The organism is Aquibacillus albus, from assembly GCF_016908325.1.
Taxonomy (GTDB): Bacteria; Bacillota; Bacilli; order Bacillales; family Amphibacillaceae; genus Aquibacillus_A; species Aquibacillus_A albus.
The window spans coordinates 230,686-346,028 of sequence record NZ_JAFBDR010000001.1; the positions used below are offsets into that span (position 1 = coordinate 230,686).

The window sequence follows — 115,343 nt, forward strand, 5'->3', positions numbered from 1 at the left end:
TTGTGAAGCAGGGCTTTAATCCATTTCCTCTGGTCAGATATACAGAAAGGCCAGACGTGGCATCAAGCCATTTATTTGAAGGGCATGTCATTATTATGGTTGATACATCTCCAAGTATGATTATTACACCAACTACTTATTTTCATCATGTCCAACACGCTGAGGAATATAGACAGTCACCAGCAGTGGGCACGTTCGTTCGATGGGTGCGACTTATTGGGATCTTGGTATCTGTTTTCTTATTACCTCTTTGGTTACTCATGGTAAAGGACCCAACGTTATTACCGGAGGGTTTACAATTTATTGGACCGAATGAAGAAGGTAACATACCCATTGTGTTGCAGATTATTTTGGCTGATATTGGAATTGAATTCTTGCGGATGGCTGCCATTCATACACCAACTCCTCTTTCAACGGCTATGGGTCTTATTGCAGCAGTACTGATTGGCCAAATAGCGATAGATGTTGGTTTATTTAGCCCAGAGGTTATTTTGTATGTAGCTATTAGTGCAATTGGATCGTTTGCCACGCCAAGTTATGAATTAAGTGTAGCAAATAAAATTAGTCGTGTTATCTTAGTTATTATAACGTCTATCTTTGGGGTAAAGGGTTTAGTTCTAGGATTTACAGCATACATCCTATGGCTTGCAACGACTAGATCATTAAACACCCCTTATTTATGGCCATTTTTACCGTTTAATGCAAAGGCGTTTATGCAGATATTATTCCGTGTTTCTGTTCCATTAACGAAGGAACGTCCAAAAATTGTCCATCCACATAACGACATAAAACAAAATTAAACTAATAGTTGAATAGACCTAGTGAATATGGTAAATTAATTTTATCTATTCAAATAGAATCCCTTGTCTCCATCATAGCGTTATGGTGATAAGGGATTTTCATTTGGTATATTTATGTAATAGAAAGGGATGGAGGTGTTTCGATGAATCCATTTAATATAAATGAAAAAGGCCATTTAACGATAGATGGTGTAGATACCACCTATTTAGCAAAGAAATACGGTACACCTCTATTTGTATATGATGTAAACGCAATTCGTAATAACGCGAGAGCATTTGTAAATACATTTAAAGAATTGGGTGTTAAAGCACAAGTAGCATATGCAAGTAAGGCTTTTTCGTCAATTGCCATGTTACAGGTAGCTAAACAAGAAAACTTAAGTTTGGATGTAGTATCACAAGGAGAACTTTATACTGCACTTCAGGCTGATTTTCCAGTTGATAAAATTCATTTACATGGAAATAACAAAAGTTATGATGAGTTGGAAATGGCTGTAAAGAATAACGTTGGCTGTATCGTTGTTGATAACTTTTTTGAAATTGAATTACTTAGTGAAATTTTAGAACAAAATCAAACATCAATGGACGTTTTAATTAGAGTGACACCAGGAATTGAAGCACACACGCATGATTATATTTTAACCGGAAATGAGGACTCCAAGTTTGGTTTTGATTTATCAAACGGACAAGCAGAAAAAGCATTTTTACTATTAAATCAACAGAAAAATATTCATGTTAAAGGATTGCATTGTCATATTGGGTCTCAGATATTTGAAACTGAAGGATTTGTAATGGCAACAAAAAGATTATTTGAAACAATTAGTAAATGGAAGCAAGAACATCATTACTCTCCTACCGTTTTAAATTTAGGTGGTGGGTTTGGTATTCGTTATACCGAAGAGGATGATCCACTTCCTTTATCTGGTTATGTAGAGGCATTAGTAGCTGAAATTCAACAACAAGTAGATCAATTAGGGATGGACATGCCTGAGATATGGATTGAACCTGGACGATCTATTGTTGGAAATACAGGAATTACACTATATACAATTGGTTCAAAAAAAGAAATTCCAGGTGTTCGCAAATATATTTCCGTTGATGGCGGTATGACAGATAATATTCGGCCAGCATTATACCAAGCAAAATATGATGCTATAATCGCTAATAAAGCAGGTCAACCTGTTGCCGAGAATGTTTCTGTTGCAGGGAAGTGTTGTGAATCAGGTGATATGTTAATTTGGGACTTGGAGTTACCTACAGTTAATCATGGTGATTTATTAGCAATGTTTAGTACAGGAGCATATGGTTATTCGATGTCCAGTCATTATAATCGCTTTCCAAAGGCGGCAGTTGTCTTTGTTGAGAATGGTAAAGATAAGTTAGTTATAAAAAGAGAAGCATATCAAGAGGTGGCTAGGTACGATTTATCTTATGAATAAAAAGGAGACGATTAAATGAAACAAGCAACAATTGAATTTGAAAATGGTGAAAAGGTAATTGTTGAAATGTTTGAGGATGCAGCACCGAATACCGTTGCAAACTTTGAAGATTTAGCGAACAAGGGTTTCTACAACGGTTTGAATTTCCACCGTGTCATTCCAGGATTTGTAGCACAAGGTGGCTGTCCTGACGGAACTGGAGCTGGTGGACCGGGTTATACAATAAAATGTGAAACGGAAGGAAATCCGCATAAACATGTTGCTGGATCATTATCAATGGCACATGCAGGCAAGGATACTGGAGGAAGCCAATTTTTTATCGTTCATGAACCTCAGCCCCATTTAGATGGTGTTCACACTGTATTTGGTCAAGTTATGGAAGGGATGGATACGGTTCTTCGCATTAAACAGGGTGATGTTATGAAATCGGTGAGAGTAGAAGAAAAGTGAGTCTGATGACTCGCTTTTCTTCATTTTCAATTAATTAGTAGAACCAAATTTTATAAATTGTGCAGATTGGTCATGACATTTTTGGCGAAAAGTAGTATCATATAAAAATAATAAGATATAGTTTTAAATTTTTAAATATTTGACAAATATAATAAAATAGGTCATAAATAGGTTAACACTAGTAAACCATCTGTTGCTGAAGTGTAAAATGAAGTATGCAAATACAGGTTGCTTCAAATATAAATACTATTCTCTTTAGTTGGTAAGTTATTTTTTTAATGAGGGATTAAATATGTTGATTCGGTATAAAAAAACGTTTGAAAAAATTGCGATGGGCTTATTATCTTTTATGCCTGAGGAAAAAGATGTAAAAAAACTACAACATACCATTAAGGAATATGAAACAAATCCTAATTGGTTTCTGTTTTTGTGGAAGGAAGAAGATATCCTTGGTGCAATCGGATTACAATTAGAAGATGATACAATCACTATCCAACACATTACGGTAAATCCATCGCATAGAAATATGGGAATTGGAACAAAGATGGTTCACGCAGTAAAAGAACTGTACAAAGATAAATATCAGGTTTGTTCAAATGAGAACACCAAAAATTTTTTAGACAAATGTGAATAGAAACAAATGTAGGTTGACTCTTCTAGAGGCTATGTTAAACAGATCATTATATAAAAATGTCGTCTTGTCTAACATTCCTAAACACCTAATGTCTATAAGAGTCAGCCTTTTTCTATGATTCTTCCATTTATAATTGGGTCTGTTAAAAGAAAGTGTTGATATTTAGTATGGCTTTGACAAGATTTAAATTATACATGATGATTCAAAAAGTTAAATCAAATTTTAACACAGCTTTATAATTACATTGTGCTAAAAATTTACTATTGTTGACATAACAAGGGCCTTTGCTATAAAGGTAGCAAAGGCTAATTAAAAATTTGTTTCTATCGTTTTACATCCAAGCTGCACCTACTATAATTAGAAGAATAAACAACACTACTATCAACGCGAATCCGCCGCCATAGTATGCACCCATGACACATATTCCTCCTTTAATACCAATATATTTCATTTACATTAATACTATATGAAAAAAATTTTTTCTTGTATGGGCTGCTGTTTATTTTTAACTTATTTTATTTCGTTCGTATCAAGAATATGAAAACAGAATTGTTCAAAAGGAAGGTAATATATGCATTCTACCTACCAAGTGAAGCTTGACGCTTTTGAAGGGCCACTAGATTTATTGTTGCATCTGATAAACCAGTATGAAATAGATATTTATGACATCCCAGTCGCTCAAATAACAGAACAATACATGGTTTATATTCGTACTATGCAACAATTGGAACTAAATATAGCTAGTGAGTATTTGGTGATGGCGGCCACCTTATTGGCAATTAAAAGCCAACAATTATTACCAAATCAAGAACTAGAACTTGAAGATGAACAGTATGAAGAAGATCCAAGAGAAGAATTAATGCGAAGATTAATTGAATACCGAAAATATAAAGATGCAGCTTATCAATTAAAAGAAAAAGAATTAGATGCAAATCAAATTTACACAAGACCTCCTAAAGCTTTTGAAGAATTTAATGAAAAGCCCACAGTTGTTCAAGGTGAGTTGTCTATTTATGATATGATTGCTGCTATGTCAAAAGTATTTCAAAGAAAGCAATGGAATCAACCAATCGAGACAAAGATCCAACGTTCAGAGATTCCGATTAAGCAACGAATGGAGGAGGTTTTAGTTCAAGTGAGGAAAAAGAAGACAGGTGTCAAATTTTTTGAACTATTTCCTTTTCCCTCTCGATCACACATTGTTGTGACTTTTATTGCAATCTTAGAATTAATGAAGAGTAGAGAGATATATTGCGTACAAGAAAATCATTTTGAGGAATTACTGGTCTATGACATGGAGGGTGGATATTGGAACTAACAGAATTAAAGGCTGTAACCGAAGGATTATTATTTGCTTCAGGTGATGAAGGAATCAGTAAAAGACAATTGGTGAAATTACTAGAAGTAGATGGTAAAACAGTAGATCATATTATTAATGAATTAAGATATGATTATGATCATGTTGAAAGAGGGATAACTATTATGCAATCGCATGATATATTCCACTTAACTACAAAGCCAGAACATTCTTCTTATTATCAAAAATTAATGGAAACTCCTCAATCCTCTCGATTATCTCAAGCTGCCTTAGAGACGTTAGCAATTATTGCCTATCAACAACCAATCACTAGAACGGAAATAGAAGAAATACGAGGGGTTAAAAGTGATCGTCCAGTACAAACGCTTCTTAATCGATTGTTAATTGAAGAAGTAGGTCGCAAAGAAGGTGTAGGACGTCCAATAATGTTTGGTACTACTAAGGAATTTCTTACTTATTTTGGATTAAAGTCAATTGAAGAATTACCGCCATTACCAGACGAAGTATTAGAATCGGATATGGAACAAGAAGCTGATTTATTTTTTGAAAGATTTCAAGAGCAGCTTGAAGTAAATAAGGAAAGTTAGCAATGAATTTATTCATTGCTTTTTTATTCACCTGAAAGTAATGGTTACATACCATATTTTTGAGGTGATATCATGGATAATAAAAAGTTAGAATATTTAGCTGCTCTACTGAAATGGGCGGAAAAAGCTGAAGCAAGTTTAGCAAAGGTTAATACAGAACACATAGGTATTAAAAGCTGGTATGAACAATTAGGGGAAATAAAAGAAACAATTCAACAAAAGCTTGAAATGAATGAAGATGTAACTGACTCGTTTATTTATGACATACAAAATAAAAGTGAAAAGCTTACCGAAGAATGGAAAGACGTTTTGAAGAATCCGAGACAGGCGGCAGACTTTATTGCTCCAGGAAATCATGAGCTACCACCACTGCCATATGCTTATGATGCTTTAGAGCCATATATTTCAAAAGAAATTATGGAACTTCATCATAAAAAACATCATCAATCCTATGTTGATGGCTTGAATAAAGCAGAAAAAGAGTTATATGTTAATAAGCCAGAGAAAGCAATGATCAAGCATTGGATGAGAGAACAAGCTTTTCATGGTTCTGGACATTACCTTCACACTATTTTTTGGAATAATATGACTCCTCAAGGTGGTGGAGCCCCTACAGGTTCACTATTAAATCAAATAAAAAAAGATTTTGGATCGTTTAAAAATTTCAAACAACTGTTTACGAAAGCAGCCGAGTCTGCTGAAGGTGTAGGGTGGGCGATATTGGTCTGGGAACCCAGAGCCGGTAGGTTAGGGATTCAAACAGCAGAGAAACATCAGTTATTTAGCTTGTGGGATACTACTCCATTGCTAGTTCTAGATGTTTGGGAACATGCGTACTACTTACAGTATAAAAACAATCGTCTAGAATATATTAATAATTGGTGGAAAGTCGTTAATTGGAATGATGTACAAAATCGATATAATCAAGCAAAAAAATTGGTTTGGACGCTATATTAACGGAATCCCCCTATCTCAATTCGAGATAGGGGATTTCGTTTTGGTTGATCTTTATTTTTCTCCATCAATTTTTTATTCTTTCATTCATATGCATGTCCTTCTTGCATAAAATTGTAAAGACATAGGGAAGGTTGGGAGGAAGCAACTTGAAGCGACTACTTATAGTAATGACCAGTATAAGTTTAATATTTTTGTTTATTCCACAAAATGCGTTGGCCAAGCCTAATGTTTCTGCACATAATGCTATTTTAATGGAACAGTCAACTGGTAGAGTATTATATGAAAAATCTGCTAACGAAAAGCGTTTAATTGCAAGCATAACAAAAATAATGACAGCGATTATTGCTATTGAATCTGGAAAGTTAGATGAAATGGTCACTGTTAGTAAAGAAGCGGCATATACAGAAGGATCATCTATCTATCTTAAAGAAGGAGAAAAAATAAAACTAAAGGACTTAGTATATGGTCTTATGCTTCGTTCAGGAAATGATGCAGCTGTTGCAATAGCTGAACATGTTGGAGGGAGTTTGGAAGGATTTAGTTTTTTAATGAATGAAAAAGCTACTTGGTTAGGAATGGATCATTCACATTTTGATAACCCGCATGGATTAGATTCAGTAACACACTATTCAACTGCTTATGATATGGCTTTATTAACTAGACATGCGATGGAAAATGACATCTTTAAAGAAATTTCAAGTTCTACTTCTTATAAAGCTGAATCAAGAAAATATGCCTGGGGTAATAAAAACAAATTATTGACTCAATATTATAATCACTCAACGGGGGGAAAAACTGGTTTTACACGTGCAGCTGGAAGAACACTTGTATCAACTGCTGAAAAGGATGGAATGGAGTTGATCGTTGTAACTTTAAACGCACCAGATGATTGGAAGGATCATATGCGATTATTTGAATGGGGTTTTGAAAATTATAATATGATCAACATTCAGGAGAATGGATTGGAAAGCTATCGTCTTACTGAAACTGGAGAAATTAAGACAGGTTACGTGAAAGAGAATGTGACTATGCCTTTAACAGATCTTGAAAAAGAACGATTACATTCTACTGCTTATTTTACAACACTGGAACCATATTCTGATAAAGAAATCATTGGAAAAAAGGTCTTTACATTAAATGAAAAAAATATCGCAGAGGCTTTAATTTATCGTAATCATTTAAAAGAAGATAAGCGATCTATGATTGAAACTGTGTTTTATTTAATCCATAAAATGGTTGGTGTATTGTGAAATGGTAAACTTAATATGGGCATTTATGGCTATCATTGGTATCGTTTATGCGATGTTTAATGGGACGATGGAGAATGTTAATCAGGCATTGTTCGAAGGTGCAGATGAGGCTGTTACGTTGTCCATTGGGTTGGTTAGTGTACTCGTATTTTGGCTTGGGTTAATGCGAGTGGCGGAGAAAGCTGGCTTATTAAAGGTGCTTACATCGTTATTTAAACCGTTAGTAACCAGATTATTTCCAGAAATTCCAAAGGACCACCCGGCAATGGGATATATTCTATCCAACTTTACTGCAAATATATTTGGATTAGGTAATGCAGCAACACCAATGGGAATAAAAGCAATGGAAGAAATGAAAAAAATTAGTGGTTCTGATAAAGCAAGTAGATCAATGATTACTTTTTTGGTCATTAATACATCTAGTTTAACAATCATTCCAACTACTGTTATTGCAATAAGAATGCAATATGATTCGGTAGCCCCAACAGAAATCGTAGGAACAACAATACTGGCAACACTATTTACAACAATTAGTGCAATAATGGTTGACCGATTATTTTATTACAGAAGGGTGCGTAAAAGCAAAAAATGAGTATAATTACCACCATTAGCACATGGATTATTCCCTGTATTATATTGTTTGTATTGCTTGTTGCAACTTGGAAAAAATTGCCGACGTACGAATTATTTGTTGAAGGAGGAAAAGAAGGAATTAAAATGGCAGTTTCCCTTCTTCCTTTTTTATTAGGAATGATGGTTTCTATTGCCATCCTTAGAGGATCAGGAGCTATGGATGCAATGATTCAATTTATTTCACCATTTTTAGCGATAGTCGGTGTTCCCTCCGAAATTGTTCCGCTATCCATTATCCGGCCAATTTCAGGGACAGCAGCATTAGGAATGACTACAGAATTAATAAAAACATATGGACCAGATTCGTTTATTGGAAGGCTGGCTTCTACGATGCAAGGTAGTACAGATACGACATTATACATCTTAACCGTTTACTTTGGGGCTGTTGGTATTAGAAAAATGGGAGATGCTCTAAAAGTTGGACTCATTGCAGATTTTATTGGTATAATAGCCTCAATCGTCATTGTGTCGATTGTTTTTTCTGTTTAAAGCGTTAACTAAATGTTAACGCTCTTGTTATGTAAGAAAGTTTTTAATAAAAAATATAAGTATGGTGATAGAATGGATAATTATCAAGATAGGTTACAAAAGGTAATTGCACAAAGTGGAGTTGCTTCTAGAAGAAAAGCAGAGAAATTGATAGAGGATGGTAAAGTAAAAGTCAATGGGAAAGTTGTCACTACATTAGGTACAAAGGTTTCTCCAGATGATGAAGTTGAGGTTGAAGGTATTCCATTGGAAAAGGAGCAGCCAGTTTATTATCTGTTGTACAAGCCCAGAGGCGTAATTTCCAGTGTCAAGGATGAAAAAGGGCGAAAAGTTGTAACAGAGTTACTTCCAGAGATAAAGGAGAGAATTTTTCCGGTAGGAAGGTTAGATTATGATACGTCCGGTATCCTTCTTTTAACAAATGATGGAGAATTTGCTAATTTATTAATGCATCCAAAACATCAAATGAGCAAAGTTTATGTTGCGAAAATAAAAGGCATTCCTACGAAGGATCAGCTGCTTCAATTAAAGAAGGGGATTGTTGTTGATGGAGAAAAATTAAAGGCAGAACATGTGAAGGTTTTGTCTACAGATAATCGGAAAAACACTGCGATTATTCAATTAATCCTGCATCAAGGAAAAAATAGGCAAATCCGGAGAATGATGGAGTACATCGAATTTCCTGTTGATAAATTAAAACGTGAGCAATTTGGTTTTTTAACCTTACAAGGACTTAACCCGGGTGAATATCGTGAGTTGACGCCAAAAGAAGTTAAGCAATTAATTGCGGAAGCCAAAAAAAATAGAAAAAAATAATCGGTTTAAAATTGTTAAATAATAGTCATAATTATCGCTTTATTATAGTGTTAAAATGGGCAAAGAGGAGTGAGGGTCCATTGGGTAAAATTGAAGAAGCTAGAGTACGCAAAAGTCAAAAGAAAAAAATTAGACTTCTCTTTCGTTCCATCCTTTTATTCATTATGTTTAGTGCATTAATTTTTGCTTTAGTATCTAATTTTAATAAAGATAAGGCAGTAATTGGTGTAAGTGATGTAGCACCTAATTTTGTATTGCATCAAATGAATGGTAAGGAAGAAACTTTAGAATTATCAGGGCTAGAAGGAAAAGGAGTCATGCTTAATTTTTGGGCTACATATTGTAAGCCGTGTGAAGAGGAAATGCCTTATATGGAGTCGTTGTATCCCGAATATAGTGAAAAAGGTGTCGAGATTGTTGCAGTTAGTGTTGATGCAACAAAGCTAGTAATTGATAGATTTATTGATAAGTATGAATTATCTTTTCCAGTTCTACATGACAATAATGGACAAGTAATGGATGCATATAATATTGGACCATTGCCAACGACATTTTTTATTAATTCTGAAGGAAAAGTAGTCGAAAAAATTGAGGGAGCATTGACATTAAATCGGTTAGAATCATATTTGCAGCAGATCCAGCCAGATGAGTGACAAGGTGTACATAGTAGTGGGGGGTTTTTATGAATAAAGTAACATGTGATGCTTGTGGTCACATTAATCCAGAGGGAACTGTTCTCTGCGCGTCATGCGGAAAGCCAATAGACAAAAACCAACATATTGACGGAAATGAAAATTCGAATTTACTGAACATGCGATATGATGGAACAGCCAGAAGGTCTCAAACTTACAACAAAACGATAGTAGATAAAGTTTGGAATTTTTTTTCCTCAGTAAAGGTTGGGGTAACGTTAATTGTTATTACTTTGGTTGCTTCTGCAGTTGGAACTATACTGCCTCAGGAAATGTATATTCCACCAAATGTACAACCTTCTGTTCATTATAAAGATCAGTACGGTCTAATAGGACAAATTTATTATCAATTAGGCTTTCATAATTTGTATAGTTCGTGGTGGTACATGACTCTGCTTGCATTAATTGGTATCTCCATTGTTATTGCTAGTATTGATCGCGTAGTTCCACTGTATCGTGCTTTAAAAAATCAACGGGCTAGAAGGCATGAATCATTTTTACAAAGACAACGATATTTCAGCAAAACGGAAGTTGTTACAGAAGAAGATAAAGCGAAGGTATTGGCTTCTCTTAAGAAGCTAAGGTATAACATTACAGAAGAAAATGGACACCTAATGGCTGAAAAGGGGCGCTTTTCTAGATGGGGTCCATATGTTAATCATGTAGGTTTAATTATCTTTTTAATCGGAGCATTATTAAGATTTCTTCCATTTATGTATATTGATGATTTCGTATGGGTACGTGAAGGAGAAACAAAAGCAATTCCTCAAACAAATGGTGAATATTTCATTGAGAATAAGGATTTTATTTTAGAAACTTATGGTGACTCGGAAGAGGATCAACGATTTGCAGAAGCATTAGAAAGGCAAGGACCAGTTGCAAAGAACTTTCAAACGGACGCAATCATTTATAAAAATGACGGCGCAGAAGTGGTTGGTTCAGAACCTGATTTAAAAGTATTAAAAGAAGGTAGCATTCAAGTGAATCACCCGATAAAGTTTGATGGATTTGCACTGTATCAATCGAGCTATCAATTAAACGAATTTGAATCGATGTCTTTTAAAATACATGAAGTAAATGATGAGGAAGAATTAGCATTAGCAAGCTTTACTGTTGACTTGACTAATCCAGCATATGAATATGAACTTGATAATGGATTTCGAGTAAAAATAGATCAATATTTTCCTGATTATTATTTAGATGATGGTGAGCCAAGATCTGAAACAAAATATCCTAGAAATCCAGCATTTGTGTTTTTTGTCTATCCACCTAATCAAGAAGAACCAGAAGTAAGCTTCGCAGGGATAGGAAGAAACATTGACGCAAGTGGGCAAAACCAGTATAAAATTGGTTTACAAGGGTTTGATGTTCGAGATGTAACCGGGTTGAGTGTGAGAAGAGATTATACACTACCAATCTTGGGCTTAGGCGGTATCATCTTTATGATCGGTGTTGTTCAAGGGATGTATTGGTATCATAGAAGAGTATGGATTCATCCTAAAGAAAACGGTTGGTGGATTGCAGCACATACAAATAAAAATTGGTTTGGATTGAAGAAGGATATCGAAAAAGCGATCCAAAATACAAATATAACCATGGTGAAAGATCAGCAAGATAACAATGAAAAATAATGTCCCTAGGAGGATGAAGGATGGAAGATTTAATATCGCTAAGTAGTAATTTTTTATACTTAGCATTTATCATGTATCTGTTAGCTACTTTTTTCTTTGCAGCGACAATTCGAGATAAACGTGGAGATAAAAAGAGTAAAACATTAAATGTAATTTCTATTTCTATTACTATCATTGGCTTTCTAGCACAAACAGGTTATTTTATAACACGTTGGATTGCTTCTGGACATGCACCTGTCAGTAATTTGTTCGAATTCACAACCTTTTTTGGGATGATGCTAGTATTTGCATTTATTATCATCTATTTTATTTACCGCTTAAATATTCTAGGACTTTTTACTCTACCAGTAGCTTTGTTAATCATTGCTTATGGTAGTATGTTTCCTAGAGAAATTTCACCACTAGTTCCTTCACTAAAGAGTCACTGGTTATATATTCACGTCACTACCGTATCTTTAGGTGAAGCAATTTTGGCAGTTAGTTTTGCAGCAGGTTTAATTTACTTAATTAAAGAAATTGATCAAACAAAATCTAGTAAACGAACAACTTGGCTAGAAGTTATTATATATACTATTTTTTCTACAGTAGGATTCGTAATTGTTGTATCCGTTTATAATGCTATGGACTATTCAGCCACCTTTGAATTTACGTTTAACAATGAGGTAACAACCGTTGATTACCACTTACCTCCTATCGCAGGCCCAAATGACGGAACACTGCTTACTGAAGACAGAATGGACGAAATCTTTCAAGCACCAGCTTGGATGCAAGGAGTGAATGCTGCTCGTAAATTTAATACATTAATTTGGTCATTACTTGCTGGGTTAGTGATTTATGTTCTGGCGCGAATGATTTTGAGAAAAAGAATAGCAGCAGCAATTCAACCGTTATTAGATCGTACGAATTCAGACTTAATTGATGAAATATCTTATCGTGCTGTAACTATAGGTTTTCCTGTGTTTACACTAGGTGGATTAATTTTTGCAATGATATGGGCTCAACAAGCATGGGATCGTTTTTGGGGATGGGATCCAAAAGAGGTTTGGGCACTTATTACATGGTTCTTTTATGCAGCCTTTTTACATTTAAGGCTCTCACGAGGATGGCATGGTGAAAAATCAGCATGGCTGGCGGTTATTGGTTTTGTTATCATTATGTTTAATTTAATAGCTGTTAACTTAATTATTGCTGGACTTCATTCTTATGCATAATTTTTAAAGGGGTGATAGTGATTTGGAACAAAAGGCTAGGATTTTAGTTGTTGATGATGAAGAACGTATCAGGCGTCTAATTCGCATGTACTTAGAGAGAGAGGATTACGAAATTGATGAAGCAGAAGATGGAGATACTGCTCTTAAAATGGCTCTTGAAAACCACTATGAATGTATATTATTAGATATTATGATGCCTGGAAAAGATGGTGTTGAGGTTTGTAAGGAAATAAGGGAGAAAAAAACAACACCTGTCATCATGCTGACTGCAAAAGGCGAAGAGTCGAATCGTGTTCAAGGTTTTGAAGTAGGTACAGATGATTATATTGTCAAACCGTTTAGTCCTCGAGAAGTTGTATTGAGAGTTAAGGCTTTACTTAGAAGGTCAGGTACCTCCAATTTTGCTGGTAAAGAAAATTCAACGAAGGACATGTTGGAGTTCCCACACCTGATTATTGATAATGATGCCCATCGTGTATTAGCAGATGGGATAGAGGTTGGTTTGACACCAAAGGAATATGAATTACTTCATTTTCTTGCAAAATCTCCAGACAAGGTTTTTGATCGAGAACAGTTGTTAAAAGAGGTTTGGAAATATGAATTTTTCGGTGATCTTAGAACAGTCGATACACATGTAAAGCGATTAAGAGAAAAATTAAATAAAGTTTCTAAAAATGCTGCAAAAATGGTTGTTACGGTTTGGGGTGTAGGCTACAAATTTGAAGTAGCGAATGACTAATGATTTTAAGAAGTGTCGTAGGAAAGTTGTGGTTAACGTTTTTATTACTCGTTTCTTTCGTACTAGCTATCTTAACTTTTTTACTGCTTCAATTCTTTGAAAATTTTCATATTATGGAAGCAGAGGAAGACTTAATGCAAACTGCAACGAAAGTTTCGGTAATGGTAGAACAGTATGATGATGTAGAGTTAATTATAGAAACTGCAAATAGAGTGAAGGATCCCTCCAGTCGAGTTGTTATCTTATATGATAATTTTGATTTTTGGATATCTGAGAGTAGTGATTCACAACTTCCTGAAGTGTCAGAGGAATGGTTATTAACGGAGAATGATTTGTCTCAAGTAATCAACTGGAAGCTAGAAGTAAAACAGGAAAAAGCTTTACCAAATAGCAATGATCAAGTAATGATTGTTGGAACTGCAATTCCTGAAAAAAATGGTGCAGTATTTGTGTATCAATCTTTGAACATTGTAAAGGAAACCTCAAAACAAACAACTAAGATTGTGCTGCTTAGTGCTGGAGTTGCAATTGTTTTAACAACGGTATTTGCATTTTTCTTATCAACAAGAATTACTTCACCACTTATTAAAATGCGTGAGGGAGCATTTGAGCTTGCAAAAGGTGAGTTTAATACAAAAGTACCAATATTGACTCATGATGAAATTGGCGAATTGGCGATGGCATTTAACCGAATGGGAAGGCAATTAAAGTACAATATTAATGCTCTTAGACAGGAAAAAGAACAACTTTATAGTATATTAAGCTCAATGGCTGATGGGGTTCTCACGCTAAATCGTAAATCAGAAGTTGTTGTCTCGAATCCACCCGCTAAGAAATTTTTAGAAGATTGGAATTATGAAAATAATCTTTCTAAAAATATTTTACCTGATGAACTCAAAGAATTATTAACAGAGGTTATTGATAAGGAAAAAGAAACCTCCAGAGAAGTGTTTATTCAAGGACGTAATTGGGTAATTATTATGACACCATTGTACGATCAGGATTATGTTCGTGGTGTTGTAGCAGTGCTTAGAGATATGACAGAAGATAGAAAGTTAGATCAACTTAGAGAAGACTTTATAGCCAACGTTTCTCATGAGTTAAGAACACCTATATCGATGTTACAAGGCTATAGCGAAGCAATTGTAGATGATATTGCAGAAAGTACAGAAGAAAAAAATGAGCTCGCGAAAATTATACATGAGGAATCGCTAAGGATTGGTCGACTAGTTAATGAGCTCCTTGATTTAGCCCGAATGAAGGCTGGCCAGATTTCATTAAACCTTGAAAAAGTCCAGGTAAATATGTTTATTAACCGAATTGTTCGAAAATTTCAAGGGTTGGCAGAGGAGAAAAATATTATGCTAGTTCACTATGTTGATAGTAATGTTGACATTCTCCGAATAGATGCTGATCGTATTGAACAAGTTTTAATTAACCTAATTGATAATGCTATCAATCATACTAGTCATGACGGTAAAGTAATAGTCAATACTCATGATAAAGATCAATTTATTGAATTTGAAATAAAAGACAATGGGTTAGGTATTCCGCAAGAGGATTTACCCTTTGTTTTTGAACGTTTTTATAAAGCAGATAAATCCAGAAAAAGAACAGAAGGAAAAGCAGGTACAGGATTAGGACTAGCAATTGCTAAAAATATAGTTGAAGCACACCAAGGAACGATTACAGTTCAAAGTAAGCAAGGAGACGGAACGACGTTTATCTTTCGAATTCCAAAAAATATCGAAATAACTTAAAAAATGTTGAATCATCTTGTTCCTTATGAAACAAACCAGTATAGTATTACTGGGGAAGATTGTCATGGTGAAATCAGTTTTTAACAATTAAATAAACAGGTTGTTGGTGCTTAATGCTTAAAAGGGAATCTGGTCAAAAGCCAGAACTGTCCTCGCAACTGTAGGTGCGTACGAAATGAGATAACCACTGTATTGTAAGTATGGGAAGGACTCAAAGTAGGATGAGGCACAAGTCAGTAGACCTACCAATTTCCTATATTTCAAAGCTTCGAGGATAGAGCTTTTGGGATAGTCAGATTATGAAGGTAGATTATTGCCTTTTTCTAATGTGCTGTCTTAAAACTTATCCGGTCAGGATAAGTTTTTTTAATACTTATGAAAAATATCATCATCAGAATAGAAAAGTAAATATAAATTTGGAGGTTTTTTTAAATGAAAAAATGCTGGTTACGTAGTATATCTTTTATTTTATTACTAGGTTTTATTATTGGATGTTCACAACAGGACTCAACGCCGATTGACGAGGACCAGACAGAGCAAGCGGCACAAACAGAAAATGAAGAAGAGGTTGTTATCATTATATCTCAAGACCATGGTGCTGAAGTTATTGCAGAGAAGGAGATATCGATTGAAGAAGGTGCAATTTTAATGGATGTCATGAAAGAAAATTTTGAAATTGAAGAGGCTGATGGATTTATTACATCGATTGAAGGTGTAAGTCAGGATGCTGACGCTGGAAAGTACTGGCTATATGAAATAAATGGTGAAATGGCATCAGTAGGTGCTAATGAGCTTGAACTAGGGGCAGAGGATACGGTTACCTTTGATTTAAGTTCAATGGAATGATAGGAATGAACACATATAGACTTACATTACTAGCAATTCTTGCTTCCTTAGCAGTTATCGGTAGAATAGCCTTTAGCCAAATACCTAACGTACAACCCGTCACATCTATCATTATAATTTGTGGTTTTTTCCTAGGTCCTTTATCAGCTGTTCTATTAGCTGTACTTACAACTTATTTATCGAATCTTTTGTTAGGTATGGGGTTTTGGACGATATGGCAAATTATAGCTTGGACATTTATTGGCTTAATCAGTGGAGTGCTCGGTTTAGTTCAAAATAAGTACTCTTTTTACCTGTTGGTTATGTTCTCGGTAATAAGTGGGTACTTATATGGGTTTGTCGTATCTTTAGCAACATTTATAGTAAGTGGAAAGTTTATACCTTACTATTTAGCTGGGCTACCGTATGATACTTATCATGCAATCGGAAATTGTTTATTTATGATAATACTATTTCCAGTGTTATCAATTATCTTTGAAAGATATAAGAAGAAATGGTTGAATACGAAATTACCAACACCTAAATGATAAGTACTTCGATACCGTGGAGAAATTGTAAAAATACATTGGAAATCACAACTAAAATAGCAAGTGAAAAAACAAATAAATTAGGTATACGAAACGCATGGATTATAAAAAAATCCATGCGTTTTTAGCTAGAGAACTAATGATTATAAGAAAAACTATCTTGCACTGTAGTTATTATCCTTATACAATTACTAAAGGTAATTGTAATTAGTTGGTATTTTTTTATTCAAATGTAGATACATTTATTTGTTTCAATTAATATATAAGGGGGTGGATTTTTTAGCAGAGTTTAAAAAGTTGTAATGGAATGTGATGCATGTGTAACTTTTATTTATACATATTCGACAAATATAAATGAACGGGGGGTCTTGCTCATGAGGGCCGCTTTTGATGACCTTTATGACCGTTATCATAAAGACTTGTTTCAATTTATTTTTTATATGGTTAAAGATAGGCAACAGGCAGAAGATATTGTACAAGAGGTTTATATTAAAGTTTTGAATTCCTACCACACGTTTAAAGGTGAAAGCTCTGAGAAAACATGGCTTTTCTCCATAGCTAGACACGTTACCATTGACTTTTTCAGAAAACAACAGAGGAAACGAAAGAAAATAATGGATTTTTTTGATTGGGGAGAAAAGGGCCATCTTATTAAAGATGAGCACGCAACGCCAGATGAAATTGCTGTAATGAACGAAGAAATTCGACATATTTATCATTGTTTAGATAAGTGTACAATTGACCAGAAAAGTGTTGTTATCTTAAGGTATATTCAATCATTCTCTATTCAAGAAACAGCGGAAACTTTAGGATGGACAGTTAGTAAAGTTAAAACAACACAGCATCGAGCAATGAAAACATTAAGAAAGTTATTAAATGAAGGTGACAGAGGGGAGGAAACGAAAATTGAGTCCCAATAAATCAAACGAGGATAAAGTAGAAAAATTACTAAGAAAAATGCCTCGAGTCGAAGACAATCAAGATAAAGATGCTCTTTTCTCAAAGGTTTCTGCAAGTATGAATAAAAAGGATACCACCAGGAAGAAACCTAAGTTTCCTTGGTTAATCCCTTCTATTGGATCAGTTGTTGTTGTTTTTTTATGTGTATTAATTTATCAAAGCTTTCCATCAGATAACCAATTTTCTTTTGAAAGAAATAGTGATGATTCTGTGCAAGATACAACAGAAGAAAGTACGGATAGCTCCTTTAATGCTCAAATGGATAAAAGAGAATCAGACGAAAGTGGATCTATATCCCAAAATGAGGAAAGTGCAGAGAATGAAGCTTTGATTATGGAAGGTATCGAAGAAGCAGCTTCAAGTAAACTGGTTTACCCGGACAGTAATGTAAGTTTTATTTCTGTTGCTGTAATGGATCCAAGTATTCACTATACGATTCCGATGCAATTGGTTGATACTAGTACGAATGAGGCAGATCCTGAGTATTACTATAATCAATTAGGTAATTTTATTGATGAAGAAGCATTTGATGTCGTTATTTATCCTTTTGAAGATATTAATTTTGATATCGTAACTGAAGAAAATGAAGTCCATTTAGATATTCCTAATGATTTTGAATTGGAAGAAGGAAGCGCATTAGCAGGAATGTTTGAGAGAATTCTTTCTGTGATGTTTCATCCAAATGAAATTGACGAAGCAGTTTTAAATTTAGATGAATCTCGTGACAGCTTTGGTATGTATGGAAATATAGACAGGTTACCATTAACAAAACAAGAAAATCAAAGTTATAAAATTTTTCAACGAGATGAAAGTAAACCAGAGCTTTTATTGCCAACATCAACAAATGAATTTGAAACGTTAGAAGAAGCTTTGGAAGAAATGAAATTGAGTGAGCCTGAGTTTCATGTGGAGGCTTCAATCCCTTCAGAAGTTGAATTAAATGTAGAATCAAGCAATCAACTTGTAACGATTAGTTTTTCGAATTCCGTTAGTTTTGGTAATAATCAAGAAACATTAAATATGTTAGAAGCGATTTTACTGACTGCAAAAAGTTTTGGCTATTCAGAAGTCAGATTTGATATGCAAATAGACACAGTTGGTCCATATCGATTAACGGACCCGCTTCCTGTACCGGTAGGGGCAAATCCAATTTATTTACACTAACTTTAGCTTAGCTATAGGGTAATGGTTATGGAGGCGATACTGGAGTAATCGGAAGCTCATTTATTTATAAGTTTCCTAGACAATAAGATTAGGGTGTCGCTAACTATTTTGTTGCGACACCCTTTTATTTTACACGTTAGGCAAGTATAAAATTTTAGCTATGAAGAATATTCGACGTTGTTGAAATTTTTAGGAACTAAGTATAAGTGCAACTAGGCATTCGCCGGCGCATAATGTCTATTACTAATCTTACGTAAAGAAAGTTTAATTTGTGAAACGTACGTGGTAAAATTAAGATAATATTCCATGATGTTCGAATGGACATAATGTATAGTTATTTTTTTAAGATTCTTTATTAAAAATCTTAATCGACTCTGTTGGACATTCTTCATAGGCATCCAATAGGTCATCCTCTAGTTCACTTGGCACTGTTGCAGTCCCTTTGTTATTATCAAGCCTGACATAGGCGATTCCTTCATCATCATAATCGAATATATCAGGTGCTGTAGCCCCACATGCTCCGCATGCAATACAAGTTTCTTTATCTACAATGGTGAATTTTGCCATACTTTTACCCCTTAATAATAAATAGTGGTTACTAGTTTATTTTATAGATGTACTCCACACTTTTCAATAAAGGAGAATTACTCGTGTTTAAGGATGTTGTTCTTGATTGTATATATAAGTTAAATGGTGAAAGGTCAGCTTCAGCTATTTATCACTTGCTTACTGGTAAACGCTCTTCTCAAACATTGCAAGATGCTCGAATCTATCATTTAAAAAATTACTTTGGCATATTGAAGTCATTGAATAGATCTAAATTTCTGGAATGTATCAATCAATTGAATAATAATGACTTTATAATTGTGGAAGAGAATAATTATGTTATTTTAACTGAACGAGGGTTTAGCTACTTAAAGAAAATTTCAAATCAAGAACAACTCTCTCAGTTTAGTGGTCTTAATTACGAAAGAATCACAAATATTTTTAATTCACGACTACAATTATTCATTCAAACAATTACAAATGTTCATTCAAATAATTATTCATTTCTTGCCATTTCAGATGATAAATCTGTTCAAATATGGGTAAAGAAATTATTTAACAACAAACAAAATGAAATTGATAAATGGATCTATGGTATTTACTCCGAATTATTTGCTATTCTTTCTACTATGAGTCAAATGGAGGCTTCTGTATTTGTAGATCGGTTAACTGGTTTTAACAAGATTGGATTAAGTAAAATGCAATTAGCAAAAAAATACAAGCAATCCTATGAAGACATTGAATTAATGTTAGTATTAATAATACATAAGATGTTAAATCAATTAATCTATAAGAAGCAAAATAGTGAGTTTTTGATTATATTTTTTGATGATTTATTGCAAGAATCGTTTGTTACTGATTCAGCTACAAAAACATATCAATTATTAAAACAAGGATTTGGAATTGATGAAATTTGTAAGATTAGGAAACTAAAAGAAAGTACCATTCAAGATCATCTCGTTGAAATTGCATATGTAGACCCATTTTTCGATACGCAAGTCTTTTTACCTGATGAGGAAGAAAGAGATATTACTCATATTGTGGAAAAGTATCAAACGAGAAGGTTAAAAGACATTAATGGTTACTTGGATCATAAATATAGTTACTTTAAAATTCGACTTGCTCTAGCTGCTATACAACATAACGGTGGTACGAAAAAGGAGGAGAATGTTTGATGTTACTGGAAGATGAGTTAAAAAAACACTTTGGTTTTTCTTCTTTTCGCACTGGTCAAAGAGAAATTATTTCAGATATTTTAAATAATAAGGATGTATTAGGTGTACTTCCAACTGGGTCAGGTAAATCATTGTGCTATCAATTACCAGCTCGAATTATTGATGGTTCAGTTATTGTAGTATCTCCATTAATCTCTTTAATGGTTGATCAAGTCAAACAACTTATTGCCTCTGGCTTTAAAGATGTTGTAGCGATTAATAGCTTTTTAAGTTTTTCTGAAAAAGAGCTCGCTTATAAACAGATAGATTCTTATAAGTTAATATATGTTTCACCAGAAATGCTACAAAATAAACGATTCGTAAAGCTGTTATCAACTATAAAAATTGGTTTGTTTGTTATTGATGAAGCACATTGCATCTCACAATGGGGACATGAATTTAGACCAGACTACTTAAAACTTGACTTCATCATAAAAGCTTTAAATAATCCAACAGTCTTAGCATTGACAGCAACTGCTACACCATCTGTACAAGCGGACATTCTAAACCAGCTTCAATGTAAATCAATGAAAAAGCATATTCATTCGATGGATAGGAACAATATTACTTTTGCAGTGGAAGCATTTGATAATATAGATAAAAAAATAGATTTTTTAGTAAAAGTTCTAGCAAAGTATCCAGTTCCTACCATGGTTTATTTTTCAAGTAGGAACTGGACTGAAAGAGTTTCAAGCATATTAGAGTCTAGATTATCCAATCGAAGTATTGCTTTTTATCATGGTGGGATGGATCAGACAGAAAGGCTCTTAGTACAACAACAATTCATGAACGGTCAACTTGATATTATTTGTTGTACGAGTGCATTTGGCATGGGGATTAATAAAAAGGATGTAAGACTTATTATCCATTTTCATCTTCCTACGCAAGTGGAGTCATTTATTCAAGAAGTAGGGAGAGCTGGAAGGGATGGTGAGTCAAGTGTTAGTTTAGTATTAGCTGCGCCAAACGATGATAAACTGTCTAAATTACTTATTGAAAGGGAATTACCAACTCATGATCAAGTAAAAGAACTATGTTATTACTTAAATAGTCAACAAGGAAATATAATTAATGAAGAATTTCTCATTGAATTATTTCAACTAACTGAGATTCAATGGAGATTTTTACGGTATCAATTAGAAAAACATGATATGATTATAGATAGTAAAATTATGTCGAGAAATAAAGAAGTAGAGGTCATCATAGATGAAATTAACCGTTTTATCCTTCTACGCAACAGGTATAAGTATGAAAAATTTGCCGAGTTAGAAAATTGGGTAACTATAAAAAATTGTAGACGAAAAGGGTTATTTTCATCCTTTCAAAAATATATAGATGAACCAAAGTTTTATTGTTGTGATAAATGTGACTTTAATATATTAGAATGGAAGCCAATTCTAAAAGAAAAAAATGTTCAATCATTGGATTGGAAAGAAAAGTTAAAAGAGTTATTTTTACAAGGAGAAAAACATGTTGAAACAAGCAGAACTTATAAAGCAGATGTCTAGTGATCAGTTAAAAAAGCAATTATATTTTTCACAATCATTATTACTATTCATCAGTCTTTTACTAAGTGTTTTTCTTTTTGATTCTATGACAGATTGGTTTTTGATCATTCAGTGGAACCTAAACCAAATTTTAATTTATGGTGTATTATCTGGAATCGTTATTGTACTAATGGATATCTGTTTCCTTTTATTTTTACCTAAGCGACTATATGATGATGGCGGAATAAATGTAAAGATTTTTAGTGAACGAAAAATTCATGAAATTTTTTTCATTGCATTCTTTGTATCCATTTCTGAAGAAATGCTGTTTAGGGGAGTTTTGCAAACAGAATTCGGGTATATATTTGCTAGTTTGATATTTACTATTGTCCATGTTAGGTATTTGGTTAAACCAGTTCTTTGTATAGTTGTTTTATTGTTAAGTTTTTGGTTAGGTTATTTATTTGAAGTCACCAATAATTTGCTTGTTCCAATAGTTGCTCATTTTATCATTGACTTCTGTTTAGCTATACTTATCCGTGGAAATAGTAAGGGGGTTTTTTCATATGACTGATAAAGCTTTTGAAAATCAAGCATCCAACTTACAAGATATGGTGGATGAAATAAATAATAATAGGGAAAAGCCTAAAAATAATGATAATCATAGTCCCCTTGAAGCAGAGGATGACTTAGGTATATTAGATTTACCACCACGAAGTCAAGTACATGCAGGGAAAAAGGCAAAAATGAAGTGGAAAATTAGCTTTCCATTAGTTCGATTGTTATTTGTATTATTTCTATTAATTGTAGGTTTAGTACTAACATACCAAGTTTGGGGAAAGGATTTGCTGGAGACGTCTTCCGCAAAACAAAGTATGGAACAGAATCCTGCAGGTGAATTAGTTCAAGTCAAGTTTCAGCATGACGATCACCCTGTAAAGGATACGATTCAAATAAGTAAAGAAGAAAAAATAGTAGATTCCTTAACAAATTCAAATGAAAATAGAACCCTTGAAGAATCAACCAACCAAGATGAAGAAGTTAACATCAATGAAGAAGCTAATAAACAACAAACAAATAAGAATGAAGTACGAACGCATGTAGTTAAAAAAGGAGATACTTTGTTCTCCATTGCTATGTTTTATTATGGAAACAAACAAGGGGAAAAAATAATAATGGAAGCAAATGGATTAACTGATAAAACGGTAAAAATTGGACAGAGTTTAAGTATTCCTTTTAAAACAACGGAGCAATAGTAATCACTAGCTCCGTTGTTATAAATATTACGTTGCATTTTTAATACATTTTTTGATGATCAAAAAATAATTTTTTTATCTTTTTCCTCCTTTAAAATTTCAGCAGCTTCTCTAAATCTTTGAGAGTGAACAATTTCCCTTTCTCTTAAAAATCGAAGGGAATCATTTAATTCCGGATCATCGGATACGTTGATAATCCACTGATAAGTTGCTCGGGCTTTTTCCTCTGCAGCTATATCTTCATAAATATCTGCAATTGGATCTCCCTTAGCTTGAATGTATTCAGCAGTCCATGGATTACCTGCTGCATTGTGATAAAATAAGGCCTTATCATGGTTAACATAATGTGGAGCTATTCCCGCTTCTTTGAGTTGTTCAGGGGTGGCATCCTTAGTTAGTTTATAGATCATTGTTGCAATCATTTCTAAATGAGCAAACTCCTCTGTTCCAATATCATTTAATAACCCAATTACCTTTCCCGGGATAGTGTATCTCTGGTTTAAATAACGTAGTGCTGCAGATAGTTCCCCATCTGCACCACCGTATTGTTCAATTAAATATTTAGCAAGTCTTGGATTACACTCTCTCACCTTTACAGGATATTGAAGTTTTTTCTCGTAGTACCACATGTAAACTTCCCCCCCCCTTTTACACTTGCCAAGGCCATGGTTGGTCATCCCATTGCCATGGATAATTAGAGTAGCTTCTTCCGAAATGCATTAATGGTCCGAATTGTTTTTCAAATTGCTTCTTTAACTTTTTACTTTCATACGTAAGAGTATTAAATTGTTGGATAGCTTCATAGTCTTGAGGATGTGTATCTAGATACAAATTTAACTCAACAAGAGCAAAGTCAACTGCTTGAATTTGCTCTAATAACTCATAGTACTCGGGTGGCATTGTTTTAGGCTTACTCATTTACATCACCTCGATCTCCCTTTTTATCATATTTACTATACAAGGCAGGCCATAATGTACCACGAAATAGAGCTTCTTTAGGATCATATTGCGGTAAATTAGGTGGTTGGAATCCCAAATATAACTGAGGTGGTGTGACATAGCTTTTTGGTGAGATTGGTTTACAGGGATCAAAGGGACTTACATATGGATAATAATACTTTGTGTGTGTGTGTGACATGTCCGTTTCCTCCTTTCTTCAATAAAAACATACACTTAAAGCCTATGAAAATCATAACTTGTCTCATTCGATTTTTTTAAGCAAGAAGGATTGTATTTTGTGGATGTAGAATTATACAAAATGGAAAGTTGGATGAAGTTCTTCATTGGACTTTATTTTATATGATTGTTAAATTTTTTCTTCTGCATGAGAAATATGGTATTATCATTTTAAATTTGACTTTATTCGTTGATTTGCGTAAAAGGGAGAATAGAAGGGTTTATGATTGTAACGATTACATCTATTTTAGTGATTTTTATTAGTAGTCTCATTGGATTTATGGTATACAAAGCACATAGGGATTTAATAGATGTGAGAGATATCGAATTGGGATTAACAAGTAAACCCTTTAAAATATTTTTCATTTCAGATATTCATACCAGAAAAATTAAAACATCGACTATTTTGAAGATAAAAGAAGAAATTGATATTGTAATCATCGGAGGAGACTTAGTTGAAAAAGGAGTCCCTTTGGATAGAGTAGAAAAAAACATAAAGCTTTTGCAAACTTTTGAAGCTCGTATTTACTTTATATGGGGAAATAATGATTATGAAGTAGATATTTTAAGACTAACACGAATGTTAAAGGATAATAATGTATATATTTTAAAGAATCAAGGAGTTTCTATTCAACATGATATGAACACCTTTACTCTTGTTGGTTTGGATTACATGAAAACTGGAAAGCCAAAAATAATGGATGATTTTGGTTTGGATAAGGATGGTCTCCATTTATTAATTACTCATGACCCAAATGTCTTACCTAGGCTGGAAAAATCGTTCCTAAGTACTTTTGATTTAGTATTAAGCGGACATACTCATGGGGGACAAATTCGATTTCTTGGTATTGGCCCTTATACGCGTGGGGGTTTAAAAAAAGTTTGTAATAAACTTGTTTTTACTAGTGAGGGATATGGATATACAAAATTCCCTTTTCGTTTAGGAACAAATGCTGAATGCCATGTATTAATCCTAAAATAATATGCAATGATTGGTGACTATTTTTAAAATAAGTGTACCATGCTTTTTCCTTGACTCATACATTATTACTAATCCTTGCTTTCTAAATTAAGGGGGGAATTCAATGCGACTTGAAAGGCTATCAGTAAATCAGTTTAAAATATTCTTAACCTTTGATGATTTAATTGAGAGAGGACTGACGAAAGAAGATCTTTGGCATGATTTACCTAGAGTTCACAAACTGTTTCATGATATGATGTTTGAAGCTAGTGATGAGCTGGGTTTTAAACTAGAAGGTTTTTTGCTTGTACAAGTACAAATCATGCAGGCTCAAGGAATGTTAATTATTGTCACACAAAATGAATATCAAAGTGATGATGACTATGATGATGAATTTGTGGAAATGAAAGTTACTTTAGATGAAAGTAGAGAACTAATATTTTCATTTGATAATTTTGAAAACATTATCCAGGTTTGTTCACACCTAAGTGATATTGGAATGAATGGTGGTACTGTTTATCACATGAATGATAATTACTATATGCTAATTGATGATCAAATTGTCGAAGGGAAAAATCGTGAACATATTATTGCAATTATGTCTGAATTCTCTTCTGCTAGCATTATCACTTCTTACCGATTAAATGAATATGGAAAAATTATTTTTGATAATAATGCTGTGGAACAAGTATTGAAGTTTTTTTCCAGTGATTATTAATGTTCATGGGGGGGATTGGCTTAAAGCAATCCAGTCTCCTCATTATTTAACATGCTAAATATTGTCCTATCGATAATAAAATGCATACATATATTATAGTGGTTTATAGAACATATGATTGAGTGATAAAATAATGAATTCAATCTTATTGCATAATCATATGTAACGTGTATACTAATGTGTGAAATATTTGGTAAATAAAAATTGGGTAGATTATTGTGGGAGGTAGGTTCATGGTAGCCGATAACACGCCAGATTCTCCAAACGAACAAAGTGATAAAATGGATGTACTTAAATCGACGCAAACTATTGTAAAAATCGCCTTAGAAAAGTTAGGATATCCAGAGGAAGTATTTGAACTACTAAAAGAGCCAGTTCGAATGATGACAGTGCGAATTCCAGTTCGAATGGATGACGATTCTATAAAAATATTCACTGGCTACCGTGCTCAACATAACGATGCTGTAGGCCCTACAAAAGGCGGGGTTCGTTTTCATCCAAAAGTTTCGGAAAAAGAGGTAAAAGCACTTTCTATATGGATGAGCTTAAAGGCAGGTATCGTTGATTTACCATACGGTGGTGGTAAAGGCGGAATTGTTTGCGATCCAAGGGAAATGTCCTTTCGTGAGCTTGAAGGGCTGAGTAGAGGGTATGTAAGAGCTATTAGCCAAATTGTAGGGCCAACAAAAGATATTCCAGCTCCGGATGTATTTACAAATCCTCAAATAATGGCATGGATGATGGATGAATATAGTCGAATTGATGAATTTAACAATCCGGGTTTTATTACAGGAAAGCCTATCGTTTTAGGTGGTTCGCATGGACGTGAATCTGCAACCGCAAAGGGTGTAACTATTTGCATTGATGAAGCTGTGAAGAAAAAAGGCATTAAAGTAAAGGGAGCCAGGGTTGTTATCCAAGGATTCGGCAATGCGGGCAGCTTTTTAGCGAAATTTTTACATGATTCTGGTGCAAAGGTAGTAGGTATATCTGATGCGTATGGAGGACTTTATGATCCAGATGGACTGGATATTGATTACTTATTAGATCGAAGAGATAGCTTTGGTACTGTAACAAAGCTCTTTAACAATACAATTACGAACGAAGAGCTTTTAGAACTTAAATGTGATATCCTTGTTCCAGCTGCAGTTGAAAATCAAATTACAGAAAAGAACGCAAACAAGATTAATGCATCTATTATTGTTGAAGCTGCAAATGGACCTACTACACTAGAAGCAACAAAAATATTATCAGATCGAGATATTTTACTTGTTCCTGATGTACTTGCTTCTGCAGGAGGAGTAACTGTTTCTTATTTTGAATGGGTTCAAAATAATCAAGGTTTTTATTGGTCTGAAGAAGAAATTGAAGATAAGCTCCATAAAGTAATGACTAAAGGATTTAATTCTGTTTATCATACTGCAGAAACGAGACGTGTAGACATGCGATTGGCCGCTTATATGGTAGGAGTTCGAAAAATGGCAGAAGCTGCACGTTTTCGAGGATGGATTTAAATATAGCTTGCACCTATTAGTAGCTTTTACTAATAGGTTTTTTTGTTTTTAGGAGTCTGCGGTAGTAATTTTTTGAGTAACTTATTGGATTTGAAAGTCGAACTTTCGTATATTAGATTTTGACGTTAATTATTTTTTATTGGTGCCTAGTGTTGTTAAAAATAAATAAACTAATAATATTCAACTTAAGAACAAGGGGTGTAGGACATGCAAAGTGAACATACGATTATTATAGGAGCAGGACCATGTGGGATGTCGGCTGCAATTGAACTGCAAAATTTTGGAATAAACCCTTTACTAATTGAAAAAGGGAATGTAGTTAATTCTATATATAATTATCCAACCCATCAAACTTTTTTTAGTTCAAGTGAAAAATTAGAAATTGGGAATATTGCTTTCATAACGGAGAATAAAAAACCTGTACGAAATCAGGCATTAGCTTATTATAGAGAGGTTGCTGAAAGAAAGAGCCTAAGGATTAACAGTTTTGAAAAAGTTGTATCTATTAAAAAAAATAAAGAAAAATTTACGTTACGCACGGAAACGAACAAAGGGGAAGAAAAAGAATATCGGGCAACAAATGTTGTTGTAGCAACTGGATATCTTGATCAGCCTAATATGTTGGGAGTAAAAGGAGAGCACCTGAATAAAGTCATGCATTATTTTAAAGAAGCTCACCCTTTCTATAATAAAGATGTTGTTGTTATTGGTGGGAAGAATTCAGCTGTTGATGCAATTCTAGAGTTACATAAAGCAGGAGCAAGAATAACAGTATTATATCGAGGATCAGATTACTCAAAAAGTATAAAGCCATGGATTTTACCTGAGTTTCAATCTCTTATTCGAAAAGATATTGTTACGATGGAATTCAATGCAAATGTAAAAGAAATAACAGAGCATGAAGTTGTTTTTGAATCAAATGGGGTACTGAAACGTATTAAAAATGATTTTGTGTTTGCTATGACAGGATATCGACCAGATCAATCCTTTCTTTCAGATCTTGGGATAACCTTTGATAACAAGACAGGTAGGCCTAGCTTCGATGAAGAAACGATGGAATCAAATATTTCAGATATTTATATTGCTGGAGTAGTTGCAGCAGGTTTTGATAATAACGAAATTTTCATTGAAAATGGACGTTTTCATGGTAAGAAAATAGCTAAACATATTAAGGAAAAGGAATAAAATAAGAATAGAGAGTAATTAAACTCTCTCTACGCTTCATTTTATACAGTAGGAAAGTAATTTGACAAAATAAAATTATGTCCTAGTACCGAACAATCATTTGTATTATATTGGTTCTATTGTCTTCTAATATGCTTCCTATGAACTATATTTAGTATTTTCATTATGATATGTTCATGATACGATTGATTTAGCTTATAGTGCGTGTTCAAAAATTCGACGAATTAAAAACAAGCCGACGTTGAGATTCGCCGTTTATCATTTGGTGACTTTTTGAACAACCTCTTATAGAAAGAAGGTGTCGTTATGTTAGCGATACTAACTGCAGGTATTGCACCGACACTTGCCTTGATGTCGTTTTTTTACCTGAAGGATCGTTATAATACAGAGCCAATATATTCTGTTATACGCACATTTGTTTATGGTGCTTTATTGGTATTTCCAATTATGTTTATACAATATGCTTTTTTAGAAGAGGGAATTGGCCAAACACCGGTTATACGTTCATTTGTATTAATAGGCTTTCTTGAAGAGTTTTTTAAGTGGTTTATTTTTATGTATACCATTTACAAATATACAGAATTTGATTCCATATATGATGGGATTACCTATGGAGTTTCCATTAGTTTAGGGTTCGCAACCGTAGAAAATCTTCTATACCTAATCGCTCATGGAATTGAATATGCCTTTGCAAGGGCTCTTTTTCCAGTATCTTCTCATGCACTGTTCGGTGTTATAATGGGGTATTATCTTGGGAAGGCAAAGTATCGATCAAAAGCTCCACGAATAACCATAATGATAGCTTTGATAGTACCTGTATTATTACATGGATTCTATGATTTTATATTAGAAACGATTAAAAGTAATTGGATGTATATAATTATTCCATTTATGATTGGATTATGGGCCTCTGGATTAAGAAAAGTAAAAATTGCAAATCAATACAAGGCTGACAAAGTACTTGTCATTCCTGGGAAACAATCCAATGTTTAAGTCAGTTCTATGAAAACTATTGCATCGTTGCAATAGTTTTTTTATTTGGTTAGATGTATAAAAAATGGAATCAATCAAAAAATAGAGACACATTACAACAGAAGAACCAGCTCATAGGAGGATAATGCTTATGAACTTTAAGAAGTTTTTAATGCTTACAATTTTAACAGTATTTACGATGACAGGTATTACAGCTACACATTCACCTAAACCAGTTGAAGGGTTTAGTCAACAAGTTATACAACATGGTGCTGTTGGTGAGGATGTTATTGAGTTGCAGGCTAGATTACAATACTTAGGTTTTTATAATGGCAAAATAGACGGTGTCTTTGGTTGGGGTACCTATTGGGCCTTAAGGAACTTTCAGTATGAATTTGGATTAGACATCGATGGCCTTGCAGGTGCTACGACGAAACAAAAGCTAGTTAATGCAAGTCAATATGATAAAGCATTTATTAGAGAGCAGCTCAATGCAGGAAATGAGTTTACTTATTATGGTGGAACACCTAAAGAACAACAGGTCAAACGAAATACTCAAAATCAAGGGCAGAATCAAGCACAACAACAACAAAATCAAGCCCAAAATGAAGATACATCACCTCAACCGACAGCAGTAAATGTCCCGGCCGGATTTTCACAAAATGATATTGATTTAATGGCTAATGCTGTCCATGGTGAGGCTCGTGGTGAGCCACACGAAGGTAAAGTAGCAGTAGCAGCAGTTATTTTAAACAGAGTAGAAAGTCCTACCTTTCCTAACACAGTTTCTGGCGTTATTTTTGAACCTAGGGCGTTTACAGCTGTAGCAGATGGTCAAATATGGTTAACCCCAGATGATTCAGCAAGACGAGCAGTACTTGATGCACTTAATGGTTGGGATCCTACTGGAGAAGCCCTTTACTATTTTAATCCTGATACAGCAACTTCCGGGTGGATTTGGACTAGACCCCAAATAAAAAAGATCGGTAAACATATATTCTGTATGTAGAAAGGTGGATAAAAAATGTTTAGATGGATTGTTATTGTTTTATTAGCTATAGGTGTTATAGGAACTGGGGTATGGGGCTACCAAGAACACCAAGAAAAAAATGCAATCTTAGTGCAGGCAGAAAATAATTATCAACGTTCTTTTCATGATTTAACCTATCATATAGATTTATTACATGATAAATTAGGGACTACGTTAGCAATGAATACAAAAGAGCAATTGTCACCTCAGTTAATTGAAATTTGGAGACTGACTTCAGAGGCTCAAACGGATGTAGGGCAATTACCACTTGCTTTACTCCCTTTTAATAAAACAGAGGAATTTTTAGCAAACATTGGAGATTTTACTTATCGAACTGCAGTTAGAGACTTAGAGAATGAACCGTTAACAGATAAGGAAGTAGAAACGCTAGAATCTTTATATGAAAAATCAGGTGATATAGAAAAAGAGTTACGAAAGGTACAACACATGGTATTAGAAGAAAATTTGCGTTGGATGGATGTTCAAGTAGCTCTAGCTACTAACGATCAACAGGCAGACAATACTATTGTTGATGGATTTGAAACGGTTGAGGAAACCGTAAAGGGTTACACAGAAGGAAATTTTGGACCAAGTCTTACAGGCACATCCAAAGAAAACCATGATTATCAATTTATCAATGGAAAAGAAATTACCGAACAACAAGCGTTAGAAAAGGTTAGAGAATTATTCGATATTGATGAAAATACGGACATAACGATAACAAAAACAGGTGAAGGGGCAAAAGTGCCCACATATAGCGGATCTTACCATACAGATGATAAAAGCGGGTATATTGATATTTCCACTAAAGGTGGACATCCGCTTTCTCTAATGGTTAATCGAGAAGTTTCCGAGCCAAAAATCAGTTTATTTGAAGGAATGGAAAAGGCGAATGATTATTTAAGTAAGTTAGATTTTAAAAATATGGAAATGTTTGAAAGCAGCCAGTATGATAATGTCGGTGTATATAATTTCGTATATACCGAAGATGATATACGTATTTATCCTGACTCAGTCCAAGTTAAAGTTGCTTTAGACAATGGTGAAATATTAGGGTTATCTTCTAGAGATTATTTCCGTAATCATCAAGAACGAAATATTTCTGAACCAACACTCACAGAGGAAGAAGCAAAAGATAAAGTAAACCCAAATGTAGAAATACAAGAACAATCCCTTGCTGTTGTAGAAGATGATCTAGGTGAAGAGGTTCTAGCCTATCGATTTTTAGGTACACTTGGACAGGATACGTATCAAATATTCATTGATGCAAATAAAGGGATAGAAGTTCAAGTGGAAAAACTAAAGGTTGCTGAAAATAAGTATGAATAGCGTTTCAGGGAAAGGATTATTCCTTTCCCTTTTCCTATTTTTTTGAGATAATAATAAAAGTTAATAAATTTTATGGGGAAAGAGGCGGAGGCATTGATTAAAATCGGTACACCGCTCATCCTAGAATGGAAGAAAAATCAGGAGGTTGAGCGCTATCGTTGTAAAGTTGTAGAACAAACAGAAAGCTTTATATATATTGATTATCCAATTAATGAAAAAACGGGAAGAACTGAAATCTTTTCTGTGGGGACAGAGTTTAGTGCCAGTTTTGTCGGACAGGATAATTCTGTTTACCGATTTCATACAGAGATTAAAGAAAAAAAGCTTATAAATATACCAACATTAATGTTGGACTATCCAATAAATGATTTAGAAAGAATACAAAGAAGGAAATATGTACGAATTAATGCTTCTGTTGATACTGCTATCCATGATCCGGAAAATAATTTAGCTCCCTTTACTACAGTTACGCACGATATAAGTGGTGGAGGAGTATCTATCGTTATCCCAAATGGTAATGGTTATGAATTTGAAGAAGGAAAACTGTTAAATGTTTGGCTTGTACTTCCTTTAGAATCTGGTTCCTATGTGTATATATACTCAACCTCCAGGGTTATTCGTGTTCATCACCGAGGAGAAGGAAAAAAGAATATCTTATCTTTACAATTTGATTCTATTAAGGAAAAGGATCGACAACATATCATCCGTTTTTGCTTTGAAATGCAATTGAAGGTAAGAAGGCGTCATTTAACTCCATAAGTTTTAAAGAATAATCGTATATATTAAGGTAGTTCTAGAGACAATAAGATAAAAAAGGTGAGCATATGAAGCGTTTAGAGAGATATATCATTGTAACGCTGTTTGCACATGGACTGTTACTTATTGTTTCACAATGGGTTATACAACATTTTGAGCTTAACGTCTATATTGATCCGATTTATCAATATTTAGGTGTTTTTAAAAAAGATGAACAAAATCATCTAGAAACCTTAGACTACTTCTTTCAGAATGTGTTATCCTTTTAGGGGTGCGATATTTATAAAGTTATATGCATCATGATTGGATAGAGAGGAATGAATGGTTATCATGGTCGAAAAAAAATTAGCAATTGCCATAGATGGCCCGGCAGCTGCTGGAAAGAGTACGGTTGCAAGAAAAGTAGCAAGACGACTTTCGTATATATACATAGATACTGGAGCAATGTATCGGGCTTTAACATATAAGGCAATTGACTATCAAGTTGATTTGGATAACGATCAACAGCTACATGAGTTATTGTTACATACAGAAATAGATTTACAGCAAAATGACAATGGTCAACAGGTGTTAGTTGATAGCAAAGAAGTCACTAGTTTAATAAGAACTGAATCGGTCACAAATCATGTTTCCATCGTTGCTAAACACCCATCCGTTCGCAAAGAGATGGTAAAACGTCAAAAAGCGCTCGTTGAACAACGTGGAGTGGTAATGGATGGTCGTGATATAGGAACCCATGTCATTCCAGATGCAGAAGTGAAAATTTTCTTAATTGCATCAGTGGAAGAAAGGGCTCAAAGAAGGCATTTGGAAAATATTGAAAATGGTTTTCCATCTAACCTCGATCAGTTAAAAGCTGAAATAGAAAAAAGAGATAAGCTAGATTCAGAAAGAGAAGCATCACCATTAGTTAAAGCGGAGGATGCAATTGAAATAGATACTACTTCACTTTCGATTGATGGAGTAGTGGAACGAATATTGCAAGTTGTTGATAAGGTTAAAGGAGATTGAAAAATCATGAGTCTTTATCATGTTGGTAAATTTTTATTTACTGTGATTTTAAAACCACTATATCGTTATCAAATAGTTGGTAGAGATAATGTCCCGAAAGAAGGTCCTGTCATAATTTGTTCGAATCACATTTCAAATCTCGATCCTCCATTGGTCGGGGTTACGTGCCCGAGATCTATTTACTTCATGGCGAAAGAAGAGTTATTTAGAATGAAGTGGGTAGGGGGAATACTTAAGCGAGTGCATGCATTCCCCATCAAGCGGGGGATGAAGGATAGAAACGCACTTCGTCAAGGCTTGGAAATTCTAAAACAAGGCAATACATTAGGATTATTTCCAGAAGGAACGAGGAGTAAATCTGGTCAAGTTGGTGAAGGTTTAGCTGGTGCTGGCTTCTTTGCCCTTCGCTCTCAGGCAGCTATTGTACCATGTGCTATTGTTGGACCCTACCGTTCATTCCGTTCAATAAAAGTTGTCTATGGACCACCTATCAAAATGGATGAATTAAGAGAAAATAAAGCTTCACCACAGGAAGTAACGGATAGGATCATGTCAGAAATCAAAAAACTGCTAGAAAATCACAAATAAAGGATTATTCTATTTCTATTGCTTGACAAATAGATACAAATATAAGAAGTTAGAAAAAAGGATATTTTCTGTTTTTGGAGTTGTGACGGAAATTGAAGGAGGTCTCTTATATGGAAGAAATGAATAATGAAGTTTCAGAAGTTAAGGAGTTATCGATTGGTGATTTTGTTACTGGGAAGGTAGTAAAAGTAGAAGAGAAACAAGTTCTCGTTGATATTGGCTACAAAATAGATGGCATTATTCCAATAAGTGAATTATCTAGTCTTCATATAGAAAAAGCCTCTGATTTTGTTACTGAAGGAGATGAACTTAATCTGAAGGTTAAAAAGCTTGAAGATGATGAAGTTATTCTATCTAAGCGAGCTGTCGATGCTGATAAGGCATGGGAAGATTTACAACAGAAATATGAGGATAGCGAAGTATTTGAAGCAGAAGTAAAAGATGTTGTCAAAGGTGGACTTGTAGTAGATGTCGGCTTGAGAGGTTTCATTCCAGCTTCATTAGTTGAAACGTATTATGTAGAAGATTTTGAGGATTACAAAAATAAAACACTTCGTTTAAAAGTAGTTGAGTTAGATCGGGAACAAAACAGAGTTATATTATCTCATCGTGCTGTTGTAGAGGCAGAAGAATCAGCTAAAAAGCAAGAGGTTATACAATCAATAGAAGAAGGTCAAGTTGTTGAAGGCAAAGTTCAACGACTTACAAACTTTGGTGTATTTGTTGACTTAGGTGGTATTGATGGATTAGTTCATATTTCACAATTATCGCATGAGCATGTTGAAAAGGCCTCTGATGTAGTAGAAGAAGGTCAACAAATTAAAGTAAAAGTATTAGCAGTAGATAGAGATAATGAAAGAATTTCACTCTCTCTTAAAGAAACTCAACCTGGCCCTTGGGAAGATATCGAATCACGAGTGCAGTCGGGTTCAGTTATAGAAGGAACCGTTAAAAGATTAGTTAACTTTGGTGCATTTGTTGAAGTGTTACCTGGTGTAGAAGGATTAGTTCATATATCACAAATTTCAACTGAACATATTGGTACACCACAAGAAGTCCTTAAGGTTGGACAGGTAGTCAAGGTAAAAGTACTAGACGTTAATGAAAGCGAAAAAAGGATGTCTTTAAGTATAAAAGAAGTAGAATTAGAAAAAAATCAAGAAGAAATGAAGCAGTATGAAAAAGAAGAGGATCATTCAGGGTTCCAATTAGGAGACATGATTGGTGACAAGCTAGATAAATATAAATAATAAAACGAAAAGGCTGAATGCGACAATTATTTTGTTGCATTCAGCCTTTTTTTTAAGGAAAAAGTGAGTTGAAGATGACCTAAGAAGGTTTTTAAATCAAAAACGAACTAGGTGATGTTTAGAGTTTCTATAAAAATGACATAATGCTTAATGGTGGTGGGACAAAATGGATGGTCTGTATTTTTATTGGATAAGCTGGATGTTGTGGGTTGTTATTACGTTCTTATTAAATAAAAATAGAAAAAGAACTTTTTTGGCTGTGTGGATATTAACTCTGATTATCGTTTCTAGCTTATCTTTTTCTATAAAAGGATTGCAAATAAATTGCGCTGTAATCGTATTAATTATTGGGGCTATTATAATCGTCGCACATTCATCTAATTGGTTCATGAATACGATCCAATCTTTGTGTTTATTGTTTGGCTATGTCGGATTACTATTTTGGGAGCAACTAAGCCCCGTGTGGATCGTACTTCCTAGAATTATTTTAATACCAGCACTAGCCTTATTTCTTTTGTTTATTTTAGCTCCTTCTTTTAAGGAAAGGTATGCTATTTGGTGTCTAGGAGTGACAACAGGAGAAATTCTTCATGGTCTTATTCTACATAGCTATGGATTTACACCATATGTCGGAGGTTTCGCTTTTTTGGATTTATTGTTTATTGAATTCGGACTCCTATTATTGGTGCAAGGATTTCTAGAAATGAGAAAAAAAATGGAACAATTCATTCTACTTATCGAAAAACAGAAGAAGAGGTGGACACATGAATGAATATACATATCCAATTCTATTTGGTGTTATAGTCGGTACGTTGTCACGTTTTATCATGTTACGAACCGATTATAGACAATACCCTACCTATTTACACGGGAAGGTTATTCACATTGCATTAGGCTTTATTGCTGCAGGGTTAGGAGCTGTAGCTGTCCCATCTATCATGGAGAAAGAATTTACAGCGGTGACATTTTTAACGATTGCTGCATCTCAATTTAGAGAAGTTCGCAATATGGAGAGAAATACCCTTTCCGAACTAGATAGTTATGAATTAGTTCCAAGAGGTAAAACTTATATCGAGGGCATTGCTGTAGCTTTTGAAGGCAGAAACTATTTGGTTATCTTTACATCGTTTTTAAGTACTCTTTTTTACTTGGTGTGGAATATAGGTGCTGCCATATTAGCTGCCCTTATTTGTTATATTATCATGAGGAAATTTATGAGTGGTTCGACACTTAAGGATATCGTTGATATTGAGTTTAAAGAACCTCATTTCGATGGTGCGGGATTATATGTTGATAATATTTATATTATGAATATTGGTCTTCCGGAACGCCAACAAGAGGTTTTAAAATATGGAATGGGATTCATATTAACACCAAAGAATTTTAATGTCCGGTCAACAATAGCAAATTTAGGGCAAAGACAGGCAATTCTTCATGATGTGTCGGTGTCTATGGGGGTGTTTCGTGATTCAGGTACACCAGCTCTAGTCCCTTTAATTAAACGCGATCTAGATGATGGTAGAATTGGTGTATTTATTCTTCCACAGGATAAAAGTATTGACCAAGCAAAACGTGTAATTGGTGCAGTACCTGTATTAGAAAACGCGATAAGGATGCCTTCAGAGTCAAAAGCAAATAACAATGGAGGAGAGTCAAAATGAATATAGAAAAAGCAGTTCTTTCCGTAATAACAACGAATAAGGAAAAAATCGATGGTGGGGCACCAATATTTATTTGTGATTCGAAAAATGAAATGGACAAAATTGCTGCAAATCTTGAAGCAATTTTGGATGGAATCAGTCATGCACTAAGTGATGACTTATATATCATCGTCAAACACTAACTAGTTAGCATTGTTAAAGTTCTCATATTGTTTTACTTTTCCGCTTTTGCTAAAATGTATTAGTTAAGGAAAATGTAGTTAGAAACGATCAGACGGTTATTTCTAACTCCTAATTAGAAAATGTTCTAAAAAAGAGGAAGGATGTACCTTTCATGAGAAAATCAGTTGTGGCAATAGTTGGAAGACCAAATGTAGGAAAGTCGACGATATTTAATCGGTTAGTTGGAGAACGAATATCAATAGTTGAAGATATCCCTGGTGTTACTCGAGATCGCATTTATGCACAAGCAGAGTGGTTAACGAATACCTTTAACATTATAGATACAGGTGGGATTGAATTAGGGGATGAACCTTTGCTTGTACAAATGCGTGAACAGGCTTCGGTTGCCATTGATGAAGCAGATGTCATTATTTTTATGGTTAATGGTCGAGAAGGTATTACTGCTGCTGATGAAGAAGTAGCAAAACTCTTGTTCAAATCAAACAAGCCTGTAGTATTAGCGGTTAATAAGGTTGATAATCCCGAAATGAGGGATCAGATATATGAGTTTTATTCTTTAGGGTTTGGAGAACCATTTCCTATTTCAGGTACGCATGGACTAGGGTTAGGTGACTTGCTAGATGCAGTCGTTGGGTATTTTCCCGAAGTAAGTCAAGAAGGCCCTGAAGATGATACGATTTATTTTAGTTTAATTGGAAGACCAAACGTCGGAAAATCTTCTTTAGTAAATGCTATCCTAAATCAAGAGCGTGTTATTGTAAGTAATATCGCGGGTACCACAAGAGATGCAATTGATTCCCCTTTTACTAAGGACGGGCAGAAATTCGTAATCACAGATACTGCTGGTATGAGAAAAAGAGGGAAGGTATACGAAAATACTGAGAAATATAGTATATTAAGGGCACTAAGAGCCATAGAACGTTCAGATGTAGTGCTTGTCTTAATCGATGCTGAAACAGGAATTATAGAACAAGATAAAAAGATTGCTGGTTATGCACATGAAGCTGGCAAAGCGGTTGTACTTGTGGTCAATAAGTGGGATACAGTAGATTCTCACGAAAAGGCTATGAAGGAATTTGAGGAGAAGGTTCGTGCACATTTTCAGTATTTAGATTATGCACCAATTGTATTTTTATCTGCGGAAACAAAAAGACGAATTCATACTTTAATACCCAAGGTCATAGAAGCTAGTGAAAATCATACAAAACGAGTAGAAACAAATATTTTAAACGATGTAATTATGGATGCTCTGGCTATGAACCCTACCCCAACAATTAAAGGACAACGTTTAAAAATTTTATATGCTACCCAGGTTGCAGTGAAGCCGCCTACTTTTGTTGTTTTCGTGAATGATCCAGATTTACTCCACTTTACTTATGAACGTTTCTTAGAAAATCGAATACGGGATGCTTTTGGATTTGAAGGAACCCCGATTAAAATATTCGCTAGACGAAGGAAGTAAAGGAGGTTATTCCTTGGAGAATATTGCAGTGTTGGGAGCAGGAAGTTGGGGAACAGCTTTAGCCCTTGTATTATCAGATAATCAACATCAAGTGAGGTTATGGACACATAATCAGCATCATGCAGAAGAAATTAATCGCACTCATCAAAATGAAAGGTATTTACCTGGTGTTGAAATACCTGAGCAAATTATTGCTTACCATAATCTAAGTGATGCAGTTAAAGACGTATCAACCATTCTTATCGTTGTTCCGACTAAAGCGATTCGAGAAGTATGTAGACAATTAAGGGATTTTTTGGGTGAAGAAGTGACAGTTGTGCATGGTACAAAAGGAATTGAACCCGGTACGTGGAAACGAGTATCTGAAATGATAGAGGAAGAGTTAGCAGATAGCTATGATGGAGATATTGTTGTTCTTTCTGGCCCAAGTCATGCAGAAGAAGTTAGTTTACGACATCCAACTACGGTTACGGTTTCTTCCGATAAAATTTCACAAGCAGAGAGAGTTCAGGATTTATTTATTAACGAAAATTTTCGGGTGTACACGAGTCCGGATATGATTGGAGTTGAGTTAGGAGGCGCTTTAAAAAATATTATTGCGTTAGGGGCTGGTGTATCAGACGGCTTAGGGTATGGAGATAATGCCAAAGCTGCTTTAATGACGAGAGGACTTGCAGAAATTGCTCGATTAGGAACAGTCATGGGTGCTAATCCATTAACTTTTATTGGCCTATCTGGTGTAGGTGATTTAATCGTCACTTGTACTAGTGTACATAGTAGGAATTGGAAAGCTGGAAACCTATTGGGGAAAGGGAATGACTTAAATCAAGTGTTGGACAAAATGGGGATGGTTGTAGAAGGGGTAAGAACTACCAAAGCAGCATTTGAATTATCTTCCCAACAAAATGTAGATATGCCAATTACACATGGTTTATACCGAATTCTCTTTGAAAATGAAAAACCAAAAGCAGTTGTCGATCAATTGATGACTAGGGTAAGAAGACATGAAATGGAAGATTTATCGACTATTTTATCAGCTCGCTATGCACAAAAAGATGATTAACAGACCCAACCTACCTTGCATATACTATTCTGAATGATTAAGGCAAGGAGGAGTAAAAGTGAGCGATTTTCAAAAGAATTTGTTCGAGCAAATACAGAAAAAATCTGATATCAAGCCTGATGAAATATTAAATGTTGCTAATTCGGTTCAAAATGCTGATTTTTCTGATGAAGAAACGGTTAGAAGTTTGGTGAAACAGTTAGCAGCTATGGCTGGCAAACCGATTTCTAAAGAAAAAGAAGATAAAATTGTTGAATCCATTACAAATAAAAATATTCCTTCAGACATGAATACACTGAGTCAGCTCTTTAAAAAATAGCTCTTACTTGGGCAAATGAGGATACAAAGATGAAATGATTGGCATAGAATAAATCGCACAAGCATTTCAATTTAGGGTTGCTTTGGGTATTATTTAGTCATGCCGAGGTAGAACTAGCCCCTTCTACTCTCGGTTTTTTGTTGTAAAATTTTAAGTTTTTTCAGAAATAACGGTTAATAAGTACGGAAAATAAGATTTGTGTTATAATACTTGAAGCAAAAATCACTGATTCTTATATTCTTGGACAAGCTTTCTGATCACATAGTTAATGGCACATTTAAACCAATGATTGCTTTCGTACATGTTTACCTATTTTTAAATGTAAAGGAGTGGGGTTATTAATGTCTATACCAATGTTAAAAATGTACATATCATTTGCTGGAATTATTTTTTTATTATTGGCTATTGGATTAATTCTACTTAGTAGACATAAATTAAAGGGCTTTTTTGCAACGATTGTTGCATTACTAGCTTATTTGTTTTTTATCGTTGGAAGTATCATTATTTTTTATATTGTTATGAGCGGACCAACTGGGTAGCTTAAGGGGGGACTAAAAGATGAAACACATAACTTTTTCGGTAATTATCATATTTTTTTTGAGTGGTTGTTTATATCCTAATAATCAGTTAACAAAAAACAAGGTCCCAAATGATGTTCAATTGCAAATGGTACAGGATGCTGTTGAACAATATGTTGATTTGAATCAAGGGCTCGTGCCTATACAAACTAAATCGAACGATACACCGATTTTTCAAAAATATCTACTTGATTTTTCTAAGCTTAAACAACAAAATTTAATTTCAAGTACACCTGGAACTGCTTTTGAAAATGGTGGTTACTACCAATATGTATTAATTAATCCTGAGGATAATCCTACAGTTAAAGTAATTGATCTAAGAAGTACAGAAAAACTTAGAAGTGTACAACATGCTATTAATGTATATCGTAGTAAGCATACTTATCCCCCGTTTGGTAAAGAGATAGAGGATGGTATTTATACGATTAATCATGAATTACTTGGATTAGAGGGGGAGCCGTACGTTGTAAGCCCTTATTCAAAGAATAATTTACCAATTGTTATGGATGTGATTGGGAACATCTATATCGATTATCGAGTTGATTTATATGATGCTCTACAGACATATGATCATGATTATCAAACAGGAGACGATATTCGTTTCATCCTTGCTGATAATTATCCAATCGTACCTGCCTATTCTCTTCCATATACGATAAAAAATGGAGAGCCTTCCTTTGTAAACGAAAATAAATAAAGGAATAATTCAAACCTTGTTGCATATAATGTGGCAAGGTTTTTTAGTTAGCTTATCTTTCATTTTAACCAGGTACATGGTAACCAACAAAGAATTCTACATAAAAGTATTCCAATGACATCATGAATTTTTTTGAAAAAATCTTTGTATGAGTAATACTAAGGCTTTCCCCATTAGGGCTTTAGCGATAAGCCAAGTTTTTCTAATATTTTCATTATAAACAAGTCATATTTTGATAGGACAACGTCATAGACTTGTAATGTTAAAGAATCGTAATTGCTCTATGGCGAGTAGATCGGGAGGGGATTATTTGGAAAGAGTAGATATTTTTAAAGATATCTCGAAGCGGACAAATGGGGATATTTATTTAGGAGTTGTTGGTGCAGTACGTACTGGTAAATCGACTTTTATTAAGAAATTTATGGAACAAGTCGTTTTACCAAATATTTCAGATGAAGGCGAACGAGCTAGAGCACAGGATGAACTGCCACAAAGTGCAGCAGGAAAAACAATTATGACTACGGAGCCAAAATTTGTACCAAACCAGGCGGTCTCTGTACAGGTCGATGAAGGTTTAGATGTAAACGTAAGATTAGTTGATTGTGTAGGATATACGGTTAATGGCGCCCAAGGATTTGAAGATGAGAATGGACCTAGGATGATTAATACACCATGGTATGAGGAGCCAATTCCATTTCATGATGCAGCAGAAATTGGTACGAGAAAAGTAATTCAGGAACATTCAACAATGGGCGTAGTGGTGACAACTGACGGATCGATTGGTGATATTCCAAGAGGAGATTACGTAGAAGCTGAGGAACGTGTCGTTGAAGAGCTAAAAGAAGTTGGAAAGCCTTTTATTATGGTAGTAAACTCAGTACAGCCTTATCAGCAAGAAACAGAAACACTTCGTCAGGATTTAGTTGACAAATATGACATACCTGTCTTGGCAATGAGTGTTGAAAGTATGAATGACCATGATGTTTATAATGTACTACGAGAAGCATTATATGAGTTTCCTGTACTTGAGGTAAATGTAAATCTTCCTAGCTGGGTAATGGTTTTAAATGAAGATCATTGGTTAAGAGAAAGTTACCAACTTGCAATCCAAGAAACTGTAAAAGATATTAAGCGACTTCGGGATGTTGAAAGAGTTGTTGGAAGCTTTGATGCTTATGATTATATTGAAAATGCAAAGCTTGCTGGCATGGAAATGGGGGAAGGTGTTGCAGAAATAGACCTAGCGGCACCAGATTATCTTTATGATCAAGTATTAAAAGAAATCGTCGGTGAAGAAATTAGAGGAAAAGATCATCTATTAGAATTGATGCAAGACTTTGCAAATGCTAAAAGAGAGTATGACCAAGTTGCAGATGCACTTCAAATGGTTAAGCAAACTGGCTATGGTGTAGCTGCTCCATCATTGACAGACATGGCATTAGATGAACCGGAAATAATCCGTCAAGGTTCAAGGTTTGGAGTTCGGTTAAAAGCTGTAGCTCCTTCCATTCACATGATAAAAGTGGATGTAGAATCTGAATTTGCTCCAATTATCGGTACAGAAAAACAGAGCGAAGAGCTTGTCCGCTACTTAATGCAAGATTTTGAAGAAGATCCGTTGTCAATTTGGCAATCCGATATTTTTGGAAGGTCTTTAAGCTCTATTGTTCGTGAAGGAATTCAAGCGAAGCTGTCACTAATGCCAGAGAACGCGAGATATAAGTTAAAAGAAACACTTGAACGGATCATTAACGAGGGATCAGGTGGACTTATAGCAATTATTCTTTAACGGCTTGTTTATACAGGCCGTTTTTCTTTTGCCAAGCGCTTTATAGCCGCTGAACGCATAGAAAGTGTTTACTGTTTCTGTTGTCATACTAAAAAATGAATGTGAAATATTTTTCTAAGTGGTAAGAAGTTTCAAATAGAATAAAGCGTTTTCTATACTGCCTTTATTGGAATATCATCCTAATACAGAAACTATGTTAGTAAAAGGAGTGAAAATGTGGTAAAATTGCTCAAACCCTTATGTGCCAACCAATTGAACCTCTTGCATATGAATTCTATCTATGATACCATTCATATAAATTAAGAGAGAGGCAAAAAATAGGAAAAAAGAACAAAATTATACTATTCTTGTTAATTTTTGTTGAATTTCCACGAAATCTCGTTTAATATAAGCCTTGTCATCATCTAATTGCTGACTTTAGGTATAAAAATTGAAAAAACGGTGAACAAATGGAAATATAACCATATTTGTTCGAGCCATTGAATGTGAATTGGGAGGAGGTGAATGTCATGAACAAAACTGATTTAATTAATGCGGTTGCTGAAAAAAGCGAGCTTTCAAAAAAGGACGCTACAAAAGCTGTTGATGCAGTTTTTGAATCTATCATGGATTCACTAAAAGCTGGAGACAAAGTACAATTAATTGGTTTCGGGAATTTTGAAGTACGTGAGCGAGCAGCTCGTAAAGGGCGTAACCCACAAACAGGAGAAGAGATTGAAATCCCTGCAAGTAAAGTTCCTGCTTTTAAACCAGGTAAAGCCCTTAAAGATAATGTAAAATAGTGATTTACATATGGGCCATGAAAGGGTGCGAATGCACCCTTTTTCTTATGAATGCACATAGCTATTGGAAATAACATTCTATTTGATTACATATAAACGATGATTTATCATAAGTTATGTTATACTAAAAATACGATATTTTCTAAAGGGAAACACTAAACCATTTGTTTTTCGTGAGAAGATATCGTCTACCTAATAAATGTTCATGTTATAAATGGTAAGTAATAAAAAATAGCGGGTATAATAGAAAAGGAATTGGGTGATCAACATGAGTATAGCAAATGTTAAAATGAAAGAAATAAAAGTTGAGTTAGAAGAACAATTACATCATTCCTATTTGAAACAATTTCTTCAAAAGCCCGTTATTGATGAGGACAAGTTACTTATTTTAATATCTATAATTGAGCATACTAATTATTCTGAAATAGAAAAAAAGAATTATGTTATTACAACTATGCTGGTTCAGATTGCGTTAGATACGCATGATCTAGTATCACAAAATAGTTTAAAAACAGATTCCGATATCACAAGAAAAAAACGTCAACTTACTGTACTCGCCGGTGATTATTATAGTGGGCTATATTATTATCTCTTATCGAAATTAGAAGATATTCCAATGATTCAGACACTAGCTTCTGCTATTAAAGAAATTAATGAATATAAAGTGTCATTTTATTATAAAGAGTTTAAGTCAATACATGCATTTATGGAATCTCTTAAGCATTTAGAATCTCTACTTATCCTGCGAGTTGCTCAACATATGCACCAATCGGATGATAGCGAGTTCACAGGGAATTGGTTGTTAATTAGGAAGCTAATACGTGAAAAAAATAGATATCTCGATAAAGGAAATTCTCCGATATTTGATCTAATAACCAAGGGACCAGGCACACATTTGCAAAATAATCAAATCATCTATACTGTAGAGAAGTTTATTCATAAATACACAGAACATGTAGAAGATACATTCAGTCATTTACCTATGCATTTGCACACGTTAAAATCATATGTTCAAGCACTAACGTATGACAACTTACGTAAAAACATTAAAGTAATGGAAGAGAGTTGACCAACATGCAACAATCGAAAGAGGAGCGTGTGCATCACGTATTTGAGAAAATTTACAATCGTTACGATGTGATGAATTCGATTATTTCTTTTCAACGACATAAAGTTTGGCGTAAAGATGTCATGAAACGTATGCAAGTTAATAAAGGAGATCAAACATTAGATGTATGTTGTGGTACAGGTGATTGGTCTATTTCCTTAGCCAACTCAGTTGGTAAAGAAGGTAAGGTTATTGGTTTAGACTTTAGTAAAAATATGCTTTCTATTGGCAAAGAGAAAAAGAAAGATTTACAGTTAACTCAATTGGAGTTTGTTCATGGGAATGCAATGGATCTCCCTTTCAAAAATGATACGTTTGACTTTGTCACAATTGGTTTTGGGTTAAGAAATGTCCCAGACTATTTACAAGTATTAAAGGAAATGAGTAGAGTGGTTAAACCCGGAGGAAAAGTGGTTTGTTTAGAAACCTCACAACCAACGATGATTGGCTTTAGGCAGTTATACTACTTTTATTTTCGGTTTATCATGCCTTTATTGGGAAGATTATTTGCAAAAAGTTATAAAGAATATGCCTGGCTGCATGAATCAGCTAAGGATTTTCCTGGAAGAGATGAATTAAGACAGCTATTTAAACAAGTAGGATTAACCAATGTTCAAGTTAAAGGTTATACTGGCGGGGTAGCTGCAATGCATATGGGAGAAAAACCTGAAAATTAGGCTCTGTTAAAGATTAATGTTGATATTTAGTATATTTTTGACTGATTGTGCCAAATGGAAATGAACATTTGGAGAAAACAAGTTTTCTCCCGTGTTCATTTCCATTTGGCATCCTTTCAGCATAGCTGAAAAGTCGTGTGAAATCTTGATTCACACGATGAGTCAAAGATCAGCACCTAACTTTAATGCAGCCAAAAAATAAAGGCATAAAGGTGAACTACATGAAATTAGCAATGACCTATTCATATTTAAAACAAGATCTTGATACCATTGAAAAGGCCTTAAATAAAACGATTAATGCAAAAAATCCAGTTTTGCGGGAAGCATCTGTTCAGTTGTTGCAAGCAGGGGGAAAAAGACTTCGTCCTGTTTTTGTTCTGCTTTCAGGTAAATTTGGTTCCTTTGATATAGATAAAATCAAAACGGTCGCAGTATCATTAGAACTTATTCATATGGCCTCTTTAGTTCATGATGATGTTATTGATGAAGCAGAGTTGCGAAGAGGAAAACCAACCGTTAAAGCAAGATGGGATAATCGTATCGCAATGTATACCGGCGATTATATTTTTGCGCGTTCATTAGAGAATTTGGCAAGCTTAGAAATACCTAAAGCACATCAAATCTTAGCAAAAACAATGGTCGATTTGTGTATTGGTGAAATGGAACAAATTAAGGATAAATATAACGTCAAGCAAAATTTGAGAACGTACTTAAGACGAATTAAAAGAAAAACAGCTTTACTTATTTCAACAAGCTGTCGATTAGGAGCAATTGCAACAGATGCACCAATAGAGTACGAAAGAGCATTATACAGATATGGTTATTATATTGGAATGTCGTATCAGATCATCGACGATATTTTGGATTTTACTTCATCAGATAAACAATTGGGTAAACCAGCAGGAAGTGACCTATTACAAGGAAACCTCACATTACCTGTGTTATACGCGATGGAAAATAAAGATTTTTATGATAAATTAAGATCCTTATTTGAACAAAAGGATACTATATCGCAACAGGATATTATTCCTTTTATTAACCATATTAAATCGTCAGACGTAATAGAACGCTCGTTAGCTTTAAGTGAAAGGTATTTGGAAAAAGCTTACGAATCTATCCGTGTTTTACCAGAAACCCGTGCTAAACAGACACTTCAAGATATAGCAACTTATATTGGTAAACGTAAAACATAATTTATTGTTTAGATGTACATTATTTGCTAAAATTTAAATATTAGCGCTTTCAAGTACATATTGGAGAGGTGTTTATAATGGAAAAAACATTTTTAATGGTTAAACCAGATGGAGTACAAAGAGGATTGGTAGGCGAAATCGTTTCACGTTTTGAAAAAAAGGGTTTCAAATTAATTGGATCTAAGTTAATGACAATATCCAGTGAATTGGCATCAGAGCATTATGCTGAACATGAAGGAAAGCCTTTTTTTAATAGTTTAGTTACATTTATTACCTCTGGACCAGTGTTTGCGATGGTCTGGGAAGGAGAAAATGTAATTGCAACAGCAAGGCAAATGATGGGGAAAACAAATCCTCAAGACGCACTTCCAGGGACGATTCGTGGAGATTACGGGCTAACTGTTGGTAAAAATGTTATTCATGGTTCAGACTCAACTGAAAGTGCAGAACGAGAGATCTCCTTATTTTTTAATACAGAAGAGTTAATAGAGTATAAGAAAGATGGAGATAGTTGGATCTATTAGTTAGAATTAATGTCCACCTCGTCATGTACGAGGTGTTTTTTTACTTTTAGAAGCATGTTTAGGTAATTCGGTTCACAGTTTGAGTGTTTTAAGTCCAACATCTAGGAAAAACCTCTAAACGCATACTAATTGGGGCTTCTATTTATCAATCAATTGAATTGATTTGATTTGCATAGATAGAATGAGGGTTAAGGAGAAAATATATGGGGGATTATCATGAGTTCATTATTCTCGTCCAGAGAAAAACAGGGATAGATTTATCTTTGTATAAGGAAGTCCAAATGAAACGTAGATTAACGTCTTTACGAAATAAAAAAGGGTTTTCTGATTTTTCATCTTATTTTCAAGCAATTTCTGAAGATCAAGAACTATTCGATGAGTTTTTAGATAAAATTACAATTAATGTATCAGAGTTTTTTAGAAATTATAGTCGGTGGAAAGTACTTGAAGAAAAAGTGGTTCCTATGCTTGTGAAAAAAAACAGACCATTAAAAATATGGAGTGCTGCATGTTCAACGGGTGAAGAGCCATATACCATTGCAATTATTCTTAGTCAATATACCGATGTTTCTAATATTCGAATTCTGGCTACTGATATTGATGCAAATGTATTGGATCAAGCAAGAATGGGACGTTATCGGGAAAATTCTTTGCAGGACGTACCGAAATCCATGTTAAACATACACTTCACACGGAGTGGTGACTTTTATCAAGTTAATCAAAACATAAAAAAATGTGTGACTTTTCGATCACACAACTTGCTTTCTGATCCATATCCTGCCAATTTTGATTTGATCGTTTGTCGAAATGTTCTAATCTACTTTACGGAGGAAGCTAAACACAACATTTATCAAAAGTTTAGTCAGTCTCTCTTCGATGGTGGAGTGTTTTTTGTTGGTAGTACAGAGCAAATATTTAATCCACACCAATATGATTTTCGAGTATTAGACACATTTTTCTATCAAAAACAGTAAGTAATGTTTCTTTTTATTTACATTAATAAAACTTTTCAAAAAAATCTAATTATAAAGTTATTTTTCTGGTCATAGCTTTACACAGGATACAAAAGGTATGGTATAGTAGTACAAAAATAATATACGGGGGGAACAACATGCGTTATTTAACAGCAGGTGAATCACATGGTAAACAACTTACAACAATTGTCGAAGGTATCCCATCATTAATGCCTTTAACGAAAGAAAATATAAATGAATCCTTATTAAGACGACAAAAAGGACATGGTCGTGGAAAGAGAATGCAAATTGAAAAAGATTTAGTAGAAATTGCAGGTGGTGTAAGACATGGTTATACACTCGGCTCACCAATTGCGATGGTCATACATAATGATGACTTTAAGCATTGGGTAGATGTCATGGGTGAAGATCCTATTGATACAGATCAAAAAATCCGAAGAACGGTTACAAGACCTCGACCTGGACATGCGGACTTAAACGGTGCATTAAAGTATGGACATAGAGATATTCGTAATATTTTGGAACGTTCATCTGCACGTGAAACAGCTGCGCGTGTTGCTGCGGGCGCCGTTGCAAAAACTTTACTATCGAATTTAGATATCAAGATTGTTGGTTATGTACGCGAAATAGCTGGTATCCAAGCTGAAGAATATCCAGAGATGAGTATGGATGATCGGGTTAAGGTATCTGAAGCTTCACCTGTCCGCAGCCTTGATTCAAAAGCGGGACAAAAAATGATGGATGCGATAGATAAAGCCAAAAAAGATGGAGACTCAATTGGTGGAGTTTGCGAAGTGTATATTGAAGGGATGCCTGCTGGTGTAGGTTCTTATGTTCATTATGATCGAAAATTAGATGGACGAATAGCTGGTGCTGTTCAAAGCATTAATGCTTTCAAAGGTGTTGAATTTGGACTTGGGTTCGAAGCAGCACGTAGAAATGGAAGTCAGGTACATGATGAAATTGCTTGGGATAAAGAAAATGGCTATTACAGAAAGACGAATCGTTTAGGTGGCTTTGAAGGTGGAATGACAACAGGAATGCCTATTGTTGTTAAAGGTGTTATGAAGCCTATCCCTACGCTTTATAAACCATTACAGAGTGTTGATATTGAAACAAAAGAAGCTTTTAATGCCAGTATTGAAAGGTCTGACTCATGTGCAGTTCCAGCAGCTGCAGTTGTTATGGAACACGTTGTAGCTTTCGAAGTGGCTAAAGCTTTACTGGAACAATTTCCACATGATCAATTTCCTAAATTGAAAGAGGCATTGGATGCTTACCGAGAAGAAATTAGGTGTTTCTAATGAGTTCATTGGAAATTAAAACGAGTACAAATATTTACCATGTATATGTAGATGTTAAATTGCGCCATAAGCTTCCAAGCTTTTTGGAAAAAGAATATTCAAACGTACTAATAATTACTGATAGTCATGTGGAGAAGCTCTTTTTGGACGATGTTATTCATTCATTTGGCACAACTACAAAAGTATCTTATGCAGTTGTGCCTGCTGGTGAATCCTCCAAAAGCATTGAAAATTATTTTAACCTGATGACTAGCGCTATAGAAAATGGTTTAGATCGCCACTCATTAATTGTAGCTCTTGGTGGCGGTATGGTAGGGGATTTAGCTGGATTCGTTGCAGCTACGTATATGAGAGGAATAGATTATGTACAGGTTCCTACTACCATTTTGGCCCACGATAGTAGTGTAGGAGGAAAAGTTGCCATTAACCATCCTGAAGGGAAAAATTTAATTGGTAATTTCTATCCACCTCAAGCAGTTGTATATGATGTGGAAACATTAAATTCGTTACCTGAAAAAGAGGTTCGTTCCGGCTATGCTGAGATAGTTAAACATGGGTTAATTAGTGATGAAGCTTTCTTTAATCAAGTGATGGAACAAAATATCCTGTCAACATTTAATCCGCAAATACTGAAGAAGCATCTGATAAAGGGAATCTCTGTGAAGGCCAATATTGTAGAAACTGATGAAAAAGAAGGAAATATTCGTAAATATTTAAACTTAGGACATACACTAGGACATGCACTAGAAGCTGAGTTAGGATATGGAAAAATTACACATGGAGAAGCAGTAGCATTAGGCATGCTATTTGCTCTTCAAGTAAGTGAAAAAGTTTACGGTGTTACTCTTCCGTATGACACCTTATATAATTGGCTTTCTAAAAATAATTATCCATTGCATCTGTCTAGGGTGGATAAGTATGTCTTATTAAATAGAATGAAAAAAGATAAGAAATCTAGAGATTTAAAGGTTCAAATGGTTCTTTTAAAGGCGATCGGACAATCAACTATCGAACAATTAGACGATGAACAGCTGATCCAGTTCTTAGAAAATTTTTTTAGAGAGTTGGTGAAAGGTTGATTAGAGGAATTAGAGGTGCAACAACGGTCGAGGAAAATAGTAATCAATTGATTGTAGAAAATACAAAAAAATTAGTAGAACAAATGGTTGATGAAAACGATGTCCAACCTGAGGACATCGCATCTGTTCTTATTTCTGTAACTTCTGATTTAAATGCTGGTTTTCCTGCAAAAGCCTTAAGGTTAATTGATGGTTGGACATATGTGCCAGTTATGTGCATGAAGGAAATAGAGGTACCAGGCAGTCTTGAGAAATGTATTAGAGTCATGATGTCTGTCAATACAGATAAGGATCAAAAAAGTGTTTCACACGTGTACCAAAACAATGCTATCGTATTAAGACCGGATTTGTCCCGTTCTTAATCTCTGTAATCATTCAATTCTTTTTATTACTTATAATATAGTGCTTTGTTGATGTAAAAGATTGGAGAGAAAAACATGAAAAGCAAGCAAATATTCAAACAAATGTCTCCGTACAAACCCGGAAAACAAATTGAAGATGTGAAAAGAGAGCATGGATTAGAAAGAATTGTTAAATTAGCTTCAAATGAAAATCCATTTGGTTATTCAGAAATGGTAAAAGATGCTATTCCAAAACAACTTGATCATTTGGAGATTTATCCAGACGGTTACTCGACCGAATTGAGGGAAGCTCTCTCAAATAAATTAGGAGTTAGCGGTGATCAAATCGTTTTTGGGTGTGGATCAGATGAAGTTGTTGACCTAATTTGTAGAACTTATCTAGAGCCAGGAAAGAATACAATTATGGCGACTCCAACGTTTCCGCAATATAAACACAATGCACTAATTCAAGGTGCAGAAGTTAGAGAGGTACCATTAGTAGATGGTTACCATGACTTAGAGGCTATGCTGAAAGAAATAGACAAGGACACAAGTGTTTTGTGGTTGTGCTCGCCGAATAATCCAACTGGTTGTTTAATAGATAAAGAAAGCTTCTCCAATGTAATGCAGAAGTGTCCAACAGATGTGTTAGTTGTTGTTGATGAAGCTTATTTTGAATATATCGAAACAAGTGATTACCCTGATACAATAAAAGCGTTAGAGGAATATCCGAATCTTGTTGTATTACGTACTTTTTCGAAGGCGTATGGATTAGCAAGCTTGCGAGTTGGTTACGGGGTGGCTAGTAAAGATATAGTTACTTTACTTAACATTGCTAGAGGACCTTTTAATACCACAGCTATTTCTCAACATTCAGCGCTAGTAGCATTAAAAGATGAAGCTTTTTTAAGCGATACTAAAAGGAAGAATACCAAGAACAAACACGCATTTATGGAGTTTTTAGATTCAATTGGACTTTCCTACTATGATTCTGAAGCAAACTTTTTGTTTGTTAAGTTGCCCGTAACTGGAGATGAAATGTTTCAGTATTTATTAACAAAAGGGTTTATTGTCCGATCGGGTGAAGCATTGGGTCATCCATATGGCGTAAGAATAACCATTGGAAATGCAGAAGATATGGAGGAGCTCCAGCAGTATGTAAATGAAATGATTGCTTCATCACAGAAGAAGGGGAATGTAAATTGAAACAAACGGTAGTAATAGCGGGCTTAGGCTTAATTGGAGGCTCGTTGGCAATTAATTTGAAACAGACGACGGACCATCACCTTATTGGCGTTGATGTGAACAAAAAAACACTAGACTATTGTTTGATGAATGGGATTGTCGATAAAGCAACGACAGATTTTGTTTCGGCTGTAGTAGAAGCTGATTTTTGTATTATTGCAGCACCTGTTTCAAAGGCAATTGAACTAGTCGATCAACTTAAAAACATTGAATTTAAAAAGCCTATTATTATTTCTGATGTGTCGTCAGTCAAATCACCAGTAATGGATGCTGCTCGAAGTTTACCTTCAGAATTTGTTACTTTTATTGGCGGGCACCCGATGGCAGGATCCCACAAGAAAGGAATTACTGCAGCAAAAGGGCATCTTTTTGAAAATGCTATTTATGTTTTAACTCCTTTTGAACCCTGTTTAGAAGAAAAGGTTGAGGCTTTGAAAGAATTATTAAGAGGAACAAACAGTAATTTTCTTATTTTAGAGCCAAAAGAACATGATGAAATGACTAGTGTTATTTCACATTTTCCACACCTAATAGCTTCTTCACTTGTTCACCAAGCAAAAAATTGGCAGGAAACCCATGCTTACATTCCGACATTAGCTGCTGGAGGATTCCGTGATATTACACGTATCGCATCAAGTAACCCGGGAATGTGGCAAGATATCTTTTTTCATAATCGAAAAGGCATGAGTCATCTGCTTTCAGATTGGATAACGGAAATGAAAGAGTTAAAAAATTTGCTGGATACTGGTGATAAGGTGTCAATGTATCACTATCTTGAACAAGCGAAAGAATATCGGGATGGATTAGATAGTAAAAAGAAGGGTGCTATCCCTGCTTTTTATGATTTATATGTTGATATATTTGACCAACCTGGAGCACTATTACAAGTAGTTGAATTATTGGCAAAAGCTGAGATTAGTATAAATAATATAGAAATATTAGAAATTCGCGAAGGAATTACTGGTGTACTACGGTTGAGTTTTAAAGATAAAAAAGATCAGAAAAGAAGTAAAGAAATTCTTGATACCAAAGGGTATGAAACAATGATTGAAGAATAAGAGGTGTTTCGAGTGACCGAGAAATTATTAACCCCTATAAGCAGTTCTTTACAAGGTGAACTGCATGTACCAGGTGATAAATCTATCTCCCATCGTGCTATTATTTTTGGTTCCTTAGCATCAGGAACAACAAAAGTAACACATTTTTTAGACGGGGAAGACTGTTTACGAACTATTGCTGCTTTTCAAGCAATGGGAGTAAATATTGAAAAACAAGGCCAAACGGTTTTGATTGATGGTAAAGGTGTAAAGGAATTAAAAGAACCTCTAGAACCAATAAACCTTGGAAATTCCGGTACTACAGCAAGATTATTATTGGGTGTATTAGCTGGATTACCTTATCATTTCACGCTATATGGTGATGAATCTCTTACAAAACGACCGATGGATCGAATTGCAGTTCCCTTAAAGCAAATGGGTGCTGTCATTGATGGCCGAGAAAACGGCAAATACCTACCTATTTCGGTTAGAGGTGGAAACCTCAAAAGCATATCATTTGAAACACCTGTAAAAAGTGCTCAAGTAAAATCAGGGGTTTTATTAGCAGGTCTTATGGCAGACGGGTGGACAACCGTTACAGAAAAAACGACAACAAGAGACCATACTGAAAATATGTTAGAAGCATTTGGTGGAAAAATAAAAAAACAGTCAGGAACAATTACTATTGAAGGAAAACAATCGTTAATAGGGACAGACATTCATGTTCCGGGCGATATTTCATCCGCTGCTTTCTTTTTGATCGCAGCTGCTATTGTTCCAGGCAGCAGCTTAACCTTAAAGGATGTGGGATTAAATCCAACAAGAACAGGCATATTAGATGTGTTACATGCAATGGGTGCTGCAATCCAAGTTGTTGAAGAAAGAACAATTGGTGGAGAACCTGTAGGATCTATCACAGTCAGTTATTCGCCTGTTAAAGGCATCGATATTAACGGGGAAATTATTCCTAGAATTATCGATGAAATTCCTATTATTGCATTATTAGCAACACAAGCCGAAGGAGAGACAATTATTCGGGACGCAGAGGAGTTACGCTACAAAGAAACAGATCGAATTGAGTCAGTTGTCCAAACATTAAAAGCAATAGGTGCGGATATTGAAGGAACAAAAGATGGAATGATTATTAAAGGTAATAGCAGCATAGATGGGGGAGTGGCTGATTCTTTTGGTGATCACCGGATTGGAATGATGATTGCAGTTGCGTCATTAATATCAAGTCAACCAATTACACTAAAAAACCCGGGATGCATCGCTATTTCTTACCCGGAATTCTTTTCAGATTTAAAAAAAATTATCGTTGAATAATCATAGTAAGGAGAAACCCTTCATACCTTGTACAAAATCCAAAAGGGGGATCAAGGTATGGGGGGTTATTATTTTTATAACGATTATGTTTATAATGATGGGAAATGGACATCAAAATGTATACAAATTCAAGATGGGAAATTCGCTAGGGACTTGAAAGGATCAGCAAATATTAAACAAATGGAAACTGATCAATTTTGGGTTGGCCCAGGCAAGGTATACGTAGATGTAGAAATGCCTCTTTTCAAAGCAAATGATAAAGAACGCATTGTAAAACAATATATTTATCGGGGATGCACGTTACTTTTATGTCAATTACCAATAAAAAGTAAAAATAATTTCGAGCAAATATTTTATCATTTTCGAGACGCCTTAGACGGTTTACCAATTGATTATATGATTGTACCTAAGATACCTTCTACTATTATAAGTCCAGAACATGTTCGCTTTTTTGGTAGAAAAAAAATGCCTTTTCTTATCTTAAATCTACAAAACATGGAAGATTTGTTTCGAATAAGTTGGGAGTGGATGGAGCAATCTCAATCCTTTTCACGAATTCCAATTTTAATTGATACGAGCGCATTAGAAAAAAAACAGGATGAGGCTGAATCAACATGGAGAAACTTGAGTGAAGCTTTTATGGTTCGAACATTACCTGAAAAATTATCTGAGTTTCCTTTATCAAAAGAATCACTTCGTTTAACAGGAATTTCACCTTACAAAGGCGAAATACTTCCAAATGGATTTGCGGATTATAATCTATTTGATCTAGAAAAAATCCCATCGATTGATGAATGTTCTAAAGTTAGATATCATAAAGCTATTCCATTAGTGACAGTTATGAATGGAAATATTATAAAGAGTGACTATCTCATTAATGATAATCTCAATAAGGGTAACTTTAGAGAAATTTCTATTCCTAGCCATTTTTTAATGGTTTAACGAAGAGCTAAAAAGTGTTCCAGCAAGTTAGGAAGAAAGGGTGTCCGAATCATGGAGGAAATTCATCAAGCAATCAAATTAATGGAACAAGAACGTACGGAAGAAGCAATAGATACATTAGAGAGCTTTTTACCACAAGCAAATGAAGAGGAAAAATTTACAATTGCTGAACTTTATATGCAGTGGGGAATGTTAGAGGAAGCTAAATTTATATTAATAGAATTGTCTCAACAACATCCGAATGAAGCTGAATTAAAAATTATGCTTGCTGAGATTTATATTGATTTAGAAGATGACGAAGCAGCAATGAATATATTGAATCGATTTTCACCAAATGATGAGGGGTATTTAGAGGTGTTAATTCAATTAGCTGATTTATACCAAGCTCAAGGATTATATGAAGTAGCAGAGCAAAAATTATTAGAAGCAAAAAACATGGATCCAATGGAATATTTAATTGATTTTGCTTTAGGTGAATTAGCTTTTTCGAATGGAGAATATCAGAAGTCAATCCCTTATTATGAAAAAGTTTTACTAGATCGCCCCCAAATTGCTGATGTGGATGTTAGCATTCGTTTAGCTGAGGCTTATGCGTCAACTGGTGATTTCGAACAAGCGCTTGAATTTTACCAAGAATCTGGGCATGATGATGCGGACATTCTGTTTCGCTATGGGTTTATTGCATTTAAAGGTGATCGCTTAGATATTTCTATTAAGGTTTGGGAACAATTAATTGAAAATGACCCCTATTATCATTCGGTTTATTATTTCCTTGCACAAGCTTATGACAACGAAGGAATGGTAAACGAAGCTTACGAAACAGCAAAAAAAGGATTAAACTACGATGACTTTAACAAGGAACTGTACTACTTGACTGGTGTTCTTGCTCATCGACTAGGAAATCAAGAAGAGAGCTTTCAATTAATTAAAAAAGCTGTTTCAATAGATCCAGGCTATTTAGAGGCAGTTTTATTTTTAATTGAAAATTATAAACAAGCCCAAAATGATCAAGCAATTATTGAGTTGTTAACACATTTAATTGAACTGGGAGAAGAGGATGGATACTATAAGTGGGAGTTAGCAAAGGCATATAAAGAAACAGAATCTTTTAATGATGCATTAAACATGTATAGCGATGCATATAATAATTTTAAAGAAGATTCAGATTTTCTGAAAGAATATGGTCATTTTCTTGTAGAAGAAGGGAGGATCGAAGAAGCAATTAAAATTCTTTCCCAATATCTCCACTTAGAGCCAGCAGACAATGAAATCGAAGAATTTATTAGTCGCTTGAAGCAAAACGACGATTGGATGTAAAGGTATAGAATGATAAAGCTGAGTTACACCTCAAATTATTTGATCGGATTGAATACAAAGGCTATATAGTCTCTTTTAATTAGGAGGGGACAGAAACTTTGAATACGTCTGTTTCAGTAAAAGATAAAAAGGAGTTTATTCGTTGGTTCTTAAGTAATTATCAATTAAAGAAAAGAGAAAGTGTATGGATATTAAATTACTTAATTAATCATGATAATTTGTTGAGCAGAGTGCATTTCATAAGAGAAGCACGGTATTGCCCCAGAGGAATTGTCATATCAACCCATTGTTCGAAGGATGTCCCATTTCGCTTTTACAAAAACCACATTGTTACTACCGATGCTGAGAAATCCTTTCATGATATTCGTCTAAACAAAAATGAACCCATTTATATACAATTAAGCTTTAAAAATTCAAATCAATGTCCAGCATACGTAGCGGTTTTGGAGGACAATCCATTTTTACCTGATGATTTCTTTATCACCAAAAAAGAAAAAAATATTGCAAAAGATGTTTTAAATATATCATTGTTTAACTATCAAAAAAAACAGCTACAACGTAAGATTGATCAAGCACTTGATGATCGTAATTTAGATGCTTTTAATACTTATTCAGAGCAACTACAAGAACTTGAAATACAATTTAGTGATAAAATTGACCTTTCTAAGTTTAGTAATTAATCTGTTATATAATTCATAATGAAACGAATTTCACCAGTTTTCGTGAAATTCGTTTTTTATTATGATAAATTTAGTAAAATAGAGAAATAATTAGGAAAGGTTGGATAGTTTCAATGAAATGGAACAAAATAGACATAACGAGATATTTAGGAGCACAAGAATATATAGATACGTTACTAATTCCTTTAGTACCAATTGCACTTGAGGATAGTGAACAAATGAATCAAGTTGTGTCTCAACACGACCTTATTCAGGCTTTTAGTAATGAAGTGGAAAAAGATTTTACAGGCAGGATTTTTTTGTTACCTACATATACCTATTTGTTTACAACAGATAGAGAACAGGAGTTACCCCGCTTAAATGAGTGGATTAATCAATCACAACATAGGCCTTTTAAGCATATTTTCCTGTTTACCTTCGATCATCATTGGAAAAAGCACGAATCAAAGTTAAAAGGTAACCTGCTGTGGTTTCCTGCTATTCAATCTGGAGATTTACATTCTAACGAAACACAAAAGGTTATTAAGGATCAAGTAAAACATGTAAAAGAATTGGTTAGATCATACTGGTGAAAAATAGTGAACGTTACTGGTGAATTTTATTGACCGAACAAATAGTTTGCGCTATCATGGTAATGTCCTAGTAAACTGTGAGAAAAATTACCATGTAGGCTGTAATATGCACAGAGGGGGGTAAAAGATGAGTGAAAAAAAACAACAAGTATCCCGTCGCCAGTTCTTAAACTATACACTGACAGGTGTGGGGGGGTTTATGGCAGCTGGAATGCTTGCACCAATGGTTCGATTTGCTATAGATCCAGTTCTTCAAACACATGCTCGAGGTGAGTATAAGGCTGTAGCCGAAGTGGACGAGATAACTACAGAACCACAGCGCTTTGACTGGACTATTGACCAGGTTGATGCGTGGTATGAATCTGAAGTAACAAAAAGTGCATGGGTATATAAAGATGAAAAGGATGACATTATAGCGCTTTCTCCAGTATGTAAACATTTAGGTTGTGTTGTATCCTGGGAGGGAAGTGGCGACTACCCAAACGAGTTCTTTTGTCCATGCCATAATGGTCGTTATTATAAAGACGGTGTAAATGTACCAAACACACCTCCTTCAGCGCCATTAGATGTATATGAGCATAGAATTGAAGATGGAACATTATATCTTGGAAATGCAAAACCTAGAGGGGAGGCGTAGACGATGCTGCAAAAAATTTACGACTGGATTGACGAACGTGTCGATATTACGCCTTTGTGGCGGGATATAGCAGACCATGAAGTTCCAGAGCACGTCAACCCAGCTCATCACTTTTCAGCTTTTGTATACTGTTTTGGTGGTCTGACGTTCTTTGTGACAGTTATTCAAATATTATCAGGGATGTTTTTAACAATGTATTATGTTCCTGATATAGAAAATGCTTGGAGATCTGTATATTACTTACAGACTGAAGTCGCTCATGGTCAAATTGTACGAGGTATGCACCACTGGGGTGCTAGTGTTGTTATTGTAATGTTGTTTTTACATACATTGCGAGTGTTTTTCCAGGGAGCATATAAAAAACCACGTGAATTAAACTGGATGGTGGGTGTATCGATTTTCTTTGTTATGCTCGCACTTGGTTTAACTGGTTATTTATTACCATGGGATAACAAAGCGTATTTTGCAACACAAGTAACATTAGAAATTGCAGAAGGTGTACCTTATATCGGTGAGATGGCCAAGACATTACTTTCGGGTGACCCAGAAATTGTTGGTGCACAAACACTCACTCGATTTTTCGCGATACATGTGTTTTTCCTACCAGCAGCTTTATTTGCCTTAATGGGAGCTCACTTTATCTTAATTCGTAAACAAGGTATTTCAGGTCCACTATAAGATTTGACTGTTTGAAGGAGGGAATGCTGTGAAAAAGGGAAAAGGGATGGAATTTGTTGGCGATTCCCGTATTACTGCTGATAAGAAGAAATTTATACCTAAAGATTATTCTGAATACCCTGGTAAAACAGAAGCCTTTTGGCCGAACTTTCTCTTGAAGGAATGGCTTGTTGGGGCTGTGTTTTTAGTTGGATTCTTATGTATGACTGTTGCACACCCAGCACCACTGGAGAAAATGGCTGATCCCACTGATGCGGCCTATATACCACTACCAGACTGGTATTTCTTATTCTTATATCAATTACTAAAATATGAATTTGCAAGTGGTCCTTATAACGTGATCGGGGCAATTGTTATTCCGGGCCTTGCTTTTGGCGCATTATTTCTCGCGCCGTTTTTGGACACTGGTTCGAAGCGCCGCCCAATTCAACGTCCGATTTCAACAACTCTAATGTTTTTGGGAATTATATCTGTCATTTGGCTTACATGGGAAGCGGCTTCTCATGTAGAATGGGAAACACGTGCAGAGGAAAACAAGCCTGTACTAGAGCAAGAGGTAGATATTAATACGGAAGATCCAGGTTATGCGGTGTACGAACAAAGTTGTATAAGTTGTCATGGAGAAAATCTTCAGGGTGGAGCAGCTGCACCGTCATTAATTGGTATTGAATATGATGTTGACGAAATAAAAGATATTGCGGTTAATGGAATAAATACAATGCCGGCAGATCAGTTTGAAGGATCAGAAGAAGAGCTACAACAATTAGCTGAATTTATCGTTTCTGTAAATGAAGAAGCAGAATAATAATGTTGACTCCCCCGTCCGCTATTGATGGACGGGGGTTTCTTGTTTCGAAATAAATACAGATGAATTACTTACTAAAGGGGGTTAATACATATGGTGAAAGGTATCCTGCTTGATCGTAGATTTTTATTTTTATTGTTTATCATAAATTTAGCTGGAACCATCTATGGATATATGTGGTATGAAAGTCAATTAGCAATAACCCCATTAAAATTTATACTGTTTGTTCCAGATAGTCCAACAGCTAGCCTATTCTTTACAATTTTCCTTTTCTTTTATTTATTTGGAAGAAATGTTCCTTATATAGAAGCTTTAGCACTTGTTACATTATTTAAATATGGTATGTGGGCAGTTGTTATGAATCTTCTTACGCTTAATCTAAATGGTGAGTTGTCATGGTCTGGCTATATGTTAATTGCCTCACATGGCGCGATGGCTATTCAAGGCTTATTATATGCACCATTTTATCGAATTAAATGGAGGCATATCGTTTTAACAAGTATATGGACGTTACATAATGACATTATTGACTATGTTTTTGGTATGATGCCAATTTACTCATCGTTAACAACTTATATGAAAGAAATAGGTTACTTTACTTTTTGGTTAAGCATTTTATCTATTGGAATTGCCTATTGGTTAACGATTAGAAAAAGATCAATTGTAAAATATTATTATTAAAATAAAGGTCTAAACTTGTCTCTTCTCTCATACATATACAAGAGAATCAATGAGAGAGGGGATTTCTGTGAGACACAATATTTTTAACTATAGTAATATTTTAATTTTCTTAATAATATTTATGATAGGAATTTCCACGTTTACTATTCCTGTTTACGGAAATCACTCGCATGTAAGTTCTACTTTGTATCAGTATGAGCGATTTGTAGAAGATGGAAGGTACACGAGTGCATACAACCTTTTACAAAATCATAAGGAAGCATTAGCTCAACTCTTTAAGAATGAAACACCTGATTCTAGTGATGAGTTAATTTCTTTGCTAGATAAAAACTTAGCTATGATTCAAGACTCATCAATTAAAAAGACAAATAAGCTATCTAACGCTCTTTCTTTAGTGTTTGCAGTAGATTCCATTATTCATCCTCATGACCCTGCCTGGTTAAGTTGGAAGAAAAACTTGGAAGATAGAATTATTACCTATAGTAATCAAACAGAAATTTCTAACAAGCAATTAGAACAAATAAACAGTGATTGGAAAATTATCAATCCAGCGCTTCGTATTTCTTTGGCTGAAGAAAATTATGAACGTCTTGAAAGCACTTTTGAATCATTTAAGCAAAATCCTAATCAGGATGTAAATGCACAAGAGTTTGTCACAGTTTTTCGAGAAACTAGTATTTTAGATGTTTCCAATACAAACCAAAAAGAAGATAGTACATCATTTCTTTGGCTAATATTTGTTGTTGGTGGCGTCATTATGATTACATTATCTTATGTCGGTTGGAAAAAATATAAAGGTGAAAAAAACAAAAGTCAAAAACAGACTACAAATTAGTTGACTAAAGAATAAAATTTGACTAAAATTGACCTTGAAGACTAGGCATTTTGTAATGGAGGAATGTACATGTTTGCATCATTAGGTGGTTATCTTATTTATATTGCGCTCTTGTTAATAATTCCTTTATGGGCTCAATCTAAAGTAAAGAGGACGTATAAGAAATATACCAAAGTTGCCACTTCATCATATATGACAGGCGCACAAGTAGCACGCAAAATATTAGATGATAATGGTTTATACAATGTTAGTGTAGATGAAACAAGAGGTACCTTAACAGATCACTATGATCCTAGAAAAAAAGTAGTACGTTTATCTAGTGACAATTATCATGGCCATTCCATGGCTGCATCAGCTATAGCCGCACATGAAGTCGGTCACGCTATTCAAGATGCAGAAGCATATGCTTTTTTGCGTTTTAGACATGCATTAGTTCCACTCGCAAATTTAGGATCGAATACATCTTTTATATTAATATTAGCAGGTATGTTTTTAGGTTTTATGGAATTGTTTTTAGCTGGGATTGTATTCATGTCCTTTGCAGTACTATTCCAATTAGTAACTTTACCGGTTGAATTTGACGCATCTAATCGTGCGATGGGACAATTAGTTTCTAGTGGTGTAATAAGAAATAATGAAGAGAGACAAACTAAGAAGGTACTTAATGCTGCTGCATTAACTTATGTTGCCGCTGCATTAGTAGCTCTTGCTGAATTAATTCGATTTATCTTAATGTTTGTCGCATCTAATGACGATTAATTGCTCTGTACTATAAATGGATAATGCAACAACCTTTGGACATGACAGTTAAAATATAAAGGGTAAAAATCAATAGAAATAACACACAAAAACGCATGGAAAATGATTTCTTCCATGCGTTTTAATATTATACATTAAGAAGGTTAAGAAATAATCGATGTTATAAAAACAACTGCGTCAAACAAGAACATCGTTTTCCCTATATTTCCGATTCCTTTCTACTTTATTGAATAAATAACATCATATTCTAGAGGATTTTAGCACGCAGTCTTAATCAACGGTTCAATCATTTGTCAAAATTAGTTCTATTCGCTAACATGGAAGTGTTAAAATAGGAAAAAAAGTTTTTCAAAAAGGAGTTACTTTAATGAACCAGGAAAAAATATATACCACTCGCGAAATGCAAAAGCGGGTAGACAACTATATTGGGCAATTTAAAGAGGGGTATTTTTCACCATTAAGTATGCTTGCAAGGTTTACGGAAGAAATTGGAGAGTTATCAAGAGAAGTGAATCATGTATATGGTGAAAAAACAAAGAAACAAACAGAAAATGAAAATACTATTGAAAATGAGTTAGGCGATTTAATGTTTGTTATGGTTTCCTTTGCAAATTCTTTAAATATTGATCTTTCGAATGCATTTGATATTTCTATGACAAAGTTCGAGACTAGAGACAAGAATAGATGGACAAGAGTTAATGAGGAGGATATGAGTAATGAATAAAATAAAAGTAGTCGTGGCGGGACCTCGTGGTAAAATGGGTAGTGAAGCACTACGGATGATCGAAAAGGAAGAAGAATTAGAGTTAGTAGCCTGCATTGATCGAAATTACGATGGTTTTAAAGTGCAGGATATCGAAGGACTACCCCCATTCGAAGCATTGGTTTACAGCGATATTAATGAATGTTTTCAGTCAATTGATGCTGATGTCTTAGTAGATTTAACTACACCAGAAGTTGGTTACCAGCATACGAAAACAGCGATTCAATACGGAATAAGACCGGTAGTAGGGACTACTGGATTTACGAAAGAGCAATTGGATGAACTTAGCGATTTAGCAGAAGAAAAAGGGATAGGTGCTGTTATTGCTCCAAATTTCGCAATTGGTGCTGTGTTAATGATGCAATTTGCGAAATGGGCTGCAAAATATTTCCCAGATGTAGAGATTGTTGAACGTCATCATGATCAGAAGTTAGATGCACCCTCTGGAACAGCAGTTAAAACAGCCCAGCTGATTCAAGAAGTGCGTACTAGTAAGGAGCAAGGTCATCCTGATGAAAAGGAAACTTTAACGGGTGCCAGAGGTGCTGAACTTGATGGAATGAGAATACATAGTATGCGATTACCTGGACTAGTTGCTCATCAGGAAGTAGTATTTGGTTCAACCGGTGAAAATTTAACAATTAAACACGACTCTTTTCATCGTTCATCCTTTATGACTGGTGTTAAATTAGCTATTGATAAGGTTGTGACGTTAGATTTACTTGTTTATGGTTTGGAAAACTTAATGGAATAGGGGAGAGGGAAAATGAACATTGCACTTATTGCACATGATAAGAAGAAACCTGAAATGGTCAACTTTACTGTTGCTTATACAACTATCTTAAAGCAACATAAGTTGTATGCAACTGGTACAACAGGAAAACAAATAACGGAGGCGACAGGTTTAGAGGTGTTTCGTTTTCAATCAGGCCCGCTTGGCGGTGACCAACAAATCGGTGCTAAAATTGCTAATAACGAAATGGATTTAGTCATATTTCTACGAGATCCATTAACTGCTCAACCACATGAACCGGACATCATTGCATTAATGCGTTTGTGTGATGTCTACCAAATTCCAATTGCAACTAACATTGGCGGGGCGGAAATATTAATTCGTGCATTGGAGGATGGTTACTTTCAATGGCGAGAAGTCGTCAAATAACCTTTTCCAACACGCTAATTATTTGACACTTATTGGTTCTCATTTACCCGAAAAGTAAGCTAGAATATAAAATTGACATGAAAAAGAATTATAGTTGGGAGAATACGATGAAAAAAATAGGGATTACATGTTATCCTACTGTCGGAGGTTCAGGAATAATTGCCACTGAACTCGGTCAGTTATTAGCAAGACAAGGGTATGAAATTCATTTTATTACATCGAGTGTACCATTTCGTTTGAACAGTGTTTTTTCAAATATTTATTTTCATGAAGTGGAATTAAATCATTATCCGGTGTTTCAATATCCTCCTTATGATTTAGCGCTAGCGAGTAAAATGGCTGAAGTAATTGATAACGAGCAACTAGATATTCTTCACGTACATTATGCTATGCCCCATGCCATTTGTGCAATTTTAGCGCGCGAAATTGCACAGCACGATGTTAAGATTGTAACTACTTTACATGGTACCGATATAACGGTGCTTGGTATTGATAAGAGCTTAAAGAAAATGATTAAGCATGGAATAGAAAAATCCGATATGGTTACCGCTGTATCCAAAAGTCTAGTTAATCAAACTTTAGACATGTTACATGTCGAAAAAGACATAGAGGTTGTTTATAATTTTGTTGATGAACAACAATACTACTATAAACCTAACCCTGATTTAAGAAAGCAGTTTAAAATAAAAGATGATGAAAAAGTTATTGTACATATTTCAAATTTTAGAAAAGTAAAACGTGTAGAAGATGTAATTTACGCTTTTGAAAAAATTGTTGAACAAGTTCCATCTAAATTGATGTTAATTGGAGATGGTCCTGAATATACAGAAATACGTCAATTAGTTAAGGATTTAGGGTTGTCAAATTATGTATTGTTTTTAGGAAAGCAAAAAAATATTGCTGAACTTTTATCTTTAGCTGATTTAAAACTATTGCTTTCAGAAAAAGAAAGCTTTGGTCTTGTTTTATTAGAGGCAATGGCATGTGGAGTTCCTTGTATTGGAACGAATATTGGCGGGATACCTGAGGTTATTGTTCATAATAAAAATGGTTTTATTGTTGAAGTTGGAGACATTGAGATGATCTCTGATAAATCGATAGAGCTCTTATCAAACGAAAAGCTATGGAAAAGTTTTTCTGAAAACGCAATAAATCATGTCCAGTATTCGTTTCATTCAAGAAAGATATTGGACCAATATCTCCAGGTATATACGAAAGCATTGACTGGTGATTAATATGTTAGGTACTATTTTCCAGAGAGCAATAGAAGTGTTGGAAATCTTTGAAAAACACGGACATAAGGCATTTATAGTTGGTGGAGCCGTCCGTGATTACCAAATGGGAAGAAACATTGGAGATATTGATATTACTACATCCGCAACGCCCAATGAAGTATTAAAACTATTTGCTAAGGTTATTCCTGTTGGGATAGAACATGGTACGGTAATTGTTCGGTATAAAAAGGAGTCGTTTGAAGTTACTACGTTTCGCGTGGAGGGAGATTACTCGGATTATCGACATCCAGATCATGTTCAATTTGTAGATAATCTTGAAGCTGACTTAGCAAGAAGAGACTTTACAATAAATGCAATGGCTATGGACAGATATGGAAATATCATTGATCCTTTCAATGGAAGCTCTGACTTGAGTAAACACTGCATTCGTGCAGTTGGGGTTGCTGAGGAACGGTTTAGTGAGGATCCATTGAGAATGATGCGTGCCATTCGTTTTGCTAGCCAACTTGGCTTTGTAATTGAAAAAGAAACCTTAGGTGCATTATGTGAAAATGTTGAGTTAATTGGGAGAATTGCTATTGAACGAATTGCAGTAGAATTTTTAAAAATGTTTAATGGGCAATATATTGCTAACGGTATTACATTAGTTACAAAAACAAAAATGTTGAATTTTTTTCCTGTATTTAAAGATAATCCTAGATTACAAACGAAAATAAGGAAACATGAGGCCACTTTATTTTCTTATGGTGAATTAATAGCTGTATTACACTTGTATGATGAATGCGTTTCCATTGATGAATGGGTAAAAACCTGGAAACTTTCCAACCAAGTCAGAAATGAAGCAAAGATCTTGTCAAATGCTTGTAAATATTATTTTGAAAATGGCTTAACTAAATGGTTAGTATATACAATTCCTCCACAATGTGATGAAGGTTTTATTCGTTTAATTACTGTTTTTGGTAATGAAAAATCACTAATTTCAATCGAGAAATTGCGCAATATTCGTTCTGAATTACCAATATTATCGAATAGTCAGCTTGCTATAAATGGTAAGGATATTATAGAATTAAAACCAAATTATCCAAAGGGACCTTGGATAAAGCAGTGTTTGGCCGAAATCGAAAAAAATGTAGTGGAAGCAAAATTAATAAATAATCAGAACAACATAAGAGAGTGGGTAAAAAAATGGAATCCACCCGAAATCGATTAATAGAATTGTTAGAAACTAAAAACGATGAATTTGTTTCTGGTCAAGAATTATCAAATGAGCTACGAAAATCTAGAACAGCGATATGGAAACATATGAAAGAGCTTGAAAAAGATGGGTATATCATTGATGCAGTACCTAGAAAGGGGTATCGAATAAGAGAATTCCCAAAGAAATTAAGTTCAAATACGATACAGTGGGGTCTACATACAAAATGGTTAGGAAGTAAAATTATTCACAAAAAAAGTGTTCCATCAACGCAAAATATAGCCCATCAACTTGCTCAAGAAGGAGCACAGCATGGAACAGTAATTATTGCTGATGAACAAACTGCTGGCAGAGGAAGACTAGAGAGAAAATGGCATTCCATGAGCGAACAAGGGATATGGATGAGTTTATTGTTAAGGCCCAAAATACCACCTATTCAAGCTCCACAGTTAACATTACTTGCTGCAACGGTTTTAGCAGATATTCTGTTAAAGAAAGTTAATGTGAAAGCCTATATAAAATGGCCGAATGATATTATTCTAAACGACAAAAAAATAGCAGGAATTTTAACGGAAATGCAAGCGGAGCAAGATCAAATACAATACATCGTACTAGGGATAGGGATAAATGTAAATCAATCACACCATGAATTTCCAGAAGAGTTGAAAAGTATCGCAACCTCTTTAAAAATAGAGACAAATAAAACCCATAATATTCGAGATTTAATTCAAAGTATACTAACAACATTTGAACAAACGTATGATCATTATTTGCAAAATGGTTTCCATGATATAAAAATGAAGTGGGAATCATTTGGATATAAACTTGGGGAAACAGTTAATATAACCACCCCTAATCATACGTGGAACACTACAATTTTGGGAATAGAAAGTGATGGGGGTTTGTTAATAAAAAACCCTGATGGAAAAACAGAAAAAATTTATTCTGCTGAAATTTATAACGAGGGGAACACACGATGAAAAATAGAATGGATTTTTTAAAAATGAAGGATAATGGTGAAAAAATCACAATGGTAACTGCCTATGATTATCCTTCAGCTAAGATGAGTGAACAAGCAAATATTGATATGATCTTAGTAGGTGATTCATTAGGAATGGTTGTTCTAGGATATGATTCAACGATAAAAGTTACAATGGATGATATGATTCATCATGCTAAAGCAGTAAAAAGAGGCGCTACAAATACATTTATTGTTGTTGATATGCCTTTTATGAGCTATCATGTTTCGTTAGCAGATTCGTTGTATAATGCTAAACGTTTATTTCAAGAGACAAGTGCAAATGCTTTGAAAATTGAAGGCGCATCTGAAGAAGTTTTAACACTTACTTCAAGATTAACAGCCGCTGGCATTCCAGTTGTTGCTCACATTGGTCTTACACCTCAGTCCGTCAATGTACTCGGTGGATATCGCATACAAGGAAAAGATAAAGAAACAGCTGAGCAATTAATTAGAGAAGCGAAGGCTATTCAAAATAGTGGAGCAATCGCACTTGTATTAGAATGTGTTCCAATGGAATTAGCACAAATCATTACAAATGAACTTGATATACCTACGATTGGAATCGGAGCAGGTAATCATTGCGATGGACAAGTTCTTGTTTATCATGACGTCGTAAACTACGGTGTTGACCGATTACCTAAGTTTGTTAAAGCATACACGGATATAAATAATAGCATTGTAAACGGATTACAAGTGTATGTAAACGAGGTAAAAGAAGGGACATTTCCAGATGAATCCCATTCCTTTTCCATGAGTCCAAATGTATTATCTGAAATAAAGCTAGGTGATTAACATGTATATTGTAAAATCTGTAGAAGAAATGCAAGCCTATGTAAAACAGTTGAAAGCTGAAGGGAAAAGTATTGCCTTTGTTCCTACAATGGGTTATTTGCATGAAGGACATGTACGATTAATATCCGAAGCAAGAAATAATAATGATATAGTGATTACAAGTATATTCGTTAATCCATTACAATTTGGTCCGAATGAAGACTTTGATCGATATCCACGTGATGAAGCTCGTGATATAGATATAGCTAAGGAAAATCATGTTGATATCCTATTCATGCCAGATAAATCGGACATGTATCCTTCTGATCAAGGTATTCACATGGATGTTACTCAACGATGCAATGTCCTATGTGGTAAGTCAAGAACAGGACATTTTTCAGGAGTAGTGACAGTTTTAGTTAAGCTATTTAATATCACACTTCCTGATTACGTTTACTTTGGCATGAAAGATGCGCAGCAAGTTGCAGTGGTTGATTTATTAATTCGTGATTTAAATTACCCTATAACCCTTATCCCGGTTGCTACTGTAAGAGAAAATGACGGTTTAGCAAAAAGTAGTAGAAACGTTTATTTAAATGAGGAGGAAAGGCAGCTTGCACCATACATTTATAAAGGGCTAAAATATGGCCAGAAATTAGTGGTTGACGGGGAAAAAAATCCTGCTAACATTGTAAAAGAAGTGAAGAATTATGTTAGCAATCAAACACATGCTAAAATTGATTATGTTGAAGTACTAAATTATCCAAATCTTACGCCTGTTAAACAAATAAATAATCAAGTAATTCTTGCTATTGCTGTTTATTTTGAGAAGGCAAGATTGATTGATAATTTGGTAATTAACGAAGATGGGCTCCTATCTGAATCAATTTTGTAGGGGGAAAGAATATGTTTCGTACCATGATGAAGGCAAAAATTCATCGTGCGCGTGTAACAGAGGCAAATTTAAATTATGTTGGAAGTGTAACCATTGATGAAGAATTACTTGAACAAGTTGATATATTGCCGCACGAAAAAGTCCAGATAGTTAATAATAATAATGGTGCTAGGCTGGAAACTTATGTTATTCCTGGTGAAAGGGGCAGCAAAGTTATCTGTTTAAATGGCGCTGCTGCTAGATTGGTTCAAAAAGGGGATACGGTTATCATTATCTCTTATGCCATTTTATCCAATGATGAGTTATCAACTTTTAAACCTAAGGTCGCAATCATGAATCATAACAATGAAATTGAACAGTTGATTGATGAAGAACCACCATTAACGGAGTTATAACATAAAGTTATAAATTGTTTATATTAATTCCTACGAGGCTCTTATCAATTATATTTGATAGGAGTTTCGTTGTTTACGTACAAAGAGAATCAATTTTTAAATGATTTTTGAATTTTTGAATTTAAATTGTTATAAACTGGAGATGGAACCTTGAGAAAATTTGTTATAGTTGATTTGGAAACAACGGGGCATTCACCAACAAAAGGTGATCGGATAATTGAGGTTGGAATTGTCGTCATTCAAGATGGGAAAATCACTACGGATTATTCGACCTTTATTAATCCTGGCGTAGAGATTCCGCCGTTTATTACGAATTTAACTGGGATAAAACAAACGGATTTGTCGGATGCACCCAGCTTCGATTCTGTTGCAACAGACATTGTAAATCTTTTTAAAGATGGCTATGTAGTTGCACATAATGTCCCCTTTGATTTGGGTTTTTTAAATGATCAACTCCAGGAAGTCGGATATAAACCGTTAACTCAACCTGTTATTGATACGGTTGAGTTATCAAGAATTCTGTTGCCTATAGCACCGGGTTATAAATTAGGCCAACTAGCTGAGTATTTGGAATTGCAGCACAAAAATCCGCATCGTGCAATTTCAGATGCAAAGGTAACTTCTAAATTGTTTTCCTATTTACTTGATAAGTTAAATAAACTACCATATGAAACCTTATTCCAGCTTAAACAATTAGAGCCTCTGCTTAAAAGTGATTTAAACGACATATTCGATGATTTATTAGAAGAAAAATCCTTTCAATCTTTAGATAGAGATGATATAGAAATTTATCGAGGTATTGCTATAAAAAAGGATAAGCCTGCAACCAATAATGAACAGACCATTTCCGTTTCTTTTGGGGAGTTAGTGGATGGTTTGTATAACGAGAGTGGTATGTTGGCCAAAGCTATGGAACATTATGAGTTGCGTTCAGGTCAAAAGGAAATGTCAGAAACTATTTTCGATGCTTTTCAATCGCGAAAGCATGCATTAATTGAGGCTGAAACCGGAACTGGAAAGTCTTTGGCTTACCTCGTACCAGCTATTTATGAATCAGTATCGAATAAAAAGCGCATTGTTATTAGTACACATTTAACACAATTACAAGCACAATTATTTGAAAAAGAAATACCTTTGATTAAAAAACTATTACCATTTGACTTTACCATTGAGCTATTGAAAGGAAAACAGCACTATTTAAGCCTTAAACGGTTTGAAAAAGAACTACAATCACTCGGTCAAGATAATTATGATATTACGTTAACGAAGGCAATCTTATTAATTTGGCTGACAGAAACGGTAACAGGTGATGTTGAAGAAATACAATTACCCTCAAGTGGAAAGCAATTTTTTCATCGGTTATCTGCTGAAACGGAAGGTGGTTTAGATGTAAAATCACCTTGGTTTACACGTTCTTTTTATCAGAAAGCTAGAACAAAGGCTCAAAAAGCGAACATTGTGATTGTTAATCATGCATTAATGTGCGCAGATATTGTTAGTGATTACCAATTATTACCTTCTTATCAGCAAGTAATTATTGATGAAGCACATCATCTAGAGTCAACAGCAGCAAAACATTTCGGTCTTAGGCTCGATTATGTTAGTGTTCAATCACTTTTGAATCATGTTGGCTCCCTTGAGGAAGGCGAATGGCTTAAACGAATTGCTGAAAAATATCCTAAAGCAAAACAAAGGCTTGAAAATAGTCGCTGGAATTTTATTTGGCAAGAATCAAAAACGGACACAGATGAGTTATTCCGGTATCTGTTTGCATATGTAATGGACCAACAAACAAAGGATGTTTCGGTTAATGATGTTGGTCGATACCAGTATAGTTGGAATCAAGATAAAGAAATGAGTACTAAATGGAGTGCTATTAAGGAAATGGTTTCCAGGCTTTCCTTTAATTTAAGGGACCTTATTCATTTTTTATCTGTTACAAAAGAAGTTGTTAATACTACAGAACTTAATGAAGATAATGATGAATTAGAAGAAATTCAAACTGTTATTGATCGAATGCAAATGATCATTGATTATTTAGAACAGTTATTTTATCAGAACGACGATACATTAATTAAATGGATCGAAATAGAAGCATTCGGAGCAAAAAATTCGGTATATCTTTTTTGTGAGCCAATTGATATATCCAAGATTCTACGGACTAATTTATTCGATAAAAAAGCAAGTGTGATTTTAACGAGTGCCACACTGACGATGAGACAATCATTTTCCTTCATTAAGGAAAGACTTGGTCTTCAAGACGCAAATATTATGGAGCGTAAACTACAGTCGCCATATTCGTACGACAAACAAGTACAACTTATGATACCCAATGATTTTCCTTCCATTCAATATGGAAATCAATCTGATTTTATTCAAGCAACCTGTGAGGCAATATTGTCTTTGGCTGAGATTACAAACGGAAGGATGTTAGTTTTATTTACTTCCTATGATATGTTAAAAAAATCATATCAATTATTGAGGGAAATCATGGATGAAGAATTTATAATTATTGGGCAAGGGATTTCAAGTGGAAGTCGTGAACGTTTAAAAAAGAACTTTCAAGCTTTTGATCGTGCTATTCTCCTAGGTACAAGTTCATTCTGGGAAGGTGTTGACATCCCTGGTAGTAATTTATCTTGTTTAGTAATTGTTCGTTTGCCGTTCCAACCACCAGATCATCCCATATATCAGGGGAAGGCGAGTCAATTAAAGGAAAATGGTAAAAATCCCTTTATGGAACTTGCGTTGCCAAACGCAGTCATACGTTTTAAACAGGGATTTGGCCGCCTAATACGGTCGAGTACGGATAGAGGAATCGTATTTGTATGTGATGAGCGTATAGTTAAAGCACGATATGGGAAATATTTTACGGAATCTATCCCAGATGTACCAATTACTTACAAAAGTACCCAAAAATTAATGCAAAAGGTAGAGCGATGGCTATGATACGTTTTTAGTTTTTACATATCCTAACCTTTAGGGTGGTGAGAGCATGAAATGTGTCATTAACTTCTTTGTTTCTTATATCATTGCATGTACATTGTTAATTTCACAATTTGAACCAATAGAAACAATGGCAGCACCTTCTTTAAATAAAGGAGAAATTTATTTTGCATTCTTTGAACTTCCTGATGGAGAAGCAACACTTATAAGAACAGACAAGGAAAAAAATATGCTAATTAATACTGGTTCACAAAAAAGTGAAGAATCCCTACTTTTCCAGTTAAAAGAATTAGGAGTTCAGACAATTGATAAGCTTTTACTTACAAAGCAAACCATTGATTATTGCGGGAATGCAAATCGAGTCATTCACAGGTATAATATTGAAGAGGTATATCACGCAGGAAAATTAAGTAACATCTGTAAGAAGCAAGTAAGTAAATCAAAAACAACACAGTGGAAAGCTGACCAATCATTTTCCTTTGCAAGGAATTTACAAATAAATGTACTACAGGCAAAAGAAAATGGAGATATGTCTTTAGGGATTATTTATGGTAAAAATTCCATCTTGTTCTTGAGTCAGGGTAAGGTGGATAACGAAGAGCAGCTTTTAAAGATCCCTGTTAAACCAAATATAATAAAGATTGGTAACTATGCGAAGGGAAATTCACCAAGCTCATCTATCTTATCTAAATTAGACCCACATTTAAGTATCGTTTTTCATTGTGATAACTGTGTTCCCAATGAAGGACTAATCGAACGTCTAAATGAATCTTGGATAGACGTCTATCAATTAAAATACGTAGGAACAACTGTCATACGAATGGATTTGAATGATTACGAAATTTTATCATAAAAAAACTGTGCGCAGCAGGGTTGCGCACAGTAAAAAATAAATATGGGTTAGGGAAATTTGTTGAAAAAAATACAAAGTTGGATGTAAACTGATATAATGAAAAAGGTATTTATTTTCAACTGTAGTAGTAGTTTTCGTCATTTTACTTATGCTATGAGTAACAAATATTGAAAGTTTAACAAGTTCTTCTTTGAATGGAGGCAACATTTATGAATAATAAAATTGAAACATTATCAACAGTTAAGGTTCAACATTCCGATGATTTATACAAAATTGTAGATAGTCTTAATCGAACATTAAAGGAAGATGATTTAATGTTTGGACTTGCACTAGATGAGGAAGATCATGAAAAAGCGATATTTACCATTTACCGCACCTAATTGGTTTATTTGGTTAGTAGCTGGGTTAGTATTCATTTTCATTGTAATACTTGGGTACAGCCTCTATCTTTTCAATGCAATACAGGATAGAAAAGAGGATGGGTTTGATCAATCAAAACAATTGGTATTAAAAGAAACAACCATCACTAATATACAAGACATTACAAGATACCATGGTGACATATTTTATCATGTTGTGACTGGGAAGACGAATGACGGTGATGATGCTATTGCTTATGTTCCCGTAGGTCAAGAAGATTCGATAAAATTTTATTTAGCCAATGATTATATTGGTAAAGATGCTATTTTAGAAACATGGGAGACAAGATGTACTTCCTGTCATTTCATTGGAATAAATTTAGCAATAGACCAAAATCAACCGTTGTGGGAGATAAAGTACATAGATGAACAAGATCGTTATGTGTTTGAATATTTCTCATTAGAAAGTGGAGAGAGTTATGAGGAATTTAAATTAAGGAAATCTTTATATTAAAGAATACGCACCAATTAGTAAAATTTTGAATAGGGAAAGGTGATAAAATGGAGCTTGCAAACCGTGTAAAAACGTTAACACCATCATCAACATTGGCTATTACTGCGAAGGCAAAAGAGTTAAAAAAACAGGGACATGATGTTATTGGTCTTGGGGCTGGTGAGCCTGATTTTAATACACCAGAACATATTTTAGAAGCTGCTAATAAAGCAATGTATGATGGGTTTACAAAATATACTCCAGCTGGTGGAACAGTCGAGTTAAAAAACGCGATTATTAAAAAAATGAAACAGGATCAAGGATTAACTTACCAAAATGATGAAGTCATTGTTACTACTGGTGCTAAACACGCATTATTTACTTTGTTTCAAGTATTATTAAATCCTGACGATGAGGTAATTATACCTGCTCCTTACTGGGTAAGTTATCCAGAACAGGTTAAGCTTGCAGAGGGTAAGCCGGTAATTGTTGAAGCATTAGAGAAAAATGAATTTAAAATCACACCAGATCAATTAGAAAACATCATCACACCTAAAACAAAAGCAATCATTATTAATTCACCAAGTAATCCTACAGGTGTTATGTACACAAAAGATGAGTTAAAAGCAATCGGAGACATATGTTTAAAACACAAGCTGCTAATTGTGTCAGATGAAATTTATGAAAAATTAATTTATACGGATGAACCTCATGTTTCTATAGCAGAAATTTCTCCGGAATTAAAGGAACAAACCATTGTTATCAATGGCGTTTCCAAATCGCACTCTATGACAGGATGGAGAATTGGTTATGCAGTTGGAAACAATAAAATAATTAAAGCGATGACGAATTTGGCATCACATTCAACATCAAACCCTACTTCTATAGCTCAATATGCTGCTACTGCTGCCTACGAATCAACACAAGAGCAAGTGGATAAAATGCGAGAAGCTTTTAAAGAACGACTATCTAAATTATATGAGTGGATTACAGATATTCCTGGGATTCAGTGTGTCAAGCCTAAAGGAGCATTCTATCTATTCCCAAATGTCAGTGAAGCTGTTAAATTGAACGGCTTTGATACAGTAGATGAATGGGTGACTGCTTTATTAGAAGAGGAAAAAGTAGCGTTGGTTCCAGGCTCAGGGTTTGGATCTCCTAATAATGTGCGCTTATCTTATGCCATCTCTTTAGATCAACTAGAAGAAGCATCAAAACGAATCAAACGTTTTGTTAACAATCATCAATAAGCGATAACGGAGGTAACTATTTTGAAATCAACAATAGCAGAAGTTGCAAAACATGTAGGAGAAGAAGTTACGATTGGCGTATGGCTTGCTAATAAACGATCCAGTGGAAAAATTGCTTTTCTACAATTAAGAGATGGAACTGGATTTATTCAAGGTGTTGTTGTAAAAGCAGAAGTATCTGAAGAAACATTTCAGCTCGCAAAAAACATTTCACAAGAAACTTCTCTTTACGTAACAGGGAAAGTAGTAGAGGATACTCGTTCCCCATTTGGGTATGAATTACAAGTTAATAATATGGAGGTTATCCATGAAGCTATTGACTTTCCAATCACGCCAAAAGAACATGGTACGGAATTTTTGATGGATCATCGTCATTTATGGTTACGATCTAAAAAACAGCATGCCATCATGAAAATTCGGAATGAAATTATACGTTCCACCTATGACTTTTTTAATAAACAAGGGTTTGTTAAAATTGATCCGCCAATTTTAACTGGGTCAGCTGCCGAGGGAACGACAGAGCTTTTTCATACAAAGTATTTTGAAGAAGAGGCATATTTATCGCAAAGTGGTCAGCTGTATATGGAAGCGGCTGCCATGGCTTTTGGAAGAGTATTTTCTTTTGGTCCAACATTTCGTGCAGAAAAATCTAAAACGAGAAGACATTTAATTGAATTTTGGATGATTGAACCAGAAATGGCTTTCATGGATCACGAGGACAACCTCAATGTTCAAGAGGAATATGTTTCTCACATTGTTCAATCTGTGCTTGAGAACTGTGAATTAGAATTAAATACTTTGGAGAGAGATGTAGAAACTCTAAAAAAAATACAGGCACCGTTTCCACGTATTACATACGATAAAGCGATTGATTTATTAAAAGAAAAAGGCTTTGATGATATAGAATGGGGAGAGGACTTTGGTGCGCCTCATGAAACTGCAATTGCAGAAAGTTTTGAAAAACCAGTTTTTATTACCCATTACCCTACAGAAATTAAAGCATTTTACATGAAACCTGATCCAAATCGTTCTGATGTTGTATTATGTGCTGATTTAATCGCGCCTGAAGGATACGGCGAAATCATCGGGGGTTCTCAGCGAATCGATGATTTGGAATTAATGGAGCAACGATATAAAGAGCATCATTTAACTGGAGATGCCTATCAGTGGTATTTAGAGTTACGTAAATATGGCAGTGTCCCACATTCTGGGTTTGGACTGGGCTTAGAGCGTACGGTCGCCTGGATAGCGGGCGTGGATCATGTGAGAGAAACGATTCCTTTCCCACGATTACTAAATCGTTTATATCCATAAAGATGAAATCCCTTGTACTATAGTTCAAGGGATTTCTCCTATTTTGGTACAAATAAATAAGATGAACAATATTTGTATTTAAAAATGCCAGTCCTTTCCACGTTTTCTAAATAAAGTGTCGCCGTACCTTGATCATTTTATGTTACGATGAACTTCTGTTTATATAAGCGAGAACCATTCATGATATAATCATTGCGAGGTGAAATTTTTGACTAATAATTACTCATATCAAGCTTTATTTAAAGATCAACTTATCGTTCCATCCTTACTTTTAAAGCATTATGTCAGGATTGGCTTATCTGAGACAGAAGTAATGGTGATTTTGCAAATTCACCGTTTTTATATGGAAGGAAATCATTTTCCAACTCCCAATGAAATATCAAATTATATTACATTGTCTGAACAAGAATGTGCACAAACATTAAGGAAATTGATTCAAAATAACATGCTTTCGATTGACCAAAAACAAAACGAACAAGACATGTTAAGTGAATGCTATTCCCTTGAAAAATTATGGTCTCAATTGTATACATTAAAAGAAGAGCAATCCAATAATGTTTATGAACAAGAAAGAAATATTTTCATTTTATTTGAGCAAGAATTTGGCAGACCATTGTCTCCTTTTGAAATAGAGACAATTAATATTTGGATCGATGACGACGAACAACAACCCTCATTAATAAAAGCTGCATTACGTGAAGCAGTCTTAATGGGAAAACTTAATTTTAAGTATATTGATAGAATACTGAGAGAATGGAAGAAAAAAGGAATTCGATCTGTTGAACAAGCTAGAAATCATAGTAAATCATTCCATACTAATCAGAATAATAAAGAAGGTAATAAAATGACAAACAGAGATGTTTCTTTATACTATAACTGGTTGGAGGAAGAGTAGGGGGGGGAGATAGATGCTTAATAAAAAGCAGATACGGTTTTGTTTAGATGTGATGGAAGAAATGTTTCCTGAAGCAGAATGTGAGCTGACTCATAAAAATCCATTTGAATTAGTGATAGCTGTCGTTTTATCTGCACAATGTACAGATGCACTTGTTAATAAAGTAACAAAGGATTTGTTTAATAAATATGAAACCCCTGAAGATTATTTGGCAGTTTCCATAGAAGAGCTGGAACAAGATATTCGTTCGATCGGTTTATATCGTAATAAAGCTAAAAATATACGAAAGTTATGTCAAATGCTCATTGACGAGTATGGTGGAGAAGTACCTTCATCAAAGCAAGAACTTGAAAAGCTAGCAGGAGTAGGAAGGAAAACTGCTAATGTTGTAGCATCAGTTGCTTTTAAAGAGCCAGCGATAGCGGTAGATACCCATGTAGAACGAGTATCAAAACGATTAGGTATATGTAAATGGAAAGATTCTGTTTTAGAGGTTGAAAAGACGTTAATGCGTAAAGTCCCGAAAGAAGAGTGGAGTGATACACATCATCGTATGATTTTTTTCGGTAGATATCACTGTAAAGCAAAAAATCCTAACTGTGATGAGTGTCGACTCCTTGATATTTGTAGAGAAGGACAAAAGAGAATGCGAGCAAGATAAAATGAATGATTTATTTATGGCAGGCGTTAAAATATGAAGCGGAAGATAAGAAAATGTAAAACGCATGGATCTGATTATCCATGCGTTTTGTGTGCTATTTCTATTGTAATTTAATCTGTTATTTAGTTGTGATTTCCCATAGAATTCGTTTATTGGTCATAAAATAGTTAAGAATTATTATCTTCACCTTCGTTTGGTGTATCTATAATATCTTCAGGATCCAATGGTTGGTTTTCGTCATCTTCATTTTCATCAAGGTTACTATCGCCGTTATTATTATCGTCGTTATTCCTTTCATCATTGTTGTTTTCTTCTTCGTTATTATTTTCGTCACCATTTTCTTCGTTATTATTATCTTCATTATTATCATTGTTGGTGTCATCGTTGTCGTTATCATCATCATCGTCTACTTCTTCATCTTCTTTTGGAATTTCAACTTCCACAATACTTGGATTACTTACATTTTGAGCATTATTATCGCTAACAACGACTACCTCGATTTGATAAATTTTACCTTGATCAACATTTCCTATTTCTAATTCGGTCCCTTTTGTTGTTGTTAATTTAGTTAACGAACCGTCTGTGCCAGCTGAAAGTTCAAACGAAACAGGAGTGTCATCGTCTTCATCATAATCCCATTCTACTAATATTACGTTGTCATCCTCATCATATTCTGCGGTTAGTTCTTGAACCGGATTTAATTGATGGTACTTTTGTGATCTTTCTGTTGGTTCTGTCCCTCTTACAAAAAGCTCTGTTATAATTTCAGAATGAGGTGTATGCTCACTAGGTAATTTGGCAGGAATTGTCCCTTTTTCAACACTAACCTCTACAACGGAATTCGGTTTTTCCCAATCCGGAGTTTCAATCCCCTCAGAAATGTAGGCCATTGTATGTCTGAAAAGTTCTTGTGAAATTTTTGTGTTTGGAAGGACCCTTTTTTGATCATCATAACCAGTCCAAACTGCTATCGTATAATTCGTTGTATATCCACTAAACCAAGAATCTGGGCTTCCTTCTTTATCTTCTAAATTGGTTGTCCCAGTTTTTCCAGCTAAAGGTAGCCCCGGTATATTTGCTGTCGTTCCAGTACCACTTCTAACAACAGTTTTAAGCATATCTGTGATCATGTATGCTGTATATGGAGACATAACTGCTTCTGCTTCTGGTTTCAAGTCAACTGTACGGCCATCACTATAAACAACTTTTGTTACGGCATATGGTTCATTGTATATACCTTCATTACCAAAAGCGCGATAAGCACCAGCTAATTGCATTGGAGTGACTCCGGTGGATGTTCCACCAATGGCATCACGAATTGTCATCGAATCATTTGCAAAAGTTACTCCTAAATTTTCAGCGAAAGATTGTGCGTTACTATAGCCATTTTCTTCTAGCGTCTTTACAGCAGGTACATTTAATGACCATTGCAGGGCATAACGCATCGATACCCATCCTTGATAAGAACGATTCCAGTTTTCAATTGGTGAACTACCAGCAACGTCATATGGTTTATCATCATTAATTTGATGATAAGTAGATAGTTTATTCGTTTCTATAGCTGGTCCATAAGCTGTTATTGGTTTAATGGTTGAACCTGGTTGCCTTCCATTACCGTGGAAGGCATAATTCCAACCATTTTGATTATCACGGTTTCGTCCACCACCTATCGCTCGAATAGCTCCAGTTTTGGTATCTAACACAGTTAGTCCTGCTTGGAAGTTTTCATCTGGATAGGTTATTGGATTTTCTTCGCTATCAGTCAGTAGCATTTCAACTCTCTTTTGAGCATTTTGGTCAATGGTAGTATAAACTTCAATACCTTCTTTATAAATGTTAATGTCTAACTTTTCTTCGACCTCTTCAGCAACTTTTTGTAAAAAAGCCTCGTAAGGTGTTGAGTCAGGACGTTTATTAATTAGCATTGACTCAATACTTACTTGTTTAGCTTCATTTGCTTCTTCTTCTGTTATTTTTCCATGCATTACCATTAAATCTAAAACTGTATCCATTCGTTGTTTTGCCAAATCAGGATTAACAAATGGATCATATGCACTAGGCCTTTGCGGTAGTCCTGCCAGTAACGCAGATTCAGGTAAGGTGAGTTCATCTAAATCAGTTTTTCCAAAGTATGTTTCTGCTGCTTTTGCAACACCATAGGCTTGTGCTCCGTAAAAATTTTTATTTAAATACATGGTTAAAATATCTTCCTTTGAATATTGACTATCTATTTGTATAGCAAGCCATTGTTCTTGAACTTTACGCTTCAATGTTTTTTCTGGTGATAAGAAAGAGCCTTTAACTACTTGCTGTGTAATGGTGCTTGCACCTTCTGAACCAAATCCGTTTGTTATATTACCTAAAATCGCTGCAGCAATCCTTTGAAAATCAATTCCTGGATGATTAAAAAAGCGTGCATCCTCCGCAGCAATGACAGCATCAATCAGTACGTCGGGCAGATCATCATAGCTAATTTTGGTGCGTTTATAGGTACCCAAATCAGCGAACACTTCTTTATTGATATCATAAACTTTAGTAGACGCTGGATCAGATAACAGTGCTTCATTAATATCTGGGGCTCCAGCTACATAATAAGTAAATACAGCACCTATACCTAACATGGATACAACACCAAGAATAATGATCAAGAGTAGTACTTTTTTCCAAATTGTTTTTTTGTTTTGCTTTCGTTGCTTTCTTCTAGCAGATCGAGATTGGCTTTGTTTTGCCATCACTCATCTTCCTCCGTTTCTAAAAGTAAATCTGATCAATTACAGATAGATAATCAACTCTTTCGTGTAATTTAAAAGGGATTTTAATCCCTTCTCGTTTCATAAAAGAATAAGGTATGGATTTTCTTCCTCCATTATTTTGACTTTCCCAAAACGTAAAAAGTTTCATAGCTGGTAAGAAAAAGGTTTCAGAATGAGAAGAAAATCGAATGATTAAAAAACATATTCCTCCATGATCGACTACTGATTTCATATGGTTAATTTGATGTTCATGAATATTTGCTAAAGGAAAAGATGTTTTATTTTTCGTTTCTTTTGCTTCAAAATCAATATACCGATGGCGATATATACCGTTATAATCTGTAGTAGATGCCTGCTTAAAATATCCTTCTTTAATGACTGCTGCACTACGTTTTGGATAGTCAACCTTCACAATTTGAACAGGTGTTGGCTTTTTATGAATGACTGCTTTATTTTGTAACAAATAATAATTATTGGTTTCATTTATATCTTCCTCCAAAGTCATTCCTCTATTACTGAAGCTTGTCTTATTATTAATCTGCTGCTGAATAGAAGAAGAAGGCTTCTTTCCATTAGGATATTTCAATATAGATTCCCCCTCACGCCTGTTCGTATCATATCAAATAATGATTGTTAATGAGAACTAAAAAGTAAAAATAAATAAATTGTACATCCTAATAAAGTAGGAGGTACATAACATGAAGTGGAGCGGTGATCTTGAAAATGATTTTGTTTATTATATAGAAAATAAAACAAAAAGATATAACCGAGATAACATTTCGCGCACGAAAGCTTATCAAGCTTATTACCAGCTGTTTCCTGAGGTGAAATGGGCTTTCTTAGCAAGTATGGTGTCTAGGAATGCTGGTTGGAATATGACAGACCTTGAGACGCGATTGTTTCAAAAATATCTATCGAATAAGTTAAGAACACAATTGTTTTCCACTTATGAAAGGGCAAATTGGTTAATTTTTTCGGATGCCTATCCACAATTATTATTGTATCAATTATCGAAATGCATTCAGAGACCAATGTTCCACCTTCTAGATTATTTTCATGTATCCACCTTTATGAAAGATGAATGGATTCGATATTGGAAAAATAAAAATGAAAATAGACTGTTAATTGCTCTGATTATTAATGAACAGAATGTTATCGAATCCCCTGTTACAGATCATCCGTTTTTCAAAAAACATGTTTTCTTAAACTGGCCTTATCTTATTCAAGATTTTTTTCATTTAAGTATGGTGATATTTCCGATGCGCTCTGGTGAAGTATTTGCATCCGAAGTTCATGATTTTTCCAATGTATCAAAGCGGATAGAATTAGGGAAAAAGTTATCGAGCATTCTGTTTCACTCAGACTTTTACGATGGTTTTTTTGACTTTGCATTACAAACAGAACATACGGGATCTAGATTTGATTATGAGCAATACATGTACGCTAACGTAAAAAAGTCGTCACCGATGTTGCGATCGATTTATCCAGTTATCGATCATCAAGATAAAGTTCGAAAAGATTGGTTTAAAAATGGGGGTATTAAACAAAAATGGTGGAAGCCACAAGAAGTTTCCACAAAAGATAATGCATGGGATAAATTTTATAAAAAAAGAAAGTGGTTAGATCGAATTGACCAATGGTTATCCTAGCAATACTTAAGGGTAGAGGTTTTTATCTTTTAGGATCAGGTTGAAGGATAGTGTTGATATTTAGTATATCTTTGGCCCATGAAAATAACCTTTGCTCTGAAAGCAAAGGTTATTTTAAATACATCTTATTATACAGATGGTCGGTCTGGTCCTTCTAACTTTTTGTCGCCATATCCGGTTCGTTTTTCTTCCTCTTTTTTTACGTTATTTTTCTTATCGTTAAATTTTGCTTTTTTGTTCATAAAAAATCCCTCCTTTCTTTGTAGTTTGAAGCAAAAGACAGTAAAAAATACGACACAAATACACTAATAATGTATCTTTTCTTCTAGTTTTGTCGGCTATGCAGGTAACGGCAGGGAGAAAGCGAATATCGAATATAGCGAAAAAGATATGAAGGAGGAGTTTTCTATGAGTTTGGCATTGAAACATTTTGAGTACGATAATAATAATGCATTGTCAAAGAAGGAATTTGAAAAAGCTTATTTGGAATTGTCAGAAAGAATTCGTTTAATTGATCAGAGAATTTCTACTAAGGCTGATGAGGTTGTACTTACAATGACGTTATCTCATAGACAAGAAATTGAAGAACTACAATCGGAAATTATACACTTGAGAAGTGAATTGAAAAGAGTAAAGCAGCAAACATCAAAACAAGAAGTAAAACAAGTAACATATATTAAACAGAGTAATCCATTTAAAAGTTGGTTTAAAAAAATGCAATTAGCCCGTAAATAATGATAAAGTAGAAAGGAAAGGCGGGATCGTTGCATATGAATTTAACTAAAACAACACGTGACCTAAAACGAATATTAGAAGAATTAAAAGCACATTATCTAGAAAATGAAAAACCAGAGGATAAAAGAGATAAAGCTTTTTTTGAATTTGTTAAACATAAGACTACACCTGTATATGAACGATTAAAAAAATGGGAGGATGAGGCATTAGAATTTGTGAAAAACAGAGAGGTTCATGTCCATCCTCAACAAATTGCTTCGACGAAAGAAAATATGGAGTTACTGTTATTGCACAGTTATTATATTGACGTTAAGCGGAAAAGGTATATGGAACTAAACCAATCTGTCCATTATGTTTTAGACATATTATTAAATGATTTATCTAATCAAACAGCAGATAGCTAAAAGAAATATTCAACTTACATTTTATGGTATTTCTTTTACACTATCCCAAAAGTAATCGGAATAAAGCTTACCTTAATTGAAGGGATGTTATTTATATGGACCAATTGGAACTAATAGAACAAGCGAAAAAAGTAAGAGGCAAAGCTTATACTCCTTATTCTAACTTTAAAGTTGGGGCAGCACTTTTAACAAAATCAGGGAAAGTTTTTCTTGGTTGTAATATAGAAAATGCAGCATATCCTGTTAGTTTATGTGCAGAAAGAGTTGCCATATTCAAAGCTATATCAGAAGGCGAGAAAGAGTTTGAAGCACTTGCAGTTGTAGCTGATACGCATCGCCCCGTACCTCCTTGTGGTTCGTGCAGACAGGTAATGAGTGAATTTTTTGAAAAAGAAGTAACGGTTTATGCAAGTAATTTACAAAATAAAATTAAAACGTTAACAGTAGAAGAACTGCTTCCATTTTCGTTTGATTCAAGTGATTTAGACTTATAATAAAAAATATATAATAAATTAGGTAATTGTCTTAGACATGTCTCCCTGTCTCTACATAGGTTAATATGGAACACGAAAAAGAAAGGAGACTTGATATGAGACATCATAAACCCTTCGGATGCCCAAAGCCAGTTGATACGGTGGTTTATCCAACAAAATATAATGAAGTGCACACATGCAGTGAAAGCAATGTAAAACATGTGCATCCTGCTCATACAAATGTTGTTAATCATCATCTCGTTAAAAACATTCATGAATATCCTCATTCTACGTCATATGGTAATACCGTGGATAGTGTAAATATTTATGGAGGTTCTTATGAGGTCCCTTCACCACCAAGACCAAATGTTCAACCAACTCCACCGTTTGGTCCAGGACCAGGAGCTGGAGGGCCAGCAGGAGGACCAGGACCTGGAGCTGTAGGACCGGCAGGAGGACCAGGACCAGGATCTGTAGGACCAACAGCGGGACCAGGGCCAGGAGTAGGACCTGTACCAGGATCAGGGCCAATATCTCCTGCTAATCCTAGTTTTGGAAAATTTAAAGGATTCAAAAAGTAATGAATGAAGGAAAAGGCTAGGATTTACTAGCCTTTTTCTTGGTATAGGAAATTATAAAATGTCTGGCTTGTGGATAAATGGTGTAGGTTAGCGACGTCCAGCTCCAGCGCCCAGCGACTAGTGAGACTTCCCTCACCTCCGTACGATAAGTCAACATCGGTTCACTTTGTTCACCGTGTTTCCTTTATCTCCTGCGGTTCAGTCCAAATGTTTTCGGTGGGACGAGTAACCGCAGTCCCAGTCCATACGTCGCTACCAGGGCTCTTGCGCTTTTGTTCTTATACTATGACTGTTGTTTTGATTGATGACCTATGAATATAGTAAGTTAGGAAGAATAATAATGAAAATATTAACTGTAACAGGGTACAAACCAATTGAGATGAATATTTTTAAACCAAACGATCATAAGATAGATTTTATAAAGGCAGCAATAAAGAAACGGCTAATTTCATTGATAGAGGAGGGGTTAGAATGGATATTAGTTTCTGGCCAAATGGGAGTTGAGCAATGGACTGCTGAAGTTGTCCTAGAATTAAAGCAGATCTATGACATTAAAATAGGTATCATTCCACCCTTTGAACATATGGATAAAAATTGGCCAGAGCATTATCAAAATAGCTTTCAGGAATTAACCCAGCAAGTGGACTTTTTTAAACCGATATATCAAAGTGAGTATAAGGGACCTTTTCAATTTAAAGCTCGAGATAAGTGGCTGATTAATAAAAGTGATGCCTGTTTAGTACTAGTGGATGAGGAATATCCAGGAAGTACAAGCTTTTTTTTAGAAGAATTAAAAAAAGTAAATAAAGAATCGTATTATCAAGTGCTCATGATTACTCCCTATGATATCGAAGAGGTTGTTCGTGAAATAATGGATGAAAACACAGAATATGGCAACAATGATTGACATTCTATCGTTTATTTGAAAAAATAAAGGGTAAGTTGTGGAAATATGAGGTGAAACAAATGTCAATAGATCGAATTCAACTAAATGCTAAAGATATATTGGAAAAAAATTTTAAAACGTCTATGCGTGGATACAACCAAGAAGAAGTAGATGAATTTTTAGATGTTGTGATTCAAGACTATGAAAATTATCAACAAGAGATTGACCGGTTAAAACAGGAAAATGATCGATTAAAAAAGCAAACAGATCAATCCAGGACTAGAACTACTACATCCAATCATCAAGTTAATTACGACATATTAAAAAGGCTCTCAAACCTAGAAAAAGCAGTGTTTGGAAAAAAGTATGCTGATTCTTAAAAGAAACGAGACTGCCTTTCATTACCAATAAGTGATAAGTTGTTAGTACCTGTTGACTATTATCAGAAAGATGAATACAATTAATAATTGTAAAATGAATGTTTGAGTAATCGCTGCACGTATCTTTACGTGTAGAGGAAAGTCCATGCTCACACAAGCTGAGATGTTTGTAGTGTTCGTGCTTGGCAAAATCATAAGCCAAGGTAACCTACGTAGGTTAACGGCAGGAATAATACCTAAGTCCTTTTGGATAAGGTATTGACCTTGAAAGTGCCACAGTGACGTAGTCAGGTAGGAAACTACTTGAGTGGAACGCGGTAAACCCCACGAGTGAGTAACCCAAATATTGGTAGGGGCATCCTTGATTAGGGAATACAACTGAAAAAGGGACAAGCACTTGCTTGTAGATAGATGATTACTACTTGCGTACGAGGCTAACCACCGTTTGTAGTACAAAAGAACAGAACATGGCTTATAAAACATTCATTTGGTTATACTATATTAGTAAACAGGAGTCCTTTCTAATGGTAATTGCTTTTAGAAAGGGCTTTTTTTATAGGTCAATCATTTAGCCTGTGTTTAAGTTCAGTGTTGATTTTAATGGTCAACACGATCCTTTAACAGAGCAATCATTAAAGAAGAAGGGAAGTACAAATGAAAAAAAACATCACATTAATAGCAACTGCGGCAATGGGGTTAGAGTCCGTTGTTGCAAAGGAAGTAAAGGATTTAGGTTATGAACCAACCGTACAAAATGGCCGTGTATTATTTTCTGCTGATGTTTCAGCTATCCCTCGTTGCAACTTGTGGCTGCGAACAGCAGATAGAGTGAAGCTGTTAATCGGAGAATTTAAAGCAAAAAGCTTTGATGAGTTATTTGAAAATACAAAAGCGTTAAATTGGGAAGATTTTATACCGGAGAATGGTGAATTTCCTGTTATAGGAAAATCGGTTAAATCAACCTTACATAGTGTTCCAGACTGTCAATCCATTGTTAAGAAAGCCATTGTAGAGCGTTTGAAAAATAAATATGGTATTGCTTCTTGGTTAGAAGAGACAGGATCCCTATATCGAATTGAAGTCGCATTACATAAAGACTTGGCTACACTAACAATTGATGCATCAGGTTCCGGTCTACACCGTAGAGGATATCGAGTTGGTCAAGGGGAGGCACCATTAAAAGAGACGTTAGCTGCAGCATTGGTTTTACTAACGAATTGGAGAGCAAATGATTCATTTGTTGATCCATTTTGTGGCTCAGGGACAATTCCTATTGAAGCAGCCTTGATTGGACAAAATATTGCTCCAGGCTTTAATCGTTCTTTTGCTTCTGAAAAGTGGAATATCGTACCTTCAACCGTATGGGATAAAGCATATGAAGAAATAGAAGACTTAGCAAACTATGATCAACCTTTGGATATTACAGGATCCGATATTGACCAGCGTATGGTGGAAATATCAAAAAATAATGCGATTGAAGCAGGTTTAGGAGATCTTGTTACATGGAAGCAGATGCAAGCAAAAGATTTTAACCCTAAACAAAATAATGGTTATATTATTGGTAATCCGCCATATGGGGAACGAATTGGAGATCGAAGTGAAGTTGAAAAAATGTATAAGGAATTTGGAGCAGCTATGAAGAATCATCCCTCATGGAGCATTTACATTTTAACTTCCAATGAAAACTTTGAATCTTTATTTGGCAGAAAAGCGACAAAAAAAAGAAAGTTATTTAATGGGTTCATTCGTACGGATTATTATCAATATTTTGGAAAAAGGGTGAAGGAGGAATAAGGGGATGAATCAAAAAGAAAGTGAATTTTTGACTTTTTTAAAAGAACAAAAAGCGTATGAAGAAGCATTATCATTAATTCAATGGGATTTACGAACAAAGGCCCCAAAGAAGGGATTCGAGCAACGTTCAGAGGTTATTGGTGTTTTATCGCAAAAACTTCACAACTTTTCGACTTCCGACAAAATGAAGCAGTTCATTGATGCATTAAAAGGAAATACAGAAAATGAAATGATTCAGAAGGCGGTTGAAGAATGTGAAGAAGAATATGAGCGGAATCGAAAAATACCGGTTCAAGAATATAAGCAATTCGTTACACTTCGATCAAAATCTGAAACAATATGGCAAGAAGCTCGTGAAAAAAATGATTTTAAGTTACTGCAACCCTATCTAGAAAAATTAGTAGAGTATAATATAAAATTTGCTGAGTATTGGGGTTATGAAAAAAATATTTACGACGCCTTATTACATAATTATGAACCTGGTATCACCACTGAAATTTTGGATGAAGTATTCCCATCGTTACGAGATTCATTAGCAGAATTAGTAGATCAGATAAATAACGCATCTGTAAAGCCTGACCCATCCATCTTGCAGCATCATTTTTCAAAAGAGAAGCAGGAATCTTTTAGTTTAGAAATTTTAAAACGAATGGGATATGATTTTGATGCTGGAAGATTGGATCAAACGATTCATCCGTTTGCCATATCTATTAACACCAACGATGTACGTGTAACGACTCGTTATGATGAAAATGACTTTAGAATGGCAGTATTTGGAACGATTCATGAAGGTGGACATGCACTTTACGAACAAAATATTTCACAAGATTTAGCTCAAACACCGTTAGCATCGGGAACATCTATGGGTATCCATGAGTCACAATCGTTGTTTTGGGAAAACTTTATTGCTAGAAGTGAAGCGTTTTGGGAGAACCATTTTGATCTGTTTAAACAGATTGCTCCAACTCCTTTTGAACCGATTCCGTTTGATGAATTTTATCGTGCTATTAATGAGGTAAAGCCTTCCTTAATTCGAATAGAAGCAGATGAATTAACATACTCCCTTCATATTATGATTCGCTATGAGCTTGAAAAAGCATTAATTAATCGCGAGATAGCTGTCAAGGATTTACCTGATCTGTGGAATCAGAAAATGAATGATTATCTAGGTATAACACCACCAACTGATAAAGAAGGTGTGTTACAAGATATTCATTGGTCAGCGGGTGACTTTGGATATTTTCCATCCTATGCACTTGGTTATATGTATGCAGCACAATTCAACCATTCTTTGAAAAAACAAATGAATATCGATGACCGTATTAGAAGCGGTAATTTTAAAGAAATTAAACAATGGCTAAACCAAAATATTCACCAGTTTGGTAAAATGAAAAAACCACTTCAGTTATTGAATGATGTAACTGGAGAATCACTAAATTCAAAGTATCTCGTTGATTATTTAACTAAAAAATATACAGCTATTTATAAATTGTAATATATTTGGATTAGTAGTCTTGGTGTAACGTACCTTCAAAGGGCTATTATAATTTATGGAAATATTTATCATCATTAAGATTAATAAAAAGGGGAGATTTAAATGTATTTGCCAAACTTTATGCTTCAAAGTAAGCTTGCAGTAGTTACAGGAGCAACAAAAGGAATTGGGAGAGCTATTGCATTAGCATACGCTGAAGCGGGTGCGGATATTGTGTTAATTGCAAGATCAAAAGATGGACTTGAACAAGTAAAAGAAGAAGTGGAAGCGTATGGTCGACAAGCATACACAATTAGCAGTGATATAAAAGACTATCGTAAAATCATAAGTGAAGTTGATCAATTAATTGGTGATAAGCCAATCGATATCTGGGTCAATAATGCTGGTATAAATGTTCGCAGTAAAGCAATGGATGTGACGGAGGAAGAATGGGATCAAATTATTGACACGAACATGAAAAGTTCATTTTTCTTAGCTCAAGCTGCTGCTAAAAGAATGGACAAAGAAAATCCTGGTAAAATTATTAATGTTTCATCTGTTGGCGGACATGTTGCATTACGGACTGGCGTTGTTTACGCTATGACCAAAAGCGCTTTAATACAAATGACCAAAAATCTAGCAATGGAGTGGGGGAAGCTCGGAATAAATGTAAATGCCATTGGTCCATGGTATTTTCCTACCTCATTAACTGAAAAGCTTCTTGAGGATGAAGATTATGTCCGCGACATTTTGGATCGTACACCTTTAAATCGAATTGGTAAACTAGAAGAGCTAGCAGGTACGGCAGTATTTCTAGGTTCGGATGCTAGTAATTATATTACTGGACAAACATTATTTGTTGACGGTGGAATGACAATCTATGGCTTTTAGTCGAGTTCGAAAAGGATAAAAACACTTTATGAACTTTTCAATGATTGATGTCGCCGGATAAGCTTATAATCAATGATAAGATGGGCATGCTAAACAAAAAAAGGTGAGTTTGTATGTCATACATAGCAACAATCGGTACTAGCATACCAGAATATCATTTGAAACAGATGGAGATAAAAAAATTAGTGAAAGAAATATTTTCAAAATCGGATAGAGAAATAGAGCGACTTCTACCAGTATTTGATCATGCAAATATTTTTGAGCGTCAATTTGTTGTTGATTCATCTTGGTTTTTGGAATCACATTCCTTTAAAGAAAGAAACAAGTTATATAAAGAGAAAACAATCGTTCATAGCTTACATGCAATTGACGAATGTTTATCAAAAGGAGAGAACTTGACAGAAGCAGTTCCATATCATGCTATCGATGCAATTATCTTTGTCTCAAGTACAGGCATATCCACACCTTCTATTGATGCACACCTAATAAATGAAAGAAATTTTAGAGAGGATATTGTCAGAATTCCACTTTGGGGATTGGGATGTGCAGGAGGTGTTAACGGGCTTGCAAGAGCGCATGAATGGTTATCTTATTATACAAATGGGGCTGTTTTATTGGTAAACGTAGAGCTATGCAGTTTAACTTTCCAAAAAGATGATGACAAGAAAAGTAACTTTATTGGTACGGCTCTATTTGGGGATGGGGTTTCTGCAACATTAGTATTGGGAGAACAATCTCCTTATTTAACGAAAGGTTGTGGAAGTATCCCCAGCATAAAAAAGACGAGTACACGTACAAAAAAGAATGCTCTTGATGTGATGGGCTGGGACATTACAAATAATGGTTTTGAAGTTGTATTTGCAAAAAGTATTCCGCAATTAGTTCGTACATTTTGGAAACAGCATGTGTTTGATTTTTTATATGAAAGCGGACTTTCCACTAATCAAATCCCTTTTTACGTTGCACATCCAGGGGGAAAAAAGGTGTTAGAAGCAATGGAAGAAGTATTACAAATTACACGAGAACACCTTCATTACTCCTATCAAATATTAGAAAACCATGGAAATATGTCGTCCGTAACCATTTTTTATATTCTAAAAGAATGGATGAAGGAAGATGTGACGAAAGGAACAAAAAGTATCATTTCAGCTCTCGGTCCGGGGTTTAGTTCAGAATTAATCAGCTTGGAGTGGGAATAATGTCATATGTTTTGTGGATTGTTTTCATTTATTTAATTGCTCAACGGTTAGGTGAATTACTTCTTGCAAGAAAAAATGAACAATGGATGGAAAAACAAGGGGCCTATGAGGTTGGAGAAGATCATTATAAGTGGTTTATATACACACATAGTTCCTTCTTTATCTTTCTTCTTGTGGAAGGGCTATTACTATCTTCCAAACCATTTTCCGTTTCGCCTGTATTATTTGGTATATTTATTGCTACTCAGTTGTTTAGGTATTGGTGTATTGTATCTTTAGGTCGACATTGGAATACTAAGGTTATTATTTTGCCAGGTGCTGCTTTAATTAGAAAAGGACCGTATCGCTTTTTAAAACACCCGAATTATTTCATTGTTGCCATAGAATTGTTAATCATTCCATTACTTTTTAATGCTTATCTAACTGCTATAGTATTTCCTTTGATCCACTTGGTTCTGCTTAAAATTAGAATTCCCATTGAAGAACAAGCATTATTAGATGTAATGCCAAGAGAATAAGCTATTAAGTAGACAAACAAATGTTCGTTGATTTATAATAGTATTAGTTTAATGAAGTGGAGGGTTTAAATTCTTTAGCACAGTAGAGGTGACCCTTAAATGAATAATAAAAATAGACTAGCAAACTATCTAGAAGATTTATGGACAAAGGGATTTAAACTGAATGATGATCAGGTGCGTTTTATTTATTTTGGTAAAAAGCTCACAAACGCCCCTGATTGGAAAGTTATTTTGTCTTTGAAGACAACATTACAGTTTCAGCAGACTTTCGATGGCAGTTTCTATATAAGTCTTTTAGAGCTTCTTAATCAAGAAGCTATTTACTCAACAAAAGAAGCATACGCACTATTAAAGGAAAAAGGATTCGCATAAATACAATTATTTCAGATGTATTGCTTTTCTAGCTAACCGATCTGCATTTTTGTTCTGCTTCTCTGGAATCCACTTAATGAAAAAATAAGGAAATGTTGTTACTTCTGTTAAAATTATTTCAAGTAATGGTGCAAACCTTTCATTTTTCGTAAATTCTTTTTCAATCATATCAACCACTAATTTTGAATCAGATCGAATCGACAATATTTCATTTGGATAGTGCTCTTTACACAGTCGTATCGCTTTAATAATGGCCCAAAATTCAGCTTCATGATTTGACATAGTTCCTAAATGAAACGCATGCTCCTCTTGTTTGTTGTTCTTTTTTATATAAACACCTGCACCACTTGGTCCAGGGTCTCCGCTAGATGCTCCGTCTGTATATATTTCCAGCATTGATCATTCTCCTTTAGTCATCCATTATACATAATCTAATAAGAAGAAAGGGCGGTAATCCCAGTGATTACCGCCCATATAGTATAAAATTATTGTTTTACAACATTAGATGCTTGTGGTCCACGATCGCCTTCAACGATTTCAAAGGTAACGGATTGACCTTCTTCTAGTGTTTTGAATCCTTCGCCTTCGATTGCGGAATAATGTACGAATACATCATTTCCTTCTTCCACTTGAATAAAACCATAACCTTTTTCTGCATTAAACCATTTTACTACACCGTTTTGCATGTAAAAAATCCTCCTAAAAACATTCACGTATTACGTGTGATAATACAAAAAAGACAATCGGACAACGAAAAAAGTAGCTTCCATAGAAGCGAAGGATCAAAATTCACCTTACTTCTATAGAAGCTACTTGTAAATAATGATTCCAAACGCCTTCTTTGCTTGATTTAAATATAACGCTTTTTATTTTCTTAGTCAAGGAACCTCATGATAGCCTGAAATGAATGAAATACGAACGATTTGCCAGTTAATTTATCTAATAATACGATATTAATTAACTGTCCGTTTACGAAGCTGATTTGCTAATATTATGAATGAATAACAGGTTTTGGATTCCATAGGGATAATATCAGTATTATTTTAATTAAAACGAAGAAACACGAACATTATGATATTTGGAATGGAGTTAAATATCTTAAAATAAAGTAAATTTTTTTTAATACACCGGCAATTAACAAGCTTAAAATTTTATGAACAAGTCATCTGTAAAGTCAATTTGATTGATTCAACATTATTGCCTCTTCATAATAGATATAATATGATTATTACAAATGTTTAGGGATATAAAATTTTGATTAGGAGACCAATCATGGACACTCAAACAAAGTTAGATAAAATAGAAACCTATGTTAAGCAAAAATTTTACAACGATCCAACTGGACATGACTATAATCATATGAAACGTGTAGCAAAAATGGCTAAAAAAATAGCGCTAAAAGAACAAGCGAATCCTTTTGTTGCAGAAGTGTCTGGGTGGTTACATGATATTGGTGATAAAAAGCTATTTTCTAATCCAGCTATTGCAATAGAGGAAATGAATGAATTTTTATCTTGCATTGATTTGTCACCAAAGCAAGTAACAATAATTAACGAGATAATTAGTAATGTTTCTTTTCGTAAAGGTAAAACTCCTCATTCTATAGAGGGAAAAATTGTCCAGGATTCGGATCGATTGGATGCCATGGGGGCCATTGGTATTGCAAGAGCATTTGCGTTTGGTGGGGCACATGATCGCTTGATACACGCAGAAGATAAGGAATTTAAAGATACAGCAACGATTCAACATTTCTATGATAAGCTCCTACAACTTAAGGATTTAATGAATACTAAAACGGCGCAAGAAATAGCAAATGATAGACATGAAATGATGGTTGTGTTTCTAAAACAGTTTTATTATGAATGGAACATAAATGAAAAAAAATCAGACCTCTAAGCATTACGAAAAGGTCTGATTTTATCATTATTTTTGTATTGTTAAGCGTTTTGCTCCTAAGTATCTTTGTGTCCAGTAAGAATCACTCATTTCACTTATTTCAACACCTCTTGATTCCCCTGCGTGGATGAACTTTCCATCTCCAAGATACACTCCCATATGAGAAGGTCCTGGCTTATACGTTTGATAAAATACAAAATCGCCAACTGACAGGTTATTTACAGGTTTTGTAATATTCCAGATTTCAGAAACCGTTCTAGGCAATTGAATTCCAAGCTTTTTAAATATATATTTAATATAACCACTGCAATCAAAGCCATTAGGAGTCGTTCCACCCCATATATACGGAGTTCCTATATGTTGTTTTGCAACTGTTATAAGTTCTGAAACAGCATAGTTTGCCTCTTCAGGAACTTTTTGTACCTTTTTAGAGATTGTTTTCTTTTCTTGCGTTTGTGTTGTTTGTTTTGGTGTTGATTTTGATTCCTGACTGGTCGAATCTGTGGTAGATTCTGCTGTGAAAACTTTATTTACAATTTTTTCGTTAATTTCTTCTTCCACTTCAAGTCCTTCGTCTCGTTGAAAGTTTTTTAAGGCTTGATCTGTTATTGGACCATATATTCCGTCAACTTCCGCTTTGTAGTAGCCGAAATAATATAAAGCTTCTTGTAACTTAGCAATATCTTCGCCTTTATCTCCAGGATGATAGGTTTCTTTAATTGAAGTTAAAGGCTGCAAATACTTTTCTTTTTCTACCCGTTTAATAACGCTAAGCGTTTCAATATCTGCTTGACCTGTAACTGTTAAGTCATGTTCGTATTGGAATTTCTTTAATGCATATTCGGTAAGAACACCATATTCTCCATCGATTTCCTTATCATAGTAGGACAGTTGATTTAATTTATGTTGAAGAACTCGCACAGCATCACTATGCTCACCATATTCAAGTTCTTTTGCTTGAGCTAATACCTCGTTTTGTAACATAGGGTATGCATCCACATAATAGGAAAAAGGCTGGCTTATAACAAACCCATAAGCCATGGAATGTTTCATTATTTGTTGAACACTTCCCTGTGTAAGCATAAAAAAATCCCCTTTCCTTTAGTATCTTCTTAACAAGGTGTATGTTCAAAAAAACAGAATATGATGGAATAATATAAACGAAACATAATTGTAATATGTTACAATAAAAGTACCTATTTTATATCTACAAATGAAAAAGTAATTATCTTATGTTTTTCGGCTACATGATGAAGCATTGGTATAAAAACTTGAAAGTATCGATAATCATTTTGTTGTTTTCATTTCTTCCTTTCGTTGATATAACGAAACCCTTCAGTGGAGTAATGCTACAGAAAGCAATCGGTAATGACAAAGGTTTTTCAGTACAATCACTCTCGAATTATGATTTATTACACAATTTAGTTGTTATTCCCGAGAACATTGAGAATACGTTGTCCTTAACAGTTATGTTAAATCGAATTAATCGAATCGATAGATCTGTTTTACAATTGCTTGTGAACCAAGGAGTTAAAATTAGATTATTTGAAGGAAGCCTGACAGATGAACCATTACTTTTTCATTTAAGAGGCGAAAAACCCCGCGGCTGGGAGAAAGATATTACGTGGGATGATGTACCAGGTGCAGGCGGTAATTGGTTAATTTCAGCAAAAATTGGTGCGAGCATGCCTGGTAGTGGTCATGGTTCTATAAACCTAGAATTGCATGAAATTGGACACACGGTTTATCGTCTTTTATTGACAAACGAAAGATTTGCTGAAAAGATAGAGTTTATTTGGAAAGAAGAAGTTCACGAAATGTTTCCTGAAAAGGATTACTTTATACAATATCCATCTGAATATTTTTCAGAGATGTTTGCTTACTATTATTATAGTAAACGATCTAATTATGAGATGAGAAACAAAGCACCGTTAACATATGCCTTTTTTGAAAGATTTCAGCAATTAAATGGAAACGAAATTGAACCAAATTATTTTTATTAAGCAGTAATATTGTTTGTACGGAAGGGAAGTATTTTGGATGACTACAGGTGAACAAGCCTATTTAGAACTTTGTAAGATGATATTAAATGATGGAGAAAAAAAAGATGATCGAACTAACACTGGTACGTTATCGATTTTTGGCCATCAAATGCGCTTTCCTCTAGGGGATGGTTTTCCATTACTAACAACAAAACGAGTTCCATTTCGACTCATTGCCAGTGAATTATTATGGTTTATCAAAGGTGATACTAATATTCGCTATCTACTTGAACACAATAATAATATTTGGAATGAATGGGCTTTTAAAAAGTGGGTAGAAAGCGAAGACTATAAAGGACCAGATATGCATGATTTTGGCTTAAGGAGTCAAAAAGATCCTGATTTTAATGAAATTTATAAGCAACAAATGGAAATATTTAAGTCAAAGATTTTAAATGATGCTGCATTTGCTGAAAGATTTGGAGATCTTGGCTCTGTCTATGGTAAACAGTGGAGATCATGGGAAACCTCTAAAGGAGATACGATTGATCAATTAAAGACTGTTATTGAAGCAATTAAAAATAACCCGGATTCTAGACGCCATATTGTGACCGCATGGAATCCAGAAGATGTTCCTTCAAATATGGCTCTTCCTCCATGTCATACAATGTTTCAATTTTTTGTTGCTAATGGCAAGCTATCTTGTCAGTTATATCAGCGTAGTGGTGATGTATTTTTAGGTGTACCTTTCAATATAGCAAGTTACGCCTTATTAACACATTTAATTGCACACGAATGTGGTTTACAAGTAGGTGATTTTGTGCATACGCTTGGAGATGCACATATCTATTTGAACCATTTAGAGCAAATTCGTACACAGTTAAGCAGAGAAGCTAAGCCATTGCCTAATTTAAAGTTAAATGAGGAAAAAACCTCTATTTTCGATTTTGAAATGGAGGATATTACGATTAGTGACTATAATCCTCATCCACCTTTAAAAGCGCCTGTTGCCGTTTAGTTGTGTGGTTAAAGGAGGAAATATTATGATTTCATTGCTTGTTGCTATGGATCGAAATCGAGTAATTGGATATAAAAATGATCTACCTTGGAGATTACCAAAAGATTTAAAGTTTTTTAAAGAGCTTACTACAAACAATGTGATTATTATGGGAAGGAAAACATTCGATTCGATAAAACGTCCTTTGCCAAATCGAAAAAATGTTATTGTTACAAGGGACCCTTCTTATTCTCAAGAAAACTGTACAGTAATTCACTCGTTAGAAACAGTACTTGAATGGAATAGACAACACCCAACTGTAGAATATTTTATTATTGGTGGAGGGGAAATATTTAAACAAGCACTTGCTGTAGCTGACCGTATGTATGTGACGTATATAGATGAAGACTTCCCAGGTGATACGTATTTTCCAACCTACGATGAAAGCGAATGGATAGAAACAAACCGAGTAAAAGGAATAAAGGACGAAAAAAATCCATACGATTATTATTTTATTCAATACGATCGAAAATAATTTATTTTTTCATGCGTTTTTTAAAAGATAGACAGGGATTTTAAATATCTGTATAATGTAGGGAAATTGCAATAAAAAGCGTATGTAATTACTTTTAAAGTTTGAGGTGAAGAAATGCTTTCAACAATTGGAATACCAGGTTTAATATTAATTTTAATTATTGCGCTTATCGTTTTCGGACCAAAAAAATTGCCTGAAATAGGAAAGGCAACTGGACAAACCTTACGTGAATTTAAACATTCAGCTCGTGAAATTTCTGAAGAAGAGGAAACAAATAAGTCAAAATAATGTTGTTTTATATAGGGTTGTTTAAAAGGAGTGATTAAAAATGTTAAGTAATATAGGATTTCCTGGTTTGATTTTAATTTTAATTATTGCTCTTATTATCTTTGGCCCATCAAAGCTTCCTGAAATAGGAAAGGCTGTTGGAAGCTCATTAAAAGAGTTTAAAAAGGCTACAAGGGATATTGTATCGGATGATGAATCGAACAAAATAGATGACAATAAAAAGTAAGAAGGTGTAAGGGACGTACCTTACATCTTCTTTTCTGCGTACTCGTTTTTGAAAGGAGGGAGGATGACGATGTCCAATGGGGACCAGTTTACTGAGCAAAACGAGATGAATTATTTAGATCATTTTTCTGAATTAAGAAAACGATTAATTTGGACAGCTATTGTGTTTTTGATTTTCTTTGTGACTGGTTTTATGTTTGTAAAAGATATTTATGCTTTTTTTGTAAAGGATTTAGAGTTCACATTAAACGTGATAAGTCCTGGAGAAATCTTATGGATCTATTTTACAATGGCATTTGTCGTTGGAAGTATCGGTACACTTCCATTTCTTTGTATACAAATTTGGTTGTTTGTTAGTCCTGGTTTAACCAAATCTGAACGTAAAGTTTCCTTGTTTTACATACCACCTATTTTTGTTTTATTTGTTGCTGGGCTCACTTTTGGTTACTATGTTTTTGTTGGCCTTATTTTACCTTTTTTACTTTCTTTAAATGATGGTATGTTTAACGAAATGTTTACGGTAGATAAGTATTTTCGTTTTTTACTACGTGTTACTTTGCCATTTGCTGTTCTATTTGAAATACCGATTATCACTATGTTTTTGACTAGTTTAGGGATACTTACGCCTACTTTTTTAAGAAAAAGCAGGAAGTATGCTTATTTCATTTTAATTATTATTGGAACGATGATATCACCTCCAGATTTTGTTTTGCAGTTAGTTGTTGCCATCCCTCTCATTATTCTTTATGAAATTAGTGTTGTATTATCTGGTATTGTGTTCCGAAAGAAACAGGAAAAGCATGATAATTTTATGAATGAATCGTAAATATAAAAGTTATTGATGAACACAAAGTAATTAGATAGTGAGGTGAAACGATGCGTTCATTCTATCATTATATGATGAGATATCGTGGTTTAAAGCAACCTACCGACGAAAGTCGTTTAGCAGATTGGATGTTTGAAGATCATGATTTCCCTAAGCATTCTGCCTCTTATGATGAAATTAGCAGATATTTAGAATGGAATGTTCCGTTTGTAGAAGCAGTGCAAGTTTTTGACAAACTATGGGATGACTATCTAGTAAATAGTTAGTATAAATGAAGAGGCTGCCCCTTCGCTTTTGGGACAGTCTCTTGTTTCTAAAGATTTATGATTTCTGATAGTAAAACAGTTACTTTTTGGGAAGATTCTGGATTCTTAATTACTAATTGACGGTTTTTAGAATCAATCGATTGTATAAAGCCATGACAGATATGATAGTTATCGTCTCGGTAATAAGTGATAGTTATAGCTGCATTACTTGTTATTGCATGATTAAGTCTTTGGTTCATTTCTTCTAACTGATGCTCATCTAGTACTGGCTTGTGTGTTTTTTGATCCTCTGACCACAATTGTCTTAACATTTCTACATGCTCTGGCAGCATTAATGAAGTCCACTTAATAGTCCCTCTATCATTGACCATTTGATATCACCCCTGTCACAATTATAATCGAACACTCGTTCTTTTTCAACAGAACAGGAACGAGTGTTCTTGTTTTAAGATAATAATGCCAAATGGAAATGAACATTTGATTCCTTATAAATATTGCCAATAATTACTCCTTAAAAAAATAATTCGTTACATGTTATAGTTAAATAAGGCTAATTCTTGTTCCCTTTGTTAATTGAGGATAAGGGGACAATTTTCATTCCAATTTATTCATAAAAAGTACAAAAACCAAATGTCCAAATTTTTAGGGGAGGACTAAATATGAAGATCATTACAGCATCGACTCCAGAGCAACAGACTTATGTTAAAGAATTAATACAGAAATTATATGAAACCATTTTTCCTTATTTTTTTTCACAAGCTTACATAAAAAAGTTAAAAGAATTTAATTTAATGGAAATACCTAACTTAAAGGACCTTAGCTTAATAGAAATAATGGAGGTAACAGCTGCTATTCAAACCATTTCTTCTATATTGGAGGAGCTAGCTAAATCCAATAAACAAATGGATGAGTATAAGAATGCTTTTCGTAAAAATGCTGCTATTTTATCCAAATATCATATTGATTTTCCATTTGAATTAGTAGATTTTCAAACGGATTCGGATAATCAAACTTCTCATAGCCATGATTCATTATATATGTAAAAATTTATTTCTAAAGTAAGGTGCTGACGCGTAAGATATATTATAGAAAAGGACATTTGGAGGGTTGTTTATGTCGATGCCTCTAATTATTGAGTGGAGACTTGTAACCCATGGTAAGGAAAAGCGATTAAAAAATCAAAAAAATATGTTTGAAATTAGGTTTAATCAATACAAATTTTTTCCAATTAATCAACGAATTGAAATAAGCAGACATGACGATTCTGCCCCAATCGGATGTGGGAAAATTGTCGAGTTAATTTGGAATGATAAGGAGACTATCTGCAAATATCAACTTGTTTCTTTGTATAATGTCAATTAACGACAAATCAAGCACTTGGGTAAATCGGATTAAGTAAATTTATGCGCTTGCCCAGGAAATAAGAAGGATTATTAATTTTCATAACATTGCCATAAGTAATCAAGTTCATAGCACTTGTTTCAGCTGTGTTGTTCGGGATTGTGTTAAGTGTTAATTATTACAGCAGATATTATTGCAGATCAATTTTTAAAAAAGCAGGCTTGCATTAGCCTGCTTTTTTATTGCGGGCATTATAAACGCCTACACCGAATTAATATCAATACGTACACTAAAGTGACAGAAAAATGAGAAAAGAGGGATACGTATGTTTTTTCCGCCTGGTAATAATTTTAATCAACAAATACCAAATATGAATCAATCGCCTTTTTTTGGATTTGGTCCACAAATGCCTGGTCCCCAACAGTTTACACAGCCAGGAACTGGTGGTATTCAAGGGATAATTCAACGTTTATTCAATTCTGGTGGAGCACAAGGGTTGAACAGCGGTGCAGGTATCGCAGATAAATTAGGGAATGTACAACAGGCATTAAAGTTAGCTCAGTCTGCAACTCCGATCATTCGTCAATATGGACCAATGGTTAAAAACTTACCAACCATGATTCGAATGCTAAAAGCGTTCAATGAAACGGAGGATGAAGAAACCACTGAAGAAGATGAAGACATGCAAGAGGAAGAATTTTCAAAAAAAGACATAGATGAATCAAGTCATAATAAAATAGAGATTAAAGAGGAAAATATAAATAAAATGGAAACATTATCCGAAATAAAACAAAAAGTCAAATCGAGTAAGTCATCAGGTGAATCTACACCAAAGCTATTTATCTAATTATTAAAGTTTTATGGAAATACATCTAATAGTAAATGTACTGACTTCTTTTTATCGCGTTCGTAATGCTTGATTTTCTGACCTTTATCGTAAAAAATGAGACAAAGAATTATTTAAATATAGGAGGAGATATTGCAGTGACTGAAAAAATCGAATTAGCAACTTTTGCTGGCGGCTGTTTCTGGTGTATGGTTGAACCATTTGATCAAAGGCCTGGAATAAAACAAGTTATTTCAGGTTACACAGGTGGTGAAACAGAAAACCCTACTTATGAAGAAGTATGCTCGAATACGACTGGACATGTGGAAGCTATACAGATTACGTATGACCCCACGATTTTCCCATACGAAAAATTACTTGATATTTTTTGGAAACAAATTGACCCAACAGACCCAGGCGGTCAATTTAATGATAGAGGAGAATCTTATCAGACTGTTATTTTCTATCATAATGAACAACAAAAGGTTCTAGCAGAAGAATCTAAGCGTAAATTAGAAGAGAGTGGAAAATTCAATAAACCAATTGCTACGCAAATATTACCGGCCAAGACATTTTACAGAGCTGAGGAAAAACATCAAGACTATTATAAAAAGCAATCGTTTCATTATCGTTTATATAAAAAGGGTTCTGGAAGAGAAGATTTTATAAAGAATCATTGGTCTAAAAAATATGATAAAAGTGAGTTAAAACAAAAACTAACCCCAATACAATACCAAGTAACACAAGAGAATGGTACGGAGCGACCATTTCAAAATGAGTATTGGGATCATAATGAAGACGGTATTTATGTTGACATTATTAGTGGAGAACCATTATTTTCGTCACTTGATAAATATGATGCAGGCTGCGGGTGGCCAAGCTTTACTAAACCAATCGACAGGCATCATCTAAAAGAGAATATGGATACATCTCATGGGATGAGACGAATTGAAATTAGAAGTAATGAATCAGATTCTCATTTGGGACATGTTTTTGATGATGGACCTGTGGATCGAGGTGGTCAACGTTACTGCATGAATTCAGCTGCTATGCGCTTCATCCCTAAGCATAAGATGGAAGCTGAAGGATATGGATATTTAGCGTATTTGTTTGATGAAGACAAATCATAGGAATAATGAACCCCTTGCCAAACAAATTGGGCAGGGGGTTTTCATTAAAATCAATTTAATGAAGTGATATTTTAAATTGAACAATAAAGCGAGGTTGTTTCATGGATTCTGGTGTTCTGATTGAATATGGGTGGACATTATTAGTATTAATTGGCCTTGAAGGATTATTAGCTGCTGATAATGCATTAGTAATGGCTTTAATTGTAAAACATTTACCAGAAAGCAAACGAAAGAAAGCATTATTGTACGGCTTAGGCGGAGCCTTCATTTTCCGCTTTAGTTCACTGTTTTTTATTTCTCATCTAATTGATATTTGGCAACTACAAGCCTTAGGTGCAATCTATTTATTTTTTATATCCATTAATAACCTATTAAAAATTATCTTTAAAAAGCATGCAAGTACAAATGTTACAGAATCTCAGCCTAATAGAAGACTAGGTTTTTGGCCAACTGTCTTTAAGGTAGAATTAGCAGATATTGCCTTTGCAGTAGATTCGATTTTGGCGGCAGTAGCGTTATCTACCACCCTAGAGAGTACTGCATTGCCAGACATTGGTGGAATGGATGGAGGTCAATTTCTAGTAGTATTGTCTGGCGGTATGATTGGACTCATTCTTATTCGAATAGCTGCTTCCTATATCGTTGGACTTCTGCAACGGAGACCCGGACTTGAAACGGCTGCATACATAATTGTCGGTTGGGTCGCCGTTAAATTAGGAATCCATACATTGGCTCATCCTCAGCTTAACATTATTGATCAACATTTTCCTGATTCATCTTTATGGAATACTATATTCTGGTCTGTTATGATTTTAGTAGCTATGATCGGTTGGTCATGGAAACCGAAAAATTATTTTTGATTAATAATGAGAGAAGGATTTTCTTAAATGGACTGCGCCTATCTGAAACGTCTTTGTATCACTTATATTATTGGTTTTGTTGGTGGATGGTTATTTAGCATTGTACAATTACCATTACCATGGATTCTCGGCCCCTTAACTGTATTACTCTTATGGAAAACTTTTATTCTTCGCTCCATTGAATCATCTTTGTCATTAAGAAAGATAAGCTTTACAATCATGGGAATTCAAATAGGAACTACGTTTACTTCAGCCACGTTAACTCATGTAATCCCATATCTTATCCCTTTTACGTTGTTAACAATCATTATTATCGCTATAAGTCTAGTAAGTGCCTTTCTACTAACAAAATGGATACCTGTAGATGTAACTACTAGTATGTTAGGAAGTGTCCCTGGAGGACTTTCGGCAATTATTGCATTAAGTGATTCATTAGAAGGAAATACAGCACTGGTGACCATTTTACAAACCATACGATTAATTACAGTATTATTCACCGTACCATTTGCCGCGACTCATTTGTTTATTTCTGGTGAAGGTCCATCAGTCGCTTTTAGTACTCCGATGGAACAAGGACCTCTCTGGACCATTGTTGTTTATGTTGCAATTTATTTTATAGCTTTAAGATTTCAATACAAAGTTCCTGCTGCACTTGTCATTGTACCAATGCTCGTTGTAGGTGCTGTCCAAATCATAGATTTACCATTATTTGAGTTGCCCAATTACTGTTATATATGTGCACAAGTAGCAATTGGTGTACATTTAGGGGAATCTATTTCTATTCGTGACTTAACAAAAGCCGGTAAATATTGTCTGTATTATTTTGGATTAACACTATTGATTGTTTTGTTATCCTTTAGTTTTGGTTATATTTTTTCTGTTATTACAAATATAGATATAGCAACATCTATTTTAAGTTTTGCACCTGGAGGATTGATTGAGATGGCGGTAACTGCTCAATCTGTAAGGGGAGACCCCTCCATCGTTAGTTCTCTACAAATGATTCGGTTATTAACCATTGTACTAATTTTACCTATGGTTCTTAAGCTAATTATCGGAAAAATAAAGAGCTATCAAAAACAGCAAACCGGAAGTTGAAGATAATTTTATTATGTAAACTTTCGAGGTGAAGAGAAAGAAAAAGTTAAATATGATACAATAATAGAGAATAATTAATGAATCAAAAAAGAAAAATTCGTGAATATTTAAATAAGGAGCTGGTTTGCAGATGATTCATAAAAGTTGGGAGAAAAATCAAACCATTAAACACTTAAAATGTGTACATGCAGATGCAAAAAAGTTTGTCGTCGATACAATGCTTACTCCTGGAAAAACTTACGAAGTGAAAAATGAAACAGATGAATTTTATTTTATTATTGATAATTCTAATAGAGTTGCAGGTTTTAAAAAGGAATATTTTGAAGAAATTTAACGTCGAAAAACTAACCAGACCTTGTTAGAGGATTGGTTAGTTTTTTAAGACTTAAAATATCAACACTATCCTTTATCATAGCCTAATGAAAAGGAGTTATTTACAAATTTTTAAGAATATTTGGTGAAAAAAAGGACAGAATGATAGAATAACACTTGACTTGTTACCTAATAACCTAAATAATTTTGTTAAAGCCAAGTTTAGGAGATGATAGAGTGAAACGACTATTCATGATTCGCCATTGTCATGCTGAGGGACAACATAAGGATTCACCATTAACAAAACAAGGGATTAAACAATCAAAACGATTATCAAATTTTATTGAACAGTCCAGTTTTTTTATAGACCGAATTATTACGAGTCCTTACCTTCGGGCACGAGAAAGTATTAAGCCTTATGCTGAAAACAATAATCTCTTGATTCAAATAGATCATCGTTTGCAAGAAAGATTATTGAGTGAGGCCCCAATAGACGATTGGATGGATGTACTAGAGAAGTCTTTTTCAGATCGGGACTTTCGACTACCAGGTGGTGAATCTTCAAATGATGCTTTGTCTCGTTCAATCCAGGTAGTTAATGAATTGATGCAAGATGAAAGTAGTGAAAATGCAGCAATTGTTACTCACGGAAATTTACTCGCAATTCTCCTAGGCGAATTTCAAGAAGACTTCGGATATGAACATTGGAAAACAATTACTAATCCAGATGTATATATGATTGAAAAAAGTAATGCTGGTTTTACGGTTAAACGATTGTGGGACAATTCAATATAGATCTATGATAGAGAAAATTTTATTTATAATATCATTTCCTAAAAGGCTGAAAAAATGAGTGCAACCTGCACTCATTTTTTCAATACTTATTAAAAATTTGCTAATTAATGAATTATTTAACTAGATAAGGATTTAATTTTTACGCTTTTAAATGGATTAATTACACATAATAAACGGTAAATAATGAAAAATCCTTTTCTATAAAGGAATAAATAAGCTATAATGTTACATGATGCATTAATACTAGAAATTAATGGTATATAAAATAAAGGAGGAATTTTTCTTGGCTTTCGTAATAACTTCACCCTGTAAAGAAGAAAAAGCAGGGGAATGTGTAGAGGTTTGCCCGGTAGATTGTATAGAAGAAGGAAAAGATATGTTTTATATCGATCCTGACATATGTATTGATTGTGGTGCGTGTGAAGCAGTTTGCCCTGTTGAGGCAATTCATATGGAAGATGAAGTACCTGACGATGAGCATGAATATATTGCTTTAAATCGTAAGTTTTTTGAAGAAAATTAAAGAATTTAGAGTCGTTATCCTTTTTAGCCGCTAATGAAGACATTAGCGGCTTTTTAAAGGCTATGGGCGTTTGGCCTTTCTTAATTATACGATATCAAACGAGCTATAATCCTTTATATCAGAATAAGTGGTAATCTGAACATTATCAATTGTTATAAAACGTCTCGGTCCTTTTTTAATCATTTCTATAAATTGGTCAACCTTTTTGGAGTCGCCTTCAGCTTCTACTTCAACCGTACCATCCGACAGATTTCTTACCCATCCATATACCCCGATTTCTTTCGCTCGTTGTTGTGTAGTGTATCTAAACCCAACACCTTGAACAAGTCCACTTACAATCATATGTACTCTATACATACTATCACCTCCACATCGGATTCTAGAGCCTTTAAGCCTATCGTAACACATAGAAACTGAATAGATTAACGATAATCCATATACATGAAAATAGTTTTTTGTGAAAAAATAAACGGAAAGTACGTGTACCTATAAAAGTTTACAGGAGGATAGTTATGGCAAATAACAATGAAAAGAACTATACTGTTCCAACTTATCCAGAGCCCTATTGGAGAGAGTCTATACATATACCTGAATTTCCTAAATTAGAAGAAAGCATACATGCTGATATCGGAATCGTTGGCGGTGGGATTACTGGCATTACTACTGCCTATTTATTGGTCAAAGCAGGGCTTAAGGTTGCACTGATCGATGCTGGACGTTTATTAAATGGTACTACCGGTCATACTACAGCGAAAGTAACAGCTCAGCACGGACTTATTTATGACGAATTGATACAACATATTGGTGAAGAAAAGGCAAAGCTTTATTACGAGGCATGCACAGAAGCGATGGATTTTATTCAAGAACGAATCAACGAGCATAACATCTCGTGTGACTTTTCTATAGAAGATGCTTATGTTTATACAAATTCTGATCGCTACATTAGCAAAATAGAAAGTGAAAAAAAAGCTTACGACAAACTCGGAATTAAAGGTGAAATTACAAAAGAAATCCCGTTTGATATTCCGATTAAGTCAGCAATTGTAATGAAAAATCAAGCTCAGTTTCATCCTTTGAAATATTTAAAGACTTTGGTTGATTACATGAAAGAAAATGGTGGACTGATTTATGAGAACACTACCGCAATCGATGTCGCTAATGGTGATCATCCGAATATCTTGACGAGAGAGGGATATCGAATTACCTGTGACCGAGTAGTTGCTGCTTCTCATTATCCATTCTATGGAGGAGAAGGTTATTACTTTTCGAGAATGTATCCTGAGCGTTCTTATATCATTGCAATAGACACTGACAAAAAATTTCCAGGCGGAATGTATATTAATGCAGAAGATCCAACTAGATCGATTCGTTCTACTACATTGAATGGGAAGGAGTTATGGTTAATTGGTGGCGATAACCATAAAACTGGTCAAGGGAAATCAACGATTGAGCATTACGAGGCGCTGGAACAATTTGCAAATGAAACATTTGGCATTAAAAATTACCAATATCGTTGGTCTGCACAAGATTTAACCACGTTGGATAAGGTACCCTTTATCGGACAAGTAACCGAAGATCAACCTGAAGTATTAATAGCAACTGGATTTAGAAAGTGGGGAATGACGAACGGAACGATAGCCGCAAAATTGCTTGCTGATATTATCACATCGAAAGAAAACAAGTATCGTTCTTTATATTCACCTTCTCGGTTTCATGCAGATCCAGATATTAAAAAATTTTCTAGTATAAACGCTGATGTTGCCAAACACCTTATCAAAGGAAAGCTTGAATATACGACTGCAAACATAGATGATGTGAATAGAGATGAAGCGAAAGTAGTACGAATTAATGGAAGAAGAGCAGGTGTTTATCGAGATAATAATGGCGAACCTCATATTGTTGATACGACTTGTACACATATGGGTTGTGAAGTGAATTGGAACGCGGGAGATCGTACTTGGGATTGTCCTTGCCACGGGTCAAGATTTAATATAAACGGGGAAGTAGTTGAGGGGCCGGCTCAACAGCCTTTAAAAAAATATAACAATGAATATTTTGCATAGCATTGAAAGGAGAAAACATGCAATATATCGAACGCACCGATGGAATCACATACTATGAAATATATGGTGAAGGTCTTCCAATTATTTTTATTCATCCACCAGGTATGGGTAAAATTACATTTGAATACCAAAAGCGATTAGCAAATCGTTTTAAAATAATCTTACCTGACTTAAGTGGACATGGAGATTCTACACCATCTCGTAACCATACTAGTATTATAAAGCAATTTGTTGATGAGCTATCAATGATTATAGACAACGAGCAATTGGATGAGGCGATCATATGTGGTTATTCAGCTGGAGGTATGATTGCTCAAGAGTTTGCATTCACCTATCCAAATAAAACAAAAGCAATTCTTTTATCCGGTGGCTATCCAAAGGTAGCCACTAATGGATTGAAAGTAGAGTACAAATTAGGAATGAGTTTATTAAAAGCTTCCCCTGAATCCCTTGCTAATGTCTTAGCTTTTAGTCATGCTAAAAGGACAGTATATCGTAAAGCATTATTTGAGCATATTTGCAAAAGTGATGTAAGTAACTGGCTAGAGTTTTATGAAGAAACGCTGTACTACGATTGTGTGCAGAAACTACAAAGTGTGAAGTCACCATTATTAACCGTGTATGGCCAGCAAGCTTTTTGGATAAACAAACACAAAAAATACTATCATTCCTGTCCTGATGCAGAAATTGCAATTGTAAGAAATTCACTCCATCAAGTTCCTACAAAGAAATGGCAAGCATTCAATCATGTCATCAATAATTTTATACAAAGTAAGTTTGTAAATGAAATGTAAAATGTATATAAAAAATAAACCATTATAATTTCTTTATAATGGAATATATTTTATAATAATTTAGAAGAACGTGTTGAAAGAGTGGAACCAAACTTATTAACAGATGATGTTTTAAAGGTATCTGAATTCCAATATTAAATGATAAAGAAAAAGTTATAAAGGAAAATGTCATGCCATCAATTTCGTGGAAGTAGAAAAGGAGCACTTTCGTTTTGAAAATACTAATTATTACAGAAACTTTTTTGCCATCAACTGATGGAGTAGTAACCCGTTTGACACAATCAATTTGCTATTTACGTAAAAACAAGCATGAAGTAGTCGTGATTGCGCCTGACTTAGGAGTATATGAATATGAAGGAGCAGTGATTGAAGGGGTCAAAGCAACAACGTTACCCTTTTATCGTTATCGGCCGTTTTCTTTGCCACAAACGAAGGTAAAGGAAATAATAGAAAAACACCAGCCTGATCTTATTCATGTTGTTAATCCTGCTATACTAGGGGCTTCAGGTGTTTATTATGCAGAAAAGTTAGGATATCCATTAATTGCGTCGTATCACACACATGTTCCAAAATATTTTGACTATTATCATTTAAAACTACTAAAGCCTTTGTGTTGGAGTTATTTCCGGAAGTTACACAATAAAGCTGACTTAAACCTTTGTACTTCTGAAGCGGTTCAAAAAGAATTGTTAAATAAAAATTTCTTTAATGTACATGTTTGGCAACGAGGTGTAGATGTCAATAAATATCATCCAGATCATTATAGTAGTGAAATGAGAGAACGTCTTTCCAAAGGAAACAAGGATAAAAAATTGCTTTTATTTGTGGGACGATTAGCGGCAGAAAAAGAAATCCATAAACTACATCCGTTACTAAAAGAAAGAGATGATATTCATCTTGCAATTGTTGGTGATGGACCAGAAAGAGACAGCTTAGAAGAAATCTTTCTGGATACTAATACTACGTTTACTGGCTTTTTACATGGGCAAGAATTAGCGTCTGCGTTTGCTTCTGCTGATGCTATGGTGTTTCCATCTACAACAGAGACACTCGGGCTTGTAATTTTAGAATCAATGGCGTCAGGATTACCTGTAATTGCAGCAAAAAGTGAACCAACGATGGAACAAATTGAGGAGGGTAAAACAGGGATTTTGTATGAAAATGAAGATGTTAGAAGTATGAATTTAGCAATTGAACAATTATATAATAAAAATCTTTTCAATCAAATGAAAATAAATGCAAGGAATGAAGCTGAAAGATATAGCTGGGCAAGACCTTCACGACAGCTCATTGATTTTTACGAAATGACATTATCACTTAATGACGCAAGTGTTGTAATGGATCACGGCTGATAACTGTTAACATTATGGCGCGTCATCATGCCAAAAAACAATTTTGTACATAACAAAAGAAAAAATGACAGACGAAAAAAGAGTTGAAAGATCAATTGGATCAACAACTCTTTTTTTATTAATTTTCCCTTGCTAAAATTTTTGAATCCGGAAGTTGTCTGCAAGTACAAGCCAATTCTGCGGGAATGGATTTCCTAGAACCCAATAGCTTACTCCCCGTAAATTTAACGCTTTTACCAAATCATACTTTGCTTGCACACTTCGAGCGTCTTCAAACCAAACGACATGCTCTTTCCCTTGTTCATCATAGTAATGATAGAAGGGTGACTGTGCTTTTTCATCAAATTGTATGGAAACTCCATATTGAGCAGCCCGTTCAACAGCTGTTTGTGGACTTAATGTTCGAGCCCAAGGACCACCTTCTACATATGGTAGTGTCCAATCATAGCCATACAAAGGCATACCCATCACAATTTTATTACTTGGTATTTCAGTAAGAGCATATTCAATTACCTGTCGTACTTCATTAATCGGAGCTACTGCCATCGGTGGACCACCAGACCATCCCCACTCATAGGTCATGATGACGACAAAGTCGACGATTTCCCCATGGGCAGCATAATCGTGGGCTTCATATAACAGCCCTTGTTGTTCAGCGGAGTATTTTGGTGCCACTGCAGTAGACACTGAATAACCTAATGGATGTAGACGATTAACTACTTGTCGTAAAAATGCGTTATAGTTCTCTCTATCCTGTGGATATATATATTCAAAATCAATATTTAGTCCAATATATCCTTTTTCTTGCATAATTTGTACGATGTTATTTAACAATTTTTCTTTAACAGATGGGTTAATAAAAATTTCGTGTGCAAGATCTGAGCTAAATTCACCCTCTATAAAATTGGTTAAAACCATTAGGGGTGCTACATTTTCAACCTTTGCAACATTCAATAACTCTGTATCATTTAGATTTCGTACTGATCCATCAGCTTTCACTTGATAACTAAATGGGCTAATATAAGTTAAATAGTCACCAATCTCTCTTACTATTTGCTGACCACTTTCATTCAATCTTGTGATATATGCATTTACTTCGATAAGCGGCTTCGTTTTTTCTGGAATAATCAGTCGTTGTCCGGGATAAATCTGTGATGGATCAGCAATTCGATTTACACGAACTATTTCTTGGATTGGAACGCCATATTTTATAGAAATAGCCCAAAGTGTTTCACCAGCTTTTAAAATGTGAAAGTCAGACGGGATTTTTAATCGTTGTCCAATGTAAATTAAATTAGGATCTTCTATTTGATTTTCATTAATAATAGACTCGATTGTTACCCCATATCCCTGGGCAATACTCCACAATGATTCACCAGGTTGAATGATATGATATCGAGCAGATTCTGGTATTACTAACGATTGTCCTATGACCAGTTGGTTAGGATTGGTTATTTGATTTGCAGCGATAACTTGATCCATGGCCACTCCATATCTTTGAGAAATCCTCCATAAGGTATCTCCTGATTGTACCACGTGAATATACATAGAGGTCATCCTTTCTCAGTTAGGTTATCTCAAGATAAAAGATGTAAAGATTTATTAATACTTAATAAATGTATGTTATTAAAAGAGTTGATATGCGTGTTATATAAGCATAGTCTCATGAAACAATATGTACTTATCATACATGGACTAATTTGCAAATTTAGCAAGAGATTGTTCTTTTTTAATGCAAGTTTTGGGTATATATTACACGTTAAGATGGTAAAGTATATGAGATAGAAGCGTTAGGAAACAACTGATGCCCAGAGTGAAGGAATACTTTTACCAGGAAAGGAGTGTAAGAACAAATGCAGCAAAAATATAAAGCAAAATTACGGAAAAAACAAACGATAGCGAATGACACAATGGCCTTTTATTGGGAAAAGCCACATGGGTTTACATATAAAGCTGGACAATATTGTACTATGACCCTAATTAACCCAAAATTAACTGACGAGGAAGGCAAAGAACGTGCTTTATCAATAGCAACCGCTCCATATGAAGAAGCTGTTATGACGGCCACTCGTATATCCGATTCGGCTTTTAAACAGATGCTGGAAGAATTCACGCCTGGTACAGAGGTGGAATTTGATGAGCCCCGCGGAGAGTTTACTTTGCACCATGATGAAACTACACCGGCTGTATTTATAATCGGAGGTATCGGCATTACACCGGTACGGAGCATTATTGCTCAGGCTACAAATGAACAGTTTCCCCACAATCTCATCTTATTGTATTCGAACAAAAAGCCTCAAGATGCGGCGTTCATGGAGGATTTAAAGGGATTTGAAGAAAAGAACTCCAACTTTTTGTTTGTCCCCGTAATGACGAATACCGAACCCAATGAATGGACTGGAGAAAGAGGTTTGATTGACACTGATATGATCCAAAAATATGTATCAGATATTAGCGCTCCGATATACTATCTCTGCGGTCCTCCTAAAATGGTCAAAGATATGCATCAGTTGCTCGTTGAAATGGGAGTTGATGAAAACAACATCCGGGTAGAAGAATTTTCGGGTTATTAAATATAAACAATCATTTCCTATATTTATAAGAAATTTAGTGCACAAATCAATGTAATAGTGTTACCTGTATTTGGGTAAGTAGATGTGAATAGACTTGGAATTATTAGTTGTGCATAGACAACTTAAAACATTACTATCGGTGTCTACCTATATAAAAAGAAGTAACCCCCACGACCAATGGATAACGATTACTTCTCTTGATAAAATAACAAACATTAGGTTAACCGATTATTATGCGCTATTGTAGTTACGTTGCCGAGTGGTTGCTGCCACTCGGCTTTCCTCAATTTAATTATTACTATTTCAGTCAAACTAAGGCTAAATATCACAGTAAACTAAGAGGTCCATGTGGAACCTGTCGCCTTAGCATCCTTATCTTTCCACAAGTTCCAGCTTCTCACCATTCGGACCTTCGAAAAACGCTATCTTCACTGTACCATTTAAAATGATTCGAGGTTCTTCATCTACTAATTTGATACCCGCTTCTTTAAAGCGTGCGAGTTCAGCTTCAATGTTTTTAACAGTAAAGGCCAAGTGGTTCACGATTCCTTCGTTTTCAAATGGTCTGCCGTAGACAAGTTCTACCTCTACGCTTGGCTGTTCTGGAAAAAATAAAAAGGCAAGCTCAATCGTGTCATTTAACCATTCTCTATTTCTTAATTCTAAACCGAGGATATTTTGATAGAACGCTAAAGATTCGTCCATGTCATTGACCATAATCCCCACATGTTCCATTTTCATAATGCATTCCTCCTGACAGAGAATATTATGTATTGTACTATTTTATATTATAGTCTGTATTTAACTGTTTTGATAGTGAAAAATCAGTTTATAAGTAAAACGAAGGCTTATCGCCAATAGGACATGCACTTTAGAGTACAAGGGCTTCGAAGAAAGTAAATAGCACTTTCAAGGAATCTCTTTAACGATAAGCCAAGCTTTCTAGTTATATTTAAAATTCAAATAAAATAGTTGATTAACTCCCACTTATAACGAAATACCTAGTAGTCCTCGTGTAAACTGAAAGTCTACATTACCCTGTTTAAACAAACGAGGAGTATAACTATGCTCAAAGATTTGTTTGCATCGCTCTAGAATCTGCTCTGTCCAACAAGTAGGATCTCCAGTAAGGAACAGATCCAAGTCGGTAGCGTAGTTTTGCTGCATAGACGAATCCGATGTCATTTGAAGGATAGGCAC

At 34.6% G+C, this 115,343-nt stretch carries 133 protein-coding genes, 1 other RNA gene and 1 riboswitch (2 of these 135 only partly in view); of the genes, 119 read left to right on the plus strand and 15 right to left on the minus strand.

Annotated elements, in window-relative coordinates; genetic code table 11:
- The 4 genes from JOC48_RS01245 to JOC48_RS01260 all read left to right on the plus strand — a co-directional run.
- Positions 1-800: the 3' portion of a spore germination protein gene (locus JOC48_RS01245; protein WP_204497221.1), read on the plus strand. Its footprint begins 670 nt before the window's first position; 800 of the gene's 1,470 nt are visible here — the last part of the coding sequence; its start codon lies off the left edge, out of view; its stop codon occupies positions 798-800.
- A gap of 143 nt (positions 801-943) precedes the next feature.
- Entirely contained in the window at positions 944-2,239 is a 1,296-nt protein-coding gene (gene lysA / locus JOC48_RS01250) for a diaminopimelate decarboxylase (protein WP_204497222.1), read from the plus strand.
- A gap of 15 nt (positions 2,240-2,254) precedes the next feature.
- Positions 2,255-2,689, plus strand: coding sequence for a peptidylprolyl isomerase (locus tag JOC48_RS01255; RefSeq protein WP_204497223.1), 435 nt, complete (start codon positions 2,255-2,257; stop codon positions 2,687-2,689).
- A 292-nt stretch (positions 2,690-2,981) separates the two neighbouring features.
- Positions 2,982-3,323 (plus strand): GNAT family N-acetyltransferase, encoded by a 342-nt coding sequence (locus JOC48_RS01260; RefSeq protein ID WP_204497224.1) that lies wholly within the window; start codon positions 2,982-2,984, stop codon positions 3,321-3,323.
- 331 nt (positions 3,324-3,654) lie between these two features.
- Here JOC48_RS01260 and JOC48_RS01265 read toward each other — a convergent pair whose 3' ends face one another.
- On the minus strand, positions 3,655-3,738 hold the full coding sequence (locus JOC48_RS01265; RefSeq protein ID WP_204497397.1) for a YjcZ family sporulation protein: 84 nt from the start codon (positions 3,736-3,738) through the stop codon (positions 3,655-3,657).
- Positions 3,739-3,894: 156 nt separating this feature from the next.
- Here JOC48_RS01265 and JOC48_RS01270 point away from each other — a divergent pair, with 156 nt between their 5' ends.
- The 16 genes from JOC48_RS01270 to JOC48_RS01345 all read left to right on the plus strand — a co-directional run bounded on the left by JOC48_RS01270 (position 3,895) and on the right by JOC48_RS01345 (position 18,903).
- Positions 3,895-4,641: a segregation/condensation protein A gene (locus tag JOC48_RS01270; RefSeq protein WP_204497225.1), complete on the plus strand. Its 747-nt coding sequence runs from the start codon at positions 3,895-3,897 to the stop codon at positions 4,639-4,641.
- A complete protein-coding gene (gene scpB / locus JOC48_RS01275) occupies positions 4,632-5,228 on the plus strand; it encodes an SMC-Scp complex subunit ScpB (RefSeq protein ID WP_204497226.1) in 597 nt (198 codons plus the stop codon). The genes JOC48_RS01270 and scpB overlap by 10 nt, the downstream gene beginning before the upstream one ends.
- Before the next feature lie 72 nt (positions 5,229-5,300).
- Positions 5,301-6,185: a superoxide dismutase gene (locus tag JOC48_RS01280; RefSeq protein WP_204497227.1), complete on the plus strand. Its 885-nt coding sequence runs from the start codon at positions 5,301-5,303 to the stop codon at positions 6,183-6,185.
- A 167-nt stretch (positions 6,186-6,352) separates the two neighbouring features.
- Positions 6,353-7,435, plus strand: a complete 1,083-nt coding sequence (locus JOC48_RS01285) for a D-alanyl-D-alanine carboxypeptidase family protein (RefSeq protein WP_204497398.1) — start codon at positions 6,353-6,355, stop codon at positions 7,433-7,435.
- Between the two features lies 1 nt (position 7,436).
- Positions 7,437-8,027 carry a nucleoside recognition domain-containing protein gene (locus tag JOC48_RS01290; RefSeq protein ID WP_204497228.1) on the plus strand — a complete coding sequence of 197 codons (591 nt, stop codon included), beginning with the start codon at positions 7,437-7,439 and terminating at the stop codon, positions 8,025-8,027.
- Positions 8,024-8,557 (plus strand): spore maturation protein, encoded by a 534-nt coding sequence (locus JOC48_RS01295; RefSeq protein WP_204497229.1) that lies wholly within the window; start codon positions 8,024-8,026, stop codon positions 8,555-8,557. Before JOC48_RS01290 ends, JOC48_RS01295 begins: the two co-directional genes overlap by 4 nt.
- Before the next feature lie 72 nt (positions 8,558-8,629).
- Entirely contained in the window at positions 8,630-9,373 is a 744-nt protein-coding gene (locus JOC48_RS01300) for a pseudouridine synthase (protein ID WP_204497230.1), read from the plus strand.
- Between the two features lie 80 nt (positions 9,374-9,453).
- Positions 9,454-10,026 (plus strand): thiol-disulfide oxidoreductase ResA, encoded by a 573-nt coding sequence (resA, locus tag JOC48_RS01305; RefSeq protein WP_204497231.1) that lies wholly within the window; start codon positions 9,454-9,456, stop codon positions 10,024-10,026.
- A 29-nt stretch (positions 10,027-10,055) separates the two neighbouring features.
- Entirely contained in the window at positions 10,056-11,696 is a 1,641-nt protein-coding gene (gene resB / locus JOC48_RS01310; protein WP_204497232.1) for a cytochrome c biogenesis protein ResB, read from the plus strand.
- Positions 11,697-11,716: 20 nt separating this feature from the next.
- Positions 11,717-12,907, plus strand: coding sequence for a c-type cytochrome biogenesis protein CcsB (gene ccsB, locus JOC48_RS01315; protein ID WP_204497233.1), 1,191 nt, complete (start codon positions 11,717-11,719; stop codon positions 12,905-12,907).
- A gap of 22 nt (positions 12,908-12,929) precedes the next feature.
- Positions 12,930-13,646, plus strand: a complete 717-nt coding sequence (locus JOC48_RS01320; protein ID WP_204497234.1) for a response regulator transcription factor — start codon at positions 12,930-12,932, stop codon at positions 13,644-13,646.
- Positions 13,646-15,406, plus strand: a complete 1,761-nt coding sequence (locus JOC48_RS01325) for an ATP-binding protein (protein WP_204497235.1) — start codon at positions 13,646-13,648, stop codon at positions 15,404-15,406. The genes JOC48_RS01320 and JOC48_RS01325 overlap by 1 nt, the downstream gene beginning before the upstream one ends.
- An 87-nt stretch (positions 15,407-15,493) precedes the next feature.
- Positions 15,494-15,670, plus strand: a riboswitch (cobalamin riboswitch).
- Positions 15,671-15,838: 168 nt separating this feature from the next.
- Complete coding sequence (locus JOC48_RS01330; RefSeq protein ID WP_204497236.1) at positions 15,839-16,252, plus strand: DUF4430 domain-containing protein; 414 nt, start codon at positions 15,839-15,841, stop codon at positions 16,250-16,252.
- Between the two features lie 5 nt (positions 16,253-16,257).
- Positions 16,258-16,779, plus strand: coding sequence for an ECF transporter S component (locus tag JOC48_RS01335; protein ID WP_204497237.1), 522 nt, complete (start codon positions 16,258-16,260; stop codon positions 16,777-16,779).
- 374 nt (positions 16,780-17,153) lie between these two features.
- Positions 17,154-17,699, plus strand: a complete 546-nt coding sequence (sigX, locus tag JOC48_RS01340; RefSeq protein WP_204497238.1) for an RNA polymerase sigma factor SigX — start codon at positions 17,154-17,156, stop codon at positions 17,697-17,699.
- Positions 17,686-18,903 carry a GerMN domain-containing protein gene (locus tag JOC48_RS01345; RefSeq protein ID WP_204497239.1) on the plus strand — a complete coding sequence of 406 codons (1,218 nt, stop codon included), beginning with the start codon at positions 17,686-17,688 and terminating at the stop codon, positions 18,901-18,903. Before sigX ends, JOC48_RS01345 begins: the two co-directional genes overlap by 14 nt.
- Positions 18,904-19,245: 342 nt before the next feature.
- On the opposite strand, the gene JOC48_RS01350 is transcribed toward JOC48_RS01345, so the two are convergent.
- Positions 19,246-19,470 carry a ferredoxin gene (locus JOC48_RS01350; RefSeq protein ID WP_204497240.1) on the minus strand — a complete coding sequence of 75 codons (225 nt, stop codon included), beginning with the start codon at positions 19,468-19,470 and terminating at the stop codon, positions 19,246-19,248.
- Between the two features lie 83 nt (positions 19,471-19,553).
- On the opposite strand from JOC48_RS01350, the gene JOC48_RS01355 reads away from it, so the two are divergent.
- Genes JOC48_RS01355 through JOC48_RS01370 form a run of 4 tightly spaced genes read left to right on the plus strand, consistent with a single transcriptional unit; the run spans position 19,554 to position 23,406 of the window.
- The gene (locus JOC48_RS01355) at positions 19,554-20,624 is read left to right on the plus strand and encodes a helix-turn-helix domain-containing protein (RefSeq protein WP_204497241.1); all 1,071 of its coding nucleotides are present in this window, start codon (positions 19,554-19,556) and stop codon (positions 20,622-20,624) included.
- A complete protein-coding gene (locus JOC48_RS01360; protein WP_204497399.1) occupies positions 20,624-22,171 on the plus strand; it encodes a RecQ family ATP-dependent DNA helicase in 1,548 nt (515 codons plus the stop codon). The genes JOC48_RS01355 and JOC48_RS01360 overlap by 1 nt, the downstream gene beginning before the upstream one ends.
- Positions 22,134-22,724: a CPBP family intramembrane glutamic endopeptidase gene (locus tag JOC48_RS01365; RefSeq protein ID WP_204497242.1), complete on the plus strand. Its 591-nt coding sequence runs from the start codon at positions 22,134-22,136 to the stop codon at positions 22,722-22,724. Before JOC48_RS01360 ends, JOC48_RS01365 begins: the two co-directional genes overlap by 38 nt.
- A complete protein-coding gene (locus tag JOC48_RS01370) occupies positions 22,717-23,406 on the plus strand; it encodes a LysM peptidoglycan-binding domain-containing protein (protein ID WP_204497243.1) in 690 nt (229 codons plus the stop codon). Before JOC48_RS01365 ends, JOC48_RS01370 begins: the two co-directional genes overlap by 8 nt.
- Positions 23,407-23,465: 59 nt before the next feature.
- On the opposite strand, the gene JOC48_RS01375 is transcribed toward JOC48_RS01370, so the two are convergent.
- Genes JOC48_RS01375 through JOC48_RS01385 form a run of 3 tightly spaced genes read right to left on the minus strand, consistent with a single transcriptional unit; the run spans position 23,466 to position 24,544 of the window.
- The gene (locus JOC48_RS01375; RefSeq protein ID WP_204497244.1) at positions 23,466-24,035 is read right to left on the minus strand and encodes a manganese catalase family protein; all 570 of its coding nucleotides are present in this window, start codon (positions 24,033-24,035) and stop codon (positions 23,466-23,468) included.
- Between the two features lie 19 nt (positions 24,036-24,054).
- Entirely contained in the window at positions 24,055-24,324 is a 270-nt protein-coding gene (locus JOC48_RS01380) for a spore coat protein CotJB (RefSeq protein WP_239584108.1), read from the minus strand.
- A complete protein-coding gene (locus JOC48_RS01385; RefSeq protein ID WP_204497245.1) occupies positions 24,317-24,544 on the minus strand; it encodes a spore coat associated protein CotJA in 228 nt (75 codons plus the stop codon). The genes JOC48_RS01380 and JOC48_RS01385 overlap by 8 nt, the downstream gene beginning before the upstream one ends.
- A gap of 261 nt (positions 24,545-24,805) precedes the next feature.
- On the opposite strand from JOC48_RS01385, the gene JOC48_RS01390 reads away from it, so the two are divergent.
- From JOC48_RS01390 to nth, 60 genes are all read left to right on the plus strand, one after another.
- The gene (locus JOC48_RS01390; protein ID WP_204497246.1) at positions 24,806-25,564 is read left to right on the plus strand and encodes a metallophosphoesterase; all 759 of its coding nucleotides are present in this window, start codon (positions 24,806-24,808) and stop codon (positions 25,562-25,564) included.
- 103 nt (positions 25,565-25,667) lie between these two features.
- Entirely contained in the window at positions 25,668-26,261 is a 594-nt protein-coding gene (locus JOC48_RS01395; protein ID WP_204497247.1) for a genetic competence negative regulator, read from the plus strand.
- Between the two features lie 233 nt (positions 26,262-26,494).
- Positions 26,495-27,775 (plus strand): Glu/Leu/Phe/Val family dehydrogenase, encoded by a 1,281-nt coding sequence (locus tag JOC48_RS01400; RefSeq protein ID WP_204497248.1) that lies wholly within the window; start codon positions 26,495-26,497, stop codon positions 27,773-27,775.
- A 207-nt stretch (positions 27,776-27,982) separates the two neighbouring features.
- Positions 27,983-28,960 carry a YpdA family putative bacillithiol disulfide reductase gene (locus JOC48_RS01405; protein WP_204497249.1) on the plus strand — a complete coding sequence of 326 codons (978 nt, stop codon included), beginning with the start codon at positions 27,983-27,985 and terminating at the stop codon, positions 28,958-28,960.
- A gap of 306 nt (positions 28,961-29,266) precedes the next feature.
- Positions 29,267-29,953 (plus strand): glutamic-type intramembrane protease PrsW, encoded by a 687-nt coding sequence (gene prsW / locus JOC48_RS01410; RefSeq protein WP_204497250.1) that lies wholly within the window; start codon positions 29,267-29,269, stop codon positions 29,951-29,953.
- A gap of 130 nt (positions 29,954-30,083) precedes the next feature.
- A complete protein-coding gene (gene sleB / locus JOC48_RS01415; RefSeq protein WP_204497251.1) occupies positions 30,084-30,941 on the plus strand; it encodes a spore cortex-lytic enzyme in 858 nt (285 codons plus the stop codon).
- A gap of 15 nt (positions 30,942-30,956) precedes the next feature.
- Positions 30,957-32,291: a germination protein YpeB gene (gene ypeB / locus JOC48_RS01420; protein WP_204497252.1), complete on the plus strand. Its 1,335-nt coding sequence runs from the start codon at positions 30,957-30,959 to the stop codon at positions 32,289-32,291.
- Positions 32,292-32,363: 72 nt separating this feature from the next.
- Positions 32,364-33,050, plus strand: a complete 687-nt coding sequence (locus JOC48_RS01425; RefSeq protein ID WP_204497253.1) for a flagellar brake protein — start codon at positions 32,364-32,366, stop codon at positions 33,048-33,050.
- A 65-nt stretch (positions 33,051-33,115) separates the two neighbouring features.
- On the plus strand, positions 33,116-33,316 hold the full coding sequence (locus tag JOC48_RS01430) for a DUF5359 family protein (protein WP_204497254.1): 201 nt from the start codon (positions 33,116-33,118) through the stop codon (positions 33,314-33,316).
- A 61-nt stretch (positions 33,317-33,377) separates the two neighbouring features.
- A complete protein-coding gene (cmk, locus tag JOC48_RS01435; RefSeq protein WP_204497255.1) occupies positions 33,378-34,058 on the plus strand; it encodes a (d)CMP kinase in 681 nt (226 codons plus the stop codon).
- Positions 34,059-34,064: 6 nt separating this feature from the next.
- Positions 34,065-34,646, plus strand: a complete 582-nt coding sequence (locus JOC48_RS01440) for a lysophospholipid acyltransferase family protein (RefSeq protein WP_204497256.1) — start codon at positions 34,065-34,067, stop codon at positions 34,644-34,646.
- A gap of 110 nt (positions 34,647-34,756) precedes the next feature.
- Positions 34,757-35,896 (plus strand): 30S ribosomal protein S1, encoded by a 1,140-nt coding sequence (gene rpsA / locus JOC48_RS01445; protein ID WP_204497257.1) that lies wholly within the window; start codon positions 34,757-34,759, stop codon positions 35,894-35,896.
- A gap of 166 nt (positions 35,897-36,062) precedes the next feature.
- Complete coding sequence (locus tag JOC48_RS01450; protein ID WP_204497258.1) at positions 36,063-36,668, plus strand: YphA family membrane protein; 606 nt, start codon at positions 36,063-36,065, stop codon at positions 36,666-36,668.
- On the plus strand, positions 36,661-37,557 hold the full coding sequence (locus JOC48_RS01455; protein ID WP_204497259.1) for a YIEGIA family protein: 897 nt from the start codon (positions 36,661-36,663) through the stop codon (positions 37,555-37,557). Before JOC48_RS01450 ends, JOC48_RS01455 begins: the two co-directional genes overlap by 8 nt.
- Positions 37,554-37,739, plus strand: coding sequence for a capping complex subunit for YIEGIA (locus tag JOC48_RS01460; RefSeq protein WP_204497260.1), 186 nt, complete (start codon positions 37,554-37,556; stop codon positions 37,737-37,739). Before JOC48_RS01455 ends, JOC48_RS01460 begins: the two co-directional genes overlap by 4 nt.
- 152 nt (positions 37,740-37,891) lie before the next feature.
- Entirely contained in the window at positions 37,892-39,202 is a 1,311-nt protein-coding gene (gene der, locus JOC48_RS01465) for a ribosome biogenesis GTPase Der (RefSeq protein WP_204497261.1), read from the plus strand.
- A gap of 13 nt (positions 39,203-39,215) precedes the next feature.
- Positions 39,216-40,265, plus strand: a complete 1,050-nt coding sequence (locus JOC48_RS01470) for an NAD(P)H-dependent glycerol-3-phosphate dehydrogenase (protein WP_204497262.1) — start codon at positions 39,216-39,218, stop codon at positions 40,263-40,265.
- A gap of 58 nt (positions 40,266-40,323) precedes the next feature.
- Positions 40,324-40,584 carry a stage VI sporulation protein F gene (locus tag JOC48_RS01475; RefSeq protein ID WP_204497263.1) on the plus strand — a complete coding sequence of 87 codons (261 nt, stop codon included), beginning with the start codon at positions 40,324-40,326 and terminating at the stop codon, positions 40,582-40,584.
- Between the two features lie 341 nt (positions 40,585-40,925).
- Positions 40,926-41,123, plus strand: coding sequence for a DUF2768 family protein (locus JOC48_RS01480; RefSeq protein ID WP_204497264.1), 198 nt, complete (start codon positions 40,926-40,928; stop codon positions 41,121-41,123).
- Positions 41,124-41,142: 19 nt separating this feature from the next.
- Positions 41,143-41,859, plus strand: a complete 717-nt coding sequence (locus JOC48_RS01485) for a hypothetical protein (RefSeq protein ID WP_204497265.1) — start codon at positions 41,143-41,145, stop codon at positions 41,857-41,859.
- Positions 41,860-42,169: 310 nt separating this feature from the next.
- A complete protein-coding gene (spoIVA, locus tag JOC48_RS01490; protein ID WP_204497266.1) occupies positions 42,170-43,648 on the plus strand; it encodes a stage IV sporulation protein A in 1,479 nt (492 codons plus the stop codon).
- Positions 43,649-44,157: 509 nt separating this feature from the next.
- Positions 44,158-44,430 carry an HU family DNA-binding protein gene (locus JOC48_RS01495; protein ID WP_204497267.1) on the plus strand — a complete coding sequence of 91 codons (273 nt, stop codon included), beginning with the start codon at positions 44,158-44,160 and terminating at the stop codon, positions 44,428-44,430.
- A gap of 268 nt (positions 44,431-44,698) precedes the next feature.
- Positions 44,699-45,499, plus strand: coding sequence for a heptaprenyl diphosphate synthase component 1 (locus JOC48_RS01500; protein ID WP_239584109.1), 801 nt, complete (start codon positions 44,699-44,701; stop codon positions 45,497-45,499).
- 5 nt (positions 45,500-45,504) lie between these two features.
- A complete protein-coding gene (menG, locus tag JOC48_RS01505; protein ID WP_204497269.1) occupies positions 45,505-46,215 on the plus strand; it encodes a demethylmenaquinone methyltransferase in 711 nt (236 codons plus the stop codon).
- 221 nt (positions 46,216-46,436) lie between these two features.
- Positions 46,437-47,408 (plus strand): heptaprenyl diphosphate synthase component II, encoded by a 972-nt coding sequence (gene hepT, locus JOC48_RS01510; protein WP_204497270.1) that lies wholly within the window; start codon positions 46,437-46,439, stop codon positions 47,406-47,408.
- 77 nt (positions 47,409-47,485) lie between these two features.
- The gene (ndk, locus tag JOC48_RS01515; protein WP_204497271.1) at positions 47,486-47,932 is read left to right on the plus strand and encodes a nucleoside-diphosphate kinase; all 447 of its coding nucleotides are present in this window, start codon (positions 47,486-47,488) and stop codon (positions 47,930-47,932) included.
- A 203-nt stretch (positions 47,933-48,135) separates the two neighbouring features.
- Complete coding sequence (locus tag JOC48_RS01520; protein ID WP_204497272.1) at positions 48,136-48,906, plus strand: CheR family methyltransferase; 771 nt, start codon at positions 48,136-48,138, stop codon at positions 48,904-48,906.
- 137 nt (positions 48,907-49,043) lie between these two features.
- A complete protein-coding gene (gene aroC, locus JOC48_RS01525; RefSeq protein WP_204497273.1) occupies positions 49,044-50,210 on the plus strand; it encodes a chorismate synthase in 1,167 nt (388 codons plus the stop codon).
- Positions 50,210-51,289 (plus strand): 3-dehydroquinate synthase, encoded by a 1,080-nt coding sequence (aroB, locus tag JOC48_RS01530; protein ID WP_204497274.1) that lies wholly within the window; start codon positions 50,210-50,212, stop codon positions 51,287-51,289. Before aroC ends, aroB begins: the two co-directional genes overlap by 1 nt.
- Positions 51,286-51,651, plus strand: coding sequence for a chorismate mutase (aroH, locus tag JOC48_RS01535; protein ID WP_204497275.1), 366 nt, complete (start codon positions 51,286-51,288; stop codon positions 51,649-51,651). The genes aroB and aroH overlap by 4 nt, the downstream gene beginning before the upstream one ends.
- A 75-nt stretch (positions 51,652-51,726) precedes the next feature.
- Positions 51,727-52,836, plus strand: a complete 1,110-nt coding sequence (gene hisC, locus JOC48_RS01540) for a histidinol-phosphate transaminase (RefSeq protein WP_204497276.1) — start codon at positions 51,727-51,729, stop codon at positions 52,834-52,836.
- Complete coding sequence (locus tag JOC48_RS01545; RefSeq protein WP_204497277.1) at positions 52,833-53,933, plus strand: prephenate dehydrogenase; 1,101 nt, start codon at positions 52,833-52,835, stop codon at positions 53,931-53,933. Before hisC ends, JOC48_RS01545 begins: the two co-directional genes overlap by 4 nt.
- 12 nt (positions 53,934-53,945) lie before the next feature.
- On the plus strand, positions 53,946-55,238 hold the full coding sequence (gene aroA, locus JOC48_RS01550; protein ID WP_204497278.1) for a 3-phosphoshikimate 1-carboxyvinyltransferase: 1,293 nt from the start codon (positions 53,946-53,948) through the stop codon (positions 55,236-55,238).
- A 57-nt stretch (positions 55,239-55,295) separates the two neighbouring features.
- Positions 55,296-56,180, plus strand: a complete 885-nt coding sequence (locus JOC48_RS01555; protein WP_204497279.1) for a hypothetical protein — start codon at positions 55,296-55,298, stop codon at positions 56,178-56,180.
- A gap of 51 nt (positions 56,181-56,231) precedes the next feature.
- On the plus strand, positions 56,232-57,497 hold the full coding sequence (locus JOC48_RS01560; protein WP_204497280.1) for a tetratricopeptide repeat protein: 1,266 nt from the start codon (positions 56,232-56,234) through the stop codon (positions 57,495-57,497).
- A 98-nt stretch (positions 57,498-57,595) separates the two neighbouring features.
- Positions 57,596-58,177 (plus strand): ReoY family proteolytic degradation factor, encoded by a 582-nt coding sequence (locus tag JOC48_RS01565; protein WP_204497282.1) that lies wholly within the window; start codon positions 57,596-57,598, stop codon positions 58,175-58,177.
- A 113-nt stretch (positions 58,178-58,290) separates the two neighbouring features.
- The gene (locus tag JOC48_RS01570) at positions 58,291-58,749 is read left to right on the plus strand and encodes a YpiF family protein (protein ID WP_204497284.1); all 459 of its coding nucleotides are present in this window, start codon (positions 58,291-58,293) and stop codon (positions 58,747-58,749) included.
- A 127-nt stretch (positions 58,750-58,876) separates the two neighbouring features.
- Positions 58,877-59,386, plus strand: coding sequence for a Rieske (2Fe-2S) protein (locus JOC48_RS01575; RefSeq protein ID WP_204497285.1), 510 nt, complete (start codon positions 58,877-58,879; stop codon positions 59,384-59,386).
- 3 nt (positions 59,387-59,389) lie between these two features.
- Positions 59,390-60,064: a menaquinol-cytochrome c reductase cytochrome b subunit gene (gene qcrB, locus JOC48_RS01580; protein WP_204497286.1), complete on the plus strand. Its 675-nt coding sequence runs from the start codon at positions 59,390-59,392 to the stop codon at positions 60,062-60,064.
- A gap of 28 nt (positions 60,065-60,092) precedes the next feature.
- A complete protein-coding gene (locus JOC48_RS01585; protein WP_204497287.1) occupies positions 60,093-60,869 on the plus strand; it encodes a c-type cytochrome in 777 nt (258 codons plus the stop codon).
- A 93-nt stretch (positions 60,870-60,962) separates the two neighbouring features.
- Positions 60,963-61,550 carry a lipoprotein heptaprenylglyceryl N-acetyltransferase LhaT gene (lhaT, locus tag JOC48_RS01590; protein WP_204497288.1) on the plus strand — a complete coding sequence of 196 codons (588 nt, stop codon included), beginning with the start codon at positions 60,963-60,965 and terminating at the stop codon, positions 61,548-61,550.
- Between the two features lie 121 nt (positions 61,551-61,671).
- Complete coding sequence (locus tag JOC48_RS01595; protein ID WP_204497289.1) at positions 61,672-62,385, plus strand: sporulation protein YpjB; 714 nt, start codon at positions 61,672-61,674, stop codon at positions 62,383-62,385.
- A gap of 69 nt (positions 62,386-62,454) precedes the next feature.
- Positions 62,455-63,144, plus strand: coding sequence for a zinc metallopeptidase (locus JOC48_RS01600; RefSeq protein WP_204497290.1), 690 nt, complete (start codon positions 62,455-62,457; stop codon positions 63,142-63,144).
- A 367-nt stretch (positions 63,145-63,511) separates the two neighbouring features.
- A complete protein-coding gene (locus JOC48_RS01605; RefSeq protein ID WP_204497291.1) occupies positions 63,512-63,868 on the plus strand; it encodes a nucleotide pyrophosphohydrolase in 357 nt (118 codons plus the stop codon).
- Entirely contained in the window at positions 63,861-64,661 is an 801-nt protein-coding gene (gene dapB, locus JOC48_RS01610) for a 4-hydroxy-tetrahydrodipicolinate reductase (RefSeq protein ID WP_204497292.1), read from the plus strand. The genes JOC48_RS01605 and dapB overlap by 8 nt, the downstream gene beginning before the upstream one ends.
- Positions 64,662-64,673: 12 nt before the next feature.
- Complete coding sequence (mgsA, locus tag JOC48_RS01615; RefSeq protein WP_204497293.1) at positions 64,674-65,069, plus strand: methylglyoxal synthase; 396 nt, start codon at positions 64,674-64,676, stop codon at positions 65,067-65,069.
- A 107-nt stretch (positions 65,070-65,176) separates the two neighbouring features.
- A complete protein-coding gene (gene bshA / locus JOC48_RS01620) occupies positions 65,177-66,304 on the plus strand; it encodes an N-acetyl-alpha-D-glucosaminyl L-malate synthase BshA (RefSeq protein WP_204497294.1) in 1,128 nt (375 codons plus the stop codon).
- Between the two features lies 1 nt (position 66,305).
- Entirely contained in the window at positions 66,306-67,514 is a 1,209-nt protein-coding gene (locus JOC48_RS01625; protein WP_239584127.1) for a CCA tRNA nucleotidyltransferase, read from the plus strand.
- Positions 67,515-67,519: 5 nt separating this feature from the next.
- Complete coding sequence (locus tag JOC48_RS01630) at positions 67,520-68,479, plus strand: biotin--[acetyl-CoA-carboxylase] ligase (protein WP_338024211.1); 960 nt, start codon at positions 67,520-67,522, stop codon at positions 68,477-68,479.
- Positions 68,476-69,312 carry a 3-methyl-2-oxobutanoate hydroxymethyltransferase gene (gene panB / locus JOC48_RS01635; protein WP_204497297.1) on the plus strand — a complete coding sequence of 279 codons (837 nt, stop codon included), beginning with the start codon at positions 68,476-68,478 and terminating at the stop codon, positions 69,310-69,312. Before JOC48_RS01630 ends, panB begins: the two co-directional genes overlap by 4 nt.
- Before the next feature lies 1 nt (position 69,313).
- Complete coding sequence (gene panC / locus JOC48_RS01640; protein WP_204497298.1) at positions 69,314-70,186, plus strand: pantoate--beta-alanine ligase; 873 nt, start codon at positions 69,314-69,316, stop codon at positions 70,184-70,186.
- Positions 70,187-70,197: 11 nt separating this feature from the next.
- Positions 70,198-70,581, plus strand: coding sequence for an aspartate 1-decarboxylase (panD, locus tag JOC48_RS01645; protein WP_204497299.1), 384 nt, complete (start codon positions 70,198-70,200; stop codon positions 70,579-70,581).
- 150 nt (positions 70,582-70,731) lie between these two features.
- Positions 70,732-73,530: an ATP-dependent DNA helicase DinG gene (dinG, locus tag JOC48_RS01650; protein WP_204497300.1), complete on the plus strand. Its 2,799-nt coding sequence runs from the start codon at positions 70,732-70,734 to the stop codon at positions 73,528-73,530.
- A 46-nt stretch (positions 73,531-73,576) separates the two neighbouring features.
- On the plus strand, positions 73,577-74,380 hold the full coding sequence (locus JOC48_RS01655) for a ComEC/Rec2 family competence protein (protein WP_204497301.1): 804 nt from the start codon (positions 73,577-73,579) through the stop codon (positions 74,378-74,380).
- Between the two features lie 209 nt (positions 74,381-74,589).
- Positions 74,590-74,760, plus strand: coding sequence for a YpmA family protein (locus JOC48_RS01660; protein WP_204497302.1), 171 nt, complete (start codon positions 74,590-74,592; stop codon positions 74,758-74,760).
- Entirely contained in the window at positions 74,726-75,253 is a 528-nt protein-coding gene (locus JOC48_RS01665; protein ID WP_204497303.1) for a cell wall elongation regulator TseB-like domain-containing protein, read from the plus strand. Before JOC48_RS01660 ends, JOC48_RS01665 begins: the two co-directional genes overlap by 35 nt.
- Before the next feature lie 47 nt (positions 75,254-75,300).
- A complete protein-coding gene (locus JOC48_RS01670) occupies positions 75,301-76,482 on the plus strand; it encodes a pyridoxal phosphate-dependent aminotransferase (protein WP_204497304.1) in 1,182 nt (393 codons plus the stop codon).
- A 21-nt stretch (positions 76,483-76,503) separates the two neighbouring features.
- Complete coding sequence (gene asnS / locus JOC48_RS01675; protein ID WP_204497305.1) at positions 76,504-77,796, plus strand: asparagine--tRNA ligase; 1,293 nt, start codon at positions 76,504-76,506, stop codon at positions 77,794-77,796.
- Between the two features lie 199 nt (positions 77,797-77,995).
- Entirely contained in the window at positions 77,996-78,691 is a 696-nt protein-coding gene (locus tag JOC48_RS01680) for a DnaD domain-containing protein (RefSeq protein WP_338024212.1), read from the plus strand.
- A gap of 13 nt (positions 78,692-78,704) precedes the next feature.
- Positions 78,705-79,352 carry an endonuclease III gene (gene nth, locus JOC48_RS01685; protein ID WP_204497306.1) on the plus strand — a complete coding sequence of 216 codons (648 nt, stop codon included), beginning with the start codon at positions 78,705-78,707 and terminating at the stop codon, positions 79,350-79,352.
- Between the two features lie 167 nt (positions 79,353-79,519).
- Here nth and JOC48_RS01690 read toward each other — a convergent pair whose 3' ends face one another.
- Both JOC48_RS01690 and recU read right to left on the minus strand, forming a co-directional pair.
- Positions 79,520-82,084: a transglycosylase domain-containing protein gene (locus JOC48_RS01690; protein WP_204497307.1), complete on the minus strand. Its 2,565-nt coding sequence runs from the start codon at positions 82,082-82,084 to the stop codon at positions 79,520-79,522.
- Positions 82,085-82,103: 19 nt separating this feature from the next.
- Complete coding sequence (gene recU / locus JOC48_RS01695; RefSeq protein ID WP_204497308.1) at positions 82,104-82,691, minus strand: Holliday junction resolvase RecU; 588 nt, start codon at positions 82,689-82,691, stop codon at positions 82,104-82,106.
- Between the two features lie 112 nt (positions 82,692-82,803).
- Between recU and JOC48_RS01700 the strand changes: the two genes are divergently transcribed.
- From JOC48_RS01700 to JOC48_RS01765, 14 genes are all read left to right on the plus strand, one after another.
- Positions 82,804-83,754 (plus strand): DUF2515 family protein, encoded by a 951-nt coding sequence (locus JOC48_RS01700; RefSeq protein WP_204497309.1) that lies wholly within the window; start codon positions 82,804-82,806, stop codon positions 83,752-83,754.
- A gap of 408 nt (positions 83,755-84,162) precedes the next feature.
- Positions 84,163-84,489, plus strand: a complete 327-nt coding sequence (locus JOC48_RS01705) for a hypothetical protein (RefSeq protein ID WP_204497310.1) — start codon at positions 84,163-84,165, stop codon at positions 84,487-84,489.
- Positions 84,490-84,524: 35 nt separating this feature from the next.
- Positions 84,525-84,893, plus strand: coding sequence for a DUF1798 family protein (locus tag JOC48_RS01710; protein WP_204497311.1), 369 nt, complete (start codon positions 84,525-84,527; stop codon positions 84,891-84,893).
- Positions 84,894-84,988: 95 nt separating this feature from the next.
- Positions 84,989-85,387: a cytidine deaminase gene (gene cdd, locus JOC48_RS01715; RefSeq protein WP_204497312.1), complete on the plus strand. Its 399-nt coding sequence runs from the start codon at positions 84,989-84,991 to the stop codon at positions 85,385-85,387.
- Positions 85,388-85,482: 95 nt separating this feature from the next.
- On the plus strand, positions 85,483-85,947 hold the full coding sequence (locus JOC48_RS01720; RefSeq protein ID WP_204497313.1) for a CotD family spore coat protein: 465 nt from the start codon (positions 85,483-85,485) through the stop codon (positions 85,945-85,947).
- A gap of 340 nt (positions 85,948-86,287) precedes the next feature.
- A complete protein-coding gene (locus JOC48_RS01725) occupies positions 86,288-86,854 on the plus strand; it encodes an SLOG family protein (RefSeq protein ID WP_204497314.1) in 567 nt (188 codons plus the stop codon).
- A gap of 59 nt (positions 86,855-86,913) precedes the next feature.
- A complete protein-coding gene (gene gpsB, locus JOC48_RS01730) occupies positions 86,914-87,213 on the plus strand; it encodes a cell division regulator GpsB (RefSeq protein ID WP_204497315.1) in 300 nt (99 codons plus the stop codon).
- Between the two features lie 98 nt (positions 87,214-87,311).
- Positions 87,312-87,693, plus strand: an RNA gene (gene rnpB / locus JOC48_RS01735) — RNase P RNA component class B.
- A 174-nt stretch (positions 87,694-87,867) separates the two neighbouring features.
- Positions 87,868-89,007: a THUMP domain-containing class I SAM-dependent RNA methyltransferase gene (locus tag JOC48_RS01740; RefSeq protein ID WP_204497316.1), complete on the plus strand. Its 1,140-nt coding sequence runs from the start codon at positions 87,868-87,870 to the stop codon at positions 89,005-89,007.
- 4 nt (positions 89,008-89,011) lie between these two features.
- A complete protein-coding gene (locus JOC48_RS01745; RefSeq protein ID WP_204497317.1) occupies positions 89,012-90,502 on the plus strand; it encodes a carboxypeptidase M32 in 1,491 nt (496 codons plus the stop codon).
- Between the two features lie 102 nt (positions 90,503-90,604).
- Positions 90,605-91,372: an SDR family NAD(P)-dependent oxidoreductase gene (locus tag JOC48_RS01750; protein WP_204497318.1), complete on the plus strand. Its 768-nt coding sequence runs from the start codon at positions 90,605-90,607 to the stop codon at positions 91,370-91,372.
- A 113-nt stretch (positions 91,373-91,485) separates the two neighbouring features.
- Positions 91,486-92,571 carry a type III polyketide synthase gene (locus tag JOC48_RS01755; protein ID WP_204497319.1) on the plus strand — a complete coding sequence of 362 codons (1,086 nt, stop codon included), beginning with the start codon at positions 91,486-91,488 and terminating at the stop codon, positions 92,569-92,571.
- A complete protein-coding gene (locus tag JOC48_RS01760) occupies positions 92,571-93,089 on the plus strand; it encodes an isoprenylcysteine carboxyl methyltransferase family protein (RefSeq protein ID WP_204497320.1) in 519 nt (172 codons plus the stop codon). The genes JOC48_RS01755 and JOC48_RS01760 overlap by 1 nt, the downstream gene beginning before the upstream one ends.
- A gap of 99 nt (positions 93,090-93,188) precedes the next feature.
- Positions 93,189-93,461 carry a DUF6123 family protein gene (locus tag JOC48_RS01765; protein WP_204497321.1) on the plus strand — a complete coding sequence of 91 codons (273 nt, stop codon included), beginning with the start codon at positions 93,189-93,191 and terminating at the stop codon, positions 93,459-93,461.
- A gap of 6 nt (positions 93,462-93,467) precedes the next feature.
- Here the strand turns inward: JOC48_RS01765 and JOC48_RS01770 are convergent, their stop codons facing one another.
- On the minus strand, positions 93,468-93,857 hold the full coding sequence (locus JOC48_RS01770; protein ID WP_204497322.1) for a reverse transcriptase-like protein: 390 nt from the start codon (positions 93,855-93,857) through the stop codon (positions 93,468-93,470).
- Positions 93,858-93,946: 89 nt separating this feature from the next.
- Positions 93,947-94,147, minus strand: a complete 201-nt coding sequence (locus JOC48_RS01775; RefSeq protein ID WP_204497323.1) for a cold-shock protein — start codon at positions 94,145-94,147, stop codon at positions 93,947-93,949.
- 586 nt (positions 94,148-94,733) lie between these two features.
- Between JOC48_RS01775 and JOC48_RS01780 the strand changes: the two genes are divergently transcribed.
- Positions 94,734-95,357: an HD domain-containing protein gene (locus JOC48_RS01780; RefSeq protein ID WP_204497324.1), complete on the plus strand. Its 624-nt coding sequence runs from the start codon at positions 94,734-94,736 to the stop codon at positions 95,355-95,357.
- A gap of 27 nt (positions 95,358-95,384) precedes the next feature.
- Here JOC48_RS01780 and JOC48_RS01785 read toward each other — a convergent pair whose 3' ends face one another.
- Complete coding sequence (locus JOC48_RS01785) at positions 95,385-96,440, minus strand: C40 family peptidase (RefSeq protein WP_204497325.1); 1,056 nt, start codon at positions 96,438-96,440, stop codon at positions 95,385-95,387.
- 164 nt (positions 96,441-96,604) lie between these two features.
- Here JOC48_RS01785 and JOC48_RS01790 point away from each other — a divergent pair, with 164 nt between their 5' ends.
- The 7 genes from JOC48_RS01790 (at position 96,605) to JOC48_RS01820 (ending at position 100,476) form a co-directional block, all read left to right on the plus strand.
- Positions 96,605-97,360, plus strand: coding sequence for an anthrax toxin lethal factor-related metalloendopeptidase (locus JOC48_RS01790; protein ID WP_204497326.1), 756 nt, complete (start codon positions 96,605-96,607; stop codon positions 97,358-97,360).
- Between the two features lie 37 nt (positions 97,361-97,397).
- Positions 97,398-98,357, plus strand: coding sequence for a thymidylate synthase (locus JOC48_RS01795; protein ID WP_204497327.1), 960 nt, complete (start codon positions 97,398-97,400; stop codon positions 98,355-98,357).
- Positions 98,358-98,382: 25 nt separating this feature from the next.
- Entirely contained in the window at positions 98,383-98,871 is a 489-nt protein-coding gene (locus JOC48_RS01800; protein WP_204497328.1) for a dihydrofolate reductase, read from the plus strand.
- Between the two features lie 114 nt (positions 98,872-98,985).
- The gene (gene tatA, locus JOC48_RS01805; protein WP_204497329.1) at positions 98,986-99,159 is read left to right on the plus strand and encodes a twin-arginine translocase TatA/TatE family subunit; all 174 of its coding nucleotides are present in this window, start codon (positions 98,986-98,988) and stop codon (positions 99,157-99,159) included.
- A 40-nt stretch (positions 99,160-99,199) separates the two neighbouring features.
- Positions 99,200-99,385 (plus strand): twin-arginine translocase TatA/TatE family subunit, encoded by a 186-nt coding sequence (gene tatA, locus JOC48_RS01810; protein WP_204497330.1) that lies wholly within the window; start codon positions 99,200-99,202, stop codon positions 99,383-99,385.
- Positions 99,386-99,454: 69 nt separating this feature from the next.
- On the plus strand, positions 99,455-100,210 hold the full coding sequence (gene tatC / locus JOC48_RS01815) for a twin-arginine translocase subunit TatC (protein ID WP_204497331.1): 756 nt from the start codon (positions 99,455-99,457) through the stop codon (positions 100,208-100,210).
- A gap of 50 nt (positions 100,211-100,260) precedes the next feature.
- Positions 100,261-100,476 (plus strand): YozE family protein, encoded by a 216-nt coding sequence (locus JOC48_RS01820; protein ID WP_204497332.1) that lies wholly within the window; start codon positions 100,261-100,263, stop codon positions 100,474-100,476.
- 47 nt (positions 100,477-100,523) lie between these two features.
- Here the strand turns inward: JOC48_RS01820 and JOC48_RS01825 are convergent, their stop codons facing one another.
- A complete protein-coding gene (locus tag JOC48_RS01825) occupies positions 100,524-100,847 on the minus strand; it encodes a YolD-like family protein (RefSeq protein ID WP_204497333.1) in 324 nt (107 codons plus the stop codon).
- 288 nt (positions 100,848-101,135) lie between these two features.
- Between JOC48_RS01825 and JOC48_RS01830 the strand changes: the two genes are divergently transcribed.
- The 9 genes from JOC48_RS01830 to JOC48_RS01870 all read left to right on the plus strand — a co-directional run bounded on the left by JOC48_RS01830 (position 101,136) and on the right by JOC48_RS01870 (position 107,361).
- Positions 101,136-101,519, plus strand: coding sequence for a DUF5365 family protein (locus JOC48_RS01830; protein ID WP_204497334.1), 384 nt, complete (start codon positions 101,136-101,138; stop codon positions 101,517-101,519).
- 70 nt (positions 101,520-101,589) lie between these two features.
- Positions 101,590-101,838 carry a DUF2584 family protein gene (locus tag JOC48_RS01835; protein ID WP_204497335.1) on the plus strand — a complete coding sequence of 83 codons (249 nt, stop codon included), beginning with the start codon at positions 101,590-101,592 and terminating at the stop codon, positions 101,836-101,838.
- Positions 101,839-102,142: 304 nt separating this feature from the next.
- Positions 102,143-102,664: a VrrA/YqfQ family protein gene (vrrA, locus tag JOC48_RS01840; protein WP_204497336.1), complete on the plus strand. Its 522-nt coding sequence runs from the start codon at positions 102,143-102,145 to the stop codon at positions 102,662-102,664.
- A 137-nt stretch (positions 102,665-102,801) separates the two neighbouring features.
- Positions 102,802-103,773, plus strand: coding sequence for a peptide-methionine (R)-S-oxide reductase MsrB (gene msrB / locus JOC48_RS01845; RefSeq protein ID WP_338024213.1), 972 nt, complete (start codon positions 102,802-102,804; stop codon positions 103,771-103,773).
- Between the two features lie 101 nt (positions 103,774-103,874).
- Positions 103,875-104,633, plus strand: a complete 759-nt coding sequence (locus tag JOC48_RS01850; RefSeq protein WP_204497338.1) for a TerC family protein — start codon at positions 103,875-103,877, stop codon at positions 104,631-104,633.
- A gap of 27 nt (positions 104,634-104,660) precedes the next feature.
- Entirely contained in the window at positions 104,661-105,731 is a 1,071-nt protein-coding gene (locus tag JOC48_RS01855; protein WP_204497339.1) for an AbrB family transcriptional regulator, read from the plus strand.
- 130 nt (positions 105,732-105,861) lie between these two features.
- Entirely contained in the window at positions 105,862-106,065 is a 204-nt protein-coding gene (locus JOC48_RS01860) for a DUF6501 family protein (RefSeq protein WP_204497340.1), read from the plus strand.
- Positions 106,066-106,280: 215 nt separating this feature from the next.
- The gene (locus JOC48_RS01865; protein WP_204497341.1) at positions 106,281-106,838 is read left to right on the plus strand and encodes a histidine phosphatase family protein; all 558 of its coding nucleotides are present in this window, start codon (positions 106,281-106,283) and stop codon (positions 106,836-106,838) included.
- Between the two features lie 283 nt (positions 106,839-107,121).
- Positions 107,122-107,361: an indolepyruvate ferredoxin oxidoreductase subunit alpha gene (locus JOC48_RS01870; protein ID WP_204497342.1), complete on the plus strand. Its 240-nt coding sequence runs from the start codon at positions 107,122-107,124 to the stop codon at positions 107,359-107,361.
- 84 nt (positions 107,362-107,445) lie between these two features.
- On the opposite strand, the gene JOC48_RS01875 is transcribed toward JOC48_RS01870, so the two are convergent.
- Positions 107,446-107,718, minus strand: coding sequence for an acylphosphatase (locus JOC48_RS01875; RefSeq protein ID WP_204497343.1), 273 nt, complete (start codon positions 107,716-107,718; stop codon positions 107,446-107,448).
- A 155-nt stretch (positions 107,719-107,873) separates the two neighbouring features.
- Between JOC48_RS01875 and JOC48_RS01880 the strand changes: the two genes are divergently transcribed.
- From JOC48_RS01880 to JOC48_RS01890, 3 genes are all read left to right on the plus strand, one after another.
- Complete coding sequence (locus JOC48_RS01880) at positions 107,874-109,424, plus strand: FAD-dependent oxidoreductase (protein ID WP_204497344.1); 1,551 nt, start codon at positions 107,874-107,876, stop codon at positions 109,422-109,424.
- 17 nt (positions 109,425-109,441) lie between these two features.
- Positions 109,442-110,218 (plus strand): alpha/beta fold hydrolase, encoded by a 777-nt coding sequence (locus JOC48_RS01885; protein WP_204497345.1) that lies wholly within the window; start codon positions 109,442-109,444, stop codon positions 110,216-110,218.
- 212 nt (positions 110,219-110,430) lie between these two features.
- Positions 110,431-111,570 (plus strand): glycosyltransferase family 4 protein, encoded by a 1,140-nt coding sequence (locus JOC48_RS01890; protein ID WP_204497346.1) that lies wholly within the window; start codon positions 110,431-110,433, stop codon positions 111,568-111,570.
- A 132-nt stretch (positions 111,571-111,702) separates the two neighbouring features.
- Here JOC48_RS01890 and JOC48_RS01895 read toward each other — a convergent pair whose 3' ends face one another.
- A complete protein-coding gene (locus tag JOC48_RS01895) occupies positions 111,703-113,118 on the minus strand; it encodes a glycoside hydrolase family 18 protein (protein WP_204497347.1) in 1,416 nt (471 codons plus the stop codon).
- Positions 113,119-113,423: 305 nt separating this feature from the next.
- Between JOC48_RS01895 and JOC48_RS01900 the strand changes: the two genes are divergently transcribed.
- On the plus strand, positions 113,424-114,143 hold the full coding sequence (locus JOC48_RS01900) for an FAD-dependent oxidoreductase (protein ID WP_204497348.1): 720 nt from the start codon (positions 113,424-113,426) through the stop codon (positions 114,141-114,143).
- Between the two features lie 372 nt (positions 114,144-114,515).
- Here JOC48_RS01900 and JOC48_RS01905 read toward each other — a convergent pair whose 3' ends face one another.
- Together JOC48_RS01905 and JOC48_RS01910 are read right to left on the minus strand one after the other, a co-directional pair.
- On the minus strand, positions 114,516-114,884 hold the full coding sequence (locus tag JOC48_RS01905) for a VOC family protein (protein ID WP_204497349.1): 369 nt from the start codon (positions 114,882-114,884) through the stop codon (positions 114,516-114,518).
- Between the two features lie 246 nt (positions 114,885-115,130).
- Positions 115,131-115,343: the final stretch of a UxaA family hydrolase gene (locus JOC48_RS01910; protein WP_204497350.1), read on the minus strand. It continues 2,493 nt past the right edge of the window; 213 of the gene's 2,706 nt are visible here — the last part of the coding sequence; its start codon lies beyond the right edge, outside the window — the gene reads right to left on this strand; the stop codon is at positions 115,131-115,133.

What these genes read in the sequence shown, in the direction of transcription:
- JOC48_RS01335 (WP_204497237.1), top strand. Translation starts at nt 16,258, where the DNA reads ATGAACACATATAGACTTACATTACTAGCAATTCTTGCTTCCTTAGCA.
- JOC48_RS01440 (WP_204497256.1), top strand. Translation starts at nt 34,065, where the DNA reads ATGAGTCTTTATCATGTTGGTAAATTTTTATTTACTGTGATTTTAAAA.
- JOC48_RS01860 (WP_204497340.1), top strand. Translation starts at nt 105,862, where the DNA reads ATGATTCATAAAAGTTGGGAGAAAAATCAAACCATTAAACACTTAAAA.
- JOC48_RS01725 (WP_204497314.1), top strand. Translation starts at nt 86,288, where the DNA reads ATGAAAATATTAACTGTAACAGGGTACAAACCAATTGAGATGAATATT.
- JOC48_RS01330 (WP_204497236.1), top strand. Translation starts at nt 15,839, where the DNA reads ATGAAAAAATGCTGGTTACGTAGTATATCTTTTATTTTATTACTAGGT.
- JOC48_RS01750 (WP_204497318.1), top strand. Translation starts at nt 90,605, where the DNA reads ATGTATTTGCCAAACTTTATGCTTCAAAGTAAGCTTGCAGTAGTTACA.
- JOC48_RS01625 (WP_239584127.1), top strand. Translation starts at nt 66,306, where the DNA reads ATGTTAGGTACTATTTTCCAGAGAGCAATAGAAGTGTTGGAAATCTTT.
- JOC48_RS01875 (WP_204497343.1), bottom strand. Translation starts at nt 107,718, where the DNA reads ATGTATAGAGTACATATGATTGTAAGTGGACTTGTTCAAGGTGTTGGG.
- JOC48_RS01665 (WP_204497303.1), top strand. Translation starts at nt 74,726, where the DNA reads ATGAAAAAGCGATATTTACCATTTACCGCACCTAATTGGTTTATTTGG.
- JOC48_RS01885 (WP_204497345.1), top strand. Translation starts at nt 109,442, where the DNA reads ATGCAATATATCGAACGCACCGATGGAATCACATACTATGAAATATAT.
- JOC48_RS01325 (WP_204497235.1), top strand. Translation starts at nt 13,646, where the DNA reads ATGATTTTAAGAAGTGTCGTAGGAAAGTTGTGGTTAACGTTTTTATTA.
- der (WP_204497261.1), top strand. Translation starts at nt 37,892, where the DNA reads ATGAGAAAATCAGTTGTGGCAATAGTTGGAAGACCAAATGTAGGAAAG.
- JOC48_RS01350 (WP_204497240.1), bottom strand. Translation starts at nt 19,470, where the DNA reads ATGGCAAAATTCACCATTGTAGATAAAGAAACTTGTATTGCATGCGGA.
- JOC48_RS01850 (WP_204497338.1), top strand. Translation starts at nt 103,875, where the DNA reads ATGGATTCTGGTGTTCTGATTGAATATGGGTGGACATTATTAGTATTA.
- JOC48_RS01825 (WP_204497333.1), bottom strand. Translation starts at nt 100,847, where the DNA reads ATGGTCAATGATAGAGGGACTATTAAGTGGACTTCATTAATGCTGCCA.
- JOC48_RS01390 (WP_204497246.1), top strand. Translation starts at nt 24,806, where the DNA reads ATGATTGTAACGATTACATCTATTTTAGTGATTTTTATTAGTAGTCTC.
- JOC48_RS01425 (WP_204497253.1), top strand. Translation starts at nt 32,364, where the DNA reads ATGGGGAAAGAGGCGGAGGCATTGATTAAAATCGGTACACCGCTCATC.
- sigX (WP_204497238.1), top strand. Translation starts at nt 17,154, where the DNA reads ATGAGGGCCGCTTTTGATGACCTTTATGACCGTTATCATAAAGACTTG.
- prsW (WP_204497250.1), top strand. Translation starts at nt 29,267, where the DNA reads ATGTTAGCGATACTAACTGCAGGTATTGCACCGACACTTGCCTTGATG.
- JOC48_RS01455 (WP_204497259.1), top strand. Translation starts at nt 36,661, where the DNA reads ATGAATGAATATACATATCCAATTCTATTTGGTGTTATAGTCGGTACG.
- JOC48_RS01575 (WP_204497285.1), top strand. Translation starts at nt 58,877, where the DNA reads ATGAGTGAAAAAAAACAACAAGTATCCCGTCGCCAGTTCTTAAACTAT.
- JOC48_RS01600 (WP_204497290.1), top strand. Translation starts at nt 62,455, where the DNA reads ATGTTTGCATCATTAGGTGGTTATCTTATTTATATTGCGCTCTTGTTA.
- JOC48_RS01430 (WP_204497254.1), top strand. Translation starts at nt 33,116, where the DNA reads ATGAAGCGTTTAGAGAGATATATCATTGTAACGCTGTTTGCACATGGA.
- JOC48_RS01495 (WP_204497267.1), top strand. Translation starts at nt 44,158, where the DNA reads ATGAACAAAACTGATTTAATTAATGCGGTTGCTGAAAAAAGCGAGCTT.
- JOC48_RS01800 (WP_204497328.1), top strand. Translation starts at nt 98,383, where the DNA reads ATGATTTCATTGCTTGTTGCTATGGATCGAAATCGAGTAATTGGATAT.
- JOC48_RS01500 (WP_239584109.1), top strand. Translation starts at nt 44,699, where the DNA reads ATGAGTATAGCAAATGTTAAAATGAAAGAAATAAAAGTTGAGTTAGAA.
- JOC48_RS01555 (WP_204497279.1), top strand. Translation starts at nt 55,296, where the DNA reads ATGGGGGGTTATTATTTTTATAACGATTATGTTTATAATGATGGGAAA.
- JOC48_RS01400 (WP_204497248.1), top strand. Translation starts at nt 26,495, where the DNA reads ATGGTAGCCGATAACACGCCAGATTCTCCAAACGAACAAAGTGATAAA.
- lhaT (WP_204497288.1), top strand. Translation starts at nt 60,963, where the DNA reads ATGGTGAAAGGTATCCTGCTTGATCGTAGATTTTTATTTTTATTGTTT.
- JOC48_RS01745 (WP_204497317.1), top strand. Translation starts at nt 89,012, where the DNA reads ATGAATCAAAAAGAAAGTGAATTTTTGACTTTTTTAAAAGAACAAAAA.
- JOC48_RS01295 (WP_204497229.1), top strand. Translation starts at nt 8,024, where the DNA reads ATGAGTATAATTACCACCATTAGCACATGGATTATTCCCTGTATTATA.
- JOC48_RS01760 (WP_204497320.1), top strand. Translation starts at nt 92,571, where the DNA reads ATGTCATATGTTTTGTGGATTGTTTTCATTTATTTAATTGCTCAACGG.
- JOC48_RS01380 (WP_239584108.1), bottom strand. Translation starts at nt 24,324, where the DNA reads ATGAGTAAGCCTAAAACAATGCCACCCGAGTACTATGAGTTATTAGAG.
- JOC48_RS01720 (WP_204497313.1), top strand. Translation starts at nt 85,483, where the DNA reads ATGAGACATCATAAACCCTTCGGATGCCCAAAGCCAGTTGATACGGTG.
- JOC48_RS01655 (WP_204497301.1), top strand. Translation starts at nt 73,577, where the DNA reads ATGAAATGTGTCATTAACTTCTTTGTTTCTTATATCATTGCATGTACA.
- JOC48_RS01560 (WP_204497280.1), top strand. Translation starts at nt 56,232, where the DNA reads ATGGAGGAAATTCATCAAGCAATCAAATTAATGGAACAAGAACGTACG.
- JOC48_RS01765 (WP_204497321.1), top strand. Translation starts at nt 93,189, where the DNA reads ATGAATAATAAAAATAGACTAGCAAACTATCTAGAAGATTTATGGACA.
- lysA (WP_204497222.1), top strand. Translation starts at nt 944, where the DNA reads ATGAATCCATTTAATATAAATGAAAAAGGCCATTTAACGATAGATGGT.
- menG (WP_204497269.1), top strand. Translation starts at nt 45,505, where the DNA reads ATGCAACAATCGAAAGAGGAGCGTGTGCATCACGTATTTGAGAAAATT.
- JOC48_RS01255 (WP_204497223.1), top strand. Translation starts at nt 2,255, where the DNA reads ATGAAACAAGCAACAATTGAATTTGAAAATGGTGAAAAGGTAATTGTT.
- JOC48_RS01690 (WP_204497307.1), bottom strand. Translation starts at nt 82,084, where the DNA reads ATGGCAAAACAAAGCCAATCTCGATCTGCTAGAAGAAAGCAACGAAAG.
- cdd (WP_204497312.1), top strand. Translation starts at nt 84,989, where the DNA reads ATGGACCAATTGGAACTAATAGAACAAGCGAAAAAAGTAAGAGGCAAA.
- JOC48_RS01290 (WP_204497228.1), top strand. Translation starts at nt 7,437, where the DNA reads ATGGTAAACTTAATATGGGCATTTATGGCTATCATTGGTATCGTTTAT.
- JOC48_RS01485 (WP_204497265.1), top strand. Translation starts at nt 41,143, where the DNA reads ATGAAACACATAACTTTTTCGGTAATTATCATATTTTTTTTGAGTGGT.
- gpsB (WP_204497315.1), top strand. Translation starts at nt 86,914, where the DNA reads ATGTCAATAGATCGAATTCAACTAAATGCTAAAGATATATTGGAAAAA.
- JOC48_RS01405 (WP_204497249.1), top strand. Translation starts at nt 27,983, where the DNA reads ATGCAAAGTGAACATACGATTATTATAGGAGCAGGACCATGTGGGATG.
- JOC48_RS01785 (WP_204497325.1), bottom strand. Translation starts at nt 96,440, where the DNA reads ATGCTTACACAGGGAAGTGTTCAACAAATAATGAAACATTCCATGGCT.
- hisC (WP_204497276.1), top strand. Translation starts at nt 51,727, where the DNA reads ATGAAAAGCAAGCAAATATTCAAACAAATGTCTCCGTACAAACCCGGA.
- JOC48_RS01790 (WP_204497326.1), top strand. Translation starts at nt 96,605, where the DNA reads ATGATGAAGCATTGGTATAAAAACTTGAAAGTATCGATAATCATTTTG.
- resB (WP_204497232.1), top strand. Translation starts at nt 10,056, where the DNA reads ATGAATAAAGTAACATGTGATGCTTGTGGTCACATTAATCCAGAGGGA.
- panB (WP_204497297.1), top strand. Translation starts at nt 68,476, where the DNA reads ATGAAAAATAGAATGGATTTTTTAAAAATGAAGGATAATGGTGAAAAA.
- tatA (WP_204497329.1), top strand. Translation starts at nt 98,986, where the DNA reads ATGCTTTCAACAATTGGAATACCAGGTTTAATATTAATTTTAATTATT.
- panC (WP_204497298.1), top strand. Translation starts at nt 69,314, where the DNA reads ATGTATATTGTAAAATCTGTAGAAGAAATGCAAGCCTATGTAAAACAG.
- JOC48_RS01385 (WP_204497245.1), bottom strand. Translation starts at nt 24,544, where the DNA reads ATGTCACACACACACACAAAGTATTATTATCCATATGTAAGTCCCTTT.
- JOC48_RS01780 (WP_204497324.1), top strand. Translation starts at nt 94,734, where the DNA reads ATGGACACTCAAACAAAGTTAGATAAAATAGAAACCTATGTTAAGCAA.
- JOC48_RS01755 (WP_204497319.1), top strand. Translation starts at nt 91,486, where the DNA reads ATGTCATACATAGCAACAATCGGTACTAGCATACCAGAATATCATTTG.
- JOC48_RS01705 (WP_204497310.1), top strand. Translation starts at nt 84,163, where the DNA reads ATGAGTTTGGCATTGAAACATTTTGAGTACGATAATAATAATGCATTG.
- dapB (WP_204497292.1), top strand. Translation starts at nt 63,861, where the DNA reads ATGAATAAAATAAAAGTAGTCGTGGCGGGACCTCGTGGTAAAATGGGT.
- JOC48_RS01460 (WP_204497260.1), top strand. Translation starts at nt 37,554, where the DNA reads ATGAATATAGAAAAAGCAGTTCTTTCCGTAATAACAACGAATAAGGAA.
- JOC48_RS01360 (WP_204497399.1), top strand. Translation starts at nt 20,624, where the DNA reads ATGTTACTGGAAGATGAGTTAAAAAAACACTTTGGTTTTTCTTCTTTT.
- JOC48_RS01660 (WP_204497302.1), top strand. Translation starts at nt 74,590, where the DNA reads ATGAATAATAAAATTGAAACATTATCAACAGTTAAGGTTCAACATTCC.
- JOC48_RS01905 (WP_204497349.1), bottom strand. Translation starts at nt 114,884, where the DNA reads ATGAAAATGGAACATGTGGGGATTATGGTCAATGACATGGACGAATCT.
- aroB (WP_204497274.1), top strand. Translation starts at nt 50,210, where the DNA reads ATGAGTTCATTGGAAATTAAAACGAGTACAAATATTTACCATGTATAT.
- JOC48_RS01450 (WP_204497258.1), top strand. Translation starts at nt 36,063, where the DNA reads ATGGATGGTCTGTATTTTTATTGGATAAGCTGGATGTTGTGGGTTGTT.
- JOC48_RS01595 (WP_204497289.1), top strand. Translation starts at nt 61,672, where the DNA reads ATGATAGGAATTTCCACGTTTACTATTCCTGTTTACGGAAATCACTCG.
- JOC48_RS01570 (WP_204497284.1), top strand. Translation starts at nt 58,291, where the DNA reads ATGAAATGGAACAAAATAGACATAACGAGATATTTAGGAGCACAAGAA.
- JOC48_RS01835 (WP_204497335.1), top strand. Translation starts at nt 101,590, where the DNA reads ATGTCGATGCCTCTAATTATTGAGTGGAGACTTGTAACCCATGGTAAG.
- JOC48_RS01520 (WP_204497272.1), top strand. Translation starts at nt 48,136, where the DNA reads ATGGGGGATTATCATGAGTTCATTATTCTCGTCCAGAGAAAAACAGGG.
- JOC48_RS01300 (WP_204497230.1), top strand. Translation starts at nt 8,630, where the DNA reads ATGGATAATTATCAAGATAGGTTACAAAAGGTAATTGCACAAAGTGGA.
- JOC48_RS01285 (WP_204497398.1), top strand. Translation starts at nt 6,353, where the DNA reads ATGACCAGTATAAGTTTAATATTTTTGTTTATTCCACAAAATGCGTTG.
- qcrB (WP_204497286.1), top strand. Translation starts at nt 59,390, where the DNA reads ATGCTGCAAAAAATTTACGACTGGATTGACGAACGTGTCGATATTACG.
- ypeB (WP_204497252.1), top strand. Translation starts at nt 30,957, where the DNA reads ATGTTTAGATGGATTGTTATTGTTTTATTAGCTATAGGTGTTATAGGA.
- JOC48_RS01280 (WP_204497227.1), top strand. Translation starts at nt 5,301, where the DNA reads ATGGATAATAAAAAGTTAGAATATTTAGCTGCTCTACTGAAATGGGCG.
- JOC48_RS01795 (WP_204497327.1), top strand. Translation starts at nt 97,398, where the DNA reads ATGACTACAGGTGAACAAGCCTATTTAGAACTTTGTAAGATGATATTA.
- aroC (WP_204497273.1), top strand. Translation starts at nt 49,044, where the DNA reads ATGCGTTATTTAACAGCAGGTGAATCACATGGTAAACAACTTACAACA.
- JOC48_RS01880 (WP_204497344.1), top strand. Translation starts at nt 107,874, where the DNA reads ATGGCAAATAACAATGAAAAGAACTATACTGTTCCAACTTATCCAGAG.
- bshA (WP_204497294.1), top strand. Translation starts at nt 65,177, where the DNA reads ATGAAAAAAATAGGGATTACATGTTATCCTACTGTCGGAGGTTCAGGA.
- JOC48_RS01395 (WP_204497247.1), top strand. Translation starts at nt 25,668, where the DNA reads ATGCGACTTGAAAGGCTATCAGTAAATCAGTTTAAAATATTCTTAACC.
- JOC48_RS01270 (WP_204497225.1), top strand. Translation starts at nt 3,895, where the DNA reads ATGCATTCTACCTACCAAGTGAAGCTTGACGCTTTTGAAGGGCCACTA.
- JOC48_RS01370 (WP_204497243.1), top strand. Translation starts at nt 22,717, where the DNA reads ATGACTGATAAAGCTTTTGAAAATCAAGCATCCAACTTACAAGATATG.
- cmk (WP_204497255.1), top strand. Translation starts at nt 33,378, where the DNA reads ATGGTCGAAAAAAAATTAGCAATTGCCATAGATGGCCCGGCAGCTGCT.
- JOC48_RS01375 (WP_204497244.1), bottom strand. Translation starts at nt 24,035, where the DNA reads ATGTGGTACTACGAGAAAAAACTTCAATATCCTGTAAAGGTGAGAGAG.
- JOC48_RS01830 (WP_204497334.1), top strand. Translation starts at nt 101,136, where the DNA reads ATGAAGATCATTACAGCATCGACTCCAGAGCAACAGACTTATGTTAAA.
- mgsA (WP_204497293.1), top strand. Translation starts at nt 64,674, where the DNA reads ATGAACATTGCACTTATTGCACATGATAAGAAGAAACCTGAAATGGTC.
- JOC48_RS01700 (WP_204497309.1), top strand. Translation starts at nt 82,804, where the DNA reads ATGAAGTGGAGCGGTGATCTTGAAAATGATTTTGTTTATTATATAGAA.
- JOC48_RS01740 (WP_204497316.1), top strand. Translation starts at nt 87,868, where the DNA reads ATGAAAAAAAACATCACATTAATAGCAACTGCGGCAATGGGGTTAGAG.
- JOC48_RS01605 (WP_204497291.1), top strand. Translation starts at nt 63,512, where the DNA reads ATGAACCAGGAAAAAATATATACCACTCGCGAAATGCAAAAGCGGGTA.
- vrrA (WP_204497336.1), top strand. Translation starts at nt 102,143, where the DNA reads ATGTTTTTTCCGCCTGGTAATAATTTTAATCAACAAATACCAAATATG.
- JOC48_RS01820 (WP_204497332.1), top strand. Translation starts at nt 100,261, where the DNA reads ATGCGTTCATTCTATCATTATATGATGAGATATCGTGGTTTAAAGCAA.
- JOC48_RS01770 (WP_204497322.1), bottom strand. Translation starts at nt 93,857, where the DNA reads ATGCTGGAAATATATACAGACGGAGCATCTAGCGGAGACCCTGGACCA.
- JOC48_RS01265 (WP_204497397.1), bottom strand. Translation starts at nt 3,738, where the DNA reads ATGGGTGCATACTATGGCGGCGGATTCGCGTTGATAGTAGTGTTGTTT.
- JOC48_RS01775 (WP_204497323.1), bottom strand. Translation starts at nt 94,147, where the DNA reads ATGCAAAACGGTGTAGTAAAATGGTTTAATGCAGAAAAAGGTTATGGT.
- panD (WP_204497299.1), top strand. Translation starts at nt 70,198, where the DNA reads ATGTTTCGTACCATGATGAAGGCAAAAATTCATCGTGCGCGTGTAACA.
- JOC48_RS01365 (WP_204497242.1), top strand. Translation starts at nt 22,134, where the DNA reads ATGTTGAAACAAGCAGAACTTATAAAGCAGATGTCTAGTGATCAGTTA.
- ndk (WP_204497271.1), top strand. Translation starts at nt 47,486, where the DNA reads ATGGAAAAAACATTTTTAATGGTTAAACCAGATGGAGTACAAAGAGGA.
- tatA (WP_204497330.1), top strand. Translation starts at nt 99,200, where the DNA reads ATGTTAAGTAATATAGGATTTCCTGGTTTGATTTTAATTTTAATTATT.
- JOC48_RS01710 (WP_204497311.1), top strand. Translation starts at nt 84,525, where the DNA reads ATGAATTTAACTAAAACAACACGTGACCTAAAACGAATATTAGAAGAA.
- JOC48_RS01260 (WP_204497224.1), top strand. Translation starts at nt 2,982, where the DNA reads ATGTTGATTCGGTATAAAAAAACGTTTGAAAAAATTGCGATGGGCTTA.
- tatC (WP_204497331.1), top strand. Translation starts at nt 99,455, where the DNA reads ATGTCCAATGGGGACCAGTTTACTGAGCAAAACGAGATGAATTATTTA.
- rpsA (WP_204497257.1), top strand. Translation starts at nt 34,757, where the DNA reads ATGGAAGAAATGAATAATGAAGTTTCAGAAGTTAAGGAGTTATCGATT.
- ccsB (WP_204497233.1), top strand. Translation starts at nt 11,717, where the DNA reads ATGGAAGATTTAATATCGCTAAGTAGTAATTTTTTATACTTAGCATTT.
- sleB (WP_204497251.1), top strand. Translation starts at nt 30,084, where the DNA reads ATGAACTTTAAGAAGTTTTTAATGCTTACAATTTTAACAGTATTTACG.
- JOC48_RS01480 (WP_204497264.1), top strand. Translation starts at nt 40,926, where the DNA reads ATGTCTATACCAATGTTAAAAATGTACATATCATTTGCTGGAATTATT.
- JOC48_RS01900 (WP_204497348.1), top strand. Translation starts at nt 113,424, where the DNA reads ATGCAGCAAAAATATAAAGCAAAATTACGGAAAAAACAAACGATAGCG.
- JOC48_RS01895 (WP_204497347.1), bottom strand. Translation starts at nt 113,118, where the DNA reads ATGTATATTCACGTGGTACAATCAGGAGATACCTTATGGAGGATTTCT.
- JOC48_RS01670 (WP_204497304.1), top strand. Translation starts at nt 75,301, where the DNA reads ATGGAGCTTGCAAACCGTGTAAAAACGTTAACACCATCATCAACATTG.
- JOC48_RS01855 (WP_204497339.1), top strand. Translation starts at nt 104,661, where the DNA reads ATGGACTGCGCCTATCTGAAACGTCTTTGTATCACTTATATTATTGGT.
- hepT (WP_204497270.1), top strand. Translation starts at nt 46,437, where the DNA reads ATGAAATTAGCAATGACCTATTCATATTTAAAACAAGATCTTGATACC.
- nth (WP_204497306.1), top strand. Translation starts at nt 78,705, where the DNA reads ATGCTTAATAAAAAGCAGATACGGTTTTGTTTAGATGTGATGGAAGAA.